This window comes from Micromonospora fluostatini, from assembly GCF_050410825.1.
Classification (GTDB): domain Bacteria; phylum Actinomycetota; class Actinomycetes; order Mycobacteriales; family Micromonosporaceae; genus Micromonospora; species Micromonospora rosaria.
Map to the genome: position 1 here is coordinate 6,806,477 of NZ_CP191251.1, position 114,382 is coordinate 6,920,858.

Annotated in this window: 96 protein-coding genes and 4 pseudogenes (2 of these 100 cut by a window edge); 56 read left to right on the forward strand and 44 right to left on the reverse strand. The window is 73.2% G+C overall.

Annotated elements, in window-relative coordinates:
- Together ACQUFX_RS30480 and ACQUFX_RS30485 are read right to left on the reverse strand one after the other, a co-directional pair.
- Window positions 1–2,615: the 5' portion of a ThuA domain-containing protein gene (locus tag ACQUFX_RS30480; protein WP_428963586.1), read on the reverse strand. 667 nt of this gene lie to the left of the window's left edge; 2,615 of the gene's 3,282 nt are visible here — the first part of the coding sequence; the start codon lies at window positions 2,613–2,615; its stop codon lies off the left edge, out of view.
- 222 nt (window positions 2,616–2,837) lie between these two features.
- Window positions 2,838–3,986: a sugar phosphate isomerase/epimerase family protein gene (locus tag ACQUFX_RS30485; protein ID WP_428963587.1), complete on the reverse strand. Its 1,149-nt coding sequence runs from the start codon at window positions 3,984–3,986 to the stop codon at window positions 2,838–2,840.
- Between the two features lie 591 nt (window positions 3,987–4,577).
- Between ACQUFX_RS30485 and ACQUFX_RS30490 the strand changes: the two genes are divergently transcribed.
- Window positions 4,578–6,032, forward strand: a complete 1,455-nt coding sequence (locus ACQUFX_RS30490; RefSeq protein WP_428963588.1) for a M1 family metallopeptidase — start codon at window positions 4,578–4,580, stop codon at window positions 6,030–6,032.
- Window positions 6,033–6,046: 14 nt separating this feature from the next.
- On the opposite strand, the gene ACQUFX_RS30495 is transcribed toward ACQUFX_RS30490, so the two are convergent.
- Together ACQUFX_RS30495 and ACQUFX_RS30500 are read right to left on the reverse strand one after the other, a co-directional pair.
- Entirely contained in the window at window positions 6,047–6,244 is a 198-nt protein-coding gene (locus ACQUFX_RS30495) for a hypothetical protein (RefSeq protein ID WP_428963589.1), read from the reverse strand.
- A complete protein-coding gene (locus ACQUFX_RS30500; protein ID WP_428963590.1) occupies window positions 6,241–6,630 on the reverse strand; it encodes an LCP family glycopolymer transferase in 390 nt (129 codons plus the stop codon). The genes ACQUFX_RS30495 and ACQUFX_RS30500 overlap by 4 nt, the downstream gene beginning before the upstream one ends.
- A 146-nt stretch (window positions 6,631–6,776) precedes the next feature.
- Here ACQUFX_RS30500 and guaA point away from each other — a divergent pair, with 146 nt between their 5' ends.
- Window positions 6,777–8,330 carry a glutamine-hydrolyzing GMP synthase gene (gene guaA / locus ACQUFX_RS30505; RefSeq protein ID WP_428963591.1) on the forward strand — a complete coding sequence of 518 codons (1,554 nt, stop codon included), beginning with the start codon at window positions 6,777–6,779 and terminating at the stop codon, window positions 8,328–8,330.
- Between the two features lie 15 nt (window positions 8,331–8,345).
- Here the strand turns inward: guaA and ACQUFX_RS30510 are convergent, their stop codons facing one another.
- Window positions 8,346–8,900, reverse strand: coding sequence for a PspC domain-containing protein (locus tag ACQUFX_RS30510; protein ID WP_428963592.1), 555 nt, complete (start codon window positions 8,898–8,900; stop codon window positions 8,346–8,348).
- A 195-nt stretch (window positions 8,901–9,095) separates the two neighbouring features.
- On the opposite strand from ACQUFX_RS30510, the gene ACQUFX_RS30515 reads away from it, so the two are divergent.
- The 3 genes from ACQUFX_RS30515 (at window position 9,096) to ACQUFX_RS30525 (ending at window position 12,396) form a co-directional block, all read left to right on the forward strand.
- Window positions 9,096–10,043, forward strand: a complete 948-nt coding sequence (locus ACQUFX_RS30515) for an NUDIX hydrolase (RefSeq protein ID WP_428963593.1) — start codon at window positions 9,096–9,098, stop codon at window positions 10,041–10,043.
- A gap of 130 nt (window positions 10,044–10,173) precedes the next feature.
- Window positions 10,174–11,070, forward strand: coding sequence for an NUDIX hydrolase (locus tag ACQUFX_RS30520; protein WP_428963594.1), 897 nt, complete (start codon window positions 10,174–10,176; stop codon window positions 11,068–11,070).
- 402 nt (window positions 11,071–11,472) lie between these two features.
- Window positions 11,473–12,396: a CDP-alcohol phosphatidyltransferase family protein gene (locus tag ACQUFX_RS30525; protein WP_428963595.1), complete on the forward strand. Its 924-nt coding sequence runs from the start codon at window positions 11,473–11,475 to the stop codon at window positions 12,394–12,396.
- Window positions 12,397–12,480: 84 nt separating this feature from the next.
- On the opposite strand, the gene ACQUFX_RS30530 is transcribed toward ACQUFX_RS30525, so the two are convergent.
- The 3 genes and pseudogenes from ACQUFX_RS30530 to ACQUFX_RS30540 form a co-directional block, all read right to left on the reverse strand.
- Window positions 12,481–13,734 (reverse strand): phosphatidylserine decarboxylase, encoded by a 1,254-nt coding sequence (locus ACQUFX_RS30530; RefSeq protein ID WP_428963596.1) that lies wholly within the window; start codon window positions 13,732–13,734, stop codon window positions 12,481–12,483.
- 411 nt (window positions 13,735–14,145) lie between these two features.
- Window positions 14,146–14,397 (reverse strand): annotated as a pseudogene (locus ACQUFX_RS30535) (hypothetical protein); the annotation flags it as partial.
- Window positions 14,394–16,391: a PspC domain-containing protein gene (locus tag ACQUFX_RS30540; protein WP_428963597.1), complete on the reverse strand. Its 1,998-nt coding sequence runs from the start codon at window positions 16,389–16,391 to the stop codon at window positions 14,394–14,396. The gene ACQUFX_RS30540 and the pseudogene ACQUFX_RS30535, both read right to left, overlap by 4 nt.
- 189 nt (window positions 16,392–16,580) lie before the next feature.
- On the opposite strand from ACQUFX_RS30540, the gene ACQUFX_RS30545 reads away from it, so the two are divergent.
- From ACQUFX_RS30545 to ACQUFX_RS30580, 8 genes are all read left to right on the forward strand, one after another.
- Entirely contained in the window at window positions 16,581–17,819 is a 1,239-nt protein-coding gene (locus ACQUFX_RS30545) for a PspC domain-containing protein (RefSeq protein ID WP_428963598.1), read from the forward strand.
- A 2-nt stretch (window positions 17,820–17,821) separates the two neighbouring features.
- Window positions 17,822–18,508 (forward strand): response regulator, encoded by a 687-nt coding sequence (locus ACQUFX_RS30550; RefSeq protein ID WP_428967128.1) that lies wholly within the window; start codon window positions 17,822–17,824, stop codon window positions 18,506–18,508.
- Between the two features lie 187 nt (window positions 18,509–18,695).
- Window positions 18,696–19,898, forward strand: coding sequence for a thioester domain-containing protein (locus tag ACQUFX_RS30555; protein WP_428963599.1), 1,203 nt, complete (start codon window positions 18,696–18,698; stop codon window positions 19,896–19,898).
- Between the two features lie 1,016 nt (window positions 19,899–20,914).
- Entirely contained in the window at window positions 20,915–22,552 is a 1,638-nt protein-coding gene (locus tag ACQUFX_RS30560) for a peptide ABC transporter substrate-binding protein (protein WP_428963600.1), read from the forward strand.
- Between the two features lie 143 nt (window positions 22,553–22,695).
- Window positions 22,696–23,622 (forward strand): ABC transporter permease, encoded by a 927-nt coding sequence (locus ACQUFX_RS30565; protein WP_428963601.1) that lies wholly within the window; start codon window positions 22,696–22,698, stop codon window positions 23,620–23,622.
- Complete coding sequence (locus tag ACQUFX_RS30570; protein ID WP_428963602.1) at window positions 23,615–24,598, forward strand: ABC transporter permease; 984 nt, start codon at window positions 23,615–23,617, stop codon at window positions 24,596–24,598. The genes ACQUFX_RS30565 and ACQUFX_RS30570 overlap by 8 nt, the downstream gene beginning before the upstream one ends.
- 26 nt (window positions 24,599–24,624) lie before the next feature.
- Window positions 24,625–25,653, forward strand: coding sequence for an ABC transporter ATP-binding protein (locus ACQUFX_RS30575; RefSeq protein WP_428967129.1), 1,029 nt, complete (start codon window positions 24,625–24,627; stop codon window positions 25,651–25,653).
- Window positions 25,646–26,659, forward strand: coding sequence for an ABC transporter ATP-binding protein (locus tag ACQUFX_RS30580; RefSeq protein ID WP_428963603.1), 1,014 nt, complete (start codon window positions 25,646–25,648; stop codon window positions 26,657–26,659). Before ACQUFX_RS30575 ends, ACQUFX_RS30580 begins: the two co-directional genes overlap by 8 nt.
- A 167-nt stretch (window positions 26,660–26,826) precedes the next feature.
- Here ACQUFX_RS30580 and ACQUFX_RS30585 read toward each other — a convergent pair whose 3' ends face one another.
- Window positions 26,827–27,195 (reverse strand): chorismate mutase, encoded by a 369-nt coding sequence (locus ACQUFX_RS30585; protein WP_428963605.1) that lies wholly within the window; start codon window positions 27,193–27,195, stop codon window positions 26,827–26,829.
- A gap of 346 nt (window positions 27,196–27,541) precedes the next feature.
- Between ACQUFX_RS30585 and pcrA the strand changes: the two genes are divergently transcribed.
- Complete coding sequence (gene pcrA, locus ACQUFX_RS30590; protein WP_428963606.1) at window positions 27,542–29,980, forward strand: DNA helicase PcrA; 2,439 nt, start codon at window positions 27,542–27,544, stop codon at window positions 29,978–29,980.
- A gap of 23 nt (window positions 29,981–30,003) precedes the next feature.
- On the opposite strand, the gene ACQUFX_RS30595 is transcribed toward pcrA, so the two are convergent.
- Both ACQUFX_RS30595 and ACQUFX_RS30600 read right to left on the reverse strand, forming a co-directional pair.
- The gene (locus tag ACQUFX_RS30595) at window positions 30,004–30,822 is read right to left on the reverse strand and encodes a M23 family metallopeptidase (protein ID WP_428963607.1); all 819 of its coding nucleotides are present in this window, start codon (window positions 30,820–30,822) and stop codon (window positions 30,004–30,006) included.
- A gap of 272 nt (window positions 30,823–31,094) precedes the next feature.
- Window positions 31,095–31,811 (reverse strand): M23 family metallopeptidase, encoded by a 717-nt coding sequence (locus tag ACQUFX_RS30600; protein WP_428963608.1) that lies wholly within the window; start codon window positions 31,809–31,811, stop codon window positions 31,095–31,097.
- A gap of 427 nt (window positions 31,812–32,238) precedes the next feature.
- On the opposite strand from ACQUFX_RS30600, the gene ACQUFX_RS30605 reads away from it, so the two are divergent.
- The 3 genes from ACQUFX_RS30605 (at window position 32,239) to sucD (ending at window position 35,143) form a co-directional block, all read left to right on the forward strand.
- Window positions 32,239–32,643: a cobalamin B12-binding domain-containing protein gene (locus tag ACQUFX_RS30605; protein ID WP_428963609.1), complete on the forward strand. Its 405-nt coding sequence runs from the start codon at window positions 32,239–32,241 to the stop codon at window positions 32,641–32,643.
- A gap of 435 nt (window positions 32,644–33,078) precedes the next feature.
- Window positions 33,079–34,257 carry an ADP-forming succinate--CoA ligase subunit beta gene (sucC, locus tag ACQUFX_RS30610; protein WP_067359960.1) on the forward strand — a complete coding sequence of 393 codons (1,179 nt, stop codon included), beginning with the start codon at window positions 33,079–33,081 and terminating at the stop codon, window positions 34,255–34,257.
- A gap of 1 nt (window position 34,258) precedes the next feature.
- A complete protein-coding gene (gene sucD, locus ACQUFX_RS30615; protein ID WP_428963610.1) occupies window positions 34,259–35,143 on the forward strand; it encodes a succinate--CoA ligase subunit alpha in 885 nt (294 codons plus the stop codon).
- A gap of 131 nt (window positions 35,144–35,274) precedes the next feature.
- Here sucD and ACQUFX_RS30620 read toward each other — a convergent pair whose 3' ends face one another.
- Window positions 35,275–35,535, reverse strand: a complete 261-nt coding sequence (locus tag ACQUFX_RS30620; protein WP_428963611.1) for a DUF4190 domain-containing protein — start codon at window positions 35,533–35,535, stop codon at window positions 35,275–35,277.
- Window positions 35,536–35,730: 195 nt separating this feature from the next.
- Between ACQUFX_RS30620 and ACQUFX_RS30625 the strand changes: the two genes are divergently transcribed.
- The gene (locus ACQUFX_RS30625; RefSeq protein ID WP_428963612.1) at window positions 35,731–37,062 is read left to right on the forward strand and encodes a cell division protein PerM; all 1,332 of its coding nucleotides are present in this window, start codon (window positions 35,731–35,733) and stop codon (window positions 37,060–37,062) included.
- A 125-nt stretch (window positions 37,063–37,187) separates the two neighbouring features.
- On the opposite strand, the gene ACQUFX_RS30630 is transcribed toward ACQUFX_RS30625, so the two are convergent.
- Complete coding sequence (locus ACQUFX_RS30630; RefSeq protein ID WP_428963613.1) at window positions 37,188–37,709, reverse strand: DUF4190 domain-containing protein; 522 nt, start codon at window positions 37,707–37,709, stop codon at window positions 37,188–37,190.
- A gap of 258 nt (window positions 37,710–37,967) precedes the next feature.
- Here ACQUFX_RS30630 and purN point away from each other — a divergent pair, with 258 nt between their 5' ends.
- The 5 genes from purN (at window position 37,968) to ACQUFX_RS30655 (ending at window position 43,802) form a co-directional block, all read left to right on the forward strand.
- Window positions 37,968–38,588, forward strand: a complete 621-nt coding sequence (purN, locus tag ACQUFX_RS30635; RefSeq protein ID WP_067359970.1) for a phosphoribosylglycinamide formyltransferase — start codon at window positions 37,968–37,970, stop codon at window positions 38,586–38,588.
- Window positions 38,585–40,156, forward strand: coding sequence for a bifunctional phosphoribosylaminoimidazolecarboxamide formyltransferase/IMP cyclohydrolase (gene purH / locus ACQUFX_RS30640; protein WP_428963614.1), 1,572 nt, complete (start codon window positions 38,585–38,587; stop codon window positions 40,154–40,156). Before purN ends, purH begins: the two co-directional genes overlap by 4 nt.
- Before the next feature lie 192 nt (window positions 40,157–40,348).
- A complete protein-coding gene (locus tag ACQUFX_RS30645) occupies window positions 40,349–41,209 on the forward strand; it encodes a bifunctional methylenetetrahydrofolate dehydrogenase/methenyltetrahydrofolate cyclohydrolase (protein WP_428963615.1) in 861 nt (286 codons plus the stop codon).
- Window positions 41,210–41,365: 156 nt separating this feature from the next.
- On the forward strand, window positions 41,366–42,316 hold the full coding sequence (locus ACQUFX_RS30650; protein WP_428963617.1) for a malate dehydrogenase: 951 nt from the start codon (window positions 41,366–41,368) through the stop codon (window positions 42,314–42,316).
- 268 nt (window positions 42,317–42,584) lie between these two features.
- On the forward strand, window positions 42,585–43,802 hold the full coding sequence (locus ACQUFX_RS30655) for an NADP-dependent isocitrate dehydrogenase (RefSeq protein ID WP_428963618.1): 1,218 nt from the start codon (window positions 42,585–42,587) through the stop codon (window positions 43,800–43,802).
- A 351-nt stretch (window positions 43,803–44,153) separates the two neighbouring features.
- Here ACQUFX_RS30655 and galT read toward each other — a convergent pair whose 3' ends face one another.
- From galT to cysC, 3 genes are all read right to left on the reverse strand, one after another.
- Window positions 44,154–45,236 carry a galactose-1-phosphate uridylyltransferase gene (gene galT / locus ACQUFX_RS30660; RefSeq protein WP_428963619.1) on the reverse strand — a complete coding sequence of 361 codons (1,083 nt, stop codon included), beginning with the start codon at window positions 45,234–45,236 and terminating at the stop codon, window positions 44,154–44,156.
- Window positions 45,233–46,042 carry a DeoR/GlpR family DNA-binding transcription regulator gene (locus ACQUFX_RS30665; RefSeq protein ID WP_428963620.1) on the reverse strand — a complete coding sequence of 270 codons (810 nt, stop codon included), beginning with the start codon at window positions 46,040–46,042 and terminating at the stop codon, window positions 45,233–45,235. Before ACQUFX_RS30665 ends, galT begins: the two co-directional genes overlap by 4 nt.
- A 188-nt stretch (window positions 46,043–46,230) precedes the next feature.
- The gene (cysC, locus tag ACQUFX_RS30670) at window positions 46,231–47,760 is read right to left on the reverse strand and encodes an adenylyl-sulfate kinase (RefSeq protein WP_428963621.1); all 1,530 of its coding nucleotides are present in this window, start codon (window positions 47,758–47,760) and stop codon (window positions 46,231–46,233) included.
- A gap of 270 nt (window positions 47,761–48,030) precedes the next feature.
- Here cysC and ACQUFX_RS30675 point away from each other — a divergent pair, with 270 nt between their 5' ends.
- The 4 genes from ACQUFX_RS30675 to ACQUFX_RS30690 are packed head-to-tail and all read left to right on the forward strand — an operon-like array spanning window position 48,031 to window position 51,496.
- Window positions 48,031–48,945 (forward strand): ABC transporter ATP-binding protein, encoded by a 915-nt coding sequence (locus ACQUFX_RS30675; protein WP_428963622.1) that lies wholly within the window; start codon window positions 48,031–48,033, stop codon window positions 48,943–48,945.
- Window positions 48,938–49,819 carry an ABC transporter permease gene (locus ACQUFX_RS30680; RefSeq protein WP_428963623.1) on the forward strand — a complete coding sequence of 294 codons (882 nt, stop codon included), beginning with the start codon at window positions 48,938–48,940 and terminating at the stop codon, window positions 49,817–49,819. The genes ACQUFX_RS30675 and ACQUFX_RS30680 overlap by 8 nt, the downstream gene beginning before the upstream one ends.
- Window positions 49,816–50,784: an ABC transporter ATP-binding protein gene (locus ACQUFX_RS30685; RefSeq protein WP_428963624.1), complete on the forward strand. Its 969-nt coding sequence runs from the start codon at window positions 49,816–49,818 to the stop codon at window positions 50,782–50,784. Before ACQUFX_RS30680 ends, ACQUFX_RS30685 begins: the two co-directional genes overlap by 4 nt.
- A 1-nt stretch (window position 50,785) precedes the next feature.
- Window positions 50,786–51,496, forward strand: coding sequence for an ABC transporter permease subunit (locus ACQUFX_RS30690; protein ID WP_428963625.1), 711 nt, complete (start codon window positions 50,786–50,788; stop codon window positions 51,494–51,496).
- Between the two features lie 72 nt (window positions 51,497–51,568).
- Here ACQUFX_RS30690 and valS read toward each other — a convergent pair whose 3' ends face one another.
- The 7 genes from valS to ACQUFX_RS30725 all read right to left on the reverse strand — a co-directional run bounded on the left by valS (window position 51,569) and on the right by ACQUFX_RS30725 (window position 62,395).
- On the reverse strand, window positions 51,569–54,133 hold the full coding sequence (valS, locus tag ACQUFX_RS30695; RefSeq protein WP_428963626.1) for a valine--tRNA ligase: 2,565 nt from the start codon (window positions 54,131–54,133) through the stop codon (window positions 51,569–51,571).
- Window positions 54,134–54,212: 79 nt separating this feature from the next.
- Window positions 54,213–55,853 (reverse strand): amidase, encoded by a 1,641-nt coding sequence (locus ACQUFX_RS30700; protein WP_428963627.1) that lies wholly within the window; start codon window positions 55,851–55,853, stop codon window positions 54,213–54,215.
- Window positions 55,850–56,152, reverse strand: coding sequence for a hypothetical protein (locus ACQUFX_RS30705; protein ID WP_428963628.1), 303 nt, complete (start codon window positions 56,150–56,152; stop codon window positions 55,850–55,852). The genes ACQUFX_RS30700 and ACQUFX_RS30705 overlap by 4 nt, the downstream gene beginning before the upstream one ends.
- Window positions 56,153–56,255: 103 nt before the next feature.
- Window positions 56,256–58,184 carry an ABC transporter ATP-binding protein gene (locus ACQUFX_RS30710; protein WP_428963629.1) on the reverse strand — a complete coding sequence of 643 codons (1,929 nt, stop codon included), beginning with the start codon at window positions 58,182–58,184 and terminating at the stop codon, window positions 56,256–56,258.
- Window positions 58,181–60,106, reverse strand: coding sequence for an ABC transporter ATP-binding protein (locus tag ACQUFX_RS30715; protein WP_428963630.1), 1,926 nt, complete (start codon window positions 60,104–60,106; stop codon window positions 58,181–58,183). Before ACQUFX_RS30715 ends, ACQUFX_RS30710 begins: the two co-directional genes overlap by 4 nt.
- Window positions 60,107–60,380: 274 nt before the next feature.
- Window positions 60,381–60,890 carry a methylated-DNA--[protein]-cysteine S-methyltransferase gene (locus ACQUFX_RS30720; protein WP_428963631.1) on the reverse strand — a complete coding sequence of 170 codons (510 nt, stop codon included), beginning with the start codon at window positions 60,888–60,890 and terminating at the stop codon, window positions 60,381–60,383.
- Window positions 60,887–62,395, reverse strand: coding sequence for a DNA-3-methyladenine glycosylase 2 family protein (locus tag ACQUFX_RS30725; protein WP_428963632.1), 1,509 nt, complete (start codon window positions 62,393–62,395; stop codon window positions 60,887–60,889). Before ACQUFX_RS30725 ends, ACQUFX_RS30720 begins: the two co-directional genes overlap by 4 nt.
- 271 nt (window positions 62,396–62,666) lie before the next feature.
- On the opposite strand from ACQUFX_RS30725, the pseudogene ACQUFX_RS30730 reads away from it, so the two are divergent.
- The 3 genes and pseudogenes from ACQUFX_RS30730 to ychF all read left to right on the forward strand — a co-directional run.
- Window positions 62,667–63,065 (forward strand): annotated as a pseudogene (locus ACQUFX_RS30730) (hypothetical protein); the annotation flags it as partial.
- Window positions 63,066–63,587: 522 nt separating this feature from the next.
- On the forward strand, window positions 63,588–64,322 hold the full coding sequence (locus tag ACQUFX_RS30735; RefSeq protein WP_428963633.1) for a Type 1 glutamine amidotransferase-like domain-containing protein: 735 nt from the start codon (window positions 63,588–63,590) through the stop codon (window positions 64,320–64,322).
- Between the two features lie 81 nt (window positions 64,323–64,403).
- Entirely contained in the window at window positions 64,404–65,489 is a 1,086-nt protein-coding gene (gene ychF, locus ACQUFX_RS30740) for a redox-regulated ATPase YchF (RefSeq protein ID WP_067360001.1), read from the forward strand.
- Between the two features lie 251 nt (window positions 65,490–65,740).
- On the opposite strand, the gene ACQUFX_RS30745 is transcribed toward ychF, so the two are convergent.
- Window positions 65,741–66,262 (reverse strand): DinB family protein, encoded by a 522-nt coding sequence (locus ACQUFX_RS30745; RefSeq protein WP_428963634.1) that lies wholly within the window; start codon window positions 66,260–66,262, stop codon window positions 65,741–65,743.
- 238 nt (window positions 66,263–66,500) lie between these two features.
- Between ACQUFX_RS30745 and ACQUFX_RS30750 the strand changes: the two genes are divergently transcribed.
- Window positions 66,501–67,295 carry a DUF4253 domain-containing protein gene (locus tag ACQUFX_RS30750; RefSeq protein ID WP_428963635.1) on the forward strand — a complete coding sequence of 265 codons (795 nt, stop codon included), beginning with the start codon at window positions 66,501–66,503 and terminating at the stop codon, window positions 67,293–67,295.
- Between the two features lie 33 nt (window positions 67,296–67,328).
- On the opposite strand, the gene ACQUFX_RS30755 is transcribed toward ACQUFX_RS30750, so the two are convergent.
- On the reverse strand, window positions 67,329–68,294 hold the full coding sequence (locus tag ACQUFX_RS30755; protein ID WP_428963637.1) for an NAD(P)/FAD-dependent oxidoreductase: 966 nt from the start codon (window positions 68,292–68,294) through the stop codon (window positions 67,329–67,331).
- Window positions 68,295–68,374: 80 nt separating this feature from the next.
- Between ACQUFX_RS30755 and ACQUFX_RS30760 the strand changes: the two genes are divergently transcribed.
- Window positions 68,375–69,001: a helix-turn-helix domain-containing protein gene (locus ACQUFX_RS30760; RefSeq protein WP_428963638.1), complete on the forward strand. Its 627-nt coding sequence runs from the start codon at window positions 68,375–68,377 to the stop codon at window positions 68,999–69,001.
- 80 nt (window positions 69,002–69,081) lie between these two features.
- Here ACQUFX_RS30760 and ACQUFX_RS30765 read toward each other — a convergent pair whose 3' ends face one another.
- From ACQUFX_RS30765 to ACQUFX_RS30780, 4 genes are all read right to left on the reverse strand, one after another.
- The gene (locus ACQUFX_RS30765; protein WP_428963639.1) at window positions 69,082–70,038 is read right to left on the reverse strand and encodes an ImmA/IrrE family metallo-endopeptidase; all 957 of its coding nucleotides are present in this window, start codon (window positions 70,036–70,038) and stop codon (window positions 69,082–69,084) included.
- A gap of 69 nt (window positions 70,039–70,107) precedes the next feature.
- On the reverse strand, window positions 70,108–70,500 hold the full coding sequence (locus tag ACQUFX_RS30770; RefSeq protein ID WP_428963640.1) for a hypothetical protein: 393 nt from the start codon (window positions 70,498–70,500) through the stop codon (window positions 70,108–70,110).
- Window positions 70,493–70,852 carry a colicin E3/pyocin S6 family cytotoxin gene (locus tag ACQUFX_RS30775; protein WP_428963641.1) on the reverse strand — a complete coding sequence of 120 codons (360 nt, stop codon included), beginning with the start codon at window positions 70,850–70,852 and terminating at the stop codon, window positions 70,493–70,495. Before ACQUFX_RS30775 ends, ACQUFX_RS30770 begins: the two co-directional genes overlap by 8 nt.
- 336 nt (window positions 70,853–71,188) lie before the next feature.
- Complete coding sequence (locus tag ACQUFX_RS30780) at window positions 71,189–71,605, reverse strand: GntR family transcriptional regulator (RefSeq protein ID WP_428963642.1); 417 nt, start codon at window positions 71,603–71,605, stop codon at window positions 71,189–71,191.
- 186 nt (window positions 71,606–71,791) lie between these two features.
- Between ACQUFX_RS30780 and ACQUFX_RS30785 the strand changes: the two genes are divergently transcribed.
- From ACQUFX_RS30785 to ACQUFX_RS30805, 5 genes are all read left to right on the forward strand, one after another.
- Window positions 71,792–72,109 (forward strand): DivIVA domain-containing protein, encoded by a 318-nt coding sequence (locus ACQUFX_RS30785; RefSeq protein ID WP_428963643.1) that lies wholly within the window; start codon window positions 71,792–71,794, stop codon window positions 72,107–72,109.
- Window positions 72,109–72,360: a hypothetical protein gene (locus ACQUFX_RS30790; protein ID WP_428963644.1), complete on the forward strand. Its 252-nt coding sequence runs from the start codon at window positions 72,109–72,111 to the stop codon at window positions 72,358–72,360. Before ACQUFX_RS30785 ends, ACQUFX_RS30790 begins: the two co-directional genes overlap by 1 nt.
- 19 nt (window positions 72,361–72,379) lie before the next feature.
- On the forward strand, window positions 72,380–74,434 hold the full coding sequence (locus ACQUFX_RS30795) for a hypothetical protein (RefSeq protein ID WP_428963645.1): 2,055 nt from the start codon (window positions 72,380–72,382) through the stop codon (window positions 74,432–74,434).
- Window positions 74,435–74,668: 234 nt separating this feature from the next.
- Window positions 74,669–75,337, forward strand: coding sequence for a D-Ala-D-Ala carboxypeptidase family metallohydrolase (locus ACQUFX_RS30800; protein ID WP_428963646.1), 669 nt, complete (start codon window positions 74,669–74,671; stop codon window positions 75,335–75,337).
- 207 nt (window positions 75,338–75,544) lie between these two features.
- Window positions 75,545–76,015: a GNAT family N-acetyltransferase gene (locus ACQUFX_RS30805; protein WP_428963647.1), complete on the forward strand. Its 471-nt coding sequence runs from the start codon at window positions 75,545–75,547 to the stop codon at window positions 76,013–76,015.
- 120 nt (window positions 76,016–76,135) lie between these two features.
- Here the strand turns inward: ACQUFX_RS30805 and ACQUFX_RS30810 are convergent, their stop codons facing one another.
- Both ACQUFX_RS30810 and ACQUFX_RS30815 read right to left on the reverse strand, forming a co-directional pair.
- Window positions 76,136–76,855: a SanA/YdcF family protein gene (locus ACQUFX_RS30810; protein ID WP_428963648.1), complete on the reverse strand. Its 720-nt coding sequence runs from the start codon at window positions 76,853–76,855 to the stop codon at window positions 76,136–76,138.
- Between the two features lie 94 nt (window positions 76,856–76,949).
- Window positions 76,950–77,177: a hypothetical protein gene (locus tag ACQUFX_RS30815; protein WP_428963649.1), complete on the reverse strand. Its 228-nt coding sequence runs from the start codon at window positions 77,175–77,177 to the stop codon at window positions 76,950–76,952.
- A gap of 176 nt (window positions 77,178–77,353) precedes the next feature.
- On the opposite strand from ACQUFX_RS30815, the gene ACQUFX_RS30820 reads away from it, so the two are divergent.
- A complete protein-coding gene (locus tag ACQUFX_RS30820; protein ID WP_428963650.1) occupies window positions 77,354–77,713 on the forward strand; it encodes a VOC family protein in 360 nt (119 codons plus the stop codon).
- Between the two features lie 64 nt (window positions 77,714–77,777).
- On the opposite strand, the gene ACQUFX_RS30825 is transcribed toward ACQUFX_RS30820, so the two are convergent.
- Complete coding sequence (locus ACQUFX_RS30825; RefSeq protein WP_428963651.1) at window positions 77,778–78,140, reverse strand: PH domain-containing protein; 363 nt, start codon at window positions 78,138–78,140, stop codon at window positions 77,778–77,780.
- Between the two features lie 108 nt (window positions 78,141–78,248).
- Window positions 78,249–78,557, reverse strand: coding sequence for a 4a-hydroxytetrahydrobiopterin dehydratase (locus ACQUFX_RS30830; protein ID WP_067360025.1), 309 nt, complete (start codon window positions 78,555–78,557; stop codon window positions 78,249–78,251).
- A 184-nt stretch (window positions 78,558–78,741) separates the two neighbouring features.
- Here ACQUFX_RS30830 and ACQUFX_RS30835 point away from each other — a divergent pair, with 184 nt between their 5' ends.
- The gene (locus ACQUFX_RS30835; protein ID WP_428963652.1) at window positions 78,742–79,185 is read left to right on the forward strand and encodes a (deoxy)nucleoside triphosphate pyrophosphohydrolase; all 444 of its coding nucleotides are present in this window, start codon (window positions 78,742–78,744) and stop codon (window positions 79,183–79,185) included.
- Between the two features lie 130 nt (window positions 79,186–79,315).
- Here ACQUFX_RS30835 and ACQUFX_RS30840 read toward each other — a convergent pair whose 3' ends face one another.
- The 5 genes from ACQUFX_RS30840 to ACQUFX_RS30860 form a co-directional block, all read right to left on the reverse strand.
- Window positions 79,316–80,383, reverse strand: a complete 1,068-nt coding sequence (locus ACQUFX_RS30840) for a succinate dehydrogenase/fumarate reductase iron-sulfur subunit (protein WP_428963653.1) — start codon at window positions 80,381–80,383, stop codon at window positions 79,316–79,318.
- Entirely contained in the window at window positions 80,383–82,320 is a 1,938-nt protein-coding gene (locus ACQUFX_RS30845; RefSeq protein WP_428963654.1) for a fumarate reductase/succinate dehydrogenase flavoprotein subunit, read from the reverse strand. Before ACQUFX_RS30845 ends, ACQUFX_RS30840 begins: the two co-directional genes overlap by 1 nt.
- An 8-nt stretch (window positions 82,321–82,328) precedes the next feature.
- Window positions 82,329–83,135 (reverse strand): hypothetical protein, encoded by an 807-nt coding sequence (locus tag ACQUFX_RS30850; protein WP_428963655.1) that lies wholly within the window; start codon window positions 83,133–83,135, stop codon window positions 82,329–82,331.
- Window positions 83,136–83,402: 267 nt separating this feature from the next.
- The gene (locus ACQUFX_RS30855; RefSeq protein WP_428967130.1) at window positions 83,403–83,951 is read right to left on the reverse strand and encodes a Uma2 family endonuclease; all 549 of its coding nucleotides are present in this window, start codon (window positions 83,949–83,951) and stop codon (window positions 83,403–83,405) included.
- A 158-nt stretch (window positions 83,952–84,109) separates the two neighbouring features.
- Entirely contained in the window at window positions 84,110–86,251 is a 2,142-nt protein-coding gene (locus ACQUFX_RS30860; RefSeq protein ID WP_428963656.1) for a S9 family peptidase, read from the reverse strand.
- A gap of 86 nt (window positions 86,252–86,337) precedes the next feature.
- Here ACQUFX_RS30860 and mshB point away from each other — a divergent pair, with 86 nt between their 5' ends.
- The 3 genes from mshB (at window position 86,338) to ACQUFX_RS30875 (ending at window position 88,365) form a co-directional block, all read left to right on the forward strand.
- Window positions 86,338–87,303, forward strand: a complete 966-nt coding sequence (mshB, locus tag ACQUFX_RS30865; protein WP_428963657.1) for an N-acetyl-1-D-myo-inositol-2-amino-2-deoxy-alpha-D-glucopyranoside deacetylase — start codon at window positions 86,338–86,340, stop codon at window positions 87,301–87,303.
- 17 nt (window positions 87,304–87,320) lie between these two features.
- Window positions 87,321–87,752, forward strand: coding sequence for a hypothetical protein (locus ACQUFX_RS30870; RefSeq protein WP_428963658.1), 432 nt, complete (start codon window positions 87,321–87,323; stop codon window positions 87,750–87,752).
- A gap of 145 nt (window positions 87,753–87,897) precedes the next feature.
- Complete coding sequence (locus tag ACQUFX_RS30875) at window positions 87,898–88,365, forward strand: hypothetical protein (RefSeq protein ID WP_428963659.1); 468 nt, start codon at window positions 87,898–87,900, stop codon at window positions 88,363–88,365.
- 407 nt (window positions 88,366–88,772) lie between these two features.
- Here ACQUFX_RS30875 and ACQUFX_RS30880 read toward each other — a convergent pair whose 3' ends face one another.
- Window positions 88,773–89,753 carry a GNAT family N-acetyltransferase gene (locus ACQUFX_RS30880; RefSeq protein ID WP_428963660.1) on the reverse strand — a complete coding sequence of 327 codons (981 nt, stop codon included), beginning with the start codon at window positions 89,751–89,753 and terminating at the stop codon, window positions 88,773–88,775.
- A 79-nt stretch (window positions 89,754–89,832) separates the two neighbouring features.
- On the opposite strand from ACQUFX_RS30880, the gene fdxA reads away from it, so the two are divergent.
- Genes fdxA through ACQUFX_RS30905 form a run of 5 tightly spaced genes read left to right on the forward strand, consistent with a single transcriptional unit; the run spans window position 89,833 to window position 93,630 of the window.
- Window positions 89,833–90,159 carry a ferredoxin gene (fdxA, locus tag ACQUFX_RS30885; protein WP_007464872.1) on the forward strand — a complete coding sequence of 109 codons (327 nt, stop codon included), beginning with the start codon at window positions 89,833–89,835 and terminating at the stop codon, window positions 90,157–90,159.
- Window positions 90,160–90,161: 2 nt separating this feature from the next.
- Complete coding sequence (dapC, locus tag ACQUFX_RS30890) at window positions 90,162–91,271, forward strand: succinyldiaminopimelate transaminase (RefSeq protein WP_428963661.1); 1,110 nt, start codon at window positions 90,162–90,164, stop codon at window positions 91,269–91,271.
- 38 nt (window positions 91,272–91,309) lie between these two features.
- Window positions 91,310–92,329: a prephenate dehydrogenase gene (locus ACQUFX_RS30895; RefSeq protein WP_428963662.1), complete on the forward strand. Its 1,020-nt coding sequence runs from the start codon at window positions 91,310–91,312 to the stop codon at window positions 92,327–92,329.
- Between the two features lie 9 nt (window positions 92,330–92,338).
- On the forward strand, window positions 92,339–92,983 hold the full coding sequence (locus ACQUFX_RS30900) for an SIMPL domain-containing protein (protein ID WP_428963663.1): 645 nt from the start codon (window positions 92,339–92,341) through the stop codon (window positions 92,981–92,983).
- Window positions 92,980–93,630: a nucleoside/nucleotide kinase family protein gene (locus tag ACQUFX_RS30905; RefSeq protein ID WP_428963664.1), complete on the forward strand. Its 651-nt coding sequence runs from the start codon at window positions 92,980–92,982 to the stop codon at window positions 93,628–93,630. The genes ACQUFX_RS30900 and ACQUFX_RS30905 overlap by 4 nt, the downstream gene beginning before the upstream one ends.
- Here the strand turns inward: ACQUFX_RS30905 and ACQUFX_RS30910 are convergent.
- Both ACQUFX_RS30910 and ACQUFX_RS30915 read right to left on the reverse strand, forming a co-directional pair.
- The gene (locus tag ACQUFX_RS30910) at window positions 93,607–96,249 is read right to left on the reverse strand and encodes a hypothetical protein (protein WP_428963666.1); all 2,643 of its coding nucleotides are present in this window, start codon (window positions 96,247–96,249) and stop codon (window positions 93,607–93,609) included. The genes ACQUFX_RS30905 and ACQUFX_RS30910 overlap by 24 nt on opposite strands.
- A gap of 102 nt (window positions 96,250–96,351) precedes the next feature.
- Window positions 96,352–96,909: a sugar O-acetyltransferase gene (locus ACQUFX_RS30915; RefSeq protein ID WP_428963667.1), complete on the reverse strand. Its 558-nt coding sequence runs from the start codon at window positions 96,907–96,909 to the stop codon at window positions 96,352–96,354.
- Between the two features lie 117 nt (window positions 96,910–97,026).
- Here ACQUFX_RS30915 and ACQUFX_RS30920 point away from each other — a divergent pair, with 117 nt between their 5' ends.
- Window positions 97,027–100,407 (forward strand): S8 family serine peptidase, encoded by a 3,381-nt coding sequence (locus ACQUFX_RS30920; protein WP_428963668.1) that lies wholly within the window; start codon window positions 97,027–97,029, stop codon window positions 100,405–100,407.
- Window positions 100,408–100,547: 140 nt separating this feature from the next.
- Here the strand turns inward: ACQUFX_RS30920 and dapD are convergent, their stop codons facing one another.
- Entirely contained in the window at window positions 100,548–101,507 is a 960-nt protein-coding gene (gene dapD, locus ACQUFX_RS30925; protein WP_428963669.1) for a 2,3,4,5-tetrahydropyridine-2,6-dicarboxylate N-succinyltransferase, read from the reverse strand.
- A gap of 106 nt (window positions 101,508–101,613) precedes the next feature.
- Between dapD and dapE the strand changes: the two genes are divergently transcribed.
- On the forward strand, window positions 101,614–102,687 hold the full coding sequence (dapE, locus tag ACQUFX_RS30930; RefSeq protein ID WP_428963670.1) for a succinyl-diaminopimelate desuccinylase: 1,074 nt from the start codon (window positions 101,614–101,616) through the stop codon (window positions 102,685–102,687).
- Window positions 102,688–102,757: 70 nt separating this feature from the next.
- Here the strand turns inward: dapE and ACQUFX_RS30935 are convergent, their stop codons facing one another.
- Window positions 102,758–102,925 (reverse strand): hypothetical protein, encoded by a 168-nt coding sequence (locus ACQUFX_RS30935; RefSeq protein ID WP_428963671.1) that lies wholly within the window; start codon window positions 102,923–102,925, stop codon window positions 102,758–102,760.
- Between the two features lie 154 nt (window positions 102,926–103,079).
- Here ACQUFX_RS30935 and ACQUFX_RS30940 point away from each other — a divergent pair, with 154 nt between their 5' ends.
- From ACQUFX_RS30940 to ACQUFX_RS30970, 7 genes and pseudogenes are all read left to right on the forward strand, one after another.
- Entirely contained in the window at window positions 103,080–103,931 is an 852-nt protein-coding gene (locus ACQUFX_RS30940; protein ID WP_428963672.1) for an LOG family protein, read from the forward strand.
- 2 nt (window positions 103,932–103,933) lie between these two features.
- Window positions 103,934–104,479 carry an LOG family protein gene (locus tag ACQUFX_RS30945; protein WP_428963673.1) on the forward strand — a complete coding sequence of 182 codons (546 nt, stop codon included), beginning with the start codon at window positions 103,934–103,936 and terminating at the stop codon, window positions 104,477–104,479.
- Between the two features lie 129 nt (window positions 104,480–104,608).
- Window positions 104,609–108,349 carry an ATP-dependent helicase gene (locus ACQUFX_RS30950; protein WP_428963674.1) on the forward strand — a complete coding sequence of 1,247 codons (3,741 nt, stop codon included), beginning with the start codon at window positions 104,609–104,611 and terminating at the stop codon, window positions 108,347–108,349.
- A 155-nt stretch (window positions 108,350–108,504) separates the two neighbouring features.
- Window positions 108,505–111,148, forward strand: a pseudogene (locus ACQUFX_RS30955) (ATP-dependent helicase); the annotation flags it as partial.
- A 110-nt stretch (window positions 111,149–111,258) separates the two neighbouring features.
- Window positions 111,259–112,020: pseudogene (locus tag ACQUFX_RS30960) on the forward strand (RecB family exonuclease); the annotation flags it as partial.
- 210 nt (window positions 112,021–112,230) lie between these two features.
- Window positions 112,231–112,434, forward strand: a complete 204-nt coding sequence (locus ACQUFX_RS30965; protein WP_067374184.1) for a cold-shock protein — start codon at window positions 112,231–112,233, stop codon at window positions 112,432–112,434.
- Window positions 112,435–112,675: 241 nt separating this feature from the next.
- Complete coding sequence (locus ACQUFX_RS30970; protein WP_428963675.1) at window positions 112,676–114,025, forward strand: DEAD/DEAH box helicase; 1,350 nt, start codon at window positions 112,676–112,678, stop codon at window positions 114,023–114,025.
- A 78-nt stretch (window positions 114,026–114,103) separates the two neighbouring features.
- On the opposite strand, the gene ACQUFX_RS30975 is transcribed toward ACQUFX_RS30970, so the two are convergent.
- Window positions 114,104–114,382: the 3' portion of an ABC transporter permease gene (locus tag ACQUFX_RS30975; RefSeq protein ID WP_428963676.1), read on the reverse strand. The gene runs 648 nt beyond the window's last position; only the last 279 of its 927 coding nucleotides appear in the window; its start codon lies off the right edge, out of view; its stop codon occupies window positions 114,104–114,106.

The window sequence follows — 114,382 nt, forward strand, 5'->3', positions numbered from 1 at the left end:
ACGTACGGGACCTCGTCACCCCAGTTGAACAGGGTGCCCGGGATCGGCGAGGTGACGGTCACCGTCGGGGCGGTGTTGCCGACCGTGATCTGCCGGGTCAGCACCGCGGTCTTGCCGCTGGAGTCGGTCACCGTCAACCGGGCGGTGTAGGTGCCGTTCTCGGTGTAGGTGAACGAGGTGACCGGGTCGGCCGAGTCGACGGTGCCGTCGCTGGTGAAGTCCCAGGCGAAGGAGATCGACTCACCCGGGTCCGGGTCGTAGCTGGCGGTCGCGTCGAAGTTGACCGTCAGCGGGGCCTGGCCCGAGGTGGGGCTGGCCTGCAGGTCGGCCACCGGGGCCCGGGTGCCCTTGACGTACCGGATCACCGAGAGCTGGGCCTCCGGGTTGGCCCGGAAGAAGCCCTTGCCGTACTCCAGGACGTAGAGGGACCCGTCCGGGCCGAACTCCATGTCCATCGGGCTGCTGAAGGGGGTGTTCGGGACGAAGGACTCGACGTCGAAGAGCCGGTCCCGCCCGTTGGTCCGCATCATGAAGAACTTGTCGCGGGTGAACTCACCGAAGACCACGGCGTTGTCGTAGTACTCGGGGAACTTGACCTCGGACTCCAGGTCCTTGTCGTACTTGTAGATCGGGCCGCCCATCGGGCCGACGCCGCCGGTGCCGATCACCGGCCACTTGAAGTCACAGGCCTGGGCCGGGGTCTGCAGGTACGCCTCGGGGCACGGGGTGGTGCCGTTGAAGGTGTACCAGAACTGCACCGGCTCGACCTTCGGCAGCTCCCGCAGACCCGTGTTGCGCGGCGAGTCGTTGATCGGCGCGGCGCAGTCGAAGGCACCCTTCGGGGTACGGGTGGCGAAGTCGAAGTCGATGTACGGCTGGTCCGGGGTGTTGCAGTACGGCCAGCCGTAGTTGCCGGCCTTGTTGGTGGCGATCCACCGGCCGGTGCCCTCCGGGCCACGGTCCGGGTGGGGGAGCCGGGCGTCCGGCGAGTAGTCACCGATGTAGACGAAGCCCTCGTCGGAGACGTCGAACCGGAAGGGGTTGCGCAGACCCATCAGGAAGATCTCCGGGCGGGTCTTCTCGGTGCCCTCGGGGAAGAGGTTGCCGCGCGGGATGCTGTACGTCCCGTCGTCCTTCATCTTGATCCGCAGGACCTTGCCCCGCAGGTCGTTGGTGTTGCCCGAGGAGCGCTGGGCGTCGTACGCCGGGCCCTGGGTGGGCATCTCCAGGATCGGGGTGTACTGGTCCGACCCGCTGGCGTTGGTGTCGTCACCGGTGACCAGGTAGAGCAGGCCCTTGCCGTCGAACCGGATCTCGCCGGCCACGTGGCAGCAGGCGCCCCGGTCGACGTCCACCCGCAGGATCTGCTGCTCGGTGGTCAGGTCCAGGCGGGGGGTCGGGTCCTCGACGAACTTCACCCGGGAGAGCTGGTTCCAGCCCTTGTAGGCGTCCCAGGTGGTGGGGTCGTTCGAGGTGGCCGGCGCGGTGCCCTCGTTGGTGCCCGGGATCTTCGGGGCGTAGTAGATGTAGACCCACTTGTCCGTGGCGAAGTCCGGGCCGATGGTGACGTACTGGAGGCCGTCCTCGTCGTGGGTGTACACCGGGACGGTGGTGATCACCGGGCTGGCGCCGGTGGCCGGGTCGTAGAGCCGGACCTCACCACCCCGGGTGCTGTGCAGCACCCGGCCGTCCGGGAGCACCGACAGGTTCATCGGCTCGCCGGGCTCGTCGTTGAGGGTGACCTTCTCGTAGTTGGCCCACACGGTGGCGCCGCAGTCGCCCTCGACCACGCCGGCAGCCCAGCGGATACCGCCGAGGATCTGCTTGCGGAAGGGGTTGTACCGGAAGGTGTCGCCGGTGTGGCCCAGGCCGGTGTAGAACGAGCGCCCGCCCTGGTAGTCCTGGCACCAGGTGATCGGGTGGTCGAAGCCCATCGAGCCACCGGTGTAGGTGGACTCGTCCAGGGTGGCCAGCACGTGCGCCTTGCCCCGGACGTTGGTGGAGAAGTTGTACCACTGGTCGGTGTGCTGGAGCTGACGCGGCAGGGTCTCGGTGGCCGGGTGGGCCCGGTCCGCCACGTCGATGATGGCCTGGGTCACCGAGGACTTGCCGGTGGCCTTCGCCCCGATCAGGTCCTGGTAGAACTGCCAGTCCGGCTCGGTCTCGGCGGCGGAGTGGATGCCGACGAAGCCACCACCGGTCTTGATGTACTCCTCGAAGGCGGCCTCCTGGGCCGAGTCGAGGATGTCGCCGCTGGTGTTGAGGAAGACGATCGCCCGGTACTTCACCAGCTCGTCGGCGGTGAAGAGGGTGGCGTCCTCGCTCACGGTCACGTCGAAACCGTTGTTCTTGCCCAGGTTCCGCAGCAGCAGCGAGCCGTCCTTGATGGACTCGCGGCGCTCACCGGCGGTCTTGGTGAAGACCAGGACGTCGAAGCTCTCCGGCTCCCGGACGTCGGAGCGCAGGGCGGCCGGGCCGTTCTCGGCGGCGACCATGTCCTCGGCCGGGGTGTCCAGCTCCGGGTTGGCGGCGGCAGCGGTGGGGGGTACGAGCGAGACGGCGAGTGTGAGGCCAGCGGCGATGGCGAGCCATCGTCGGCCGGTCTTGAGTTTCATGGTTCCTCCGGTGGTCGGCAGGCGCGCGTGAGCACCGGGCGTCATGCCGGTGGCGCGGGTGCGAGGGGGTGAACCTGGAAGGGCGACCCGGGCCGCCGCCGCGCGGAAACGGGTCGGTGCCCGCGCGCGTGCCGCCGATCGGCGCGCGGGTCGTCACCGGCCGGTGGGTGCCGGCCGGGCTACCCGGACGGGGGCCGGCGGGTGCCGGCCCCCGTCGGGAGATCACTTGGGCAGGTAGATGGTGAGGTCCGAGAGGTTCTGGTAGCTCTGCGCCGCGATGGCGAGGGACTGGCCCCGGTTCTCGTTGCCGCCGGGGGCGGTGTCCATCTCCCAGTTGGCGCTGCGGAAGTGCCGCTCGCCGATGGTCTGGAAGAACTGCTGGAAGTTGATGTCACCCTCCCCGAACGGGGTCATCTCGTGCCCGTTGGTCAGGTCGGGGCGGCGGGCACCGTCCTTGGCGTGGAACAGCGGGAACCGGCGGGACCGGTCGGCCACGGTGAGGATCGGGTCGAAGAGGCTGGTCTTCTCGACCCCGTTCGGGTTGATGAACTTCTGGTGCTTGAACCGGGCCACGTAGGCCCAGTAGATGTCCATCTCGAAGAAGACGTACCGGGGGTCGGTCTGCCCGAAGAAGTACTCCAGCCGGCGGATACCGGAGGAGCGGGTCTGCTGGCCGGCCGCGTTGCGGGGGCCCGAGTCGATGAGGAAGTTGTACTCCGCGTCGTGGTTGTGCGTGTACAGCCGCATGCCACGGGTGCGGGCCTGGCGACCCAGCTCGTTCCAGATGTCGGCGGCGGCGTCCCAGTCGGACTTGTAGGCGCTGTTGGTCGGGGCGCTGCCGGTGCCGAGGTTCTTCATGCCCAGCGTCTCGGCGATGTCGAGCTGCTGCTGGAAGGTGCTCGGGTTGATGGTGACGTGGCAGCCGTTGGCGACCAGGCCGTTGTCGTCCAGGATCTTGCGGATCTCGGCCGGGGTGATCTGCCGGCCCAGGATCTCGGTGCTCTGGGTGAAGCCGGCGAACTCGATCTCCTTGTAGCCGATCTCGGCGAGGCGGGCGAGGACCCGCTCGAAGCCGTACGGCACGCCGCTGTCGTCGGGCGCGGCGGAGATCCGGTCCCGGACCGAGTAGAGGATGATGCCCCGGTTCGTCTCGGGGATCAGCGGGGCGACGCGCAGGTTGCTGCTGCCGGCGTCCGGGTCGCTGCCGGCCTTGGCGGCGCCGAGGGCGGGCGCGGCGGTGCCGAGCACCGGCAGGCCGACCGCGCCGATCGCGGCGGCGGCACCGGCCGAGGCCGCGAGCAGCTTGCGCCGGCTGAGCCGCCCGTCGGCGGTCTGGGTGAGGGGGTCGTGGGAGAGCTGGGGCTCCGGCATTGCTGCACCTTCCAGACGGCGTACGCCGTCGAGCGTCCGTGACGGCGGGTGCCGTCGAGGGTGAACACCAGGTGTTGCGACGGACACGGTGGCGCCGCCGAAGCGCCGTCGCGATCCCCCGGAGATCCGGTGAGGACCGGTGGTCCGTGGAACGGGTCAGAGGTGGTGGTCTGGTCCACGCCGCCGCCACGGGTGGACGCGTGCCGCCCCCCTGGGGGGAGGGGCGACCGGGTCGCTGGGCCAAGGTCGTCGTAGCGCGTACGGGAGGACTGTTGCGTCCGCGTTACATCTTGGGGACAGACCTTAACTTCGGGGTGACGCCAAAAGAAAGCATCCGTCGGATCAAACTTTTGTCTTTTTCGACGAAAGCCTGGTGGCGGGAGATGGTGGATGCGGAGGAGTGCCGCGAATCGGCCCGGTGCGTCGACGGCAGGGACGCCAGGTCACCGGCGGGCACGCCGGCACCGGGAGTGTCGTTGTCGGACTCGACCTCGGGATCACCGGCCGCGCGGGCCTGGCGCGGCCCGCCGGTCGCCTAGGCTGACCCGGTACGGGCGCAAGGCGCCGTTGTGTGCTGTCACGGGAGGATCCATGGGTTTTGCGCGGCCCGACGTCCGGCTCGGTGTCACCCTGCTGCTGGCCGGGGCCCTGGTGCTCGGCGGCTGTGACGCGGCACCGGAGCGGGACGCGCAGCGGTCGGCGACGCCGGCCCCGGCGCGTGAGTTCGGGCCCGGTGCCCCCGGCGCCGGCGACGACTACTTCCCCACCTACGGCAACGGGGGCTACGACGTCGGGAAGTACACCGTGAAGGTCCGCTACGACCCGGCGACCGACCAGCTCAGCGGCGTCACCACCGTGCAGGCCACGGCCACCGCCAACCTGTCGTCGTTCAACCTGGACCTGGCCGGCCTGACCGTCCGGACGGTCACCGTGGACGGTGCCGAGGCCCGGCACAGCCACACGGACGGCGAACTGACCGTCACCCCCGCCACCGGGCTGGCCGACGGCAACGGCTTCGTCGCCGAGATCACGTACGCGGGGAAGCCGGAGCCGACCGGCACCGAGATCCTCGGCGAGGGCGGGTGGCTGCACACCGCCGACGGTGCCATCGCGCTCGGCCAGCCGGAGTCGGCCAGCACCTGGTTCCCCGTCAACGACCACCCCTCGGACAAGGCGACGTACGACTTCGAGATCACCGTGCCGGAGGGGCTGACCGCGGTCAGCAACGGCGTGCCGCAGGGCCGCGGCAGCGCCGACGGCTGGACCAGCTGGAAGTGGGCCGAGCGGGTGCCGATGGCCAGCTACCTGAGCACCGTGGTGATCGGCAGGTTCCGGGTGACCACCGGTGAACACAAGGGCCGACCGGTCTACCACGCGGTCAGCACCGACCTGCCGAAGGGACCGGCCGACGAGTCGATCGCCGCCACCGTGCGGGTCGCCGACTACCTGGAGACCGTCTTCGGTCCGTACCCCGTCGGGGCGTACGGCGGGGTGGCCATCGCCGACGACCGGATCCGGTACGCGCTGGAGACGCAGAGCCGCCCGGTGTACGGGGCGAGCTTCTTCAGCGGCGGGGTGAACACCGAGGTCGTCGCGCACGAACTGGCCCACCAGTGGTTCGGCAACAGCGTGGCGCTGACGAAGTGGGAGGACATCTGGCTCAACGAGGGCTTCGCCACGTACGCCGAGTGGCTCTGGAACGAGCACGACGGCGGGCCCAGCGTGCAGCAGGCGTTCGACACCCACTACGCCGGGGTGGCCGCCGAGGTCTGGCAGACGCCGCCGGGGCGGCCGGGCCCGCAGAACCTGTTCAGCACGTCGGTGTACCAGCGGGGCGGGATGACCGTGCACGCGCTGCGGCTGGCCGTCGGCGACGAGGCGTTCTTCCGGATCCTCAAGGCGTGGCCGGCGCAGAAGCGCGACGCCAACGGCACCACCGCGGACTTCGTGGCGCTGGCCGAGAAGACCTCCGGCAAGCAACTCGACGCCCTCTTCGACGCCTGGCTCTACGGCACCGACAAGCCCCCCACCCCCCGCCGCCTGTAAGGAAGGGCCCCCTCTTAACGCATACGGTAGAGAAGGGCTCCCTTCTCACCGGCGACGCGGAGCTCGGGGTGGTCGGCGAGCCACGCCTCGGCCCGGCCGGCGCGCAGCTTTGTGACGAACCGCCGGCCCACGGAGGTGACCTGCTCGCCCCGGTACCCGGTGCCCCGGCCCACCGAGGCGCCGGGCAGGCCGACCAGGGTCAGGTCCGTCACCCGCAGGCCCCCGAGGGCGTACGCGACGTCGACGATGCGGGGGCCGCCCGAGCGGACGAGCATGTCGCCGAGGGCGGCGACGACCTGCTGCACCCGCGCTCCGGCCGGCGGGCCAGGTCCTGGTCGAGGATCCTGCCGACCAGCGCCCGGACGGGTTGCTGCTGGTGGCGCTGCCGGGTGTAGTCGCCACCGCGCAGGTGCCACCGCCGGGCGTAGTCGAGCGCCTGCCAGCCGGTGCAGTGCCGCTGCCCCTTCTCGTACACCATCTGCGGCCCGACGTACCCGCCCGGCCCGGTGAGGGTGGCCACCGGCGGCGGGGTGGGACTGGGCGTGACCACCGGGGCGGCCGGGACACCGGTGGGCTCGCCCCCTTCCCCCGAACGCATCGATGATCCCGCGTACCCCCGTACCCGTGAAAGGAGGGGCCCCTTGTTAACGCCTGGAGTAGAGAGGGGTTCCCCTCTCACCAGGGCACGCCGGGTACGCCACCCGCGCCCGGCCGCCGGCGTGACTGTGGGTAGGCTTTCTGCACATGAGCACGCCTCGTCCCGTCCTCGTGGTGGACTTCGGAGCCCAGTACGCCCAGCTCATCGCGCGCCGGGTACGGGAGGCGAAGGTCTACTCGGAAATCGTCCCGCACACCATGCCGGTCGCCGAGATGCTGGCCAAGGAGCCGGCCGCGATCATCCTCTCCGGTGGCCCGTCCAGCGTCTACGCGCCCGGCGCCCCGCAGGTCGACGCCGGGATGTTCACCGCCGACGTGCCGGTCTTCGGCATCTGCTACGGCTTCCAGGCGATGGCCCTGGCGCTCGGCGGCACGGTCGCCCGCACCGGGAACCGGGAGTACGGCGGCACCCCGCTGCACCCGCGCGCCGAGGCCGGGGTGCTGCTCCGCGACCTCCCGGCCGACCTGCCGGTCTGGATGAGCCACGGCGACTGCGTCACCGAGGCCCCGGCGGGGTTCACGGTGACCGCCGAGTCGGCCGGTGCCCCGGTCGCCGCCTTCGAGGACGTCGTCGGTCGTCGGGCCGGGGTGCAGTTCCACCCCGAGGTCGGGCACACCGCGCACGGCCAGGAGATGCTCACCCGCTTCCTGTACGACATCGCGGGCATCGAGCCGACCTGGACGCCGGAGAACATCATCGACGAGCAGGTCGAGCGGATCCGGGCGCAGGTCGGCGACAAGGAGGTCATCTGCGGCCTCTCCGGCGGGGTGGACTCCGCGGTCGCCGCCGCGCTGGTGCACAAGGCGGTCGGTGACCAGCTCACCTGCGTCTTCGTCGACCACGGCCTGCTGCGCGCCGGCGAGGCCGAGCAGGTGGAGAAGGACTACGTCGCGGCCACCGGGATCAAGCTGAAGGTGGTCGACGCGGCCGACCGGTTCCTCGACGCGTTGGCCGGGGTGACCGACCCGGAGCAGAAGCGGAAGATCATCGGCCGGGAGTTCATCCGGGTCTTCGAGGCCGCCGCCCGGGAGGTCGCCGCGCACGGCGACGTCGAGTTCCTGGTGCAGGGCACCCTCTACCCTGACGTGGTGGAGTCCGGCGGTGGCACCGGCACCGCCAACATCAAGAGTCACCACAACGTCGGCGGGCTCCCGGAGGACCTGAAGTTCGCCCTGGTCGAGCCGCTGCGCACGCTCTTCAAGGACGAGGTCCGCGCGCTCGGCCTCCAGTTGGGCCTGCCCGAGGCGATGGTCTGGCGGCACCCGTTCCCCGGCCCCGGGCTGGCAATCCGGATCATCGGCGCGGTCGACCGGGAGCGGCTCGACCTGCTCCGCAAGGCCGACCTGATCGCCCGCGAGGAGCTGACCGCCGCCGGCCTGGACCGGGGCGTCTGGCAGTTCCCGGTGGTGCTCCTGGCCGACGTGCGCAGCGTCGGGGTGCAGGGTGACGGGCGCAGCTACGGGCATCCCGTGGTGCTGCGCCCGGTCTCCAGCGAGGACGCGATGACCGCCGACTGGTCGCGGCTGCCCTACGAGGTGATCGCCCGGATCTCCACCCGGATCACCAACGAGGTCGCCGAGGTCAACCGGGTCGTCCTGGACGTGACCAGCAAGCCGCCGGGCACCATCGAGTGGGAGTGACGCCGGGCGTCCGGCTCACCCGGCGACCGGCCCCGCCGCCCCCCGCTCCCCGCCGGGCGCACCCGGTCCCGCCGAATCCGGCCCGTCCTGCGCGGCGGGAGCGGTCGGCCCGACCTGCGGAACGGGAGCGGTCGGCTCGGCCTGCGGGCCCGGCCCAGCCGCCCCGGCCTGCCCAGCGGGTGCGGTCGGCTCGGCCTGCGGGACCGGCCCGCCGGGCTGGCTCGGCGTGGTCGGTCCGGCCGGCGGGGTGGGCCCGGTGGACAGGTTCGTCGGCCAGGCCGGGTGGGGCGAGGCCGGGGGGTACCCCGAGGGGTACTGTCCCGGTTGCGGTGGGTGCGGCCAGGCCGGGGCGCCGGCCGGTTCCTCGGGCATGAGGAACCAGAGCACCGGGTACGCGAGGGCCGCGAGACCACCGGTGAGGATCGTCGCCACGGCGAAGACCACCCGGACCAGCGTCGGGTCCACGGCGAAGTAGCGGCCGAGGCCGCTGGCCACCCCGGCGACCATCCGGTCGGTGGTCGGGCGGCGGAGTTGCTTGTACGGGGCCTGGGATGGGTACGGGGACGTCATGTCTCCACGGTGCGCGGAACGGGGCCGGGCCGGCCTCGGTGACCGCCCGGATTCCGACCCTGACCCGACCCGGACACCTCGGCCCCGACCCGGACGTCTCGGCGCTTACCCTGAATGATCTCGCTTGCCGAGCCTTGAGTCAGGAATCCGACTCTTTTCCGCCGCAGTAACGCCATCCGGGGAGAATTTCCCCCCGTGACCACCATGCTGGAGCCGCTACGCAGGATCGCGGCATACGCAGTTTGTGCTGATTCAGTCGGCCGGGTGTTGCTGGTCCGCGCATCGGAGCGCTCCGGCACCCCCGGCACGTGGTCGTTGCCCGGCGGCGCCGTCGACCACGGCGAGGACCCCAACCACACCGTCGTCCGCGAGACGGCGGCGGAGACCGGCCTCTCGGTGGCCGTCTCCGGCCTGGCCGACGTGCTGGCCGACATGCGGGCCCTGGCCGAGCGCGGGATCACCATCCACACCGACCGCCTCATCTACCGGGTCTCGGTACGCGGCGGCACGCTCACCGACCGGGTGGACCGGCCGACCGACCTGGCCCGCTGGTACACCCTCGACGAGGCGCGCGCCCTGCCGCTGCGCTCGTTCACCGCCCGGGCCCTCGGGCTGCCCACCTCCTCGGCCGACGTGGTGCCCGACGAGGCCCCCGAGTTCCCCTCCTTCTACGCCGTGCCCGGCCCGGACGGGCTGCACCGGGCGCAGCGCTTCGCCGCGTACGCGGTGGCCACCGATCCGGAGGGCCGGGTGCTGCTCACCCGGGTCTCCGACGGCTACCCCGGCGCGGGCTGCTGGCACCTGCCCGGCGGCGGTACCGACTACGGCGAGCAGCCGGGCGCCGCCCTGATCCGGGAACTGGTCGAGGAGACCGGACAGACCGGACGCCTGGTCGAACTGCTCGGCGTGGCCAGCCACCGGGACGCCGCCTCGCTCGGCCCGGAGGGGTACCCGATCGACTGGCACGGCGTCCGGGCCTTCTACCGGGTGATGGTCGACCAGCCGGCCCCGCCCACCGTCGCCGACGTCGGCGGCTCCACCTGCGAGGCGCGCTGGTTCGCCCGGGAGGAGTTGGGCGCCCTGCCGACCGACCGGCTCACCGAGGTCACCGCCGAGGCGGTGCAGGCGGCCCAGCTCGCCTGACCCTGGCCTCCCTCCCCGCCCGTCCCCACCCTCCCCGCTCGTCGGGCAGGGGGCCGACCGGCCGGCGTACCAGCCCGACTCTGGTTAGCCTCATGATCGACGAGGCGGGACGGGCGGGGAGGGTCACATCGTGGGTGCGCGGCGGCGGATCGGGGCGTACGGGCTGTGTCGGGACGGCGACCGGGTGCTCCTGGTACGCGGGTCGGCGCGGTCGGCCTTCCCCGGTGCCTGGCAGCTTCCCGGCGGCGGGCTGCGGCACGCCGAGCACCCGGCGCACGCGATGGCGCGCAGGTTCGTCGCCGAGACCGGGCTCGCCGTCGAGCCGACCAATCTGCGGGTCGCCGTCGCGGACGTGCTGCACCTGGCCGGTGACACCCTGCACACCGACCGGCTGGTCTTCGACGTCACGGTGCGCTCCGGTGCGCTCCGGGCCGAGGCGGACGGCGGCACCGACGAGGTGGCCTGGCTGAGCCTGGCCGAGGCGGCCCGACTGCCGCTGACGCCCGTCACCGCCGAGGTGCTCGGGCTGCCGGTCACGCCGCTGTCCGCCACGGTGCCGGCACCCCCGGCGGAGGGCCCGGCGTCGGCCGACCGGGGGCAGCGGTTCGCGGCGTACGGGCTGGTCACCGACCCGGCCGGGCGGCTGCTGCTCACCCTGATCGCCGAGGGGTACCCCGGGGGTGGGCTGTGGCACCTGCCCGGCGGCGGGACCGACCCCGGCGAACAGCCGGTCGCCGGCCTGCTGCGGGAACTGGTCGAGGAGACCGGTCAACTCGGTCGGGTGGTGGACCTGCTGGGCGTGGACAACCTGCACAACCCGGCGGCGATGGGCCCGGAGGGGCGACCGATGGACTGGCACAACGTCCGGGTGGTCTACCGGGTGCTGGTCGACGTGCCGACCGCGGCGGTGGTGACCGAGGCGGCGGGCGGGTCCACCGCCCGGGCCGCCTGGTTCGCCCCCGACCGGGTCGCCGAGCTGCCATTGACCGAGGTCGCGGCCGACGTGACCGGGCGGTACCGGGCATAGCGCGCACCCGACAGGCCGCTCCGGTCCGACTCCGGTAGAGTCGGTAGGTGAGGTTGGTGCGCCAAGTGGGTGTTAGCGCGCCAATGAGCGGTTGATGTGGAAAGAGGCGCAGCCGTCACAGATGACGGCAAGGGCCGTAGTCGGGAATAAGAGGGCGGTTTGCGCGGTTCACGGGAGATATAGGACCGCCGGCAGCTATCGCCAAGCCCCGTTCCCCTGTGCAATTGTGTACTCCGCGAAACGGCTGCCGGGCCAGAAGCGGTCCGGCACGAGAGAGCCGGGCCCCCGCCCCAGGCGGCGGTGAGCTGATCCGGTGATGGAGGAACCGTGCCGAGAGCCCCATGGCGCCGGCGTCGTACGACTGACAGTCCGCGCCCCGCAGGGCGTCGCTGGGCGGGCCGGTTGCGCCGCAGCAGCACGTTCGCCCGCCAGGTGCTGCTGGTCCGGGTGGGTCGCCAGAACGGCACCGACCTGTCGCCCGCCACCGACGTGGCGGTGCCCGAGCCCCGCCACGCCGACCGGCCGCTGCGCCGGTACCGCCTGGGCCGGCCCGGGGCCGCCGAGGTGGCGGCGGTCGCGCCGGTCAGCCCGGCGCTCGCGCCCAGCCTGCCGGCCGAGGAGTCCCCGGTCGGGGCGGTGCCGCTGCTCCCCGGCGAGCGCACGGTCCAGCGGCGGATGAAGTTCGCGCTGGTCAACGCCTGCACCCTGGCCAGCCTGGTGCTCGGCATCAACGCCATCTTCGTCGCCATGCACGGCGAGGTGCGGATCGCCGCGCTGCTGCTGATCGCCTGCGTGGCGTTCGACGGGCTCGACGGGCTGCTCGCCCGCCGGCTCGGCGTGGCCAGCCCGTTCGGCGCGCAGATGGACTCGCTGGCCGACATGTGCTCGTTCGGCCTCGCCGCCCCGGTCGTGGTCTACGCCTCGCTCGCCGGTGAGGCGCCGACGCCGGCCGCGGCGGTGGCCGCCGCGCTCGTCGCCGCCTGCGCGGCGATCCGGCTGGCCCGGTTCAACGTCTCGCCCAAGGACGGCCGTTTCTTCTGCGGCGTGCCCACCACGATGGCCGCCGCGGTGCTCGCGCTCGGGGTCGCCCTCGGCCTGCAACTGCCCGCCACGGTGCAGGTCGCCGGGGTGGCGCTGCTGGCCTTCACGATGGTCTCCAGCTTCCCGTACGCCAAGCTCGCCCGGCTGGTCAAGCTGCCGCCGTGGGTGTGGCTGGTGCCGGTGACCGGCGCGCTGATCGACGTCCGGCTCACCTTCGCGCTGGTCGTGGTGGGGTACCTGGTCAGCGGGCCGCTGCTCTGGCTGCACCAGCGCCGGGCCGCCTGACCCGGCCTCCGGAGCCTGGAAGGGTGCCACCCGTGCGGGTGGCACCCCTTCGTCGTACGGACCCGCTGTTGGCGGGCGTCGCCGCTACCGCCAGCGCGCGATGACGGTGCTGCCGCCGACCACCCGCTCCCCGGGCCCGACCAGCGGGTCGGCCGCCTCCGCCGGCAGGTAGACGTCGGTCCGCGAGCCGAACCGGATCAGGCCGAACCGCTCGCCCCGGGCCAGCAGCGCGCCGATCGGCGCCCGCTGCACGATCCGTCGCGCGATCAGGCCGGTACGCTGCGCCACCACCACCGTGCCGTGGTCGGTGTCCAGCACCGTGTACGCGGCGACGTTGTGCTCGGCCTCCGGCTTCATGGCGTTGGCGAACCCGCCGTCGGCGACGAAGTAGTCGACCACCTTGCCGGCCACCGGCGCGCGGTTGACGTGCACGTCCAGCACCGACAGGAAGACCGCGACGCGCAGCCACTCGCCGTCGCCGAACCGCTCGTCGTGCAGCCGCTGCACGGAGAGGACCTCCCCGTCGGCGGCGGCGACCACGGCGGACGGGTCCTCGGGCACGTCCCGCTCGGGGTCGCGGAAGAACGCGGCCACCGGGGCGGCGGCGAGCGCCGGCAGCAGCCACAGCTTGGACTTCGGCCGGACCACCCGGGCCAGCCCGGCCAGCCCGAGGGCGATCCCGGCGGCGGCCACGCCGTTGGAGTCGATGTGCATCCCCCGGGTCAGCGGCACGCTCGACGGCCGGTACGCCGGGGCGAGCCGGGCGGCCAGGCTCACGGGGGCCGGGGTGAGGCGCAGCCGGTACACCCGTACCGGAGGCTTGTTGCGCAGCACCAGGTCGGTGCCGACGCCGAACAGCGCGCCCTGTCGCTCCAGCTCGGCCGCCGCGCCCTCGGTGCGACCCGGCGTGGCGGGGGTGGCCACGGCGAGCACCGCGCCGTCGGCCAGGTGCTTGGCCAGGCCGTCGATCGTCGTCCGGGCCTCCTCGGCGGTGCCGGTGAACGGCTCCGCCACGACGACCACCTCGGCGGGGTCGGCCGCGGCGAGGGAGTCCACGACGCGTACCCGGTCGGCGATCCACTGGCCCTGGGCGGCGACGTGGTCGCGCAGCTCGGCGGCGGTGCAGCCGGCGGCGGGAACGACGGTGAGCACGTCGCCGGGGAGCAGCGCGTCGAAGGCGGCGGCGAGGACCGCGTCGCCCGGGGCCGTGCCGACCAGCAGCGCGGGCTTCGGGTCGTTGCGGCGGGCCAGCTCGGTGACGAGGGTACGGGCGGCGCGCTCGCCGATGCGGACCGGGCCGGACCGGCCGGGGGTACGCACGGCGGGGGACTGGGTCATCTCGGACGGGCTCCTGACGGGGTGGCGAACGGCGGTCGCGGCGGTCCGGCCCGATGCCGCGGACCGGCGGGCGGAGGTGAGGGCTCCGCCGGCCAGCATATGCGCCGGCCCACGGCGGCACCGCCGTGGTCAGCCACCGGCACGCTCCCGGCCGGGCGGCCCGTCGTCGGGGCGGGTGACGCCGGGCAGCTCGGCGGTACCGTCCTCGACCGCCCGGACCGGCACGTCGGTGACCGCGTCCGGCCACTCGTCGGCCCGCCTCGGCCGGTCGACCTCGGCGGTCGTCCCGGCCGAGGGCTCCCACCAGGCCGGCGGGGTGGGCTCGACCGGCGTACCGGTGCCGGGCTCGCTCGGCACCGCGGTGCCGGGCCCGGCCGGCGTGGTGCTTGGCCCGGTCGGCGCGGTGGGGATCGGGCCGGTGGGGGCCGTGGGGCCGGTCGGGGGAACGGGTTCGGTCGGGTCGGTGCTGGTCGCGCGGGAGTGTCCGGACCGGAACGCCCCGACCAGCCCCAGCAGGCCGACCAGCAGCAGCGCGCCGGCCACGAACCAGCCCGCCGTGGGTGCCACGAACCCGAAGAGCTGGGCGACCAGCCACCAGCCGGCGACGCCGAGGAAGATCAGCCCGAAGGCGAGCGAGAGCAGGTCGGTGCGGTGGGCTCTCACCGGGTCACCTCCAGGTGGCCGGCCTTGACGTGGATCTTGAGGGTCAGGGTGCCACCCCCGGGGCCGTCCGCGCCGAGGTCGGTCTGCCGACGGGCGCCGCCGTCGACCCCGCTGGTGCGGTGCCCGAAGACGTCGGCGTCGCCGGCCTTGATGTCGGACACCACCGTGACGTCGACGTCCGGGGGGAGGTACACGGTCACCTGCCCAAAGTTGATCATGACGCTGACCTGGCTGTTCCGGCCGTCGAAGTCGACGGCGCGCAGGTCCAGCACGGCGTCGCCGAAGAAGTGCTCGTACCGGTCGAGGAGGTCCTCGTGGGCGGTCGGCGCCCAGGTGACGTTGCCCTCGTACGAGCGGACCCGCTCCCAGGACTCGACCACCGTGACCATCCCGAGCGCCGCCGTGGTGACCAGGCCCAGCGCGATCAGCCACCGGGCGCGGCCGAACCAGGCGCCGACCAGCAGCCCGAGGCCGATGGTCGCCAGCGCCGCCGCGAAGTACGCCGACGCGCCGACGGCCACCACACCGAGCAGGTGCAGCACGGCCACCACGCCCAGCGCCACGAAGACCAGGGAGAACGTCACCGCGCCCAGCGCCGAGCGCTCCCGGGGCCGTTTCGGTGGACGGGGTGCCCACTGCGGCGGGCGGGGCGGAACCGGGGGCAGCGGCGGCCCGGCGTACGGCCCGCGCGGCGCGAACGGTGCCCGGTACCCGCCGGGCGGTACCGGCGGTACCGGCGCGGTGACCGGGTGCCCGGGGATCCGCGCGGTGGTGCCGGCAGCAGCGGCGTACGCGAGCCCGGAGGGGGCCGAGGGGGTGCCGGTGGCGAACCCGACGGTCGGTTCCGTGTCGCCCGTGCCGCCCGGTCCGGGCGGCCCCGGTGGGCTGGGGAGGGGTGCCCCGGCGGCTCCGGACGGTGACCCGGGGGCCGGCCCACCCGGCGTGAGGTCACCCGAAGGAGTCCCACCCGGCGCGGCCCCGCCGGCCCCGGCGGGATGCGCCGCCGACACCGGTGCCCCCGACGACGGTCCGGACCCGGTCGACGGCCAGGAGCCGGTCGAGGGCCAGGAGCCGGTCGGCGACCAGGGATCGGCCGGGGGCCAGGGCCGGGGCGCGCCACTCCCGGCAGGCCAGCCCGGCGCGTTGGCCGCCGGTGCGCCACCGAGCGGAGCCGGGCCGGCCGGGCCCGGGTGGTACGCGGCGGCGAGGGTCGTGGCCGCCGACGGCACCGGCGCGTACGGGGCGGCGCTCGACGGACCCGCCGACGGCACCGGACCCGGCGCGGGGACACCGGCCGCCCCCGGGGGCCCACCGCCCGGGGCGGGGGCCCCGCGCCCCGCGCCGCTGCCGTACTCGCGGTTGAGCAGCAACGCCCCGCCGACCAGGATGGCCGCGCCGAGCAGTACGGCACGGAACGCGTCGGTGACGATGTACCCGAAGCTGATCGCGACCAGGATGCTCAGCACGATCACGGTCACCGGGGACATGCTGGAGCGGCCCCGGCCCAGCATCGACTCGACGGGGGAGGCGGTGTCCCCCTCGCCGGGGATGATCAGCCAGGCGCTGACGTAGACCAGGATGCCGATCCCACCGAAGAAGCCGAGGACGGCCAGCAGGACCCGCCAGAGCACCGGGTCGGTGTTGGTGGCCCGGCCGATCGCCGCGCAGACCCCGGCCAGGTACCGCCCGTCGTGCGGCCGGACCAGGCCGTACCGGGAGGTGAACCCGGCCCCGCCGGGGGGCGGCCCGCCGGGGACCGGGCCGGGCTGCCCGACCGGCGGGCCGTCGGTGCCTCCGAACGGTGAGCCGGTGCTGGCGCCGTAGGGCGGGCTGTCGGTGGTGCCGTGAGGCGCGCCGGTGGTGGCGTGGGGCGAGCCGCCGGTGGCGCCCGGCGGCGGGCCGTACCCGGTGGGTCCGGCGGCCCCGGGTGGTGGCGTCGCGGACCCGCCCGGCACCGGACCGGGAGAGGGCGACGTCGCAGAGTGCTCCGTCATACCCCGATCCTGCGTCACCCCGCGCCGGGCGTCCTCCGGACCCGACCCTGACCCCACCCTGAGATCCCGGCCGGCGAATGTCCGGGACGTCCCCGTGGTCACCGCCCGGCCGCCCGTGTGACGATCGGTGCACGAGCCGTCAGCGGCCCGGTGCCGTACCCCGTGAACAGGGAGTTTCCGATCAGTACCGTGACCCAGCCGCCGCGTCTCTACCGGGACCCGGAGAACCGGATGGCCGCCGGGGTGGCCGCCGGGATCGCCGACCACCTGGGCATCTCGGTGGTACGGGTCCGGATCGCCTTCATGGTCCTGCTCGGGCTGAGCGGACTCGGTCTGCTGCTGTACGCCGCGTTCTGGGCGGTGGTGCCGCTGCGGCCGGGGGACACCTCGGTGCCGCCCCGGCGGGACCTGGCCCAGCTCCTGCCGTTCGTCGCGATCGGCCTCGGCGTGCTGCTCGTCCAGATGATGCTCTTCAACTCCGTCGGCGCGGCCGGCACCGCCGGCTGGCTGGTGGCGATCATCGCGGTCGGCGCCGGGGTGATCTGGCACCAGTCGGCTCCGGAGCGGCGCTGGCAGTGGGGCGAGTCGATGCCGGTGCCCTGGCTCGGCGCGGTGGTGGAGGAGAGCGACCGGCGGGCGTTCGTCCTCCGGTTCATCGGCGGCGGGGTCCTGGTCGCGGTCGGCATCATCGGCGTGGCGGCGGTCTACTCGCCCACGCAGAACTTCGACGCGGTGCTCAACGGCGTGATCTTCGCGCTGGTCGGCCTGGCCGGGGTCGGTGTCGTCGCGGCGCCCGTGCTGTGGCGGACGTTCAACCAGCTCCGCTCGGAGCGGGAGGGCCGGATCCGGGAGCAGGAGCGGGCCGAGCTGGCGGCCATGGTGCACGACCAGGTGCTGCACACCCTCGCGCTGATCCAGCGCAACGCGGCCGACACCACGATGGTGCAGCGGCTGGCCCGGGGGCAGGAGCGGTCCCTGCGCAACTGGCTCTACAAGCCCACCGCGTCCCCCAACGAACGGTTCGCCGCCGCGCTGGAGCAGGCCGCCGCCGAGGTCGAGGACACCTTCGCGATCACCGTGGAGACGGTGGTGGTGGGGGACCGGGAGACCGACGAGCGGGTGGCCGCGCTGGTGGCGGCGGCCCGAGAGGCGCTGGTGAACGCCGCCCGCCACTCCGGGGTACGGACCGTCTCGCTCTACGCGGAGGTGGAGCCGGAACAGGTCAGCGCCTTCGTCCGGGACCGGGGAGCGGGCTTCGACCTGGATACGGTGGAGAATCACCGGCACGGCGTCCGGGGGTCGATCCTCGGGCGGATGAAGCGGCACGGCGGCCGGGCGGAGATCCGCACCGCGCCGGGGGAGGGCACGGAGGTCCGGTTGATCATGCCGATCTCGCGGGACTCGGCCACGGCGGAGAGGGAGAGATGAGCATGGGCGACCAGTCGATGGAACCGGCGGAGCAGGCGGGCACCCGGGCCGAGCGGCTGCGGGTCTTCCTGGTCGACGACCACGCGATGTTCCGGGCCGGGGTCCGGGCCGAGCTGGGCGCCCACGTCGAGGTGGTCGGGGAGGCGAGCACGGTGGCCGAGGCGGTCACCCGGATCGCCGGGACGCTCCCGGACGTGGTGCTGCTCGACGTGCACATGCCCGACGGCGGTGGCCGGGCGGTGCTGGAGGCGATGCGGCGTACCCATCCGCAGGTGCGGTTCCTCGCGCTGAGCGTGTCGGACGCGGCGGAGGACGTGATCGGGCTGATCCGCGCCGGTGCCCGGGGCTACGTCACGAAGACCATCTCGCCGGACGAACTGGCCGCGGCGGTCCGCCGGGTGGCCGACGGCGACGCGGTGTTCAGCCCCCGGCTGGCCGGCTTCGTGCTCGACGCGTTCGCCGCGCGGCCGGACGCGCCGGTCGCGGACCCCGAGCTGGACCAGTTGACCAACCGGGAGCGCGAGGTGCTGCGGTTGCTCGCCCGGGGGTACGCGTACAAGGAAATCGCCAAGGAGCTGTTCATCTCGATCAAGACCGTCGAGACGCACGTGTCGAACGTGCTGCGCAAACTCCAGATGTCGAACCGCTACGAACTGTCACGATGGGCCGCCGATCGGCGATTGGTTTGATCAATTTTCTCACCATCAACCGGACAAAGGTGAGTTACCTCCGTTTCCGGGGCTGACAACCATCCACTCCCCGGCTGATAATGCCCCAGCGTTCTCGTGTGCGGGTTGCTGTGCTTCCCCGCGAGAACTGTGGCGTCACGCAGCCCGCTGGAGCGGGTCACCCCTGGGGGAGAGGTACACAAATCTGATGTTCGGACAACGAGGACGGCGCTGGGCCCGGATCGCCGCGGCGACCGTCGTCGGCAGCGCGCTCGCGCTCGGCGTGGCCGGCCCCGCCGCCGCCGAGGAGCCGGTCACCGGGCAGGCCAAGACGGTGAAGGGCACCGAGGTCACCCTTCAGCTCAACAAGAAGCCGCAGACCACCAGTGCCCTGGAACTGACGATCGGCGAGAAGACCGTTCCGGTCTTCTGCATCGACTTCCACACCCCGGTCGCGATCAACAAGGACTACCAGGAGGGCACCTGGGACGAGTCCCAGGTGAAGAACCTGGGCAAGGTGCAGTGGGTGCTGACCCACGGGTACCCGAACGCCGACGCCGACGCGCTGCTCGCGGCGGCCGGCGTCGAGCTGCCCGAGCGCGGCGCGCGCAGGGACACCGTGCTGTACTTCGGCACCCAGACCGCGATCTGGCACTTCAGCGACGGCGTGGAGCTGGCTCCCCGGGCCAACCGGCCGAACCTGACCAAGCCGGTCGAGTACACCGCGATCAAGAAGATCTACGACTACCTGATCGCCAACGCCACCGACGAGCCCGAGCCGAAGGCCGAGCTGAGCATCGACCCGAAGACCGCCGAGGCGGCCGCCGGCGAGAAGGCCGGCCCGTTCACGGTGAAGGGCCCGGCGGGCGACATCGAGCTGACGGTCGAGGGCGGCACCGCCGTCGACGCCGAGGGCAACCCGATCACCAAGACCACCAACGAGGGGCAGTTCTGGCTGACCCGCGACGGTGCCGGTGAGGTCAGCGTCACCGCCACCGCCGACGACTCGGTCTCCTTCGGCCGGGTGTTCCTCTTCGCCGGCAACAAGGACCGGTACCAGAAGCTGATCCTGGGCGGCAGCACCGGCTCGAAGGTCACCACCGAGGCGGGCGCCACCTTCACCCCCGTGACGGTGCCGAGCCCGACCACCCCGGCCCCGACCGAGTCGCCGGAACCGTCGGAGTCCCCCGTCCCGTCGGAGTCGCCGGTCCCGAGCGAGTCCCCGCAGCCGTCCGCCTCCACCCCCGGGGAGAGCCCGGCGCCGTCGACCTCCCCGGTCAGCGGTGGCGGTGACCTGCCGCTGACCGGCTCGCCGATCGCGCTGGCGGCGACCGTCGGCGTGCTGCTGCTCGCCGTGGGCGCGGTCACCATGCTGGTGATCCGCCGCCGGAAGGTCCGTTTCACCGCCTGACGGCAGCCCGGCCGCCGGCCGTCCCCCTCCAGGACGGTCATCGGCTGAGCACCGGAAGATCCGAGGGTCCGGCCCCGGTACCGCAGACCGCGGTACCGGGGCCGGACCGTTTCCGTTCCCGGACGGCCGTGCGCTCCGTTTCCCGCTGCTGGCCCCGGGAACGACGGCTTCGTTTTGTTTTCAGGACTTACGTAGGTGAATGACCCTTCGTGCGTCCGGTGCGCTGGGTGGCGGCCCGGTGTCGGGTCGCCGGGCGGGTCCGGCCCTGCGGGGCGCACCGCGTCCGGGCCGATCGGCCACCGGCCACCGGGAGCCGATCGGCACCCTTGGTGCGGCGCTGACCTGGGGTGATCCGGGACACGGGCGGCCCGGCGGTAGGGTCCGTCGGCGGCCGGGGTCGACCCGGCCGGCGGGCCCGGGATGTCCGGGTGGGTCGGCGCAACCGATCGGCGCGTTCGTCGTCCCCTGCCCGGTAGGGGGATCATGTCCGGTCAGGCCAATCGGCTATCATCCGGACGGTCAGAGTTCGAGTCGTTTCGTGGCTGCCCCGCCGGTTCCCCGTTGGGGGGTCGATCACAGTCCGTGGAGGTTCGCCGACGCCCCCCGGGAGACCGATCTGACCGAGTTTTCCCAGCTCAGAGGGCTGGATCTGGGGTATTTCATGATCTTTTTTCAGGTATCGGCGACGTGGCAGCCAACTAACGTCTTGATAACGGCGCCTTCACGGAACCCGTCGGTAGGTGTCACAGTTGCAGCACCTCGCCCCCCTCGCGTGAGGCGCCCTGCTCGACCCGCCGGCCGCGAGCGCTGCTGATCGAAGCGCTTCGTGGCCGTCTGTCCTGTGCGGCGTCGAGTGTGACCGGGGTCGGTGGCCCGGCGGATCGGTGCATCAGGGGTGTCCCGATTTCCAGCGGTGAAACCGGCGACCGGTGTGGTAAAGGGTCGCCGGACGGTATACCCCCAAGACGTGCGTGAAACCCACGCGGAACCAGGTCAGAAAGAGGAGGCCCCTCGGAATGAGAGTCTCGAAGCGGGCGAGCGGCGCCATCGCGGTGGGCGCGGCGTTCGCGCTCGTCGCGTCCGGCTGCTCGAGCGACAGCGAGAGCAACGAAGGCGGCAACAGCGCCGACGGCGCGATCACCATCCACGGCGTCCAGCCGGAGAACCCGCTGGTTCCGGCGAACACCACCGAGACCGGTGGCGGCAAGGTCGTCGACTGGATGTGGACCGGCCTGGTGGAGTACCCCAACGACGGCAGCGCCCCGCGCAACGCCGTCGCGGAGTCGATCGAGACCAACGACTCCAAGGTCTTCACGATCAAGATCAAGCAGGACACCAAGTTCCACGACGGCACCGTCGTCAAGGCGAAGAACTTCGTCGACGCCTGGAACTGGGCCGCGTACTCGCCGAACGGTGTCCAGGGCGCCAGCTTCTTCGCCGACATCCAGGGCTTCGACGACGTCAACAAGGCGGACCCGGACGGCGAGGGCCCGCAGCAGGCCCCCGAGCCGACCACCGACAAGATGTCCGGCCTGAAGGTCGTCGACGACTGGACCTTCGAGGTCACCCTCGAGGCGCCGACCGCCGTCTGGCCGACCAAGCTCGGCTACAGCGCCTACGTGCCGCTGCCGGACGCGTTCTTCACCCAGAAGCCCGAGGACTTCGGCCGCAAGCCGATCGGTAACGGCCCGGTCAAGTTCGTCTCCTGGGAGGACAACGTCCTCATCAAGCTGACGCGCTTCGACGACTACACGCTGCGCGACAAGATGAAGATCAAGGACGTCGACGTCAAGCTGTACCAGGACGAGTCGGCCGCCTACAGCGACCTGGTCTCGGGCAACCTGGACTGGGTCGAGCAGGTCCCGGTCTCCGCGCTGGCGGGCGACAAGTGGAAGCAGGACCTGGGCGACCGGGCGATCACCACGACCACCCCGATCACCGGCATCATCGCGTTCCCGATCTACGACGAGCGGTACCAGGACGTGCGGCTGCGCAAGGCGGTCTCGCTCTCCATCAACCGCCAGGAGATCGTCGACAAGATCTTCTTCGGCACCCGCCCGCCGGCGACGAGCTGGGCGAACCCGCTGGCCCCGGGTACGGTCGACGGCAACTGCACCGTCTGCACGTACAACCCGGAGGAGGCCAAGAAGCTCTACGCCGAGGCCGGTGGCTTCGAGGGTGAAATGGTCTTCTACTACAACGCCGACTCCAGCCACAAGGAGTGGATGGAGGCCGTCGCCCAGCAGGTCAAGACCACCCTGGGTGTCGAGGCTCGGGCCGAGGGCATGCCGACCTTCGCGGTGTTCCGCCAGGCCGTCAACGCCAAGCAGATGAAGGGCCCGTACCGCGCCGCGTGGCAGCAGGACTACCCGGACGTGGAGAACTGGATCAACCCGCTGTACGTGACCGGTGGTTCCTCCAACGACGGTGGCTACAGCAACCCGCAGGTGGACGCGCTGGCCAAGGACGCGGGCGCCCAGGCTGACCTGGCCGCGTCGCACGCCAAGTTCGCCGAGGCCGTGAAGCTGATCGACGCGGACGTCCCCGCCCTGCCGATCTACTACTACGCCAACCAGGCGGGTCACTCCGAGAAGATCAAGAAGCTCGAGGTGACCGCGGTCGGCGAGCTCGACATCACCTCCGTCGAGCTCTGATCCACAACGGTTAAGCCCCGGGCCGGGCTCACATACCCGTGAGCCCGGCCCGGGGCCGTTCCGCGCGGAGCACCACCCCGCTGCGTGCGTAGCCACCACCCGTGTCGGCCGTCCGACGCGCCCCTTCCTTGGAGGACCACCCCATGGGCCGTTATCTGTTGAGGCGGCTGCTGCAACTCGTCCCGGTCTTCATCGGCACGACGTTCCTGATCTACTGGCTCGTCTGGTCCGTGCCCGGCGACCCCTTCGCCGGCAAGTGCGGCGAACGACGCTGCCCGGAGCAGTACGTCGCCTTCATGACCGAGAAGTACCAGCTCGACCAGCCGGTACTGGTGCAGTACGCCCACTACATGCAGAACCTTTTCCAGGGTGACTTCGGCGAGACGTTCAGTGGCCGGTCGGTCAACGACATCATCGTCGCGGCGTACCCGAACACCCTGAAGCTGGCCCTGGTGGCCCTGGCGATCGAGGCGCTCATCGGCATCACCGCCGGTGTGCTGACCGGCCTGCGGCGCAACGGCTTCCTGGACAACCTGGTCCTGGTCTCCACCCTGTTCCTGATCGCGCTGCCGGTCTTCGTCATCGGTTTCGTGCTCCAGTGGCTGCTCGGGGTGCAGTGGGGCATCGTCCGGCCGACCGTCTCCAGCGAGATGCGGCTGACGGAACTACTCGTGCCAGGGTTCGTGCTGGGCAGCGCCTCGATGGCGTACGTGGCCCGGTTGGCGCGCACCAGCATCGCGGAGAACCGGCGGGCCGACTACGTCCGTACCGCGATCGCCAAGGGCCTGCCGATGCGCCGGGTGGTCGGGGTGCACCTGCTGCGCAACTCGCTCATCCCGGTGGTCACCCTGCTCGGCACCGACCTGGGTGCGCTGATGGGCGGTGCGATCGTCACCGAGGGCATCTTCGCGGTCAACGGGATCGGCCGGGAGGTCTACCGGGCGATCGTCACCAAGGAGAGCGCTACGGTTGTCTCCATCGTGGTGGTCCTGGTGCTGGTCTACCTGATCATGAACCTGCTGGTGGACCTGCTCTACGCCGCCCTCGACCCGAGGATCCGCTATGAGTGACCCGACGTCCGCATCGATCGTCTCCACGCCGCCCTCGCACCAGCCCACCGAGGCCGGTTCCACGGCGCCCGCCGACGCGGGCCTGCCGGAGAACGCCCGTCGGGACAAGCCCCGGGGCCTGCTCGGTGACGCCTGGCGCGACCTGCGGCGCAAGCCGCTCTTCTGGATCTCCGCGACGTTGATCCTGGTCTTCGTGCTGATGGCGGCCTTCCCGTGGCTGTTCACCTCGAAGGACGCGGTCAACGGCGCGCTGGCCAACAGCCGGGTGGAGCCCTCGGGCGACGCCTGGTTCGGCTACGACGTGCAGGGCCGGGACGTGTTCGCCCGGGTGATCTACGGCGCCCGCGCCTCGATCCTGGTCGCGGTGGTCGCCGTGCTCGGCACCCTGATCTTCGGCGGCACGGTCGGCATCATCGCCGGGTACCGTGGTGGTTGGGTGGACGCCCTGCTGTCCCGGATCGCCGACGTCTTCTTCGGCCTGCCGTTCGTCCTCGGTGCGATCGTCATCCTGACCACGTTCAACGGGTCCGGGACGAGCAACAGCGAGTGGGAGATCATGGGGCTGGTGATCATCTCGCTGATGGTGCTGAGCTGGCCGGTCTCCATGCGGCTGATGCGCTCCTCGGTGCTGGCCACCAAGGAGGCCGACTACATCGTCGCGGCCCGCGCCATGGGCGCCAGCACCAGCCGGATCATCATCAAGCACCTGCTGCCGAACTGTCTCGCTCCGCTGCTGGTGTACGGGACGATCATGGTGGGTTCGTTCATCGGCGCCGAGGCCACGCTGTCCTTCCTCGGTGTCGGCCTGAAGAGCCCGGTGGTCTCCTGGGGGATCATGATCAGTGAGGCGCAGAACTACATCCGCGTCTCGCCGTTCCTGCTCTTCTTCCCCGCCGGGTTCCTCGTCACCGCCGTGCTGAGCTTCGTGATGCTCGGTGAGACGGTCCGCGAGGCCCTCGATCCGAAACTCCGCTAGGGGAGATCCAGTTGTCCGACATTCTCGTGTCCGAGCAGTCCACGCCGGGTGCCGATGGATCCGGCCGCCTGTCGGGGCGTCTCCTGGAGGTCGAGGACCTCCGGGTGGAGTTCCGTACCCGGGACGGCGTCGCCAAGGTCATCAACGGGGTGACGTACCACGTCGACGCGGGGGAGACCCTCGCCGTGCTCGGCGAGTCCGGCTCCGGCAAGAGCGTCACCGCGCAGACCGTCATGGGCATCCTGGACACGCCGCCCGGGTTCGTCACCGGCGGCCAGGTCCGCTTCCACGGCAAGGACATGCTCACCATGTCCGACGAGGAGCGCCGGCGGATCCGTGGCGAGGGCATCGCGATGATCTTCCAGGACGCGCTCTCCGCGCTGAACCCGGTCTTCACCGTCGGGTTCCAGATCGCCGAGCAGTTCCGCGTCCGGCGGGGGATGGGCCGCGCCGAGGCCAAGAAGCGCGCGATCGAGATGCTCGACCAGGTCAAGATCCCGAACGCGAAGAGCCGGTTCAGCCAGTACCCCCACCAGTTCTCCGGCGGTATGCGGCAGCGCGCCATGATCGCGATGTCGCTGGCGCTGGACCCGGAGGTGCTGATCGCCGACGAGCCGACCACCGCGCTGGACGTCACCGTGCAGGCCCAGATCATGGACCTGCTCGCCGAACTCCAGCGGGAACGGCAGATGGGGCTGATCCTGATCACCCACGACCTCGGCGTGGTCGCCGACGTCGCGGACCGGATCGCGGTCATGTACGCCGGTCGGATCGTCGAGGAAGCCGACGTGTACGAGCTGTACGCCAAGCCGGCGCACCCGTACACGATCGGTCTGCTCGAATCGATCCCCCGGCTCGACGAGAAGGGGCAGGAACTCCGGACGATCAGGGGCCTGCCGCCGAACCTGATGAACATCCCGCCGGGTTGCCCGTTCAACCCGCGTTGCCCGATGGCGCAACCGGTGTGCCGGGAGAAGATCCCGCCGCTGTTGCAGGTGGCCCCCGGCCGGGCCAGCGCCTGCCACTTCGCCGAGGAGCTGGTGAGCCGTGACTGAGAACATCCTGGAGATCCGGGACCTGGTCAAGCACTACCCGGTCACCCGGGGCGTGGTCTTCAAGAAGACCATCGGCCAGGTCAAGGCCGTCGACGGTGTCTCCTTCGAGCTCAAGGCCGGGGAGACGCTGGGGCTGGTCGGTGAGTCGGGCTGCGGCAAGTCGACGCTGGCCCGGGTCCTGATGAACCTGGAGAAGCCGACCGCCGGCAGTGTCGTCTACAAGGGCCAGGACATCTCCCGGCTCACCGGGACGGCGCTGCGCCGGCTGCGGCGGCAGATCCAGCTCGTCATGCAGGACCCGTACACCTCGCTCAACCCCCGGATGACGGTGGGTGACCTGATCGGTGAGCCGTTCGAGATCCACCCGGACGTGGCGCCGAAGGGCAGCCGGCAGGGCAAGGTCAAGGAACTGCTCGACCTGGTCGGCCTCAACCCGGAGCACATCAACCGGTACCCGCACCAGTTCTCCGGCGGCCAGCGGCAGCGGATCGGCATCGCCCGAGCGCTCGCCCTGCGTCCGGAGATCATCGTCTGCGACGAGCCGGTGTCGGCACTGGACGTGTCGATCCAGGCCCAGGTGATGAACCTGCTGGAGAAGCTCCAGAGCGAGTTCGGGCTCTCGTACGTCTTCATCGCCCACGACCTGTCGGTCGTGCGGCACCTCTCCGACCGGGTCGCCGTGATGTACCTCGGCAAGATCGTGGAAATCGGGACCGAGGACGAGATCTACGAGCGGCCGACCCACCCGTACACCCAGGCGCTGCTGTCGGCGGTGCCGGTGCCGGACCCGACGCTGCGCTCGAGCAAGGCGATCATCCGGCTGACCGGGGACGTGCCGTCACCGATCAGCCCGCCCTCGGGCTGCCGGTTCCGGACCCGCTGCTGGAAGGCGCAGGACATCTGCGCCGAGCAGGCGCCGGCGCTGGAGATCCGGGACGCCTCGGACCACCCGAGCGCCTGCCACTTCGCCGAGAAGCGTGAGATCGTCGCCACCCACGAGGCCTGATCCCGCCCGACCCCCGAGCCGCCGCCCGGCGTCACCCGTGACGCCGGGCGGCGGCTCGTCGGTGTCGGCGGCGGGTGCGGTGGCCGGAGCGCCGGGGCCGGGCCGGGGTGTGAGGAAGGGGCCCTTCCTCTACCGAAAGCGTTAACAGGGGGCCCTTCCTTGCGCTCTCAGAGGGGGCCGCGGCCGGCGCGGAGCAGCAGCAGCGCGAGCTGGGTACCGTCGGCGCCGAGCTCACGGCGGAACCGCTCCAGGATTTCGCGTTCCCGGGAGAGCACCAGCCGGGTGCCGCCGGAGGCCATCCGGGTCGCGCCGACCTGCTGCGACAGGCCGGCCCGCTCCTGCCACAGCTCGATCAGGGTCCGGTCGATCTCGTCGATCCGCTCCCGGATCGCGCTGATCCGCGCCGCCGCCTCGGGTTCGTCGGTGCCGGTGCCCGGCCGGGCCGGGCCGGTCTGCGCCGGTCCCGCGCCCCCGGCGTCGGCCCCGGCGTCGGACCGCGCGACGCCGCCGCTCTGCTCCACCACGTCTGTCATCATCGTCGTACCCCTCGGACGTCGGGCCCGGGTGCCGGATCCCGGAACGGAAAAGCCCCGGGCTCCTGCGAGCCCGGGGCTTTTCGTAGGTCTGGTCGATCAGGCGTGACCCACGGCTGCCGGACTCCCGGTGCCGTAGTAAAAGTAGAGGCGCTGACCGAACACGCCGTCGAGTATGCCGCCGCCGTCTCCGGGGCGCAAGCAGACCGCCGATACCGCCCGCATGCCGGGCAGGTCACCGGGCGGGACGGGAAAAGACCAGGTCGCCGGGGTGATGGTCGGCACGCGCCGGGTCGCCGACCCGCCTTGCCCCGGAACTGTCCGGGGGTCGGCATAGACTCGCCGTGCGATGCATCCTCTCTTCGACATCCCCGCGTCCCCGTCCACGCCCGACCCCGCGCCGGCTCCGCCGCGCCGGCCCGGCCCCGCCGTCCGCCTCGATCCGCAGGACCTGGTCGAGGGCCTCAACGGGCCGCAGCGTGACGCGGTCACGCACGCCGGCTCGCCGCTGCTGATCGTGGCCGGCGCCGGCTCGGGCAAGACCCGGGTGCTCACCCACCGGATCGCGTACCTGCTGGCCGCACGGGACGTGCACCCCGGCGAGATCATCGCGATCACCTTCACCAACAAGGCCGCCGGGGAGATGAAGGAGCGGGTGACCCACCTGGTCGGCCCGCGCGCCCGGCTGATGTGGGTCTCCACCTTCCACTCCGCCTGCGTGCGGATCCTGCGCGCCGAGCACGAGCACGCCGGGTTGAAGTCGACCTTCTCGATCTACGACGCGGACGACTCCCGCCGGCTGATGCAGCTCGTCGCCCGGGAGCTGGACCTGGACCCGAAGCGGTACCCGGCCCGGGGGCTGGCCGCCCAGGTCTCCAACCTCAAGAACGAGCTGGTCGACCCGGAGGCGTTCGCCGGCCGGGCCAGTGGGCCCAACGAGCGGGCCCTGGCCGAGGCGTACACGCTCTACCAGCGGCGGCTGCGCGAGGCGCACGCGCTGGACTTCGACGACCTGATCATGACCACGGTGCACCTGTTCCAGTCGCACCCGCACGTCGCGGAGAGCTACCGCCGCCGGTTCCGGCACGTCCTGGTCGACGAGTACCAGGACACCAACCACGCCCAGTACGTGCTGATCAAGGAGCTGGTCTCCGGCACCGAGGGGGTCGAGCCGGCGGAGCTGTGCGTCGTCGGTGACGCCGACCAGTCGATCTACGCGTTCCGGGGCGCCACGATCCGCAACATCCTGGAGTTCGAGCGGGACTTCACCGACGCCCGCACGATCCTGCTGGAGCAGAACTACCGCTCCACCCAGACCATCCTGAACGCGGCCAACGCGGTGATCGACCGGAACACCTCGCGCAAGCCGAAGCGGCTGTGGAGCGACGCCGGGCCCGGCGAGCAGATCGTCGGGTACGTCGCCGACACCGAGCACGCCGAGGCGGACTGGGTCGGCCGGGAGATCGACCGGCTGGTCGACGAGGGCGCGGCCCGGCCCGGTGACGTGGCGGTCTTCTACCGCACCAACGCCCAGTCCCGGGTCTTCGAGGAGGTGTTCATCCGGGTCGGCCTGCCGTACAAGGTCGTCGGCGGGGTGCGCTTCTACGAGCGCAAGGAGGTCCGCGACGCGCTGGCGTACCTGCGCGCGGTGGTCAACGACGACGACACGGTCAACCTGCGCCGGATCCTGAACACCCCGCGCCGGGGCATCGGCGAGCGGGCCGAGGCCTGCGTGGAGGCGCTGGCCAGCCGGGACCGGATCTCCTTCGGCGCGGCGCTGCGCCGCGCCGCGGACGCTCCCGGCATCTCCACCCGGGCCGCGAACGGCATCGGCGACTTCGTCGCCCTCCTCGACGGCGTGCGGGAGGTGGCCGAGAGCGGCACCCCGGAGGAGGTGCTGGAGGCGGTGCTGACCCGGTCGGGCTACCTCAGCGAGCTGGAGGAGAGCCTGGACCCGCAGGACGCCGGCCGGGTGGACAACCTCCAGGAACTGGTCAGCGTGGCCCGGGAGTACACCGAGCGGATCGAGGCGACCGGCGCCGAGGGGGAGCGGGCCACCCTGGCCGGGTTCCTGGAGCAGGTCGCCCTGGTCGCCGACGCCGACCAGATCCCTGCGCAGCCCGGCTCGGCAGCCGACGGTGCCGAGGCCGACGACCCGGCACCCCACCAGGGCGTGGTCACCCTGATGACCCTGCACACCGCCAAGGGGCTGGAGTTCCCGGTGGTGTTCCTGACCGGCCTGGAGGACGGCGTCTTCCCGCACCTGCGTGCGCTCGGCGACACCCGCGAGCTGGAGGAGGAGCGCCGGCTCGCGTACGTCGGCATCACCCGGGCCCGGCAGCGGCTCTACCTGTCCCGGGCGGTGACCCGCTCGGCCTGGGGGCAGCCCGCCTACAACCCGCCCTCGCGGTTCCTGGAGGAACTGCCCCCGGCGCTGGTCCGGTGGGAGCGCACCGAGGGGACGTACACCTCGTGGGGTGGCGGGGGCGGCGGCGTCGGCGGGCGCGCGGACCGGGTGCCCGGCGGGCGCGGCGCCTTCACCGGGGGGACCCCGAAGGCCGCCCAGCTGGCGAAGCGGCTCGGGGTCGACGGCAGCCGGCTGACCACAGCCAGCGAGCTGCCCCAGGGGCCGAAGGTGTCGGCCGGCGACCGGGTCAACCACCAGCGGTACGGTCTCGGCCGGGTGCTCGCCGTCGAGGGGCACGGCCCCGGCGCCCGCGCCCAGATCGACTTCGGCGACCAGACCATGTGGCTGGTGCTGCGGCACGCGCCGGTCGAAAAGATCTGACCCCGGCCGGCGCGGGCCGGCGGTCAGCAGCCCAGGTCGACGCCGCGTGCGCGCATGAACGGGGCCGGGTCGATCTGGTTCCACATCGCGCCCTGGTGCACCTCGAAGTGCAGGTGCGGGCCGGTGGAGTCGCCGGTGGAGCCCTCGCTGCCGATCCGCTGACCGGCGGTGACCTTCGCGCCGACGGCGACCGCCGCCTGGCTCAGGTGGGCGTAGTGGGTCAGGTACCCGTTGCCGTGGTCGACGACGACGGAGATGCCGTAGCCGTCGCCGACGTCGCCGGCCTTGTCCACGGTGCCGGCGGCGGCGGCGCGGACCGGGGTGCCGGCGGGCAGCGCGAGGTCGATGCCGGCGTGCAGCGTGCCCCAGCGGGGGCCGTAGCAGGAGGTGACCGCCGCGCCGGGCATCGGGTTGACCCAGGCCGGTTTCGGCGCGCTGGTGGTCTTCGCCGGCTTCGGCGCGGCCTTCGTGCTGGCCTTGGCGGTGGCCTTGCGGGCGGGGGCCGCGCTGCTCGGGGCCGCGCTGGTCGGGCTGGCCGACGGGCTCGCCGTCGACGGGGTCGGCGTGGGGGTGGGGCTGGCCGACTCGCGGGTGGCCCGGTCGGCGCGGTCGGCGGCGTCGGCGCGCTCGGCCGCCAGGGCCTCGGCGTCCAGCACGACGGCACCGGGTTCCGGCCCGTCGGGGCCGCCGGCGGTGACGGCGACACCGCCGATGCCGACGCCGACCAGCGCGACCGCCGCGGCGACCAGCCAGGGAGTACGGCCGGCGGCCCGCAGGGGTCGCCGGTGGCGGGCCGGGGTGCTGCCGATCCGCTCGCGGGGGGTGAGGTTCTCGTCCGGCACGGTTGACCTTCCCGGTCGGGGGCACTGACCCGGGAAATACTGGTGTGGGCGGGACCGGGACCGGGTAGGGGTGTGGGAGTCACCGTCGGTGACAGCGGTGACTGCTGTCCGGGTGTATCCCGGATGCGACCGTTCCGTCCCGAAAAGTGATCATGACTCGGCGTGGTGATGGTCACTTTTCCGGATGTGACAAGCGACATATCCGTCCGGGTGCCCGCACGAGAAACCGCCCGGATCGGCTGATCCGGGCGGTCGACGGGCGGTACGGAGCGTCAGGAGGCGGCTACGTCGCTGTAAAATGCCTCGACTTGCAGCTTGATGTCCACTCCGCGCTCCTGGAGCCACGGCACCGGGTCCTGCGGCTTGCCGTTGACATGCACCTCCAGGTGCAGGTGGACGCCGTAGGAGTGGCCGGTGTTGCCGACCAGGCCGAGCTGGTCGCCCGCCTTGACCTGCTGACCCTCCTTGACGCTCACCGCCGCGGAGTGACCGTAGATGGCCTCGCTGCCGTCGGGGTGCTGGACGATCACCGCGTTGCCGTAGCCGCCGAACCAGCCGGCCTTGGTGACCTTCCCGCCGTGGATCGCGACGTACGGGGTGCCCTCCGGGGCGACCAGGTCGACGCCGGTGTGCAGCTTCCCCCAGCGCATGCCGTACGGCGAGTTGAAGTCGTAGCCCTGGAGCGGGAGCAGCCAGATGTCGTCCTCGCTGACCTCGTCCGCGCCGCCGCGACCGCTGTCCCGGGAGGCCCGGTCGGCGGACTCGCCCCGGGCCGCGATGTCCTCGCTGAGGGCCGCGGACTGCCGCAGCTCGTCCAGGACCGAGGGGCTGACGCTCTTGGCGTCCGGCAGGGCGCCGGCGCCGAGGGCCACCACACCGGCGCCGACGAAGGCGGTGGTGACGACGGCTGCGTAGCGGCTACGCGGGGGGGTGGGTACGCGGCGGCGACCGCGATATCGATCCGGCTCAGACGACAGGCGCTGGCGCACGCACACCCTCCGTTGTCGGGGATCCGAAGCGGTCGTCCCGGGTTCGTGGCGCTGGTGAACGTCGGTTCGGCCGCGTCGTCACCCGTCCTAAGACCTGATGACAACCGTGGACACGGTAGCCAACAGCCACCGGAGTCACAAGCGGGAGCGCCGAAGTCGCCCTTTAGTTATGTCCGGATTCGCCCCTAAGTGTGGCATCTCGTCACCTTTGCTGGGAGGCCTCGTTACCGCTCGAATGTCGCACACGGTGACCGCGACCATGTCAATGTCCGAATCGTCGCCGGCCCCGGGTGGGTCGGGCCGGACTGCCCCCGGCGTGGTGGCCCCTTCCCGGATTCCCCGGACCGGGTCCGCCGGGTTACCGTTCGTTCAGGTGAGGGTCGCCCGGCCGGGTGACGGCCGCGGAACCGGGGAAAGGTGTGCGCTGATGAGCTCTCGTATCCGGGTCGTCGTCGCCAAGCCGGGCCTCGACGGGCACGACCGTGGTGCCAAGGTGGTCGCCCGCGCCCTCCGGGACGCCGGCATGGAGGTCATCTACACCGGCCTGCACCAGACCCCGGAGCAGATCGTCGAGACGGCGATCCAGGAGGACGCCGACGCCGTCGGCCTCTCCGTGCTCTCCGGCGCGCACATGACGCTCTTCCGGCGGGTGCTGGAACTCCTCGACGAGCGGGACGCCCGCGACATCGTCGTCTTCGGCGGCGGCATCATCCCCGACGTCGACCTGCCGGAGTTGGCGCGGATCGGCGTCGCCAAGATCTTCACCCCGGGCGCGACCACCACGTCGATCGTCGAGTGGGTACGGCAGAACGTGGCGCAACCGGTCGCCTGACGACCGGGCGGGCCGGGCGCGGGTGAGAGCCGGCGGGCTCCGGGCGGCCGGGTGAAAGCCGGCGGGCCCCGGAAGCCAGCGGGTCTACGGACAGGGGGAGGGGCCGGACGCACCCCTCACACGTCCGGCCCCTCTATGCACGATGCCCCGCCGCCACCCCTCGACCGACAGGGCATCGGCCGCTCCCGTCCTCGCGCTGTGCTCAGCGCTCCGACATCTGACTCAACGACGCCTCCGGCCGGGGGTTACGCACCCGTTCCGAACATTGCCGCTGTGTAGTACGGCACACCGTGTACCCGCTCGGTTGCCGGTGCCGTCCGCCTCGCTAGGCTGCGCCAATGGCCTGCTTCAACTGATGACAGGCGTCAAGATGTTTTCCACAACGCTGGTGGCGGCGCGACGGCGCGCCGCGGAGACGGGACGGGACGCGCAATCGTGGACCTGTACGAGTACCAGGGGCGGGACCTGTTCGAGCGGCACGGTTTGCCCGTGCTCGCCGGCGGCGTCGCCACGACCCCGGAGGAGGCCCGCGCGATCGCCGAACGCCTCGGCGGTCGGGTGGTTGTCAAGGCGCAGGTGAAGGTCGGCGGCCGGGGCAAGGCCGGTGGCGTCAAGCTCGCCGAGGGCGCCGAGGAGACGGTGGCCCGTGCCACCGACATCCTGGGCATGGACATCAAGGGGCACACGGTCCACAAGGTCATGATCACCGTGACCGCGGACGTGGCCGAGGAGTACTACTTCTCGTACCTGCTCGACCGGGCGAACCGCACCTTCCTCTGCATCGCCAGCGTCGCCGGCGGCATGGACATCGAGCAGGTCGCGGCCGAGACCCCGGAGCGGGTCGTCAAGGCCCCGATCGACGCGGTCACCGGCGTGGACGAGGCCAAGGCGCGGGAGATCGTCACCGCCGCCGGCTTCCCCGCCGAGGTCGCCGATCAGGTCGTCGACGTCGCGGTCAAGCTCTGGCAGGCCTTCGTCGCCGAGGACGCCACGCTGGTCGAGGTGAACCCGCTGGCCACGACCAAGGACGGCGGGCTGCTGCTGCTCGACGCCAAGGTCACCCTGGACGAGAACGCCGCGTTCCGGCACCCCGACCACGAGGCGCTGGTCGACCAGGCCGCCGTGGACCCGCTGGAGCAGGCCGCCAAGGAGAAGGACCTCAACTACGTCAAGCTCGACGGCGAGGTCGGCATCATCGGCAACGGCGCGGGCCTGGTCATGTCCACCCTCGACGTGGTCGCGTACGCCGGTGAGCGGCACGGCGACGTCAAGCCGGCGAACTTCCTCGACATCGGCGGCGGCGCGAGCGCCGCGGTGATGGCCAACGGCCTGGAGATCGTGCTCTCCGACCCGGCCGTGCGCAGCGTCTTCGTCAACGTCTTCGGCGGAATCACCGCCTGCGACGAGGTCGCCAACGGTATCGTGCAGGCGCTGGCGCTGCTGGAGCAGCGGGGCGAGAAGGTCACCAAGCCCCTCGTCGTCCGGCTCGACGGCAACAACGCCGAGGCCGGTCGGGCGATCCTCGACGGCGCGAACAACCCGCTGGTGCAGCGGGTCGACACCATGGACGGCGCGGCCGAGCGGGCCGCCGAGCTGGCGGCTGCGGGGAACTGAGATGGCTATCTGGCTGACCAAGGACTCGAAGGTCATCGTGCAGGGGATGACCGGCTCCGAGGGGTCCAAGCACACCCGGCGGATGCTCGCGGCCGGCACCACCGTCGTCGGCGGCGTCAACCCGCGCAAGGCGGGGCAGACCGTCGACTTCGACGGTACCGAGCTGCCGGTCTTCGCCTCGGTGGCGGACGCGATGAAGGAGACCGGGGCCGACGTCACGGTCATCTTCGTGCCGCCGCAGTTCACCAAGGGCGCGGTGGTCGAGGCGATCGACGCCGGCATCCCGCTGGCCGTGGTGATCACCGAGGGCGTGCCGGTGCACGACACCGCCGCCTTCTGGGCGTACAACGTGGCCAAGGGCGAGCAGACCCGGATCATCGGCCCGAACTGCCCCGGCATCGCCTCCCCGGGGGCCTCCAACGCCGGCATCATCCCGGCCGACATCACCGGCGCCGGCCGGATCGGCCTGGTCAGCAAGAGCGGCACGCTGACCTACCAGATGATGTACGAGCTGCGCGACATCGGCTTCTCCACCTGCGTCGGCATCGGCGGTGACCCGATCATCGGCACCACCCACATCGACGCGCTGGCCGCGTTCGAGGCCGACCCGGACACCGACGCCATCGTGATGATCGGTGAGATCGGCGGCGACGCCGAGGAGCGGGCCGCCGACTTCATCAAGGCCAACGTGACCAAGCCGGTGGTCGGCTACATCGCCGGCTTCACCGCGCCCCCCGGCAAGACCATGGGGCACGCCGGCGCGATCATCTCCGGCTCGGCGGGCACCGCCGAGGCGAAGAAGGAGGCGCTGGAGGCGGTCGGCGTGAAGGTCGGCAAGACGCCGACCGAGACCGCCAAGCTGATGCGGGAGATCATGTCCGCCTGAGCGGGTACGACCGCGCCGCGAGGGAGCCGACCGTTGTGGTCGGCTCCCTCGGTCGTCTCCGGCCCACCGTCGTGCCCCGGTCGTCTCCGGCCCCGGCCCCCTGACCCCGGTCCTGCCCGCTCGTCTCCTGCTCAGTCGTTCCCGAACGGGTAGTTGCCGGTGGACCGGAGGATCCAGCTCCCGATAATGTTGATCACGCCGAAGGTGATCGCCAGGTAGCCCAGGACCGGCGACTGCCCGTACCGCTTGGCGTCCCGGATCGACAAGTACCCGAAGAGGATGCCGAGGATCCCGCAGCAGAGCAGGCCGAGGACGATGCCCAGCACACCCCAGAGCGTCGTACGGTCCCGGCCCGCGGCCGGTGGCGGCGACGGTGGATACGGAGCGTTCACGGCTTCCTCCGAGCGGTCGGTGCCGCGACGGTGACGGTCGCGTCCTGGGCCGAGGCTAAACCGGATCCGTACGGCGGGCGGAGGGATCGCGGAACTGCCCGCCGGGTGGTGGACCGCCGCCTTTTCGGGGGCGGAGTTGGCGTCGCGGGAGATACCGGACTGCCGACCGGCGCGCGACATGCCAGAGTAGAGCCGATGTCCTCCGTCCCCCCTGACCAGCCCCGCCGCTCCACCGGCGTGAACGCCGGAGCCCGGCCGGTCGACCCTGCCGGGCGGGACCGGCGGGTGCCCGCGCCCCGGCGCGGCGGGCCCCGACCACCCCGCCGGGCCCCGCTCGCCCTCGCCGCCGGGGTCGCCGCCGGCTGGGCCGCGCTCACCTCGTACCTGCCGGTGGCGCTGGTGCTCGGGCTGGCCCAGCTCAGCGAGGACGCCGCCGCCGTCGCCGGGGCGCTGCTCGCCGGGCTGGCCGGCTGGCTGCTCGGGCACGGCGTGCCGCTGGCCACCCCGGCCGGCCCGCTGCACCTCGCCCCCCTGGTGCTGACCGCGCTGGCGGCCTGGCGGCTGGTCCGGGCCGGGGTGCACGCCAGCCGGGCGATCGGCGCCCGCAACGGCCGTTCGCCCCGACAGACGGTCACCGTGGCCGTCGCGGTCGGCATCGGGTACGGCCTGCTCGGCGCGCTCGCGGCGGCGCTGGCCGGCACCGGCGAGGTACGGGCGTCACCGGTGCGGGCCGGGCTCACCCTCGCCGCCTTCGGCACCCTCGCGGCGCTGGTCGGGGCGGCCCGGACCACGGACGTGACCGGCCTGCTGGCCGACCGCGTGCCGCCGGTGGTGCGGGACGGGATCCGGACCGGCCTGGTCGCCGCGCTGCTGCTGCTGGCGGCGGGGGGCGGCGCGGCCGGACTGGCGGTGGCGACCGGCGGCGGGGACGCCGCCGACATGATCGGGGCCTACCGGACCGGGGTGGCCGGGCAGGCCGGGGTCACCCTGGTCAGCCTCGGCTACGCGCCGAACGCGACCGTCTGGTCCATCAGTTACCTGCTCGGCCCCGGCTTCGCCGTCGGTACCGGCACCGTGGTCCGGACCAGCGAGGTGTCGGTCGGTGGGCTGCCGGCCATCCCGTTGCTGGCCGGGCTGCCCAGCGGCCCGGTGGACGGGTTCGGCGCGGCGCTGCTCGCGGTGCCGGTCCTCGCCGCGATGGCGGCGGGCTGGCTGCTGGCCCGCCGGCTGCTGCGGGCGGCCGGGGAGCGGCCCGGCTCCGGCCGGGCGGGCACCGAGGACCGGCACCGGCTCGGCTGGCCGGCGCTGCTCGGTCCGGCCGCGCTGGCCGGGCCGGTGGCCGGCGTGGTGCTGGCGGCGGCGGCGCTGGTCTCCGGCGGCTCGCTGGGGGCCGGTCGGCTCGCCGAGATCGGCCCGGTGCCCTGGCAGGTGGCCGCCGTGACCACGGCCGTCGTCGCCGTCGGCGCGGTGCTCGGTGCCGCGGCCACCCGAGCCCTCACCCAGAGCCGAGGCCGCGCCCAGCGGTGACCCGCGTCCCGCGTGGTGGCGGGAATGCGCGTCCCGCGCGGTGCGCGTGACCGTGTGCCCAGCGGCGGAGCGCGCAAGGGGCGCCCCGGACGAGCCGGGACGCCCCTTGCGCGGTCGGTGTGGACTCAGACGCCGGTCGGCGCGTTCACGTTCAGCACCACGATCGCGATGATCTGGAGGATGCCGAGCACGATGCCGATCCCGCCGCAGATCAGACCGGCCTTGGCCTGACCGCCGTTGGCGGCCTGCCCCTGGTCGGCCTTCTGCTTGCCGAGGAAGCCGAGCACCAGGCCGGCGATGCCCAGCGGGATGCCCATGTAGCAGCAGGCCAGCGGGATGGACGCGATGCCGAGGATCATCGCCAGCAGACCGAGGGTGTTGTTCTGCCCGGCCGGCTGCGGGTACCCCGCGTTCGGGTAGGTGGGGGCGCCGTACCCGGGCTGCTGCCCGTACGGGTCCGGCTGGCCGTACGGCGCCTGCGGCGGCGGGGCGTACGGGTCGGGCTGGCCGTAGGGCTGCTGGCCGTACGGCTGGCCCGAGGTGGGCTGCTGGCCGTACGGTTGCCCCGAGGTGGGCTGCTGGCCGTAGGGCTGGCCCGACGAGGGCTGCTGGCCGTACGGATCCTGACCGGGGTTGCCGGGCTGCATGTCGGACTGCTCCTTGGCTGGTGACTGTCAGTACGTGGGTTCCACCGGAACCATGACGTGGGCCCCACCGGGACCATCACGTGGGTCCCACCGGAACCATGGTCGCGCCAGGACACCGAGCGCGCAGCACGGGAGCGGGACCGCACCACGTCGGATACCGAGCGACCGGCAGCGTACCTGGTCGCTGCGACATTCGGGGGGTGCCGACGTCGTCCGCCCAGCCGACGGACCTCGCGTCGCGCCCGATATGGTGACCGCGTGACCGACCCCGCGTCCGCCGCCCGTCTCGTCGTCCTCGTCTCCGGCTCCGGCAGCAACCTCCAGGCGCTCCTGGACGCCTGCGCCGACCCGGCGTACGGCGCCCGGGTGGTCGCCGTCGGCGCCGACCGGGACGGCATCGCCGGCCTGGACCGGGCCGCCGCCGTCGGGGTGCCGACCTTCGTCGAGCGGGTGAAGGACCACCCCACCCGTGAGGACTGGGACGCCGCGCTCACCGCGCAGGTCGCCGAGCACAAGCCGGACCTGGTCGTCTCGGCCGGCTTCCTCAAGCTGGTCGGGCCGCGCTTCCTGGCCGCCTTCGGCGACCGGTACCTGAACACGCACAACACGCTGCTGCCGGCGTTCCCCGGCATCCACGGCCCCCGGGACGCGCTCGCCTACGGCGTCAAGGTCACCGGGGCCACCCTCTTCTTCGTCGACGCCGGGATGGACACCGGTCCGATCGTCGCGCAGGTCGCGGTGCCGGTGCTCGACGGCGACGACGAGGAGACGCTCACCGAGCGGATCAAGGAAGCCGAACGCGGTCAGCTCGTCGAGCAGGTCGGTCGGTTGGTCCGCCGTGGTTGGACGATCACCGGAAGAAAGGTCACCGTACCGTGAGTGCCACTGCGGACCAGCGCCGCCCGATCCGGCGGGCGCTGGTCAGCGTCTACGACAAGAGCGGTCTGGTCGAGCTGGCCACGGCCCTGCACGACGCCGGGGTGGAGATCGTCTCGACCGGCAGCACCGCGGCGACGATCGCGGCGGCCGGGGTGCCGGTGACCGCGGTGGAGACGGTGACCGGTTTCCCGGAGATCCTCGACGGCCGGGTGAAGACCCTGCACCCGAAGATCCACGGCGGCCTCCTCGCCGACCTGCGCAAGGAGAGCCACGCCGCCCAGCTCGACGAGCACGGCATCGCCGGCATCGACCTGCTGGTCTCCAACCTCTACCCGTTCCAGGCCACGGTCGCCTCCGGCGCTGGCGTGGAGGAGTGCGTGGAGCAGATCGACATCGGCGGGCCCGCCATGGTCCGGGCCGCCGCGAAGAACCACGCCTCGGTCGCGGTGGTCACCGACCCGGCCGCGTACCCGGCGGTGCTGGCCGCCCTCGGCGACGGTGGGTTCACCCTGACCCAGCGTCGGGCGCTGGCCGCGCGGGCCTTCGCCGACATCGCCGAGTACGACGTCGCGGTGGCGAACTGGTGCGCCGTCCAGCTTGCCCCGGCCGACCTGGAGTGGCCGGCCTTCGCCGGGCTGGCCCTGCGTCCCGACCGCGCCCTGCGGTACGGGGAGAACCCGCACCAGGCGGCGGCGCTCTACACCGACCCGGGCTCCCCGGTGGGGCTGGCCCAGGCGGAGCAGTTGCACGGCAAGGAGATGTCGTACAACAACTACGTCGACGCGGACGCCGCCTGGCGGGCGGCGAACGACTTCGCCGACCAGCCGGCCGTGGCGATCATCAAGCACGCCAACCCGTGCGGCATCGCGGTCGGCGCGGACGTCGCCGAGGCGCACCGCAAGGCGCACGCCTGCGACCCGGTGAGCGCCTACGGCGGGGTGATCGCGGTCAACCGGCCGGTCACCGTCGCGCTGGCCGAGCAGGTCTCGGAGATCTTCACCGAGGTCCTGGTGGCGCCGGAGTTCGAGGCCGGCGCGCTGGACGTGCTGCGCGCCAGGAAGAACCTGCGGCTGCTGCGCGCGCCGGCCTGGAGCCCGGCGTCGGCCGAGTGGCGGCAGGTCAGCGGCGGGGTGCTGGTGCAGATGGCCGACCGGGTGGACGCGGCCGGCGACGACCCGACCACCTGGCGGCTGGCCACCGGGGAGGCGGCCGACGAGGCGCTCCTGCGTGACCTGGTCTTCGCCTGGCGGGCGGTGCGGTCGGTGAAGAGCAACGCGATCCTGCTCGCCACCGACGGGGCGACCGTCGGGGTGGGCATGGGCCAGGTCAACCGGGTCGACTCGGCGAACCTGGCGGTCAGCCGGGCCGGTGCGGACCGGGCCCGGGGCGCGGTGGCCGCCTCGGACGCGTTCTTCCCCTTCGCCGACGGCCTCAAGATCCTCGCTGACGCCGGGGTACGCGCGGTGGTGCAGCCGGGCGGCTCGATCCGTGACGAGGAGGTCGTCGCCGCGGCCAAGGAGGCCGGCCTCACCATGTACCTCACCGGCACCCGGCACTTCTTCCACTGATCCCGGCGCACGAGCACACCGCCCGGCACCCCACGGCGCGCGACCGCGCCCCGGGGTGCCGGGCGGTCGGGCATCTGCCGGGCGGTCCGTCCCTGCCGGCTGCTCCGGTCGGCCCCGGTGGCCCTGGCCGGCGGCGGTCCCGTCTGCCGGGTCGTCGCGGGCGTGCCCGTCGGACGTGAGACGATCGGAGTCGTGACGGCGACGGTTCTGGACGGCAAGGCGACAGCGGCAGAGATCAAGGACGAGCTGCGGACGCGGGTCAAGGCCCTGGCGGAGCGCGGCATCACCCCGGGACTGGGTACGGTCCTGGTGGGCGCCGACCCCGGCTCCCAGGCGTACGTCAACGGCAAGCACCGTGACTGCGCCGAGGTGGGCATCGCCTCGATCCGCCGGGAACTGCCCGCCGACGCCACCCAGGAGCAGGTGGACGCGGTCCTGGCCGAGCTGAACGCCGACCCGGCCTGCCACGGGTACATCGTCCAGTTGCCGCTGCCGGCGCACCTGGACACCCAGCGGGCGCTGGAGCTGATCGACCCGGACAAGGACGCCGACGGGCTGCACCCCATCAACCTGGGCCGGCTGGTGCTCGGGTACGACGCCCCGCTGCCCTGCACCCCGCGCGGCATCGTCGAGCTGCTCCGCCGGTACGACGTGCCGCTGCGCGGCGCGAAGGTGGCGCTGGTCGGCCGGGGCAACACGGTGGGCCGGCCGCTCGGTCTGCTGCTCACCCGGCGCAGCGAGAACGCCACGGTGACCCTCTGCCACACCGGCACCCTGGACCTGGCCGCGCACACCCGGGCGGCGGACATCGTGATCGTCGCGGCCGGGGTGCCCGGCCTGCTCACCGCCGACATGATCCGGCCCGGCGCGGTCGTGGTCGACGTCGGCATCACCCGGGTCATCGGCCCGGACGGCAAGGGCCGGTACACCGGTGACGTGGATCCGGAGGTCGCCGAGGTCGCCGGGGCGCTCGCCCCGATGCCCGGCGGGGTCGGCCCGATGACCCGGGCCATGCTTCTCACCAACGTCGTCGAGCGCGCCGAACAGCGGTAAGGAAGGGCCCCCTGTCAACGCATTCCGCAGAGCAGGGGCCCCTTCTTGACCGAGAGTGGTGCCGGCCACGTCATATGCGTCCGCCCCTGGCCTGCTCGGTGCCAGGATGACTGATACGGTCCGGAAAACCGACTGGTATCAGGGAGTGGGACGACCATGGGTAAGAAGGTCACTGTCGTCGGGGCCGGCTTCTACGGCTCCACCACCGCGCAGCGCCTGGCCGAGTACGACGTCTTCGACACCGTCGTCATCACCGACATCGTGGAGGGCAAGCCCGCAGGTCTCGCACTGGACCTCAACCAGTCGCGGGCGATCGAGGGCTTCGAGACCAAGATCGTCGGTGCCACCACCGGCCCGAACGGCGAGGGCTACGAGGCCATCGAGGGCTCGGACGTCGTGGTGATCACCGCTGGTCTGCCCCGTAAGCCGGGCATGAGCCGGATGGACCTGCTGGAGACCAACGCCAAGATCGTCCGCCAGGTCTCCGAGAACGTCGCCAAGTACGCCCCGAACGCGGTCGTCATCGTGGTCTCCAACCCGCTCGACGAGATGACCGCGCTGGCCCAGATCGCCACCCAGTTCCCGCGCAACCGGGTGCTCGGCCAGGCCGGCATGCTGGACACCGCCCGGTTCACCAACTTCGTCGCCGAGGCGCTGAGCGTGCCGGTGAAGTCGGTGAAGACGCTCACCCTCGGGTCGCACGGCGACACCATGGTCCCGGTGCCGTCGCAGAGCACGGTGAACGGTGCCCCGCTGCGTGACGCCATGCCGGCCGAGCAGATCGAGGAGCTGGTGGTCAAGACCCGCAACGGCGGCGCCGAGGTGGTCGCGCTGCTCAAGACCGGCTCGGCGTACTACGCCCCGTCGGCCGCCGCGGCCCGGATGGCGAAGGCCGTCGCGGAGGACTCCGGCGAGGTCATGCCGGTCTGCGCCTGGGTCGACGGCGAGTACGGCATCTCCGGCGTCTACCTGGGCGTCGAGGCGGCGATCGGGGCCGAGGGCGTCAAGCGGGTCGTCGAGACCGACCTGGACGCCGACGAGCTGGCCAGCCTCAAGGAGGCCGCCGAGGCGGTCCGCGCCAAGCAGGCGGACGTCGCCACCATGTGATCCACCGACACCGCCGAGGGGCGGGCCGGCTCCGCGCCGGCCCGCCCCTCGGCGATTTCCCGGGCTGCCTCGGCGGTCAAGGGGGCTGCGTCACGCGGCGCGGTTTTCCGGACGCGAATCCCCTGCTCGACGAGACGGGGCCGGGGGGTGGAGGGCAGGGTGGTGGTGGGCGGCGTCTCCCGGTGGTGAGGGTGGGTGGGGGGTGCCGGCCCGTTTCCAGTACGCTCGTACTGCTTGAGCACGTGTCCCCCGAGAGGAGCGCCGGCCGATGGCGAAGATCAAGGTAAACAACCCGGTCGTGGAGCTCGACGGCGACGAGATGACCCGGATCATCTGGAAGCAGATCCGGGAGCAGCTGATCCTGCCCTACCTCGACGTCGACCTGCACTACTACGACCTCTCGATCCAGCACCGTGACGCCACCGACGACCAGGTGACCATCGACGCCGCCAACGCGATCAAGGAGCACGGCGTCGGCGTCAAGTGCGCCACCATCACTCCGGACGAGGCCCGGGTGGAGGAGTTCGGCCTGAAGAAGATGTGGCGGTCGCCGAACGGCACCATCCGCAACATCCTCGGCGGCGTCGTCTTCCGTGAGCCGATCATCATGTCGAACGTGCCCCGCCTGGTGCCGGGCTGGACCAAGCCGATCATCATCGGCCGGCACGCCCACGGCGACCAGTACAAGGCCAGCGACTTCGTGGTCCCCGGCCCGGGTACGGTGACCATCACCTACACCCCGGCCGACGGCTCGCAGCCGGTCGAGATGGAGGTCGCCAACTTCCCCGGCGGCGGCATCGCGATGGGCATGTACAACTACGACGAGTCGATCCGGGACTTCGCCCGCGCCTCGTTCCGGTACGGCCTGGACCGGGGCTACCCGGTCTACCTGTCGACCAAGAACACCATCCTCAAGGCGTACGACGGCCGGTTCAAGGACATCTTCGCCGAGGTCTTCGAGAGCGAGTTCAAGACCGAGTTCGACGCCGCCGGCATCACCTACGAGCACCGGCTGATCGACGACATGGTCGCCGCCGCCCTGAAGTGGGAGGGCGGCTACGTCTGGGCCTGCAAGAACTACGACGGTGACGTGCAGTCCGACACCGTCGCGCAGGGTTTCGGCTCGCTCGGCCTGATGACCTCCGTCCTGCTCTCCCCGGACGGCCGGACCGTCGAGGCCGAGGCCGCCCACGGCACGGTCACCCGGCACTACCGGCAGTACCAGAAGGGCGAGAAGACCTCGACCAACCCGATCGCCTCCATCTACGCCTGGACCCGGGGCCTGGCCCACCGGGGCAAGCTGGACGGGACCCCGGCGGTCACCGAGTTCGCCACCACCCTGGAGCAGGTCATCGTCGACACCGTCGAGGCCGGCCAGATGACCAAGGACCTCGCGCTGCTCATCTCGCGCGACGCCCCGTGGCAGACCACCGACGAGTTCATGAACACCCTGGACGAGAACCTGGCGCGCAAGCTCGCCGCCTGATCTCCGTACCGCGTACCGACGGGTCCACCGGCCGCACCGCGCCGGTGGGCCCGTCGGCGTCACCGGTCCGGTGATGGATCGTTGAGCTGGATGGACGTGATGCCAGTCGCGTCCAGGAAGGTTGACCGCGGTCGCCTCGCGGCACGAGTGCCGATCAGCCAGCCTTCCCGGCTGTCGAGCACAGCCAGCCGTCCCTTCCCTGCGGGGGGCCCTGTCCCGGGCCCCCCGCGCCCTGTCTGCCCCTTCGCCCTGTCTGCCCCGCGCCAGCGCATGCCACTCGCCCTCGCGCCCGGCCCCGGGTGTTAAGAAGGGGCCCCTGCTCTACCCCAGGCGTTAACAGGGGGCCCTTCCTTACCGGCCGGCGGCGCGGAGCAGGTCGGCGGCGCGTTCCGGGGCGACGTCGTTGATGAAGACACCCATCGCCGACTCCGAGCCGGCCAGGTACTTCAGCTTGTCCGCCGCCCGCCGGATGCTGAACAGTTGCAGGTGCAGGTACGCCAGCTCGCGTTCCAGCCGGACCGGGGCCTGGTACCAGGCCGAGATGTACGGCATGGGCACCTCGAAGAGCCGGTCGAAGCGGCCCAGCAGGTCCAGGTAGAGCGGCCCGAAGGCGTCCCGTTCGGCGTCGGTGAGCGCCGGCAGGTCGGGTACCACCCGGTGCGGCGCGAGGTGCACCTCGAAGGGCCAGCGGGCCGCCGCCGGGACGTACGCCGTCCAGTGCTCGTTGGCGGCGACCACCCGGTCCCCGGCGGCGCGTTCGGCGGCGAGCACGTCGGCGTGGAGGTTCCGCCCGCCGGTGGCCTCGGCGTGCCGGCGGGCGGCGGCCAGCATGCTCCGGGTCCGGGGGGTCAGGAACGGGTACCCGTAGACCTGCCCGTGCGGGTGGTGCAGCGTCACGCCGATCTCCACGCCCCGGTTCTCGAAGCAGAACACCTGCTCCACGCCGGGCAGCTCACCCAGGGCGGCGGTCCGGTCGGCGAGGGCGTCCAGCACGGTACGGACCCGCCGTGGCGGCAGCTGGGCGAAGGAGGTGTGGTGGTCGTCGGTGAAGCACACCACCTCGCACCGCCCCTGGCCGGGCCGGACCGGCGTGTACGGGGTGATCTCGGTGGGCTCGTCGGCGATCCGTTGACCGAACGCGGGGAACCGGTTCTCGAAGACCGCCACGTCGTACGCCGGTGCGGGGATCTCGCCGGCCCAGGACGGGGTGGCGGGACAGAGCGGGCACTGGTCGGCCGGCGGCAGGAAGGTGCGGGTCTGCCGGTGCACCGCCAGCGCCACCCACTCGTCGGTCAGCGGGTCGTACCGCAGTTGCGAGGCGGGGGACGGGGGCGGCAGGTCCCGTCGGTCCGGCTGGTCCCGGACCGCGTCGTCCCGCTCGTCGAAGTAGATCAGCTCGCGGCCGTCGGCCAGCTCGATGCTCGTCCGCTTCACCCGGTCGTCCCTCCGTCCGTCGCCCGGCCCGGTCCGGCCGGCACGATCATCAGCTCACCCACCTCGTCGCTGAGCAGCCGGCGGGCCTCCGGCGTCAGCCGGTCGTCGCTGACCAGCACGTGCGCCGAGGAGAGCGGGACGATGGAGGAGATGCCCACCGTCCCCCACTTGGTGTGGTCGGCGAGCACCACCAGGCGGTCGGCCGCCGCGACCAGGGCGCGGTCGGTCTCCGCCTCCATCAGGTTGGGGGTGGTGAACCCGGCCCGCTCGCTGATCCCGTGCACGCCGAGGAAGAGCAGGTCGAGGTGGAGCGAGCGGATCGCCGTCACGGCCAGCGGCCCGACCAGGGCGTCGGACGGGGTCCGCACCCCGCCGGTGAGGATCACGGTCTGGTCCGACCGGCCCCCGGCGTGCAGGATCTCCACCGCCGGTAGCGAGTTGGTCACCACCGTCAACCCGGGTACGTCGACCAGCCGGCGGGCCAGCGCCGCGGTGGTCGTACCGGCGGAGAGCGCGACCGCCGCGCCCGGCCGGACCAGCCCGGCCGCCCGCGCCGCGATGGCTTCCTTCTCCGGGAGCTGGCGTACCGACTTGGCGCGGAAACCGGGCTCGTCGGTCGAGCCGGCCCCGGTCACCGTGGCGCCGCCGTGCACCTTGGCCAGCAGCCCCCGGTCGTGCAGGGTCTCCAGGTCCCGTCTGATGGTCATGTCGGAGACGCCGAACGCGGCGGCCAACTCGCCGACCCGGACCCCGCCCGCCGTGCGGACCCGGTCCAGGATCGCGCTCTGCCGCTGCCGTGCCAGCATCCACACCCCCACGAATGTCACGCGTACGGACGCGTTTCAACAGGTGCGAACAGTAGCGCGCAGGAGGTGGGGGTGGTAGTGGGCTGAACGACCGGTCCGCGCCCCCGAGTGGTCGGCCGGTGGTGCGTGTTCCGCTGTCCACATCGGACCGCCGGACGATCCGTGGCCGGTCGCCGGGGCGCGGGCCGTCAGGCCGGTTGCAGGCGCGGCTCCACCCAGCCGGTCTCGGTCAGCAGGTGCATGACCGCCTCCACCGCCTCGTCCACCGTCCCGGTGGAGGTGTCGAGGACCAGCTCCGCGTCGGTCGGCACCTCGTACGGGTCGTCGACGCCGGTCATCCCGGTGAGCAGACCGGCCCGCGCCCGCGCGTACAGACCCTTGCGGTCGCGCTGCTCGCACACCTCGATCGGGGTGGCCACGTGGACCAGCAGGAAACCGGCGCCGGCCGCCAGCGCCATCTCCCGGGCGGTCGCGCGGGCCTGCGCGTACGGCGCGATCGGGCAGCAGACGGCGACGCCCCGGTGCCGGGCGATCTCGGCGGCCACCCAGCCGATCCGGCGGACGTTGAGGTCCCGGTCGGCCTTGCTGAAGGTCAGCCCGGCGGAGAGCTCCCGGCGCACCACGTCCCCGTCGAGCAGGGTGATGGTCCGGTCGCCCTGCTCGCGCAGCACGTCGGCCAGGCCCCGGGCGACGGTCGACTTCCCGGAGCCGGAGAACCCGGTGAAGAAGACCACCAGACCCCGGTACCGCCGGGGCGGACGGGCCCGGGTCAGCTCCTTCGCCACCGCCGGTGGGGTGTGCCACTCGGGCAGCGGGAAGCCCCGGTCCAGGTGGTCGTCGATCTCCTGCTGGGTGAAGGCCAGCCGCCGGTTGCGCGGCGGGATGTCGTCGCGCCAGCGCCACTGCCCGTCCCGGTTGTCGTACGCCAGCTCCCGGGGGACCAGCACCCGCAGCCCGGCACCGGAGAGCGACTCGCCGGTGGAGAGCAGGTGGGTGACCCCGTACGCGGCGGCGACCCGGGCGCGCAGCAGGGCGTCGCTGATCTCGTCCCGCCGCCGGGCCAGCGGCACCGTGACGATGGTGGCCGGCGGCATCCGGTCCCGGGCGGCGAAGACGCTGCGCACCAGCGCCTCGGACGGCAGCCCGCCGGTGGGCTGCTCGCTGACCGGGATCAGCACCAGCAGGTGCGCGCCGAGGGTCCGTACCGCGTGCGCGATCTGGGCGAGCTGGGGGCGGTGCAGCGGCCGGTCGGCGACGACGCCGAGCACCCGGCCCGGGGGCAGCAGCGCGCGTACCTCCTCGGGGTCGCGGCGCAGCCGCTGGAACGGGCCGTGCCCGCCGTCGCCGAGCCGGCGCACCGTCCCGCCGGCACCGGCGATCCCGTCGCGGACCGTCCAGACGTCGGTGACGTCCAGCGTCGCCACCGGGGCGCCCTCCGCGTCGGCGAGCACCAGCAGCCGCCGCGCGGGGTCGGTCACGTCCAGCCCCTGGGCGAGCGCCGTCGGGATCTGCAACGCCACCGGCACCGGCCACGGCGTACCGTCGGCCAGCCGGCCCCGGCGGCTGATCGAGACCAGGTCGGCGCGGGTCATGAAGCCGGTCAGCGGTGCGTACGCCCCGGTCAGCAGCAGCTCCAGGTCGGCCAGCTCACCCGGGCGCGGCGTGTACGCCGGCGCGTCCCGGAGCACCTCGTCGGGCAGCACCCACCCGTTGCTCATCCGCCACCCTCCCAGATCGCCGGCCGGCGCACAGGCTCATCGCCGCCGGGCACACAGTTTCTCAGCCGACCGCCGATCGGTCGAGAGCGCCACTCCCCACCCCGGGCCGCACCCCCACCGCCGCCGGCCACCGTCCGTCGCGGTCGCCGCCGCCCGGCCCCGTACGCCGGGTGGTGGGTGGCGACCCCGAGCTGCCGGAGCGCGGAATCAGGGGGTTCCCCCGGGTGTTTCCCGATGCCCCGATGGCCCCGGGTCCCTACGCTGAGCGACGTGACACTGATCGCGACCGAGTCGCTGACGAAGACGTACGGGGGTGGGGTCACCGCCCTGGCCGACCTGACCGTCGCGGTCGAGCCGGGGATCATCGGCCTGGTCGGCGCCAACGGCGCCGGGAAGTCGACACTGATCAAGATCCTGCTCGGCCTGCTCGAACCCTCCAGTGGGCAGGTCCGGGTGCTCGGCCTCGACCCGACCACCGACCCCGCCGCCGTGCGGGCCCGGGTGGGGTACATGCCCGAGCACGACGCCCTGCCGCCGGACCTCTCCGCCGCCGAGCTGGTCACCCACCTGGGCCGGATCAGCGGCCTGCCGCCCACCGTCGCCCGGGAACGCGCCTCCGAGGCGCTGCGGCACGTGGGCCTGCACGAGGAACGGCACCGGGCCGTCGGCGGCTACTCCACCGGCATGAAACAGCGGGTGAAACTGGCCCAGGCCCTGGTGCACGACCCGGACCTGCTGCTGCTCGACGAGCCGACCAACGGGCTGGACCCGGCGGGCCGGGACGCGATGCTCGCGCTGATCCACCGGATCGGCACCGAGTTCGGCATCTCCGTGCTGGTCTGCTCGCACCTGCTCGGCGAGGTGGAACGGATCTGCGACACGCTGGTCGCGATCGACGGCGGCCGGCTGCTGCGCGCCGACCACATCGCCGCCATGACCTCCGCCACCGACGTGCTCGCGGTCGAGGTCAGCGAGGGTACGGACCTGCTGGCCGCCCGGCTCGCCGCGCTGGAGCTGCCGGTGAGCCGGGACGGGCGGATGCTGCTCGTCCCGCTCGCCGACGACGACACCTACGACCTGATCCTCGGCGCCGTCGCCGAGCTGGACCTGCCGCTGCACCGGCTGGACCAGCGCCGGCACCGGGTGGCCGAGCTGTTCGCCCCGAGGGAGCCCAGCCATGTCTGAGCCGACCGGCGTCATCCACGACATCGGCTACCAGCGGTACACCGGGCCCCGGCTGGGGCGTCGGCACGTCTTCGGCGCGCTCTACCTGCACGGGCTGCGTACCGCGTTCGGCCTGGGCCGCAGCGCCAAGGCCAAGATCTTCCCCTGGCTGGTGGTGGGCGTGGTGGCCATCGCCGCGGCCGGGATCACCGCCGTGCGTACCCAGATCGGCGAGGTCGTGATGACCTACGCCCAGTTCGCCGACCGGATGAGCTGGATGGTCATCTTCTTCGTCGCGGTGGTCGCCCCCGAGCTGGTCTCCCGGGACCTGCTCAGCGGGGTGCTGCCGCTGTACTTCTCCCGCCCGCTGCCCCGCGAGGACTACGCGCTGGCCAAGCTGCTGGCCCTGGTCACCGCGCTCTGGCTGCTGCTCGGCGGCCCGCAACTGGTGATGTTCCTCGGCGCGGCGTTCACCACCGACGACGGGATACGCGGGGTCTGGAACGAGCTGCTGGACCTGCTGCCGGGGCTGCTCTACGCCGGGCTCTGGGCGGTGGTCTTCGCCTCGATCGGGCTGCTGATCTCCTCGCTCACCGGCAAGCGGGCCTTCGCCGCCGGCGGCATCGTGGCGGTCTTCCTGATGACCACCCCGATCGTCGGCATCCTGTCGATCATGCCGTCCCAGACGGTCAACGAGCTGGCCTTCCTCGCCTCCCCGTCGACGCTGGTGGGCGCCACCGGGGCGTGGGCGCTGGGCGACCTGCTGGTCTTCGAGGGATCCAGCGGCCCGCCGATCGGCGGCTTCGGCCCGCTCTACGCGGTCGCCACGGTCGCCCTGGTGGCCGTCGCCGTCCTGTTGCTGCTGCTGCGATACCGGAAGGTGGCCACCCGATGAGCGTGACCGACCAGGTGGACACGACCGGGGCCGGCGCCCCGACGGCCCGCGCGACCAGCGCGCTGAGCCTCGCCGGGGTCTCCAAGTGGTACGGCAACGTGGTCGCGGTCAACGACGTCACGATGAACCTCGGTGCCGGGGTGACCGGGCTGCTCGGCCCGAACGGCGCCGGCAAGACCACCCTGCTGCACATGATGGCCGGGTTCCTCGCCCCGTCCCGGGGCACGGTCACCCTGGACGGGACGCGGATCTGGCGCAACCCGCAGGTGTACCGGCGGCTCGGGCTGGTCACCGAACGGGAGGCCGTGCACAGTTTCCTCAGCGCGTACGAGTTCGTGCTGGCCAGCGCGAAGCTGCACGGGCTGCCCGACCCGGCCGCCGCGGCCCGCCGGGCGATCGGCCTGGTCGAGCTGGAGGGCGCGCAGGACCGGCGGATCGGCACGTACTCGAAGGGGATGCGGCAGCGGACCCGGGTCGCCGCGGCGCTGGTGCACGACCCGCAGGTGCTCCTGCTCGACGAGCCGTTCAACGGGATGGACCCGCGGCAGCGGCTGCACATGATGGAGCTGCTGCACCGGCTCGGTGACGCCGGCCGGACGATCCTGTTCAGTTCGCACATCCTGGAGGAGGTCGAGCAGGTCTCCGGGACGGTCCAGGTGATGGTCGCCGGCCGGCTGGCCGCCTCCGGTGACTTCCGGACCATCCGGCGGCTGATGACCAACCGGCCGCACGTCTTCGCGATCCGGTCCACCGACGACCGGGCGCTGGCCGTCGCGCTGATGGCCGAGCCCTCGGTCACCGGCGTGGAACTGGACCGCACCGGCCTGACCGTGCGGGCCGGCGACTACGGCGCGTTCACCCGGGTGCTGCCGAAGATCGCCCTGGCCCGGGGTGTCCGGGTCCGGGCGCTGCTGCCCGAGGACGAGTCCCTGGAGAGCGTCTTCTCGTACCTGGTGGAGGCCTGAGGTGTCGACCGTTTCCTCAATCACCGCGCGCGGGCTGTTCGGCCGGCGGCGGTTCCTGCTGCTGATTCCGCTGCCGCTGCTGGTGGTGGTGCTCGCGGTGGTCTCCCGCGTGCTGAAGGTGGACCCGGGCCAGTGGGGGCCGCCGATCCTGGTCGGCCTCGGCCTGGCGGTGGTGCTGCCGGTGGTCGCGCTGATCGTGGGCACCGGCGTGCTGGGCGCCGAGATCGACGACGGCACGGTGGTGCACATCCTGACCAAGCCGCTGCCGCGCTGGCAGATCGTGCTGCCGAAGCTGGCGGTGGCGACCGGGGTCACCGCGGTCACCGTCGCCGTCCCGCTCTACGTCGCGGCCGTGCTCGCCCACTCGGTACGCCTCGGGCTGGGGCTGGTCGTGGCGGCGGCGCTGGGGGCGCTGGCGTACTCGGCGCTGTTCCTGGCGTTGAGCCTGGTCACCCGCCGGCCGGTCCTGCTCGGCCTGGTCTACGTGCTGATCTGGGAGGGGCTGCTCGGCAACCTGGTCACCGGCACCCGGGTGCTCTCCATCCAGCAGTGGGTGATCGCGCTGGCCGACCGGCTGGCCCCCACCGACCTGCTCGCCACCACGGTCTCGGTGCCGGTGGCGGCGGTGATGACGGCGCTGGTCAGCGTCGGCTTCACGGTACTCGCCGTGGACCGGCTCCGCTCGTTCAGCGTGGCCGGCGAGACGAGCTGACCCGTTGAGTGAGGTGTGTGGAAGGGGCCCCTGCTCTGCGGAATGCGTTAACAGGGGGCCCCTCCTTGCACCTCAGAAGGCGCAGGCGACGACGAGTTCGGGGGTGCGGTCGGGGAGCAGGTCGAGCCGGCCGATCCGACCGGCCGCCCGCAGGTCGTCGACGACCAGGGTGAGCTGGTCGAGCAGGGCGGCCGGGCCGAGCGCCTCGGCCAGCGGGACCTCGGCCCTCATGGACAGCTTCCGCTCGGACTTGGCCCGGCGGACCTGGGTGAGCGCGTCGGCGGCGAGCCGGAACAGGGCCGGGTCACCGGTGCCCCGGATCGCCCGGTCCACCTCGTACGTGGTGGGCCACGGGGCGCGGTGCACCGAGCCGTACCGCCACCAGGACCACACCTCCTCGGTCACGTACGGCAGGGTCGGGGCGAAGAGTCGCACCTGCACCGACAGCGCGGTGGCCAGCGCGGCGCGGGCCGAGTCGGCGCCCGGCCCGGTGCCGTACGCGCGGTCCTTCACCAGCTCGATGTAGTCGTCGCAGAACCGCCAGAAGAAGCTCTCCACCGCCTGCACCGCGGCGGTGTGGTCGTAGCCGTCCAGAGCGGCGGTGGCCGCCGCGACCACGGTGGAGAGTTCGGCGAGCAGCGCGGTGTCCAGCGGCTCGGTGACCGGGGCCCGCAGCGCGTCGGCCGCGCCCAGCCCGAGCGCGAACGTCGAGGCGTTGAGCAGCTTGGTGGCCAGCCGCCGACCCACCTTGATCTGCGCCGGGTCGAAGGCCAGGTCCATCCCGGGCCGCCCGTTGGCCGCCCAGTACCGGACCGCGTCGGAGCCGTACTGCTCCAGCAGGGCCAGCGGGGTGACCACGTTCCCCTTGGACTTGGCCATCTTCTTCCGGTCCGGGTCGAGGATCCAGCCGGAGAGCACCGCGTCCCGCCACGGCAGCACCCCGTGCTCCAGGTGCGCCCGGACCACGGTGGCGAAGAGCCAGGTCCGGATGATCTCCTGCCCCTGCGGGCGCAGGTCCATCGGGAAGACCCGGGCGAACAGGTCCGGGTCGGTCTCCCAGCCGCCGACGATCTGCGGGGTCAGCGACGAGGTGGCCCAGGTGTCCAGCACGTCCGGATCGCCCATGAAACCGCCCGGCCGGCCCCGCTGTCCCTCGTCGTACCCGGGCGGGGGCTCGCTGGACGGGTCGACCGGCAGCATCACCTCCGGCGGTGTGAGAGGCTGGGAGTGGTCCGGCTCGCCAGCGTCGTCGAGCCGGTACCAGACCGGCACCGGCACGCCGAAGAAGCGCTGCCGACTGACCAGCCAGTCACCGGTCAGCCCGCCGACCCAGTGCTCGTACCGGTGCCGCATGTGCGCCGGCACCCAGGTCAGCTCCGCGCCCCGGGCCAGCAGCGCCGCCCGCAGTCCCGCGTCCCGGCTGCCGTTGCGCAGGTACCACTGCCGGGTCGAGACGATCTCCAACGGCCGGTCGCCGCGCTCGTAGAACTTCACCGGATGGGTGATCGGGCGGGGCTCGCCGACCAGGTCGCCCGCGTCGGCCAGCAACCCGACCACGGCCCGCCGGGCCCCGTTCACGCTCTGCCCGGCCAGCGCCGCGTAGGGCCCGGCCGGCACCCCGGCGGGCGGCTCGGGCAGCAGCCGCCCGTCCCGGCCGACCACCACCCGGGTGGCCAGGTCCAGCTCCCGCCACCAGGTCACGTCGGTCAGGTCACCGAAGGTGCAGACCATCGCGATGCCGGTGCCCTTGGCCGGGTCCGCCAGCGGGTGCGCGCGCACCGGCACCTCGACCCCGAACACGGGGGTACGCACGAGCGCGCCCACCAGGTCGGCGTACCGCTCGTCGTCGGGGTGGCAGACCAGCGCGACGCAGGCCGGCAGCAGCTCCGGTCGGGTGGTGTCGACCGGCACCGACCGACCGTCGGGCCCGGTGAACCGCAGCCGGTGGTACGCGCCCGGCCGCTCCCGGTCCTCCAGTTCGGCCTGGGCGACGGCGGTGGCGAAGCCGACGTCCCACAGGGTCGGCGCCTCCGCCTGGTACGCCTCGCCCCGGGCCAGGTTGCGCAGGAACGCCCGCTGCGACGTGGCACGGGCGGTCGCCCCGATGGTGGCGTACGTCAGCGACCAGTCCACCGACAGCCCCAGCCGCCGCCAGAGCGCCTCGAAGACCTGCTCGTCGGCGGCGGTCAGGGTCTCGCAGAGCGCGACGAAGTTGCGCCGGGAGATCGGGGTGGGGTTCCTGCGGGCCGCCTCGTCGACCGGGGTGGCCGGTGGCGTCCACGCCGGGTCGTACGGCAGCGACGGGTCGCAGCGCACGCCGTACACGTTCTGCACCCGGCGTTCGGTGGGCAGCCCGTTGTCGTCCCAGCCCATCGGGTAGAACACCGTCCTGCCGCGCATCCGCTGGAACCGGGCCACGATGTCGGTGTGGGTGTACGAGAAGACGTGTCCCATGTGCAGTTCGCCGGAGACCGTCGGCGGCGGGGTGTCGATCGCGTACACGTCGGACCGGTCCCGGGTCCGGTCGAACGCGTACGTGCCGTCGGACTGCCAGCGCCGTGACCAGGTCTCCTCGATGCCGTCCAGGGTGGGACGCTCGGGCCGGCCGGTGCGCTGCGCCGTGGTCGGGTCGGTCATCGGTCGATGGTAGAGCCGCCTGCGGGCCCCGCGCGTGGGGAATACGCGGGGCCCGCGGGCGGGTGCGGAGCCGGGTGGCTCACTGGCTCAGCTCGGCGACCTCCTCGGCGGTCAGCCGCAGCGCGCCGCCGGGCGCGGCGCTGCGGGCCGCCGCCGCCGGGGCCGGGTCCGCCGGCCGGCGCCAGTGCCAGTCGGTGAGCGCCTGGTACGCGGCGGCGACCGAGAGCAGCCGGTCCTCGCCGTACGGCAGGCCGCCGAGGATGGTGCCGATCGGCACCCCGTTGCCGTCGAAGCCGATCGGGAAGGCGATCTCCGGCAGGCCGAGGATGTCGAACGGCACCGGTCCGGTCTGCACCACCACGTCGCAGGAGTCGAACAACTGGTCCAGCACCCGCTCCATGAGCAGCAGCTTGATCCGCTGGCCGGTGACGAACTCGTTCGCACCGAGCAGCGCGCCCTGCAACCAGCCGGTCACCGACACCCCGAAGCCGCGCAGGTCCTGCCGCAGGTACGGCATGAACGGCTCGCTGCGCTCGGGCAGCCGGACGTTGTTGAGCATGGTCCCGTTGAGCTGGTCCCAGCCCTCGGGCAGCGGCACCTCGACCAGCGTGGCGCCCTCGATGCCGGCCAGGGTGTCCAGGTACGCCCGGCGGGCCTGGGCGGTGGCCGAGGTGCCGGAGGTGAACCCGGGCAGCACGCCGATGCGGGTCTTCCACCGCATGACGACCCGGTCCCCGGTGCGCTTCGGGGTGGCCGCGTTGATCAGGTTCGGCAGCGCCGGCAGCCCCTGGGTACGCGGGTCGGCGGCGTCCTCGCCGGCCATCGCGGTCAGCATGATCGCCGCGTCCTTGGCGTCGCGGGCCAGCGGGCCGGGGTGGTCCCGGGTGTAGCTGAGCGGGATGATCCCGGCCAGCGACACCCGGCCCATGGTCGGCTTGAGCCCGGTCAGGTTCTGCGCGTTGGCCGGGGCGGTGATCGAGCCGCCGGTCTGGGTGCCGGTGCCGCCGGTGGCGAGCCGGCCGGCCACGGCGGTGGCGCTGCCGGTGGAGGAGCCGCCCGGGTTGGTCGCCGGGTTGCCCGGGGTCCACGCGTTGACCGTGGTGACCACGCCGTCCGGGGTGGTGGCCCGGGTGGTGGCCAGCGGGCCCATCTGGGTCTTGCCCAGCACGATCGCCCCGCTGACGGTCAGCTTCGCCACCGAGGTGGCGTCGTACGGCGGCACGAAGTCGGCGAACAGGTACGAGTTGGCCGTGGTGCGGACCCCCTCGGTCCAGTAGTTGTCCTTGACGGCCAGCGGGATGCCGTGCAGCGCGCCCCGGTTGGGCCGGTTGGCGGCCTGCCGGGCGGCCTTCACGGCGGCCTCGGCGAGCACCAGGTTGAACGCCTTGTACGTGCCCTCGTACGCGTCGATCCGGGCCAGGTACGCCTCGACCAGCTTCTGCGGGGTGAGCTTGCCGTTGCGGATCAGCCAGGCGGCCTCGGCGATGGTCAGCTCGGTCGGGTCGGCCACCGCCTCGGGGCGGGGCTTGACGAAGGCGTTCGGCACGTCCAGCGCCGGGTTCCAGGTGACCTTGGTGCCGGGCCCGGTCACCGGCGGGGCGGCCTGGGCGATCCCGGGCAGGGTCACCGAGGCGCCGACCGCCGAGACGGCGGCGAGGGCGGCGGTCCGGGCCAGGAAGGCCCGTCGGTCGATGCTGCGGTCGAGGGGTTCGGCGCTCATCGGTCCCGCCATTCTGTGCTGATCGAGGGGTAGAGCATCGGCGCGGGCTGCTGGGACAGGGCCATCGCGGTCGCCGGGTCGGTGCCGGCCGGGGCCGGCATCTGGTAGGCGGCCAGGGGGGTGACCGTCGAGCGGACGAACGAGCGCAGGGAGGCCAGCACCGAGTCACGGCCGGGGGAGCCGGTGACCGGGTCGGCGGTCGTGCCGGGGGGAAGTTGGTCAAGATCGATGCCGAGGGAGGCGAGCCGGACGCGGATGAACGTGTCGAGTTCGGCGTCGGTCGGTGGAACAGGTGTCATCGTTCTCCTCTGAGCTGCGAAAACGTGGCCTTACTGTCGGATCGGGCGGTGTCGCGCCCATCACGGAATGATCACCAAGTGGTGAACCGGCGGGTGGCGAAGGTCAGACCAGCGAGTTCCGCCACTGTCGGTGCAGGCCCGCGTACCGGCCGCCGGTGGTGACCAGCCGTTCGGGTGGGCCGTCCTCGACGATCCGGCCACCGTCGAGGACCAGGACCCGGTCGGCGGTCTCCACCGTGGAGAGCCGGTGCGCGATGACCAGGGCGGTCCGGTCCCGCAGGACGGTGCCGAGGGCGTGCTGCACCAGCCGCTCGGTGGGCACGTCCAGCGAGGAGGTCGCCTCGTCCAGGATCAGCACCGCAGGGTCGGCCAGGAAGGCACGGGCGAACGCGACGAGTTGCCGCTGCCCGGCGGAGAGCCGACCGCCGCGCCGGTGCACCTGCGTGTCGTACCCGTCGGGAAGGGCGGCGATGAAGTCGTGCGCGCCGATCGCGCGGGCGGCGGCCCGCACCGCCGCGTCGTCGGCGTCCGGCCGGCCGAACCGGATGTTCTCCGCCACCGTGCCGGTGAACAGGTGGTTCTCCTGGGTCACCAGCACCACCGTGGCGCGCAGGTCGGCGTCGGCGACGTCGCGCAGGTCGACCCCGTCGAGGGTGACCGTGCCGGTGACCGGGTCGTGGAACCGGGCGAGCAGCTTCGCCAGCGTCGACTTGCCCGCCCCGGTCGGGCCGACCAGGGCGACGGTCTGCCCGGCCGGCACCGCCAGGTCCAGCCCGGCCAGGATCGGCGCGTCCGCGCGGTACCCGAAGGTGACCGACCGGAATTCCACCGCGCCCCGGGGGCCCTCGTCGGGCAGCGGCACCGGGCGGGCCGGCTCGGGCACCGACGGGCGTTCGTCCAGCACCCCGGTGAGCTTCTCCAGCGCCGCCGTGGCCGACTGCAACGAGTTGTAGAACTGGCTCAGCTCCTGCATCGGCTCGAAGAACCGGCGCAGGTAGAGCAGGAACGCGGCGAGCACCCCCACGCCGGTGTCCCCGTCGAGCACCCGCAGGCCGCCGTAGCAGAGCACCACCGCCACGGTGACGTTGCCGATCACCTTGATCCCCGGCGAGTACGTGGCGATCAGCCGGAAGGCGTGCCGGCTGGCCACCCGGTAGTCGTCGTTGACGACGCCGAAGATGGCCTCGTCGCGCCGCTCCCGCCGGTACGCCTGCACCGCGCGGATGCCCCGCAGCGACTCCACGAAGTGGACGATGACCAGCGCCACCGCCTCCCGGGTGCGCCGGTACGCGTCGGCCGAGGCGCGGGCGAACCACCGGGACAGCCAGAGCAGCGGCGGGAAGGCGAGCAGCGTCACGGCGGCCAGCGGCAGGTCCAGCCAGAGCAGGACACCGGCGATCGACACGATCGACAGCCCGGCGAGGACGAGGCTGTCGATCCCGCCGTCGACCAGCTCGCCGATCGAGTCGAGGTCGCTGGTGAGCCGGGAGACCATCCGGCCGGAGGTGTACCGCTCGTGGAACGTCACCGACAGCCGCAGGAAGTGCCCGTACACCCGCTGCCGGAGGTCGAGCAGGACGGCCTGGCCGATCCGGGCGGACAGGACGAGGAAGCCGCGCCGGGACGCGTACTCGATCCCGGCGGCCACCACGAACGCGGCGGCCACCGCCACCAGCGGCACCGGGTCGCCGGCCCGCAGCGGCCCGGCGGCCCGGTCGATGCCGAGCATTACCAGGTACGGCCCGGCCATCCCGGCCGCGTTCTGCGCCAGCAGCAGCGCCACCGCCAGCCCGAGCCGGCGACGGTGCGGGCGCAGCAGGTCCCGCAGCAGGGCCCGGCTGCGCACCCGGAGCCGGGCCACCGCCGCCGGGGAGGTGTCCTCGGCGAGGCTGCCGTCGGCGTCCGGATCGGCGGAGATCCCCCGCCACCGCTGCGGCTGCGTCCCGTCGCCCCGGTCGGTGGTGGTGCCCTGCCCCCGCCGGGACCGGGTCCCGTCGCCCCGGTCGGTGTCCCGGTCCCCGGCGGCGGTCACGACGACACCAGGCCCCGGCCGGCGGGACGGCCGCCGCCGGACCGGGGGGCCGGGGCGGCGGGGCGCGGGTCGGTGGTGATCCCGCCGCCGTCGGCGGGGCGCGGGTCGGCGGAGAGCACCGCCCGGTACGCGGGCACGGTGGCGAGCAGGTCGGAGTGGGTGCCGACGGCGGTGATCCGCCCCTGCTCCAGCAACGCCACCCGGTCGGCCAGCGCGATCGTCGAGGGGCGGTGCACCACCAGCAGCGCCGTGGTGTCGCGGAGCACCCGTTTCAACGCCACCTCCACCAGCGACTCGGTGTGCACGTCGAGGGCGGAGAGCGGGTCGTCCAGCACGAGCAGCGCCGGCCGGCCGAGGACCGCCCGCGCCAGGGCCAGCCGCTGCCGCTGACCGCCGGAGAGGGAGAGCCCCTGCTCGCCCACCCGGGTCGCGAGCCCCCACGGCAGGTCGTACGCGAACTCCGCCTGGGCCAGGGCGAGGGCGGCGTGGATCTCGTCCTCGCCCGCGTCCGGCCGGCCGAGGGTGAGGTTCTCCCGGACCGACATGGAGAACAGCGTCGGCTCCTCGAAGGCCACCCCGACCAGCCGGCGCAACGAGGACAGCCGCAGGTCACGCAGGTCGTGGCCGTCCAGGGTGATCCGCCCGCCGGTCACCTCCTGCAACCGGGGGACCAGCGACAGCAGCGTGCTCTTGCCGCAGCCGGTGGCCCCGACCAGGGCGAGGGTCTCGCCCGGCGCCACGGTCAGGTCCACCCCGCGCAGCACCGGGGCGCCGCTGTCCGGGTACCGGAAGGTGACCTGCTCGAAGGTGAGCCGGCCGCGTACCCCGGCCCGGGACGGCGCCAGCGCGCCCGGCGCGTCCACGATCGCCGGCCGGGTGTCCAGCACCTCCTGGATCCGGTCGGCGGCGGTGGCGGCCTCCTGGCCGTTGGCGATGATCCAGCCCAGCGACTGCACCGGCCATACCAGCATCAACTGGAGGCTGACGAAGGCGACCAGGGCCCCGACGGTGAGCCCGCCCCGGCTCACCAGGACCACCCCGGTGACCAGCACCACCGCCAGCGTGCCGTTCGGGACCAGGTCGAACAGGGCCGAGGTACGGGCCAGCAGCCGGGCCTTGCCCACGCCGATGTCGTGCAGCGCGCGGGCGTTGCCGGCGAACCGGGCGGCCAGTTCCGGCCCCCGCCCGTACGCCTTGGTGGTGCGCAGCCCCAGCGCGGTCTCCTCGACCAGGGTCGCCACCTCGCCCTGCTGGTCCTGCATCCGGCGGGACGCGGCGTGGTAGTGCCGGGCGAACCGGCGGCTGATCAGGAACAGCGGCACCGCGCTCGCCGCCACCAGCAGGCCCAACGGCGGGTGCAGCCGGATCAGCAGCACCACCACGGCGACGTAGGTGACCAAATTGAGGATCAGGAAGAACAGGCCGAAGGAGAGGAACCGGCGCAGCACCGACAGGTCGCTGGTGGCGCGGGAGAGGAGCTGACCGGAGTGCCACCGGTCGTGGAAACTGGTCGGCAGGCGCAGCAGGTGCGCGTAGAGGTCGGCCCGGAGGGCGGCCTCCATGCCGACCGACGAGGCGGACTGCATCCACCGCCGCACGAAGATCAGCAGCGCCTCGACCAGGCCCAGCACCAGCACCAGGGCGCCGAGGCCGAGCAGCCCGCCGGGCTCGCGCCGGGCCACCGGGCCGTCCACCACCCGCTGCACCACCAGGGGTACGGCCAGACTCGCCCCGGTGCCCGCGAGCGCCGCCACCAGCAGCCAACCGAACTCGGCCGCGTACGGTCGCAGGTAGCCGCGCAGCCGCCACAGGTTGGCCAACCGGCCGCGTCCCGCCGACCGGTCCCCGCCCGCCGACGCGGCCGGGGGATGTCGGCCGGCTTTCGTCTTCGGGGCCGGCTCGCGGTCGCGCTCCGCAGGCACGATCTGACCGTATCGGTAAATGTCACTGTTCCGGCTGTCAGCTTGTTGTCATCGACCGCTCGTGCCCACCGCCCGCGTCGCGGCGGGCCCGTTTCTCCCAGCGCTCGTCCCCGGCGACGCCGGCGTCCGGCGATGCTGGTGTCCAGCGGCGCTGCTGCCGGCGGCGCTGGTTCCCGGCGGCGCTGCTGCCCGGCGGCGCTGGTGTCCGGCGGCGCTGCTGCCCGGCGGCGCTGGTGTCCGGCGGCGCGCGTGGGCGGGGCGCGCGTGGGCGGGGTCAGCGGCGCTCGTGGGCGAGCAGCCAGGTCTTCACCGGCAGGCCCCAGCGGTACCCGCCGAGCGTCCCGTCGGTGCGCAGCACCCGGTGACAGGGCACGAAGAGCGCCGCCGCGTTGTGCGCGCAGGCCGCCGCCGCGGCCCGGACCGCGAGCGGCCGGCCGGCCAGCCCGGCGAACGCGGTGTACGTCACCGGCTCGCCCGGCTTCACCTCCCGCAGCACCTGCCAGGCATGGCTCATGAACTCCCCGCCGGTGTGCTGCTCGACCGGTACCTGGTCGATCGCGGTCAGGTCACCGGCGAAGTAGGCGTCGACCGCGGCGCTGACCGGGCCGAGGTCGGCCCGGTGCCGCAGCGGTCCCCGCAGGCTCGGGTGCACCAGGGGCACCAGGTCCTGCGGGTCGCCGGTGAACCCGGCCGCCCGGACCGCGCCGGTCGGCCCGACGAGGAGGGCCAGTGGGCCGGCGGGGGTGTCCTGCACGGTGCTGTCGATCGGGTCTGCCGTGGTCATGCCGCTCTCCAGAGTCTGATCACCGCGTACGACCGCCAGGGGCGCCAGCGGTCGGCGTACGCGTCGAGGGTCTTCGGGTCGTCGGGAAGGCCGAGCGCGGCGGCGCCCCGCCGTACCGCCAGGTCGGTGGGGAGCAGGACGTCCGGATCGCCGAGGGCCCGCATCGCCACGTACCCGACCGTCCAGGGACCGATCCCGGGCAGCTCGGCGAGCCGGCGTACCGTCTCCTCCCGGTCGCCGCCCGGGTCGAGGTCGAGCCGCCCGTCGGCGACCGCCCGGGCCGCCGCCCGGATGGTCTCCCGCCGCCGCGCCGGCATCCCGAACACCCCGTCCGGCAACCCCAACACCTCCTCCGCCGTCGGGAACGCCCGCAGGGGTTGATCATGGAGTTCGCGGCGCTCACCGAGCCCCGGCCCGCCGTCAACCCCATGATCGTCGGTGGGGGTGGGGGCGTCGGCGTCGGTGGGGGTGGGGGTGGGGGTGGTTGCGGTGCGGAGGCGGGTGAGGGTGGTTGTGGCGGCGGTCACCGAGACCTGTTGGCCGATGATGGCGCGGAGGAGGATCTCGAAGCCGTCCACGGCGCGGGGGAGGCGTACCCCGGGCTCGGTCGCCACCGCCGCGGCGAGCGCCGGATCGGCGGCGAGCGTGCCGTCCACGGCGGCCGGTTCGGCGTCGAGGTCGAGCAGCCGGCGGCAGCGGGCCACCGCCGGCGCGAGGTCGCGCAGGTCGGCCAGGCGCAGCGTCGCCGAGACGTGCCCGGCCGCCGGGGTCAGCGCGACCTCCGCCGGCCCGTGCGGCAGGGTCAACCCCCGGTGGTACGTCCCGTCGTGCACCCGCTCCACCCCGGGCACCGCCCGTCGGGCCAGGAAGTCCAGCAGCGCCGGGGCGTGCAGCGGCGGTCGGTACGCGAGCCGCAGCGTGATCGTCCCGGCGCCCGCGACGGCCGCCCGGCCGGCGCGCAACCGCGACGGCGGCACCCCGTAGGTGATCCGGATCGTGTCGTTGAACTGCCGGACGCTGCCGAACCCGGCCGCGAACGCCACCTCGGCCAGGCCCAGCCCGGTCGTCTCGATCAGGATCCGGGCGGTCTGCGCCCGCTGGGCCCGGGCCAGCGCGACCGGTCCGGCCCCCATCTCCGCGCGCAGCATCCGGTGCAGGTGCCGTTCGGTGTACCCGAGCCGGGCCGCCAACCCCGGCACGCCGTCCCGGTCCACCACCCCGTCGGCGATGAGTCGCATCGCCCGCCCCACCACGTCGGCCCGGACGTCCCAGTCCGGGGAGCCGGGGGCGGCGTCCGGGCGGCACCGCCGGCAGGCCCGCAGGCCGGCCCGCTGCGCGGCGGCGGCCGACGGGAAGAACCGGACGTTACGCCGTTTCGGGGTGACCGCCGGGCAGGACGGCCGGCAGTAGATGCCGGTCGAGGTGACCCCGGTGTAGAACCGCCCGTCGAACCGCTGGTCACGGCTGTCCACGGCCCGGTAGCACCGTTCGAAGTCCAACTCCACACCCCCGATCCTGCCCCCTGCCCACCCCACCGGCTCGCGGTATTCGGACCTGAAGGAAGGGCCCCCTGTTAACGCTTCCGGTAGAGGAAGGGCCCCTTGTTAACACCTCGCCCCGCCTCGGCCCCGACCCGGCCGGGTCACCCCCGCAGTCGGCTCGCGGGGTGGAAACGGGGCACCGGGGCCGAAAGTGTCGGTCGGGGCCGGTACCGTCCCGCCACCAACTCAAGAAGGGGGCGGCGATGGCGAGCGTGGCCGGACGGGAGGTCCGCTGATGCGATCGGGGCAGACGCAACTCGACCGTACGGTGGTCCAGGGCTTCTACGACCGGATGCGGACGGTCGCCCCGGCGGCGTACGGGGCGATCGAGCGGGACCGGGCGGCCGACGACGAGCCCGGCCGGCCGTTCCCGGAGACCGCCTGTGGCCGGCTCGCCGGGTCGCTCGACGCCGCCGGCCTGCGCGCCCTCGGCATGTGGGCGCACCACTGGTGCATGCGGTTCTACGACGACGACACCCGGGTGGGGCTGCGCCTGGTACGGGAGATCGCCACCCGCCCCGGGCTCGGCTGGACGGTCGACGAGGTGCGGTGGATGCTCGGCGAGTCCGAGGCCACAGGGGCGTCCGCCGCGCACCGGTACACCCTGCCGGCCGCAGCGGCCCGCGAGTTGCCCGCCGCCGTCCGGGCGACCCTGCCGGCCCACGAGCCGACAGCGGACCCGGCCCAGCGGAGGGCTGTGGCCCCGCCCTCCGCGCCGCCGGTGCTTCCGCCTTCCGTGCCGGCGGTGCTCCCGCCTTCCGTGCCGCCGGTCGTCCCGCCCTCCGTGCCGGCGGTGGATCCGGCCTCGCGTCGGCCGGTGGTCCCGGTGCCCAGGTGCCCCGCCCACGACCTGCCGCCCGCGCCCCACCTGCCGTCCGCCCCCGACCTGCCGCCCCCACGCGACCTGCCGCCCCCACGCGACCTGCCAACCCCCGCTGATCCTCCGACCGCAGGTGACCCTCCGACCCCCGGAGATCCTCCGCTCGCCGCTGATGTTCCGTTCGTCGCTGACCCTCCGGCCGTCGGAGCTGGCCGGGCTGGGTGCCGGGCACGGTGAGCGCGGGAGGTGGGGCGCGGGTGGTTCCCTCTGGGGCAGGATGGGCGGCACCGGTCATCGATCGACGGGGGCCGGTCACCGACCGAGGAGAGGACGGACGTGCCTGCCAGCGCACCGACCATCATCGCCACCAGCATGAGCTTGTTCAGCCGGGGTCAGGGGCCGTACGACCTGCGCCCCGGGCCGGTCTTCGACCTGGCCGCCGAGCTGGCGCAGGCCGGCCCGGAACCCCGGCTGTGCTACCTCGGCCAGGCCGCCGGTGACCAGCCCACCGCGTTCACCGCCCTGTACGGGGCGTTCGCCGGTACCCGGTTCCGGATGTCCCACCTGGCACTGTTCCCGATGCCCAACGTTGACGACCTGCGTGCCCACCTGCTCGCCCAGGACGTCGTCTGGGTCGGCGGCGGCAGCGTGGCGAACCTCTGCGCGGTGTGGCGGGTGCACGGGCTGGAGGAGATCCTGCACGAGTGCTGGCAGGCCGGGGTGGTGCTGGCCGGGGTCTCGGCCGGCTCGATCTGCTGGCACGTCGGCGGCAGCACCGACAGCTTCGGGCGGGAGTTGCGGGCCTTCACCGACGGGCTGGGCTGGCTGCCGTACGGCAACGGGGTGCACTACGACAGCGAGGAACGGCGGCGGCCGATGATGCACCGCCTGGTCGCCGACGGGACGCTGCCCACCAGCCACTGCACCGACGACGGGGTGGGGCTGGTCTACCGGGGGACCCGCCTGGTCGAGGCGGTCGCCGACCGCGAGGGCGTCGGCGCGTACGAACTCACCCGCGCCCCCGACGGCACCGTCCAGGAAACCCCCCTCACCCCCCGCCTCCTTACCTGACCTCCCGCCCGGCACGCCCTTCGCCGAAGTCTCGGACGGTGGGGCGGGGGAGGGTGGGGATGGGGCGTAAACTGGCCCGTCGTGAGTCTCACCATCGGCATCGTCGGCCTGCCCAACGTCGGCAAGAGCACCCTGTTCAACGCGCTGACCAAGAACGACGTGCTCGCGGCGAACTACCCGTTCGCCACCATCGAGCCCAACGTCGGCGTGGTCGGGTTGCCCGACGAGCGGCTGGGCAAGCTGGCCGAGATCTTCTCCTCGCAGAAGGTACTCCCGGCGCCGGTGTCGTTCGTCGACATCGCCGGGCTGGTCCGGGGCGCCTCGAAGGGGCAGGGCCGGGGTAACGCCTTCCTGGCGAACATCCGCGACGCGTCGGCGATCTGCCAGGTCGTCCGGGCCTTCTCCGACCCGAACGTGGTGCACGTCGACGGCAAGGTCTCGCCGTCCGACGACATCGAGACGATCAACACCGAGCTGATCCTGGCCGACCTCCAGACCCTGGAGAAGGCGCTGCCCCGGCTGGAGAAGGAGGCCAAGCTCCGCAAGGACCGGGCCGCCGCCGTGGCCGCGGCGAAGCAGGCGGTCGAGGTCCTCGACGGCGGCACCACCCTGTACGCCGGGGCCGCCGCCGCGAAGATCGAGCTGGAGCACCTGCGGGAGCTGCACCTGCTCACCACCAAGCCGTTCCTCTACGTCTTCAACGTCGACGAGGAGGAGCTGGGCAACGCCGAGTTCCTCGACGAGCTGCGGGCGCTGGTCGCCCCGGCCGAGGCGGTCTTCATGGACGCCAAAATCGAGTCCGAGCTGGTGGACCTGCCCGAGGAGGAGGCCCGCGAGCTGCTGGAGTCGATCGGCCAGTCCGAGCCGGGGCTGGACCAGCTCGTCCGGGTCGGCTTCCGGACGCTCGGCCTCCAGACGTACCTGACCGCCGGGCCGAAGGAGGCACGCGCCTGGACCGTCCCGGTCGGCGCGACCGCCCCGGAAGCCGCCGGGGTGATCCACTCCGACTTCCAGCGCGGCTTCATCAAGGCCGAGGTGGTCTCCTACGACGACCTGGTCGCGGCCGGTTCGATGGCGGCGGCCAAGGCGGCCGGCAAGGTCCGCATCGAGGGCAAGGAGTACGTGATGCAGGACGGCGACGTCGTCGAGTTCCGCTTCAACGTCTGAGCGCAGCCGGAGCCGGGTTGTGGCGGAGGTGAGCACAGATTCCTTGCTCGGCGTCTGAGCGCAGCCGGAGCCGGGTTATGGCGGAGGTGAGCACAGACTCCTTGCCCGACGTCTGAGTCCTGGCTGTCCCCGTAGGCGTACGCCGTCACGGTCCGCCGTGACGTGGCGGGCCGGGCGGAGGCTCGCTTCACCTGGCAGGAGCGGGGTCGACGGCAGACAGTGCGGATGACGGGGTGGGTCGCCGGGGTTGGTCAGAGAGCGCCGGTCGACCCGTCGGTCAGTTCTCGGAGGATGTCGGCGTGGCCGGCGTGTCGGGCCGTTTCCTCGATCATGTGCACCAGGACCCAGCGGAGCGACACCTCGCCGAGTTGCGGGTGCGGCACGACGTGCCCGAGGTCGAACCGCGCGGCCACCTCCCGGGACCGGGCGCACTGTGCCTCGTAGGCCGCCGCAAGCCGCTCCACGGTGTCCCCGTCGGCCAGGGCGAAGCTGGCCGCCGCGTCCTCCTCGGAGGTGAGGTAGACGTCACCGGGCCCGGGGGCGAGCAGAGCCGAGAACCAGTTCCGCTCCACGAGGGTGAGGTGCTTGACCAGGCCGGCGAGCGTGGTCGCGGACGGAAGCAGACGGTGGGTGGCATCGGTCTCGGAGACCCCACGCAGCTTGCGCAGCACCACGGCGCGATGGAAGTCGAGGAAGGATTCGAGCACCGAACGCTCGTCGCCCGTGCGCGCCAGCACTGGAGCGATTGTGGGATCGAGACGTGTCTCCACCATTCCCGGACCCTAGCGGCGGCCTGGGCCACCCGCTGCCCAGGTTGCGACACGAGCGAGGCGTACCGGCCTGTGGCTGATGCAGGGTCACCATCGATCTCCGAGCTGAGGACTGTCCCCCTCCTGTCGTAGGAGGAGGCCGGGGCAGGGAGCCACGGCAGCGAGCGCGTGGAGACCGGGACGGGTCGAGTCCTGACTGGTGGGTGCGGTTTCCGTCGTACCGGTCGCCTAGTCTGCCGCCATGACCGCCGACCTGTCCCGTCTGCTCGCAGCCCTGCCGCCGGACATGCTCCCGCCGGGGCGGCCGGTGTCGCCGGAGGGCGGTGGCCCGCCGGTGTACTGGTTGAGCGACGAGCCGGTGACCGATTTCGGGCTCTGGGCGCGGCTGCGGGCCCGGCACCGGGAGTCCGGGCTGTGGCCGTTGCTGTTGACCGGGCTGGCCAGCGACGAGACCCGGCCGTGGGTGGCCGGCGAGGTATGGCCGGCCGGCATGTCGGCGCCGGACCGGCACGACCCGGTGGAGGTGCTGGCCGCCTGGTGGCGGGACAGCACGACGACCGGCGAGGACGACGACCCCGAAGCCCCGGGCGAGGCGACCGCTCCGTTCGGCCGGACCTGGCCGGGCCTGGCCGCTCCCGGTGAGCCCGACGAGCCGGCCGACGACTGCGCCGACGGGTACGCGGAGTTCCTGGTGGCCGGCTCGACCCGGCTGGGTCTGGTGCCGGCCGCCCGCAGCGCGGACACGCTGGCCGTGACCGGCTGGTCCGGCCCGGCGAACCACGTCGGGGACGCCGGCCAGCTCTCGGCGGTGCTGCGGAGCTGGGAGAAACGGTTCGGGGTGCGGGTGGTCGGGGTCGGCTTCGACACCCTGCACCTCAGTGTCGCCGCGCCACCCACCTCGATCGAGCATGCCCGCCGGGTCGCCGCCGAGCACTTCGCCTTCTGCCCGGACAACGTCTGGCAGGGCGCCGGCACCCTCCAGAAGTACGCCGAGCAGGTGGTGGGGGTGCCGTCCTGGTGGTTCTGGTGGGACTGACCCACCCCGTGCCGCCTGACGACTACCGTCCGGTCACCAGGGCGACCCCGTCCGGTACGCCTCGACGGCCTGCCGGGTCTCCTCGGTGATCAGGTCGGCGTTGATGTGCGCGCCGGCCAGGGCCCCCGCCGAGGCGGCGGCACCGACCTGGGCGGCGAGGTCGGTGACGTTGCCGGCGACCCACACGCCGGGTACGTCGGTGCGGCCGGTCGGGTCGGCGGGGACGTGCTCGCCCATGCCCGACGGGTGCGGCACCGCGGTGAGCCCGAGGGTCGCCAGGAACCCGGCCCGCGCCACCATCCGGGCCGCGACCGTCACCGCCTGCCGGCGGACCAGCGTGCCGTCGGCCAGCCGGACCCCGACGAGCCGGTCGTCGGCGACATCCAGGGCGACGACCTCGCCGGTCACCACGGGGATGCCCCGGGCGGCGAGCTGCTCGGCCTGCTCCTCGGTCGGGGGCGCCCCGGTGTGGGTGAAGTACGTGACGTCGGCGCTCCACTGGCGGAACAGCAGCGCCTGGTGCACCGACATCGGCCCGGTGGCGAGCACCCCGATGGCCTGGTCCCGCACCTCCCAGCCGTGGCAGTACGGGCAGTGGATCACGTCCCGCCCCCACCGGGCGCGCAACTCAGGCAGGTCGGGCAGGTCGTCGACCAGCCCGGTGGTGACCAGCAGCCGGCGCGCCCGGACGTCCCGGCCGTCGGCCAGGGTCACCCGGAAACCACCGTCCTCGCGGACGACGGCGTCGACCTCGCCGACGGTCACCTCGCCGTCGTAGCCCCGGACCTCCGCCCGGCCGCGCTCCAGCAGCTCCGCCGGCGGCATCCCGTCCCGGGCCAGCAGCCCGTGCACCCCGTCGGCGGGGGCGTTGCGCGGGGTGCCCGCGTCCACCACCAGCACCGATCGCCGGGCCCGAGCCAGCATCAGCGCCCCGCTCAGCCCGGCCGCGCCACCGCCGACGACCACCACGTCGTACCTGCTCCTGAGTTGTTCGGTCACCGTGACCACCTCCCGCGACAACCGTGCGGAGGATCAGCAGGTGTGGCAAATCCTGTTGCTGTTCTGGCAAGCTCGTACCCATGGACGACGACCTGGACCGGGCCCTCGACGCGGTCGGACCCCGGCTGCGCACGCTGCGCCGGCAGCGGGAGACCACCCTGGCCGACCTGTCGGCGGCGACCGGCATCTCGGTCAGCACGCTGTCCCGGCTGGAGTCGGGCACCCGCCGTCCCACCCTGGAGTTGCTGCTCCCGCTGGCCAAGGCGCACGGCGTGACCCTCGACGAACTCGTGGACGCCCCGCCGACCGGCGACCCCCGCGTGCACCTGCGCCCGGTCACCCGGCACGGGATGACGATGTTGCCGCTGACCCGTCGAGCCGGCGGCATCCAGGCGTACAAGATCGTCATGCCTGGCGGCGGCCGCCGGCGGGAACCGGACCTGAAGACCCACGAGGGGTACGAGTGGGTGTACGTGCTCAACGGGCGGCTGCGCGTCGTCCTCGGCGAGCACGACCTGGTGCTGTCACCCGGCGAGGCGGCCGAGTTCGACACCCGGGTACCGCACTGGTTCGGCGCGGCCGACGTCGAGCCGGTCGAGTTCCTCAGCCTCTTCGGCCGGCAGGGTGAACGCGCCCACCTGCGCGCCCGCCCCCGGACGGAGGCTTCACCCGACCGGGAGCCGCCGGACAGTGGTGCGGGACGCTGACGTTCAGCCGGTCGCTTCGAGGGCCGACTCGCCCTGGTCGAGATAGTCGAACCACCACTGGCCCTCCTGCTGATGCGCTGCTACAAACCGCGTTTCTGTCCCCACTCTTCAGCCTTGCGGCGTAGGTAGAGATCGAGATCTGGGTGAGTGGCGATGCGGCCGAACCTCGGATGACCGCTGAACTTATGCCGGAGGAGCGCCAGCGCCTGAGCAACGGTCTCGGCGCGCTCTTTGGAGAGGCTTCCCCCAACCACGCCATTGATGCTTCGGTACAGCGAGTCCTGCTCCATTGGATCCGACTCGAATGCGGCGATAGCTGACCGGGCTAGAGCGGTGGTGCTCCTGGGGTCCACCACAACACCACTGGAGGTGAAGTCAGTGAGGCGATACCAGTTCACCTGCCTTCCCCCGACGGTTTCTCCGCCATGCTCATAGGCTTTCGCTTCAAGTCCGCGAAACTCGGAACCCGCTTCAACTTCCCCAAGTGACGTGCCGGGAGAGGTGAATAGCCGGACGTTGCCATACTCCTCAATCGCGAAGCAGAATCCGGGTTGAAGCATCCGACGAAGCCTCATCAAGGCGGCTGAGGCAGACACATCGGCGATGTTGAGCCCGTGTAGGACCTGCGCCATGTCCATGCTCTTGATCAGCGGACGGAGAAAGCTGTCCGGCATGAGAAGGTGAGAAGCGAATCGAGTGGCTTCAGCTTCCTGTTCCTCACGTCGCCACCAAGAGGTGATCTGCTCTGGCTCAGATGCCGGCTCCAGTGGCTGTTCGCTGTATTGCGACTGCTCTGGTCGGCAGCCGAAGACCCCAATATGCCAGGCCATGCAGAGGTGCCCGAACTCGTGGGCAAGCGTGAACCTACGCCGCCGACGAGGTAGTGATCGTCGCAGGAAAATTTTTGGATTATCCTCCAACAGGCCTACGATGACCGCATCGCACTCTTCGAATGGCCACGGCTCCTCAGAGATCTCGGCCAGTTCTCCCGCGATATCCTCGATTTGTACCGGAGGTGCGAGGTTGAGGCGTCGCACGAGCGTTGCCGCGAGTTGCGCCGGCGGCTCAAGACTGGGTTTGGTTAGCCACAAATCCGCCACGATGCCTTACATATTCTTGTTGTCTGCACTGATTCGGCCCCGTTCGACCAGCCAATCCAGGACGCGCTCAGCAACTGACGAATCGTTTGACCTGGCCGCCACTCCCAGGGTCCTTGTCTGGGCCAGAACTTGATCAACCGTCACTCCGGCTCGTCGTGCAGCAAGCACAAAACGGATCGATTCGGGATGTGATCCCCAGTTCCGATACTCGTCCCACGACAAGCCAAGATATTCGTGAAGGTCAAGGTCGCTGCCCGGGGATCCTTCCGGAGCGTCATGCCATTCTTGGATGTAATCGTCCATGTCCTCGACTTGGGCAAGCCCTGCGAGGACATCCTCGATGAAGGTTTTGCGGCTTTCGGCGGGAGACGCGACCGCGTCTTGTCGCTGGTCAGACATCGATCCTCCTCCCCTTGCGGGCCGGCTTGATGAACTCCCCAGTATGCACGTCTGCTACGCCCAAGTGTAATCCCTGTTTGTTGTACACCTCCAGCTCGCCGCCGTGCTCCGGGTCGTACTCGTAGATGTGCCCGCGCTTGTTGCGCCAACGTGGCTTGCCCGTGTGATGCATGCGTTCGAGCGTGTCCAGAAAGCTTGAGCGCGGGCGAGGAGTGTAGGACAAGGTCAGTATGTCTCCGCCGAGGCCCTCCGGCACGACGACGTACCGGTGAGGCCAGATTTCATGGTGTAGCAGTCCGGCAGCGCAGTGTAGCGACCGTTTCATGTCCTTGTCGATCCAAGGCGTGCTCAATCGGCCTACTCCAGAGGGGCTGCCCTGGCGTTGGCGGTTTTCCGAACGCGACGCGCCGAGGAAGGTGTCGGTAAAACGCCACCGCTTTGCCCAGTGGTCAGACCGCCGACCGGCCGCAGGTAGATTCGCACCTTATGCCCCAAAAGGCTGCCACTTCGTGGGGCCTGCCCTGGGAGATCTTGGAGCCGGATGGCCCCCAGAGAAGAGGGGCCGACATCTTCCAAGGTCCGTTTCTCAAGAGGCTTGGGCAGGTGGGGCGAGGGTAAATTGTTTCGGTATGACCGTATCTCCCCTGTGCGGTGTCGCAGCAGAGTGGGTGCGGTTGGTGAGGTGGCGTCAGGCTGACTGGGGGCGGGTGATCCGGGTCTGGTCGGCGGGGACGATCTGGACTTCGCCGTCCGGGCTGTGGATTTCCAGCACGGGTACGCCCTCGTCGAGATCCATCTCGCGTCGTTCCCGGCTCGACGGCATCCGGGCGATGGCGGACCCGCCCGGCGCGAGTTCGGCGTCGCTGCGTCGAGGCGTCTCGCGCACCCAGGTGCCTCGGCCTTTGGTGGTGGTCATGACGCCTTCGGCGCGGAGTAGTGCGATGGCTGCGCGGACGGCGTCCCGCCCGATCCCGTACTCCTGGCTGAGGTGCGACTCGCTCGGGAGCGAGGCGCCCGGTGGCAGGTCCCCTGACTCGACTCGGCTGCGGAGCAGCTCAGCAAGCTGCACGTAGACCGGTGTGTGTGAGCGGGGATTGATGGTCACGGTACAAGCCTCATGCCCCCATGTCCATCGAGGAGTCGGGCCATATGGCCATATGGCACTTGCTGCCCTGTGGCTCTAACACTAGAGTGAGTTCACGCGGTGGCGGGATGAACGCGAAAAGTCATTGCTCTGCGGGCTGTCGGGCGGTCTGACCGGTGCGGACCTGTGGCGAAGAGGTGGAACGGGATGCGAAGCAGGCTCAAGGGGCGGCGGGCGGCTCCCTCAGGCGAGCGGGGCAAGCCGGACGATCAGGGCGTGTACCGGTCGGCGTACGTGCCGGTGCGGCCGTGGCAGGTGCGGTGGCGGCGGTTCCGGACGGTGGGGCTGTTCCGGCGCGGGCTCGACCCGGTCGACGTGCACGAGTTCCTTCGGCAGGTCGCCGACGACCTGACGGTGCTCTATGACCGGCTGGAGCAGGGCCGGGAGGAGACCGGGCGGTTCCGGGAGGCGCTGCGGGCCTGGCAGTCCGAGCATGCCCGTGAGATCAACCAGCGGACGTACTGATGTCCGACCGGTTCGTGATCCATCTGCCGCTGGTCGCCGAGGACCTGACCGGGGCGGTGCGGCTGGCCCGGGTGGTGGCCCGCTGGGCAGCCGTACTCGCGCAGACCGACCCCGGCGAGATCACCGTGTCGTACGAGGACGGGCAGGGCGTACGGCATCGGGTTTTCTGTGACGCCCGGCTGGCCGGGGGCCGGCGCTGTGTGCTGCGGGCCGACCACGACGGAGCCTGCACCCGGAGGGTGCCCGGATGACCAGCCGGAGGGTACCCGGATGAGCGTGGTGGAGTGCCCCGGGTGCAGCGGGTTGACGTTCACGGTGCTGCCCTGCGTGTGCCGGATCGGTGGCGATCGGCTGCTCTACGAGGCGGGAACCTACGCCGACGAACCCTACCGGGACTGTGCGCGCTGTGCCGGGGTCGGCACCCGGGCCGTGGCCTGCGTCGACTGTGGGGGAGTCGGGCGGCGGCGGGCGCAGCTCGTGCTGACCGTGGCGAATCTCGACACCGGCGCGGTCGCCTCGGCCAGTGTCGTGCCGGGGAGCGTGCCGCCGACGCCGGACGGTACGGGTGGCTGGGAGTTGGCGCTGCGACCGCTGGTCGACGAGCTGGCCACGGCGGTCGGGGTGCCGCCGCCCACGGTGGAGCCGGTCTGGCTGACCCTGCCGCTGAGCCACCGGTATCGGCCGGACACGCCCGCCGACCAGCGGGAGGCGCTGGTGGCGGCGGCGATCGCCGGGCGGTCGTACCGGCCGTGGCGGGTCTTCGTGGGGCGGAGCGTGGGGCGGCCCGCGCCACCGGATCCGGCGCGGGCGTTGGCCCGGCTGCGCGGCCTCGCCGACCTGCTGCGGCTGGACCTGGTGGTCGAGGCCCGCCGAGGGCCGGGGGCGACGCGCTGGTACGTCCGGTACGAGGTGCCCGGCGGCCGGGTGCCCGACGAAATCGGGGCGGGCTTTCCCGACCTGCCCGCCGCGCTCGCCGCCACCTCGCCGGCCGACGCGCTGGCCGGGCTGCGCGAACGGGGCCGACACGCCCCGGGACACGCGATCGGGTCGCGGCGGTCCACCCCCGTCGGGTGGCGGTCGGTGCTGGCCGGGGCGGCCGGGCCGGCCCGGGTGGCGCGGCGGCTCGGCCGGCTGCTGCGTCGGGTCGGCGGGGCGCAGGCGGTGTGGCGCGACGGCCGCTGGTGGTACGTCCCGCTGCCCGACGGCCCGCCGGTCGACGAGATCCGCGCCACCGACACCGGCCAGGTGAGCTGGTGGCGGCGCGGCACCCTGGTGCGGGCGACCGAACCACCGGCCCCGTCGTGGCAGGGCCAACCGATCGGGTACGCGACCTGTCCCGACTGCGTACCGGGCACCCGGCTGCGCCGCTGCCGCTGCCTTCTCGACGGCGACCAGGACTGCCGGCACTGCTCCGGCGCCGCCCTGGAGCCGTCGGAGTTCGTCTGCACGAGCTGCGGCGACAGCGGGCGGGTACCCGAGGCGGTGACGGTCACCCTGACCGATCTGGACGGTTTCGCCATTCACGAACTGTGGCGGGCGGACCACGACGATCCGGGCGTACCCGTCGCTGGGTGGCCGGGCGGCGCACCGGTGCTGCGCCTCGACCGGCGGTACCGGCTGGCGGAGCGCGCGGCCACCCTCGGGGTACGGCCGGCGGACCTCGTCGACGCGGACGGTGGCCTGCCGCTGCACCGTGACCTGCGCGAGGGCCTGGTCTTCCCGGACGGGACGACCGTACCCGCGCTCGTCCGGTTCGTGCGGAAGGCGGCGGCCGGTCGGCCCGGGGCGCGGCTGATCGTCGCGGCAGTCCGGCCGGTGACGCCGCCGCTGGCCGCGGTGCTCCGGCTCGGGGCCGGGCTCGGCCTCGACGTGGCGGTCACCGTCACCGACCAGCGTCCCGACCCGGACCAGCCGTTACGGGAGGCCGGCCGCTGGTGGTCGGTGGAGCTGGTGGCCCCTGGTACGCCGGACGAGCGGATCAGCCCGCCGGGCCTGCCCTCGGTCGAGGCGGCCGTCGGCTTCTGCCTGCGCATGCTGGACGGCGCGGTGCACGCCGCCGTCCCGGCCGACGTGCAGGTGCCGCTCGTCGTGCCCCAGATGCCCCGGCCCGACGCGGACCCCTGGATCGGCGTCCCGTCCCGGGGCGTCGTCGACCCGACGGTGGCGTTGCTGCGACTGGCCCGGCACTACCCGGACCGGTTCGTGCGGGTCCGGTTCCAGGCCGACGGGTGCGTCGTCGGGCTCTTCGAGCGCGCCGGATGGGTCCCGGTAGTCCGGGCGGCCGGCCTCGCCGCCGCCCTCGGCGCGCTCGGCCTACGGCCGTGATCGCTGTGGAAGCGTGACCGCGAAGGATTTGTAGCGCGTTCTGGCAGCGCGCATGATGACCGAAAGGGCGTCACCGTGGCGTCACGGAGACGGCTTGTATCCGGATTCCGATCCTGACTGGGTGGGCCGGCGCGACTGCGGCAAGCTGGAATGACGGCGGATACGGAGAGCCTCGCCAAGCAGTTTGCTCGTCCGGTCCGACGGCTGTCACCTCTCGTCATTCCGGGGGCCGCCATGTTAGACATCAGCGGTTCAAAGAACTGTTTCACCTGGACCCGGGTGCTGTCGCAGGGGGCGGTCGGCAACGACGTGACCCAGTTGCAGATCCGCGTCGCGGGCTGGGTCGGCGTCGGGGAGACCCTCGCCGTAGACGGCTTCTTCGGCCCGGCGACCGGTGCGGCGGTACGCCGGTTCAAGGCGGGCTACGGGCTCCAGAGCACCACGGAGACCGCCGGGCCGGAAACGTACGCGGTCATCTACTCCATCCAGGATGCCGACTGTACGCCCCGACATTTCTCGTACGCCGAGTTCACCGGTGGATGTGGGGAGACCGGATTCTTCGGCGGTGCCGTCCCCGGTGCCACCGTGCAGGCGAACCTGCTGCGCGTCATGTGGCAGTTGGAGGCGCTCCGCCACAAACTCGGCGACCGGCCCATCGTGATCACCTCCGGCTTCCGCAGCATCGGCTGCAACAGCCGGGTCGGCGGCGCCCCGAACAGCCTCCACACGTACGGTAAGGCCGCCGACCTGGGCACGGCGAGCGCCCCGACCCAGTGCCAGTTGTGGCGGACCGCGCAGTCCTGCGGCTTCCGTGAGATCCTCGGCCCCGGGTACCCCGGCCACGACGACCACGTCCACGTGGCCAACCGGGACACCCGCTTCTGGCAGGCCCCGGACTGCTGACCGAGGCGCCCTCGCGGTGGGTGCGCCCTTGCGCGTTGGCGGATCACCGACGCGACATGCCCAGGAAGACGTCGGAAAGCGCCAACGTTCAGGGAGCCCTGGCGTCGGCCGGCACGGTCGTCGTGGACCGGCGGGTGTGGATGCGGATCGATGCCCATGCCCGTGGAGCCTGTGGCCCGATGGGCACGCATCGCCTACCGTCTCGGCATGGTGACGTTGCGGCTCGAACCGATGACCGAGGAACAGTTTCGCGGGTACCGGCAGGGCGCGGAGGTCGACTACGCGGAGAACATCGCGGCCTCCGGCGCGATGGCGTTACCGGAGGCACGGGAGAAGGCCCGCGCGGACTACGAACGGCTCCTGCCCGACGGCCTGGGCACAGCGGGGCACCATGTCTGGGCCGCGTACGACGGTGCCGTCGAGGTCGGGATGTTGTGGCTGCACGTGGAGGAGAAGTCGGACGGCCGGCACGCCTTCATATACGACTTCGAGGTGCGTCCGGAACTGCGGCGTCAGGGGTACGGGCGGGCGGTCATCCAGGTCGCCGAAGAACTGTGCCGCGAGTGGGGTGTGGTCTCCATCGGGCTGAACGTCTTCGGCTTCAACCAGGCTGCCCGCGCGTTGTACGAGCAGATGGGCTTCGAGGTCACCTCGATCCGGATGCGCAGGCGGCTGTAGCGGCGGTGTGCCGTCGCGGCCAGGCGGGACGGCACGGTTGCCCCGTCCGTGCGGGCAGGTCGACAGCAAGTGATCCGGCCGTGCTCCGAGCCGAGTGGCCCCGGTGGACCCGACGCGTGGCTACGCGTCGCGGAGTGCGTCGTCGACGCCGGTCTCGCGGCGGCCCAGGTGGACCGGGTCCCGGCCGGAGAGGAGGTCCAGCGCTGCCTTGACGCTGGCCCCGTACTCGCGGGTGGAGCTGATCCGCCAGGTCCGCTCGTACTCCCGGGCGGTCTCGTCGCCGACGCCGCTGGCGTCGACGCCCAGTTGCCGGCACACGGTCACCGCGCGGGGCAGGTGGAACGACTGGGTGACCACGGTCGCCTTCTCCACCCCGAAGATCCGCTTCGCGCGGGCACACGAGTCGTACGTGTCGAAGCCGGCGTGGTCCAGCACGATCCGGTCGGCCGGTACGCCCTGCGCCACCAGCCAGCGGCTCATCGCGCCCGGCTCGTCGTAGTCGGCGTTCATGTTGTCGCCGGAGACCAGGATGGCGCGGACCTTGCCGGCGGCGAACAGCCGGTGCGCGATCGCCAGCCGCGCGCTGAGGAACGGCGACGGGGTGCCGTCCGGCAGGACCCGGGTGCCGAGCACCAGGGCGACCGGGGCCTCGGGGACGTCCGTCTCGGTGAAGATGTGCCCCTGGGCGGTGTTCCGGATCCAGGCGACGCTGGACACCGCGCCGGTGGTGACGAGTGTGGCACCGACGACGAGCGCGGCGCCGACCCGGAGCAGTCGGCGTCGGACCGGGTCGTCGGGCGAACGCCAGAATCTGATCACCGTGGTGAGTCGCCCCCGCATGGGGACGAGTATCCCAGGTTTCCGCCAAAACTGGATCTTGCGCGCCGGGTGGCGGGGTGCGGTCGGCCGGGGCACCCCGCCACCCGACGGGGGATCAGCCCTTGAGGACGGTGGCGACGGCGTCGGCGAGGGAGGTGGCCGGGCGGCCGAGGAGGCGGGGCAGGTCGTCGCTGTCGGTGTCCAGCGCGCCGCCGGCCGCGGCGGCGAAGTCGGCGCGGATCAGCTCCTCGGTCGCCCTGTGGTCGGGCGCGACGGGCAGCGTGGAGGTGTCGGCGCGCAGGACGCTGGTGTACGCGAGCAGGGACACGCCGGCCCGGGACACGGCCTCGACGACGCCTGCGGTGCTGCTCCAGCCGCCGCCCGGGCCGCGTACGACGAGCGGGCGGCCGCCGGGGACGACCTGCGAACGGGACGCCGCTGACCGATGATTGTCGGGGCGGGGGATCGTCTCCTCCTGTGCCCGGGTCGACCGGACCCGCGTCGCCGAGGGAGGACCCCATGCCCACCATCCAGCCGACGATCGTCACGCCCGACGTGGCGCGCCTGCACCGGTTCTACGAGTCGGTGCTCGGCGCCGTCGAGGTCAGCCGGGTGCCCCAGGAGGGGCCGGTCTTCTACCTCGGGCTGGCGGTGGGCGACACCGAGCTCGGCCTGGTCGCCGCCGAGGGGCTGGAACTCACCGCCCCGCAGCGGATCCTGCTCACCGTCGGAGTGGCCGACGTCGACGAACTGCTCGACCGGGTGACCACCGCCGGCGGGCGGGTGCTCGGTCCGCCGAACGACATGCCGTGGGGCCAGCGGGTGGCGCACGTCGAGGACCCGGACGGCAACAAGGTCAACCTGACCCACCCGCTCTGAGCGCCCCCGGCCGCCGGCCCGGTCGCCAAGGGCGTGACTCCGGGCGCGGCCGGGGCGGGGCCGGTCAGGAGATGTAGTGCAGGATCACGTTGTGCACGTGGTGGCTCTTGCGGTCACCCCGGAACTCGACCTCGTAGGTGTGGGTGCCGACGTGGATGGCGATGGCGCCGCTGGAGAAGAACGAGCCACCCCACGACTTGTTGCTCACCACGCTCACGCTGGTGATCTTCGAGTACGGGATGCTGGTGATCGCGTACCGCTTGCCGACGAAGGAGCGGTCCTGGATGATCACCCGGCGGTCGGTGAGCCCGATGAACCCGGTGCCGGTGCCGATGGCGTCGTAGACGGCGATGATCTGTTCCCCGTCGAGCAGGCCGCTCTGGATCTGCTCGAACTGCTCCTTGCGGTCGTACGTCGCGTGTGCCATGGGTCCGACGGTACGAGGGGTGCGCCAGTGCCGGGGCAGCGCGCAGGGGCCGGAGGGCCTAGCGTGTTCCCCAGTCGACCGATCGAGGGGCACCGGCGGTGGCGTGGATCAGGAACTGGTGACGGCGCGGTACGCGTCCTCGATCCGCGCGGCCAGCAGGACCTCACCCTCGGTCAACGGCTCGTCGTCGCGGTGCCCGAGGCGGATCTGGGTCTCGTCGGCGCTGCGGCTGATCTCCGGCCGCAGGTGCAGCGCGTCGGAGACGACCTTGACCCGTTCGGTCAGGGCCGCGTGCTGGGCGTCGTCGATCACGAGGATGCGTCTGATCTGCTCGCCCTCACGGGTCCAGCCGGACAGCAGGGTGAGCGCGTCACTGAGGTAGTCGCGCTTCGCCCGGCCGCTGAACAGCACGCGCATCACCGCACCTCCCAGGCGTCGTTGCCGGCTTGTGGCCAAATCGTCGCCGTCCCGTGTCTTGTCGGTGGTCCCTAGTCTGTCGTCGCATGGGCGGTGTGTCCACGCCCACACTTCTCTCATCTCCTGACCTAGCGGACCCGCTACGGTACCCAAACCGCCGATTGATCTGGCACGCTGGACGCCCGTGCGAACCGAACGGACCAGTGCCAGCGGCCAGCCCGAGCGGCGGGCCCTGAAGGTCGTCGTGGGCGCGGCGATCATTTCCGGTGGGCGGGTGCTCGCCTGTGCCCGTACCGCCCCGCCAGAGGTGGCGGGCATGTGGGAGTTTCCCGGCGGCAAGGTCGAGCCGGGGGAGAGCGAGACCGCGGCGCTCGTCCGCGAGTGCGCCGAGGAACTCGCCGTGCGGGTCGAGATCGGTGCGAGGGTCGGTGGCGACGTCCGGATGGCCCATGGCCGTTCCGTCCTGAAAGTGTACGCCGCGCGGCTGCTCCACGACGACGAACCGAAACCGCTGGAGCACGCCGCCCTGCGCTGGCTCACCGCCGACGAACTGGACACGGTCACCTGGCTCCCGGCCGACGCGCCCATCGTCGAGGCCCTCCGCCCGCTCCTGCTGACCGCCGCCTGACCAGCCGCCGCCTGGGCGGGCGACCCGATCGGGCCGCCGGGCGTCGAGCGGTCACCCGCGGCGGGAGGCGGCGGGTGAAAAGGGGCCGGGGGCCGGCGGCGGTGCCGCGGCCCCCGGTCTCGCATCCGGATCAGTACTGTTCGTCCTGGTTCGGGTGGACGAAGTTGAGGTGCTCCGGCGGGAGCGGGAACGTCACGTCGTCACCGAACGGCGACGGGGCCGCCGGCCGGTCGAAGGTCAGCTCGGTCAGCGGGAGCTTGCCGTTGTCGTCGACCGGCGGCATGGTCGGCCGGGGCACCTCGCGGTGCCAGTTCAGGCCCTGCTGCGCCTGCACCTCGGCGTTTACGTCGTGTGAGCCGCCCGCGTGCGAGTGGACCCCGCCGGGTGCGGTGCTGGAGTGGACGGCGTCCTCGTGCTGGCCGCTGCTCATGCTGGTCTGAGGCACCTGACCCCTCCGGAAGATCTTGTTACCGAGCCATACGAGGGGATCGTACCTGCGGTCGACGACCCGCTCCTTCATGGGGATGATCCCATTGTCGGTGATCTTGATGTGCTCCGGACAGACCTCGGTGCAGCACTTGGTGATGTTGCAGAAGCCGAGCCCCTGCTCGGCCTGGGCGTACTCCTTGCGGTCGGTGCGGGTGTCGAGGGGGTGCATGTCCAGCTCGGCGGCGCGGATGAAGTACCGGGGGCCGGCGAAGGCGTGCTTGTTCTCCTCGTGGTCGCGGACCACGTGGCAGACGGTCTGACACAGGAAACACTCGATGCACTTGCGGAACTCCTGCGAGCGTTCCACGTCGACCTGCTGCATCCGGTAGTCGCCGGGGGCGACGTCGGCGGGCGGCGCGAAGGCCGGCGTCTCCCGGGCCTTCTCGTAGTTGTACGACACGTCGGTGACCAGGTCCCGGATCACCGGGAAGGTCCGCAGCGGGGTGACCGTGACCGTCTCGGTCTCCTCGAACGTCGACATCCGGGTCATGCAGCTCAACCGGGGCTTGCCGTTGATCTCCATCGAGCAGGAGCCGCACTTGCCCGCCTTGCAGTTCCACCGGCAGGCCAGGTCCGGCGCGTCGGTGGCCTGCAACCGGTGGAGCACGTCGAGGACGACCTCGCCCTCGTTCACCTCCACCTGGTAGTCGGTCAGGTCGCCGCCGCTCGCGTCGCCCCGCCAGATCCGGAACTGTCTCCTGCTGCCCATCAGCTACCGGCCTCCTCGGTGCGGGCGTCGAACTCGGCGAGTTCCTCGTCGGTCAGGTACTTGGCCAGCTCGGCCCGGTCGAAGAGGCCGATCAGCTCGGGGCGCATCGTCGGCAGCGGCTTGCGGGCCAGGCTCACCGTCTCGCCGTCGAGCGCGCAGACCAGGTTCACCCGGCGCCACCCCGGGTCCATGGTCGGGAAGTCCTCCCGGGTGTGGCCGCCGCGCGACTCCCGCCGCTCCAGCGCGGCCAGCGCGGTGCACTCCGAGACCACCAGCATGTTGCGCAGGTCCAGCGCCAGGTGCCAGCCCGGGTTGTAGCGCCGCCCGCCGGCCGCGCTGACCGTGGCGACCCGGGCGCGCAGCTCGGCCAGCCTGCTCAGGGCGTCCTCAAGCTCGTGTTGCCGGCGGATGATCCCGACCAGGTCCCCCATCACCGCCTGGAGGTCCTGCTGGAGGGTGTACGGGCTCTCCCCGGTCTCCCGCTGCAGGGGCGCCAGGGCCGTCTCCACGGCGGCCTCCACCGCCGCCACGGCCACCTTCGGCCGGGCGGCCAGCCCGTCCGCGTACGAGGCCGCGTGCCCGCCCGCCCGTTTGCCGAAGACCAGCAGGTCGGAGAGGGAGTTGCCGCCGAGCCGGTTCGAACCGTGCATCCCGCCGGAGACCTCACCGGCGGCGAAGAGCCCCCGGACGTGCCCCTGCGCCGCACCGGAGTCCGGGTCCACCTCGACGCCGCCCATCACGTAGTGGCAGGTCGGCCCGACCTCCATCGGCTCCTTCGTGATGTCGACGTCGGCCAGCTCCTTGAACTGGTGGTACATCGAGGGCAGCCGGCGGCGGATCTCCTCGGCCGAACGCCGGGAGGCGATGTCCAGGAAGACGCCGCCGGCGGGCGTACCCCGACCGGCCTTGACCTCGCTGTTGATCGCGCGGGCGACCTCGTCGCGGGGGAGCAGCTCGGGCGGACGCCGGTTGTTGTCCGGGTCGGTGTACCAGCGGTCGGCCTCCGCCTCGGTCTCCGCGTACTGCTTGCGGAAGACGTCCGGGACGTAGTCGAACATGAACCGGCGTCCCTCGGAGTTCTTCAGCACCCCGCCGTCGCCGCGCACGCTCTCGGTGACCAGGATGCCCTTCACCGACGGCGGCCAGACCATGCCGGTCGGGTGGAACTGGAGGAACTCCATGTTGATCAGCGTCGCCCCGGCGCGCAGCGCGAGGGCGTGCCCGTCCCCGGTGTACTCCCAGGAGTTCGAGGTGACCTTGTAGGACCGGCCCACCCCGCCGGTGGCCAGCACCACCGCCGGGGCCTCGAAGAGGATGAACTCCCCGGACTCCCGGTAGTAGCCGAACGCCCCGGCGATCCGGTCGCCGTCGAGGATCAGCTCGGTGATCGTGGTCTCGGCGAAGACCTTGATCCGGGCGTCGTAGCTGCCGAACTGCCGCCGGTCCTCCTGCTGGAGGGAGACGATCTTCTGCTGGAGGGTCCGGATCAGCTCCAGGCCGGTCCGGTCGCCGACGTGCGCCAGCCGGGGGTACTCGTGCCCGCCGAAGTTGCGCTGCGAGATCTTCCCGTCCTTGGTCCGGTCGAAGAGCGCGCCGTACGTCTCCAGCTCCCAGATCCGCTGCGGGGACTCCTTGGCGTGCAGTTCGGCCATCCGGACGTTGTTCAGGAACTTGCCGCCGCGCATGGTGTCCCGGAAGTGCACCTGCCAACTGTCCCGGCTGTTCACGTTCCCCAGCGCGGCGGCGGCGCCGCCCTCGGCCATCACCGTGTGCGCCTTGCCGAACAGCGACTTCGAGATGATCGCCGTCTTCTTCCCGGCCAGCCGCGCCTCGATCGCCGCGCGCAGCCCGGCCCCGCCGGCCCCGACGACCACGACGTCGTAGTGGTGCCGTTCGATCCGCGTGGTTGCTTCTTCGCTGCCTCTGGTGGTGGTCATCTCGCCCTCTAGTTGATGAACCGCAGGTCGGGGAACCAGCCGGCGGCCAGCGCCATGATGTAGAAGTCGGTCAGCGCCAGCGTGCCGAGCGTGATCCAGGCGAGCTGCATGTGCCGGACGTTGAGCCAGGACACCCAGGTCCACGCCCGGTACCGGACCGGGTTCTTCGAGAAGTGCTTCAACCGGCCGCCGACGATGTGCCGGCAGGAGTGGCAGGAGATCGTGTACGCCCAGAGCATGGTCACGTTGCCGACCAGGATGAGGTTGCCCAGCCCGAACCCGAAGCCGTCGGGGGAGCGGAAGGCCAGGATCGCGTCCCAACTGTTGATCAGCGAGATGACCACCGCGATGTAGAAGAAGTACCGGTGCGAGTTCTGCCCGAGCAGCGGGAACCGGGTCTCCCCGGAGTACGCCTGGTGCCGGTCCGGCACCGCGCAGGCCGGCGGGGAGAGCCAGAACGACCGGTAGTACGCCTTGCGGTAGTAGTAGCAGGTCAACCGGAACAGCAGCAGCAGCGGCAGGGTCAGCGCGGCCTCGGGGATGATCCACCAGCCCGGCAGGAACCGCCCGAAGTGCGACGCCTCCGGGATGCACCGTTCGGTGATACAGGGGGAGTAGAACGGGGTCAGGTAGTGGTAGTCCGCCACCCAGTACCAGTCGTGCATGAAGACCCGGACCGTCGCGTACGCCAACCAGGCGCTGAGCCCGACCACCGTGACCAGTGGGGGGATCCACCAGCGGTCGGTACGCAACGTCTTCGCCGCGATAGCGGCGCGTGATCGCGCTCCGCGCGGTCTCGTTGCCGTTGAAGTCATTGCAGTTGTCTCCCTGACGGGGCCCTCGCGGGCGGCGGACGGAACTCCTGCCGGACAGGCGGGCCCGGGGATCCGCACCCGCTGTCGCTTACCTGCGCACACCACGACCGCGCCGGGGCGTGCACCGGCGCCGCCAAGTAGTGACCTACGTTACGCCGATCAGTGCCGCTCGCACGTGCAGACGCGGCGTCGAGATCGTCCGTCCGACCAGGAGAGATCAACTAGCCCGGTCGGTGCGGCGGTCCTCGCCGGCCGGCTGCGGACCGGCTAGGGGAGCAGGTCGGCCGGGTCGACGGTGACGGCGACCGGCCCGTCGAGGGTCAGCGGCTCACCGGGCTTCGCCGTCGCGTGTTCCACGAAGTGCGCGCCCTGCCGTCGGTACAGCCGCAACACCCCGGTCGCCTGGTCGACCAGCAGGTACCAGTCGATGCCGGCGGCGGCGTAGTAGTGCATCTTGAGCACCCGGTCGGTGGTCGCGTTGCTCGGCGAGACGATCTCGCAGACCAGCCGCACGTCGATCGCCTCGACGTACAGCGCGTCGAAGTCGACGATGTCGGCGACCACCAGGTCGGGGACGACGACCCGGCCGGGTCTGAGCCGGACGTTCACCGCTTCCAGCAACTCCAGGCCGGCAGACTCGGCTGCGGCTTCCAGCAGGTTCCCGAGTCTCCGGGAGATTCGCTGGTGGCGCGGGGTCGGGGCGGGGGCCACGTGGAGGCTCCCGTCGAAGAGTTCGACGCGTTGCGACGTCTCGCCGAGGGCGAGGTACTCCTCGTCGGTCCATGGCCCGTCGTGCTCGAACACCGCCACGGTCACGGTCACCCCCACCTCGGCTCCCGCGTGATCCTGTACCGCCCGCCGCCGCCATGGTCGCACCCCACGTGCGACCCGCCCCTGCCCCGAGTTACCGCCCCCGGCACCCCTGGTAAGAAGGGGACCCTTCTCTACCGTATGCGTTAAGAGGGGGCCCTTCCTTACACCCAGGCGCGGAGGAAGGCCAGCTCCTGGGTGAGCAGGTGCTCGGCGATCCCGCCGGCGGCCAGGTGGGTGGCGCCGGTCAACGGCAGCACCGCGTGCGGGCGGCCGGTGGCCAGCAGCGCCGCGGAGAGCCGCAGGGTGTGCGCGGCCACCACGTTGTCGTCGACCAGCCCGTGCACCAGCAGCAGCGGCCGGGCCTGGCTCCGCGCCGTGACCGGCTCGGCGGCCAACTCCACCAGCGAGTGGTGGGCGTAGACCTCCGGGCCGTCGTCCGGCAGGCCCAGGTACCGCTCGGTGTACGCGGTGTCGTACAGCGCCCAGTCGGTGACCGGGGCGCCGACGACGCCGCACCGGAACAGCTCGGGGTGGCGCAGCACCGCCAGCCCGGCCAGCCAGCCGCCGAACGACCAGCCGCGTACCGCCACCCGGTCGAGGTCCAGGTCTGGGTGCTTCTCGGCGAGCGCGCCCAGCGCGTCGACCTGGTCGGCGAGGACCACGTCGGCGACCCGCCGGTGGACCGCCTTCTCGAACGACGGGGCCACCCCCGGGGTGCCCCGGTTGTCCACGGTGACCACCGCGAAGCCGGCGTCGGCCCACCACTGCCGCTCCAGCCAGGCCGCCCGCGCGGCCACCACCTCCTGGTGCCCCGGGCCGCCGTACACGTCGAGCAGCACCGGCAGCCGCCGACCGGCCACGTGGGAGCCCGGGTAGAGCACCGCCGTGGGCAGCCGCCGGTCGGTGACCCGCTCCAGCACCGGGCGCGGGGCGTACGGCGGGGTGGCGGCCAGCGACCGGAGCACCGCCACCTCCCGGTCGCCCTGCCGGACCGTCCACCGGGTGCCCGGTTGGTCCAGCGAGGCGGTGCCGACGGCCAGCACGGTCCCGCCCACGGCGGCGGTGTGCCAGCCCGGGTCGGTGGTGATCCGGCGGGCGTCCACCCCGCCGCCGATCACGGTGCGGACCCGGAACAGGTGCCGCTGGCTCGGCTCCCCGTCGCTCGCCTCGACCAGCAGGTCGACCGGGCCGTCGTCGCCGGGCAGCCGCCCGACCACCCGGCGCACGTACAGCGAGGGCGGGGTGAGCAGGGTGCCGTCGGCGAAGAGGCAGCGGGCGTCGTACCCGTCGTGGGCCAGTTCGCCGCCGACCAGCACCCGCCCGTCGGGCAGGTGCGCCGGGGTGCCCGGGATCGGCTCCACCCAGCGCGGGTCGGCCAGCTCCGCGTGCACCTGGGTCTCCCCGGTGCGCGGGTCCACGGCGAGGACCAGGCCGTGCTGCTGGGCCCGGCGCAGCACGGTGATCAGCGGGCCGCCGTCGGCCCAGTTCACCGAGGCCAGATACGGGTACGTCTCGCGGTCCCAGTGCACGTCCACCCAGCCGCCGTCGAGGTCGAGCAGGTGCAGGCTCACCTCGGCGTTCGGCCCACCCGACACCGGGTAGGCGACGGTGGTCGGCGGGGTGGCCGGGTCGCTCGGGTCGTGCAGGTGCCACCGGGGCAGCCGGGAGTCGTCCACCCGGGCGGCGAGCACGGACCGCCCGTCCGGCGCCCACCAGTACCCCCGGTACCGGCGGAACTCCTCGGCCGCGATGTGTTCGGCCAGCCCCCAGGTCACCCCGGCGTCCTCGCCGGCCAGCATGGTGTCGGTGCCGTCGTTGTCGACCACCCGCAGCTCGCCCCGGCGCACCCCGTCGGCGGCGTCGGTGACGTACGCCAGCCGCTGCCCGGTCGGGTCGGGCCGGGGGTCGAGCACCGGGCCGGCGGCGGCCACCTCGACCACGTCCCCGTGCACCAGGTCGGCCCGGAAGAGCCGGCCGGCGAGCGCGAAGGCGGCCACCCGGCCGGCGGCGTCCAGCGCGTACGAGCCGATCCCGGCGGCGCTGAGCCGCAGCCGTTCCCGCAGCGCCCGCTCGCCGGGCGACAGCGCGGCCGGGTCGGCGTCGTCGCCGAGCAGCGCCGCCGGTTCGGCGACCAGGCGTTCCTCGCCGGAGACGACGTCGAGCAGCCAGAGGGCGTCGGCGGCGTCCTCCGGCCCGGCCGAGCGCAGGAAGACCACCCGGGAGCCGTCGCCGGCCACGGTGACGGCTCGCGGCGCCCCGTGGCTGAACCTGCGGGTGCGGGCGGCCAGCTCGGGATAGTCCACACGGCAGATCGTAGAGCGGTGCCGGGGCCGATGTGGCGGACCTGGACCAGACGCGTCCCGCTCGGGGCGGACCACCGCCGGTTAGAGTGACCGTCGTGACGACGCTGCCCGACCGCCGGCTCCTGCTGGTCCACGCGCACCCCGACGACGAGTCCATCGGCACCGGTTCGACGATGGCCCACTACGCCGCGAGCGGCGCCCACGTCACCCTCGTGACCTGCACCCTCGGTGAGGAGGGGGAGATCCACGTACCGGCCCTGGCGCAGCTCGCCGCCGACCAGGCCGACCAGCTCGGCGGGTACCGGATCGCCGAGCTGGAGGCGGCGTGCGCGGCGCTCGGCGTCACCGACCACCGGTTCCTCGGCGGCGCGGGCCGGTACCGCGACTCCGGGATGATGGGGCTGCCGACCAACCAGCACCCCCGCGCGTTCTGGCAGGCCGACCTCGACGAGGCCGCCGGGCACCTGGTGGAGGTCATCCGGGAGGTACGCCCGCAGGTCATGATCACGTACGACGAGAACGGCTTCTACGGGCACCCGGACCACATCCAGGCGCACCGGGTCGCCATGCGGGCCCACGAGCTGGCCGCCGCCGAGGGGATCGCCCCGGCGAAGGTCTACTGGACGGCGATGCCGCTCAGCGTGCTGGAGGCCGGGCTGAACCACTTCGCCGAGTCGTCGGACAACCCCTTCGCCGGCATCACCGACCTCACCGAACTGCCCTTCGGCACCCCGGACCCGGAGATCGCGGCCTGCCTCGACGCCACCGAGCAGCACGCCGCGAAGGAGACGGCGATGCGGGCGCACGCCACCCAGATCCCGGCCACCTCCTGGCTCTACTCGATCGCGGGGAACTTCGGCGCCGAGTTCATGGGCGTGGAGTACTTCACCCTGGCGGTCGGGGCGAAGGGCCCCGGCAGCGGCCCGTACGGCTGGGAGAGCGACCTCTTCGCCGGGCTGCCGGTGGGCGCCCCGGCCGGGGAGTCGACCGACCCGGGTCCGGCCCCGGACGGCCCCGACCGGGCCCCGGTCGCGGCGGCCGGCCAGCGGTGACCCTGCCCGCCGCACCGATGCCGATCGTCGACGAGGAACCCGTTCCGACGCCGCCCGGCCGGGCGGCGCGCGTCGCCGACCTCGCGCTGCGGGTGGCCGGCGGCGTGGTGGTGGTCGTCGCCGCGGTACTGACCGTCGTCCTGGAACTGCTGCTCTCGGCGGTCCGGGTGGGCGGGTACCTGATCGGGGTGTCGGCGCTGATCGCGATCGGCGCGAACATCGCGCTGAGCTGGTTCGCCCACGAGACGGTCGGCACCCGCTGGGCGGTGGTGCTGCCCGCGCTCCCCTGGTTCGCGATCATGTCGGTCGCGGCCGTCCGGACCGACGAGGGCGACCTGCTGCTCGCCGGGGACAACTGGGTCGGCCTCGCGATGATCGTGACGGGCGCGATGACGTTCGCGGTGATGGGCTTCCGGCAGATCCTCGTCCCACCGGCACCCCCGCGCTGAGGGGCCGGCCGGGCCGGCGGCCGGAAAATCGACCGAAGTTCCGGTCTTCGGTCCGTCGAGGTGCTGACTTCTCCCAGGCGGATTTGGTAGACATTCCTGCCAGGAGCCTGCCGCCGGGGCGGGCGGGTACGGCGGGAGACGTGCAATGAACGAGCGGTGGCGCGCTGTCGGTGCGCTCGCGGGAGCCCTGTTCGCGGTCAACGTGGTCGCCCGACTGGTGATCGAGTTCGGCTTCGACGGTGACGACAGCACCGCCGCGGACCGGGTGTCACTCGGCATGTTCGTGGTGATCGGCGCGATCCTCGCCACGCTCGGCTTCCGCTGGGGGAGCGACCGGCCGGCGGGCCGGTGGACCGCGGACATCGGCGCGGCGGTGCTGGCGGCCCTGCTGCTGACCATCTTCGTCGGGCCGCTGCTGGTCGGCAACAGCCCCTTCGCCGGTGGCGCCGGCACCTTCTTCGCCCAGATCTGGCTCTACCTGGCCGCCGCCGGAGCCGGGGTGCTCGTCGGCTACCTGGTGGTCACCGCCCTCGGCCGCGACTACCGCTCACGGCAACTCGCCCGGTACGCCGAGGAGCGCACCACCCGGCCCCGCCGCGTCGTCGGCCGCTGAGCCCGGCCACCACCAGCGCGCCCGGTCCGCGTCCGCGCGCCCGGGTCCGCGTCTGCCGTCAGCGCCGCTGGCCCTGAGAGAGCCTGACGACCGGATGCCTGTCGAGCTGATGTCGGGAACGACTCACGGCGCTGCCGAACGGCAGGGCCGGCGGCGGCCGGGACCGTCGTCCACGGGCCTTTCGAACTGCCCCACCCGTGAGATCACGGGCACCCCCGGGCAGCACACCGCCTGCCGTCCCGGTCGGGGCTGCCGGCGCCCGAGCCGGCACGGTCCGCCTCGCGCCCGCCGACGCCGCACGGTCTCCGCTGTCACCGGCGTACCGGGCACTGCCCCGTCTGTGCGGGCAGCTCCAAAGGAGGCCGGGCACGACACCGAGCAGCCCGAGGCGAGGCACCCCCCAGCGGTCAGGGGGTGGGGGCCGTCCGGGTCAGGTAGGTGTGGTGGGTGGTGAAGCCCAGCTTCCGGTACAGGGCGACGGCGGCCACGTTGCGCTGCTCCACCTGGAGGAAGGCGTGCGTGGCGCCTCCGCTGCGGGCCCAGTCGGCGAGGCTCCGGACCACCTGGCCGGCGAGTCCCTGCCGGCGGGCCGCCGGGACCACCTCGATCAGGCCGAGCCCGAGCCAGCGTCCGCCGCCGGTGACGGTGCCCCGGCCGATCGCGGCGAGGGTGCCGCCGGCGTACACCTGGGCGAAGCGGACCTGGTCCACGGCGGTGAGGACGTGGTGGGCGGAGTCGGGCAGCCCGCCCTTGCGCGCGGTGGCGACCGCCAGCCAGTCGTCGGACGGTGCCTCGACCAGGTCGACCCGTGCCCCGACCGGGTCGGCCGGTGCCCCGGGCACCGTCACCGTCGGTGCCGACAGCGCGGCCAGGTCCACCGTCTGCACCAGGACCGGGGGACCGGCGGTCCAGCCGCGGGCGTCCAGTTCGGCGCCGACCGGCGCGGCGAGCGGGAGCGGGGTGTTGACCAGCGCGGGGCGGCCCCGGTCGGCGTACCAGCGCTCGACGGCGTCCACGGCCGCCGGCAGTGGCCGGTCCGGATCGCCGACCGGCAGCGCGGAGTTGGCCCGCCCGGTCCAGCCCTCGGCGCTGCGCAGCAGCCAGTCGCCGAGCCGGTCCCGGACCGGTGCCGGCCAGGCCTCGTCGGCGGCCAGCTCCAGGTCGACCACGGCGGCGGCGGTGGGGCGACGGGCCGGGGGTACCCGTTTGGCCCGGTGCACCTCGTCGCGCGGGACCCGCATCCGCCCCTGTGCGGTGGCCAGCGTGAGATGGGTCTCGCTCAGCTCGACCAGTTCGCCGAGAGCGTCGGAGAACAGGGGCCGGCCCTCCCGAATCCCCACAATCCGGCGGACCACGATCCGGTGTCCCACATCCTGCTGTCGGAGCACGATCGACCCCCTCCCCGGCGAGATACTAGGCTCTTACCGTCGCGGGTGATCGCGGCGTGTCTTGCGGAGGAGAAGACCGGTGACCTACATCATCGCCGAGCCCTGCGTGGATGTGCTCGACAAGGCATGCATCGAGGAGTGCCCGGTCGACTGCATCTACGAGGGAAATCGGATGCTCTACATCCACCCTGACGAGTGCGTCGACTGCGGTGCCTGTGAGCCGGTCTGCCCGGTCGAGGCGATCTTCTACGAGGACGACGTCCCGGAGCAGTGGAAGGACTACACCGGGGCGAACTACGAGTTCTTCGAGGACCTGGGCTCGCCCGGTGGGGCCTCGAAGATCGGCAAGGTGGAGAAGGACGCGACCTTCGTCGCCGCCCAGCCGCCGCGCGGAGAGGGCCACTGAGCGTGTCCGCGCCGCTGTCCTCGCGGCTGCCGGACTTCACCTGGGACAGCCTGGACGCCGCGGCCACCCTGGCCGCGGCGCATCCGGGTGGTCTGATCAACCTCTCCATGGGGACGCCGGTCGACCCGGTGCCCCCGGTGATCCGGCAGGCGCTGGCGGACGCCTCCGACGCCCCCGGCTACCCGCTGACCGCCGGTACGGTCGAGCTGCGGCGGGCCATGCTGGCCTGGGTCTCACGGGCCTGCGGCGCGGGGGTGGACGGGCTCGGGGTGCTGCCCACCATCGGCTCGAAGGAGCTGGTGGCCTGGCTGCCGACCCTGCTCGGGATCGGCCCCGGTGACGTCGTGGTGATCCCGTCGATCTGCTACCCGACGTACGACGACGGGGTCCGGCTGGCCGGGGCCACGACGGTACGCGCCGACTCGCTGACCGCGGTCGGCCCCACGTCCCGGGTACGCCTGGTCTGGCTGAACTCGCCCGGCAACCCGACCGGCCGGGTGCTCCCGGCGGCCCACCTGCGCAAGGTGGTCGACTGGGCCCGGGAGCGCGGTGCCGTGGTCGCCAGCGACGAGTGTTACCTGCCGCTGGGCTGGACCCCGGGTGCGGACCCGGTCTCGGTCCTCTCCCCGGAGGTCTGCGGCGGCTCGTACGACGGCGTCCTCGCGGTGCACTCGCTCTCCAAGCGCTCCAACCTGGCCGGGTACCGTGCCGGGCTGGTCGCGGGCGACCCGACGCTGGTCGCCGAGCTGCTCAAGGTCCGCAAGCACGCGGGCATGATCGTGCCCGCCCCGGTGCAGGCCGCGATGGTCGCCGCCCTCGGTGACCAGGCGCACGCCGACGAGCAGCGGGAGCGGTACCGGGCCCGCCGCAAGGTCCTCGCCGCCGCGTTCACCGACGCCGGGTTCACCATCGACGACTCCGAGGCCGGGCTCTACCTCTGGCTGACCCGGGGCGAGGACTGCTGGCAGACGGTCGACTGGCTGGCCCGCCGGGGCATCCTGGCCGCCGCCGGGGTGTTCTACGGCCCGGCCGGCAGCCAGCACGTCCGGGTGGCGCTGACCGAGTCCGACGAGCGCGTGGCGCAGGTCGCCGACCGGCTCGCCGAGCGCTGACCGCCGCCGCGCGCCGAGCGGAAACCGAGGTACGCGTGATGGTGGACAGGCCCGTCGGCCGGACCCGTGCCGCGGTGGTCGGTACCGGCCTGATCGGTGGTTCCCTCCTGCTCGGGCTGCGCGCCGCCGGCCTCGACGTGGCCGGCTGGGATCCGGACCCGGTGACCCGGGCGCAGGCCCGGGAACAGGGCGCGACCAGCCCGGACCGGCTCGACGACGCGGTCGCCGACCGGGACGTGGTCTTCCTCTGCGGGCCGCTGCCCACCCTCCCGGAGACCCTGCTGCGGGTCGCCGCCCTGACCGGGGACGGCTGCGTGCTCACCGACGTGGGCAGCACCAAGGCGGAGCTGGCCGGGTTCGCCGACGGGCACGGGCTGGCCCACCGGTTCGTCCCCGGCCACCCGATGGCCGGCACCGACCGGGCCGGGCTGGCCTCGGCCGTACCGGGGCTCTTCGAGACCGCCGCCTGGGTGCTCTGCCCGACCGGGCCGGGGCTGCCGGCGTTCCGCTGGCTCGCCGGGCTGCTGCTGGCGGCGTTCCGGTCCCGGGTGGTGCCGATGAGCGCGACCGGGCACGACGCGGTGGTCGCGCTCTCCTCGCACGTGCCGCACCTGCTGGCCGGGGCGCTCGCCGGGGCGGCGCACCGCGCCGAGCTGGGTGACGCGGTGCTCGCGCTGGCCGCCGGCAGCTTCCGCGACGGTACCCGGGTCGCCGGCAGCCCGCCGCAGCGGACGGCGAACATGCTGCTGGGCAACCGGGAGCAGGTGCTCCGGCAGCTCGACGCAGTGCGGGCGTACCTGGACGAGCTGGCCGGGGCGGTCCGCGCCGACGACCCGGCCGGGCTGGTCGGGCTGTACCGGGGGGCCGCGACGGCCCGTACCGGACTGGACGGCCGGACGCTGCGGGCCGCCGCGCGCGACTTCCCGCTGCGGGGCACCGGCGACGCGGAGCTGGCGTACCTGCTGGCGCTCGGCGCCGACGGCGGCCACCTGAGCGGCTGCCGGGTGGCGGACGGGCGGGTCACCTACACCGCCCACCTCCCGACCGCCGTCCTCTAACCTGAGGACATGGTGGATGGACCGGTGGTGGCGGTACGTGGCGAGGCGTACCGCGAAGTCGCTCCCGAGGTCGCCCGGTTCCGGGTGACCGCACTGGCCCGCGACCGGGAGCGGGAGGCCACCCTGACCCGGCTCGCCGAGCGGGCCGCCGCCGTCCGGGTGCTGCTCGACTCGTACGGGCCGGTGGTGGAGCGCCGCGAGACCGGCGAGTTGCAGGTCCGCCCGGAGCTGAAGCGCTCCGGTGAGCGGGTGGTGGCGTACCACGGCAGCGTGACCACGACGGTGACGGTCACCGACTTCACCGCCCTCGGCGAGCTGATGCTGCGCCTGGCCGACCAGGACCAGGTGGAGGTCTCCGGTCCGTGGTGGTCGCTGCGGCCGGACAGCCCCGCGCACCGCCAGGCGCGGCAGGCCGCCATCGCCGACGCGCTGGTCCGGGCCCGGGAGTACGCGGAGGCGCTCGGCGCCCGGGTGACCGCCCTGATCGAGCTGGCCGACAACGGCCTGGGCGCGCAGCCGTTGACGAGGATGGCGTTCGCCGGGGTGGCGATGGACGAGGGCGGCACCCCCGAGCTGGACCTCGACCCGCAGCCGCAGGCCGTGCAGGCCAGCGTGGAGGCGCGGTTCACGATCAGCGAGCCGGTCCTGGAGTGACCCCGCCCGCGCGGCCGTGCACCGTCGACGAGCTGGTGGCCCGCGCCCGGGCGCTCGCCGGGGCCGGGCCGCGCCAACTGCTCGGCGTCGCCGGTGCCCCCGGTGCGGGCAAGTCCACCCTGGCGGAGCGGATCGTGGCCGAGGTCGGCCCGACGGCCCGGCTGGTGCCGATGGACGGGTTCCACCTGGCCCAGTCCGAGCTGGTCCGGCTCGGCCGGGCCGACCGCAAGGGCGCGGCGGACACCTTCGACGCCAACGGGTACGTCTCCCTGCTGCGCCGGTTGCGCCGGCTGGAGCCGACGACGGTGTACGCGCCGGAGTTCCGCCGCGAGTTGGAGGAGCCGGTCGCCGGGGCGATCGGGGTGCCGCCCTCGGTCCGGCTGGTGGTGACCGAGGGGAACTACCTGCTCCTGGCCGACCCGCCCTGGGACGAGATCCGGTCCCTGCTGCACGAGGCGTGGTTCCTGGACCTGGACGCGGAGCTGCGGTTGCGCCGGCTCACCGCCCGGCACGAGGCGTACGGGCGGTCGGCGGAGCAGGCACGGGCCTGGGCGCGGGGCAGCGACGAGGCGAACGCGCGCCGCGTCGTCGGCACCGCGGACCGCGCCGACCTGGTGGTGCGGCTAGCCGACGCCCTGCCGCTGTGACGGGACCGCCCGGCGCAGCAGCCGGGCCACCCGGGCCCGTTCCCGGCCGAACTCCGGCGACGCCGGGTACCCGCTGTGGTTGCGGATCGGCGGGTCGCAGACCTCCCCGTCGCTGGGGTGCAGCGCCTCCGGGTCGCGGACCGGCACGTCCCGTTCGCCCGCGTCGACGGGCCAGCCCAGCGGGTCGGTGGCCCGCCAGAAGTTGGTCCAGCCGGCCGGTGCGGTGCGCCGCCCGGTCAGCACCGGCAACCGGTCCGGCCCGAAGTACGCGGGGAAGACCCGCCCGTACAGCCGGGTGAGCTGGCAGCCGTAGGAGAAGAACCAGATCCGCCGTCGCCAGCGCACCGGGAGTTGGAGCAGGACCGCCGTGCAGATGACGGCGCCCTGGCTGTGCCCGGAGAGGATGAGGCCGTCCACCCGGCGCGGGTCGTGGTCGTCGAGCGCCAGCAGCCCGGCCGCCCGGGTCTGGAGTTCCGGTACCGCCCGTTCGGCGTAGCAGGGCGGGGCGAGCGGGTGCGCGGCCCGGGGCCAGAAGGTGGCGATGTCCCAGATCACCCCGACGCTGCGGCGGGCCGTCTCGTTGCGGTAGACCAGCAGGCCGAGGGCGGCGGCGGCCACCGGCAGCCAGCCGAGCAGGGAGTCGCCGACGTCGGCGACGGCTTTGACCGCGACGTGCCAGCCGCTCACCGTGATGGGGTGGGGGCGGGTGTGTGACAGGGCGGCGGCGCAGCCGACCACGGCGAGCGCGGCACCGAAGACGGAGTACCGGCCGACGAGGCTGATGGCGTGCTCGCCGACGAGCCGGTGCAGCGCCCGGTACGTGCTGACGTCCCGGCTGCGGCGGATCTCGTGGGCGGAGAGGGTGTTGCCCGCCGGGACCAGTTTGGCGTACTCCCGGCGGCGGAGCCGGGTGAAGATCACGACGGCGTGCCCGGTGACGGCCAGCAGCGCCAGCAGCGCCCCGATGAACACCAACCCCGCCCACATCACCGGGATCGGCGGGATCACCGCGGACCGCCCGCTCGGGGTGGCGCCGTTGTTGAGCCGGTCGGTCGCCCAGTAGAGGGCCCCGGCGCAGTAGGCGACGGTGAGCAGCCAGCCGAAACCGGCGATGACCGCCGGCGCCCGGCCGCCCCAGGCCACGTCGGTGTGCGGTACCCGGGGTGCCGCCGAGGCGGCCGGCCGGGTCCGGGGCAGCAGCAGGCCGAGCATGGCCAGGGCGCAGGTCGGGACGGCGAGCAGCCAGATGTCCAGCTCCGGTGGGGCGGGCGGGGTCCCGGGCAGCCAGCCGGAGATCCAGGCGGCCCCGGTGGCGAGCAGCAGCCCCGCCACCACCGGCAGGGCCAGGGCGCGCCGGCCGGAGCGGGCCACCGCCCCGATCGCGATCAGCAGCAGCAACTGGGCGTTGCTGAACCAGGCGATGTACCAGTCGTACCCGGCCAGCGAGCAGTCCGCGTCGCAGCCCGGCAGGTCGGGGTTGTCGGCGCAGCCGGCGGGCGGGCGCAACGCGGCCAGCGGGGTGCCGGCGGGCCCGTCCGGCAGCAGCAGGACGACGAAGGTGCCGGCCAGGCCGGCGCAGGTGAGCACGATGACCGCCAGGCTCCAACGGCCGAGCGGGGTGGCGCCGGCCCGGCGGCTCAGCCACGGCCGGCCCAGCGCCACCACGGCGATGACCAGAACGGCGACGAAGAGGGCCACGGTGGGCCAGACCACGGCGGCCTTCGCCCCCCGGGGCGGGTCCAGCACGATCACCGAGCCGAGCGGTACCGCCGCGGCGATCACCGTACCGACGCAGAGGTGCAGGACGGCGGACCGGCGCAACTGGCCCTCGCCGCCCCAGAAGGTGGGGTCCTGCAACGGGTTCTCCAGCGGGGGGCGGCGCGGGGCGGCCGGGTCGGCGTCGGGGGCCGGGCCGGCGTCGGTCGGGCCGGCGGTGTCCGGGGTGGTGGCGGGGGTGGTGTCGCCGGCCGGTTCGCCGGTGGGTGGGCCGGCCGGCCGGGCGGGCATCTGCGCCTCGTACTGGTAGGTGCGCCAGCCGAGCAGGCCGAGGAAGGCCAGCAGGCCCAGCGGCACCAGCAGGCCGACGGCGAGGGAACGGGTGTCCCGGCTCCACCAGCCCTGGCCGAGGAACTCCCACGGGCCGGGTATCCGGCTCAGGCAGCTCTGGTCGACGCACTGCCAGCCGATCAGGTCGACGCCGACGCCGGTGGCGGTGAGCGCCAGCGTGCCGGTCAGGCTCAGGCAGAACAGCCGGATCAGCCAGGCGGTGATGCCGGAGCGGCTGCTCCACCGTTCCCGGTCCGGATCCGGTGGGATGCCCGGCCGGGCGTGCAGCGCGACGTTGGCCAGGGCGAAGGGGAGCAGCAGCGTCCACAGGGCCCGGTAGACGTCGTGCGCGGTGCGCGCGCCGGAGGTGAGCTGCCCCCAGCTGTAGGCCTCCACGGCGAGCGGGTCGCCGGAGCGGGCGGTGCTGGACCGGTAGAAGCCGGTCACCTCGTCGCCGGCGACGAGCCACGGTCGGGGCCCGTCGCCGCCGGGCTCGGATCGCAGGCCGAGGATCTGGTCCGGGGGCGTGTTGGACACCCCGTGTACGCGTAGTTCGAGCACCCGCCCGGCCATGACTGCCCTCCCGGTGACGGCGTCATTACCAACAGTGCTCTCGTTCGGGGGGGCCGGACACCCCCGATCGGGTGGTTGTCGCAGGTCAGGGGCTTGATCGGGTCATTCGAGGGTGCGTACCACCCGGGCGGGGTTGCCGACGGCGACCACGTTCGGCGGGAGGTCGCGGGTCACCACCGCCCCGGCGCCGACCACGGTGTTCTCGCCGATGGTCACCCCGGCGAGGACGATCGCCCCGCCGCCGAGCCACACGTTGTCGCCGATGGTGATCGGGGCCGACCCCTCCCACTTGGCGCGGCGCGGCTCGGGCTCCACCGGGTGGGTGGGGGTGAGCAGTTGGACGTTCGGTCCGATCTGGACGTCGGCGCCGATGGTGATCGGGGCGACGTCGAGCAGGACCGCGTTGAAGTTGACGAAGGAGCGCGGGCCGAGGTGGATCCGGTAGCCGTAGTCGCAGTAGAGGGGCGGGCGGACCCAGCAGTCCTCGCCGACGGAGCCGAGCAGGTCGCGCAGCGCGGCGAGCCGGGCCGCCGGGTCGTCGGCCGGGCTGGTGTTGAAGCGTTCCATCAGGCGGGCGGCGCGGTCCAGGTCGACGGCGATCTCGGGGTCGTCGGCCTGGTACGCCTCACCGGCGAGCATGCGTTCCTTCATGGAGGTCACCGGCCGATCATCCCCCATCCGGGTCTCCACTTTGTGCTAACTTGGTCACTTTTCTGACTTCCTTCATGCCTACTCGGTATGCAATCCTGGCCGGTGTCGATGCGACTCCTGTCAGTGATGACGCTCCACGAGGAGGATCCGTTGCACCGAAAGAGAAGATCGATCGCAGCCGCTCTCGTGCTCGGGCTGGCGCTCGGCGTCCCGGCGGCGGCCTCGGCCGCGCCCGCCGCGTCGCCGGGACAGCCGGGCGCCGCACCGCCGGCCGGCACCGCCCCCGCGACGCCGGCCCGGCCGGCGACGGTCACCCTGATCACCGGGGACCGGGTCACCCTGCATCCCACCGGCGCCCTCGCCGTCCGTCCCGCCGACGGTCGGGACAAGCTCCGGTTCCTGATCCAACGGGAGGCCGGCCGGGTCTCCGTGCTGCCCCAGGACGCGCTGCCGCTGATCCGCACCGGCAAGGTCGACCGGCGGCTGTTCGACATCACCACGCTTGTCGACGCCGGGTACGACGACGCCCGCCGCGACGACCTTCCCCTACTGCTCGAGTACCGGTCGGACAAGGCCGCCCGGCGCTCGGTGGCCGCGCTCGGCGGGGTCCGGGTCACCCGCGACCTGCCGGTGATCGGCGGCGCGGCGGTCCGGGCCGCCAAGGACGAGGCCGGCGCGGTCTGGGCCACCGTCACGGCCGGCCCGGTCGGAGCCCGTAGCGACACGGCGGAGGGTGTCGACCGGATCTGGCTGGACGGCAGGCGACGACTCACCCTCGACCACAGCGTGGCGCAGATCGGCGCGCCCGCCGCCCACCAGGCCGGCTGGACCGGCCGGGGGGTCAGCGTCGCGGTGCTGGACACCGGCGTCGACGCCACCCACCCGGACCTCGTCGGCCGGGTCGCCGAGAGCCGGAACTTCAGCGAGGTGCCCGAGCCGGGCGACACGATCGGCCACGGCACCCACGTCGCTTCGACCATCGCCGGCACCGGCGCGGCCTCCGGCGGAAAGTACCGGGGCGTCGCGCCGGAGGCCACCCTGCTCTCCGGCAAGGTGTGCGAGAGCAACGGGTGCAGCGAGTCGGCGATCCTGGCCGGCATGCAGTGGGCCGCCGAGGAGAAGCGGGCCACCGTGGTCAACGTGAGCCTCGGCGGCTGGGACACCCCGGAGGTCGACCCGCTGGAGGAGGCGGTCGAGACGCTGACCGCCAGCACGGGCACGCTCTTCGTGATCTCCGCCGGCAACGACGGCAGCGACGGCTCGGTCGGTTCGCCCGGCTCCGCCGACGCGGCGCTCACCGTCGGCGCGGTGGACCGCGACGACGAGCTGGCCGACTTCTCCAGCCGGGGCCCGCGCGTCGGGGACGACGCGCTCAAGCCGGACATCACCGCGCCGGGCGTGGAGATCGTCGCCGCCCGGGGGGCGGGCACCACGCTCGGCACCCCGGTCGGGGACGGCTACGTGACCGCCTCCGGCACCTCGATGTCCGCGCCGCACGTCGCCGGTGCGGTGGCGCTGCTGGCCCAGCAGCACCCCGACTGGCGGGCCGCCCAGCTCAAGGCCACCCTGACCGCCAGCGCGCGACCGCACCCGGAGCTGACCGCGTACCAGCAGGGTGCCGGCCGGGTCGACGTGGCGCGGGCGATCGGCCAGTCGGTCACCAGCGACCCGGCCAGCGTCTCGTTCGGCCGCACCGAGTGGCCGCACGGCGACGACGAGCCGATCACCCGGACCGTGACCTGGCGCAACGCCGGCACCACCCCGCTCACCCTCGACCTCGCCACCGAGATCACCGGCCCGGACGGGGCCGCTCCGCCGGCCGGCATGTTCACCCTCAGCGCGTCGCGGGTCACCGTGCCCGCCGGGGGCAGCGCCGAGGTGACGGTGACGGCGGACACCAGCGTCCCGGTCGCCGACGGCCACTGGACCGGTCGGATCGTCGCCAGCTCCGGCGACGTCCGGGCGGTGACCCCGCTGGCCGTGCACCGGGAGGTGGAGAGCTACCCGGTGACCGTCCGGCACCTCGACACCACCGGCGCGCCCGCCACCGAAGCCTGGACGACGCTGGTCGGGCTGGACACCTTCGTGATCCGGGACCTCGTCGCCCCGGACGGTACCGCCTCGCTCCGGCTGCCGAAGGGCCGGTACGGCCTGGTCAGCTACGTCTTCGAGTACAGCGACGAGGTGCCGGGGGCCGTGTCGGCCCTGGCCCAGCCGGAGCTGGTCGTCGACGGGCCGACCGAGCTGACGGTCGACGCCCGCGTGGCCCGGCCGGTACGCCTGTCGGTGCCGGAACCCTCCGCCGAACCGGGCATGGTCGACCTCGGCGCGAACTTCCTCAGCGAGGACGTCGGCTACGGCTTCAGCCTGGGCAGTTCCGACTTCACCGGGCTGCGCAGCGGCCACCTCGGTCGCCGGGTTCCCGCCGAGCAGTTCGTCGGTACCGTCGGCGCCCAGTGGCTCAAGCCCGACGTGCCCGTCAGCCCGTACCTGTACGCGGTCAGCGAGGCCGTGCCCGGCCGGTACCCGACCGGGTTCGTCAAGGACTACCGCCAGCGGGACCTGGCGAAGGTGGTGCACACCTTCCGGGGCGGTGATCCAGCACTGGAGACGGAACGGGTGGTCTTCGGCGAGTCGACGAAGTACCCGACCGGGGCCTCGGGGCTCGGGGTGCCGGTGACCGTACCGGGGCAGCGGGTCGAGTACCACAACACCAACGGGCAGCAGTGGTTCTCCCTGCTCCTGGCCGGCCGGACGGACGACGACGGGAGGTTCGACTACCTGTCGATACAGGAGTCGACGCCGACCGTCTACCGCCCCGCCCGGACCTACCGGGACACCTGGAACGCGGCGCCGTACGGCCCGTCCCTGCCGGCGCCGCGCTGGCCGGGGCAGGGCGTCACCCGTACCGGCGACGAGCTCACCGTCGACCTGCCGGTGCACAGCGACCAGGCCGGACACGCCGGCTACTCGCTGGTCGACACCGCCCGGACCGCGCTGTACCGGGACGGCACGCTGGTCGCCGAGTACCCCGATGCGGGGTACGGGCAGTTCACCGTGCCGGCCGGCGCGGCGGCGTACCGGCTGGAGGTGTCGGCGGAACGGTCCTTCACCGACCTGAGCACCCGGGTCGACAGCACCTGGACGTTTCGGTCCGGGCACGTACCGGGCACGGAGCCGGCCGCGCTGCCCGTCTCGGCGGTGCGGTTCCGGCCGCCGCTGCGGGTGGACAACAGCGCCCCGGCGGGCCTGCCGTTCGCCATCCCGGTCGAGGTCCAGCGGCAGCCCGGCGCCCCGGCGGCGACGGTCACCGCGCTGACCGTCCAACTGTCGTACGACGGTGGGAAGACGTGGCGTACGACGCCGGTGCAGCGGGTCGGCACGCGGTGGGTGGCCGCCGCGTGGCACCCGGCCGGCCCGGGGCACGTCTCGCTGCGGGCCACCGCCCGGGACAGCGCCGGCAACACGGTGACCCAGCAGATCATCCAGGCGTACCGCCTGCGGTGAGCTGACCGGTGACGGCGTTCCGGGCCCGGCGGGCACCCGCCGGGCCCGGAACCACGGCCGGCCGCCGCCACCGGGCGGGTGGCGGCGGCCGGTCCGGCCGTCAGTGCGCGGGTGGCGGCCGGTGCGGCCGTCGAGACGGGTCAGTCGTTGGCGTGCAGGGCGGCGTTCAGCTCGATGCCCCGGCCGGTGCGCGGCTTCGCCTCCAGCGCGCCGGTCACCGAGTTGCGCCAGAACAGCAGCCCGTCGACCCCGGAGAGGTCCTTGGCCTTGACCACCTGACCGTCCGGGAGGGTGATCTTGGAGGGGGCGGTGACGTAGCAGCCGGCCTCGACCACGCAGTCGTCGCCGAGGGAGATGCCCACCCCGGCGTTCGCCCCGATCAGGCTCCGCTCGCCGATCCGGACCCGGTCGGTGCCGCCGCCGGAGAGGGTGCCCATGATCGAGGCCCCGCCCCCGATGTCGGAGCCGTCCCCGACCACCACGCCCTGCGCGATCCGGCCCTCGACCATCGAGTTGCCCAGGGTGCCGCCGTTGAAGTTGACGAAGCCCTCGTGCATCACGGTGGTGCCGGCGGCGAGGTGGGCGCCGAGCCGGACCCGGTCCGCGTCGGCGATCCGCACCCCGGCGGGGACCACGTAGTCGGTCATCCGGGGGAACTTGTCGACCCCGTACACGGCCAGGTGGCGGCCGGCGGCCCGCTCGATCACCCGCAGCTCGTCCACCCGCTCCGGCGGGCACGGCCCGGCCGAGGTCCAGGCCACGTTCGCCAGCTTGCCGAAGATGCCGTCGAGGTTCAGCTCGTTGGGGCGCACCAGGCGGTGGGAGAGCAGGTGCAACCGGAGGTACGCGTCGGAGGCGTCCTTGATCGGGTCGTCCAGCGAGCCGATCACGGTCACCACCTCGACGGTACGCAGGCCGGGCAGGGCCCGGTCGCCGATCGCACCCGGCGGCAGGTCGAGCACGTCGGCCTGCTCCTCGCCGGGGACCAGGGGCAGCTCGCCGAGTCCCAGCTTGCCCGTGGGGTACCAGGTGTCGAGCACCTGACCCTGCGCGGTGATGGTGGCCAGGCCGATGCCCCAGGCGGGTTCTGCGGACGTCACTGCTTCACCTTTCTCGTCGCGGTGGCGCGGGGTCTCCTCGCGGCCGGCACCGGGCTCGGCCCGCTGGCTCCTCACCCGCACCGGCCTTGAAGGTACCGTGCGAACCATGGAGAACCCGCTTACCCCCGAGGTCCTCGCCGATCCGGTGGCGCTGACCCGTGCTCTGGTGGACATCGAGTCCGTTTCCCGCAACGAGAAGGCGATCGCCGACTGCGTGGAGGAGGTCCTGCGGAAGGTGCCGCACCTGAGCACCCACCGGCACGGCAACACGGTGATGGCCCGTACGGAGCTGGGTCGGGGCCAGCGGGTCGTGCTCGCCGGGCACCTGGACACGGTGCCGTTGAACAACAACTTCCCGTCCACCATGCGCGGCGACCTGATGTACGGCTGCGGCACCTCCGACATGAAGTCCGGCGTGGCGTACGCGCTGCACCTGGCGGTCACCCTGCCCGACCCCCGGTACGACGTGACGTACTTCTTCTACGAGGCGGAGGAGATCGAGTCGAAGTACAACGGGCTGTTCCTGGTCGCCGAGGCGTACCCGCAGTGGCTGACGGCCGACTTCGCGTTGCTGCTGGAGCCGACGTACGGGATCGTGGAGGCCGGCTGCCAGGGGACCATGCGGGCGGTGGTCGCCACCACCGGCGTACGGGCCCACTCGGCGCGTTCCTGGCACGGGGTGAACGCCATCCACGGCGCCGGTGAGCTGCTCCGCCGGCTGGAGACGTACCAGGCCCGGCGGGTCGTCATCGACGGCTGCGAGTACCGCGAGGGGATGAACGCGGTGCGGATCGCCGGTGGGGTGGCCGGCAACGTCGTCCCGGACCTCTGCGAGATCGAGGTGAACTACCGGTTCGCGCCGGACCGTACCCCGGCCGACGCCGAGGCGCACCTGCGTGAGGTCTTCGCCGGGTACGAGCTGCGGGTGACCGACTCGGCGGCCGGTGCCGCGCCGGGACTGGACGCCGCCCCGGCCAAGGAGTTCCTGGCCGCCGTCGGTGCGGCGCCGATCGGCAAGCTGGGCTGGACGGACGTGGCCCGCTTCGCGGCGATGGGCGTACCGGCGCTGAACTTCGGCCCCGGCGACCCGAACCTGGCCCACCACCCGGACGAGCACGTCGAGATCAGCAAGATCCGGGACGGGGCCGCCACCCTGCACCGCTGGCTGGCCCCCGCCTGACCGGCCGACCGGCCGCCCGCTGCTGGCGGGCGGCCGGTCGCGGGGCGCGGGCGGGCGCCGCCGTCGTCGGTCAGGGCGTGCGGGCCAGGGTGGCCGGCCCGGTGGGGCTGTCGGTCGGGTCGCCGGTGTGGTCGGTGCTGGCCTCCACGAGGCGGGTGCGGCGGCGCTCGGCCACCACGTCCCGGATCCGTCGCTGCATCTGCCGCCTGATCCGGATCATCTCGCTGTTGCTGATCACGCTCTGCTCCTCCCCCGAAGCGTGCGCCGGGGCATACCCGGTATGTGAATAGTAAGACGTACGGGCGACCGAATTAGTTGCCCAAGATCACGATTTCTTTGCTGGTCGGCCGGGCGACACACCCGAAAGGTGCTGCTCCATTACGGTTGCTCCCATGAGTCACGACGACGGGCGCGCCACCGGCCGGGCTCCGGGGCGGGAACGGCACCGGGGAGCCGTCACCCTGCGGCGCGGCGCCATTCCGAACAGCACCGCCGACCAGCGACTGCTGGACTCGCGCGGGCGCGGCGACTGGAAGACCCGGGACGCCTGGCGGGCGCTGCGCATCCTCTCCGAGTTCGTCGAGGGCTTCGACACCCTCGCCGACCTGCCGCCCGCGGTCAGCGTCTTCGGCTCCGCCCGCAGCAAACCGGACAGCCCCGAGTGCCAACTCGCCGAGTCGGTCGGCGCCGCCCTGGCCCGCGCCGGGTACGCGGTCATCACCGGGGGCGGGCCGGGCGTGATGGAGGCGGCCAACCGGGGGGCCAGCGAGGCGGGCGGGCTCTCCGTCGGCCTCGGCATCGAACTCCCCTTCGAGCAGGGCATCAACGACTGGGTCGACCTGGCCATCGACTTCCGCTACTTCTTCGCCCGCAAGACCATGTTCGTCAAGTACGCCCAGGCGTTCGTGGTGCTGCCCGGCGGCTTCGGCACCATGGACGAGCTGTTCGAGGCGCTCACCCTGGTGCAGACCGGGAAGGTCACCCGCTTCCCGGTGGTCCTGATGGGCACCGGGTACTGGCGTGGGCTGCTCGACTGGCTGCGCGACACCATGGCGGCCGACGGCAAGATCGGGCCGGTGGACCTGGAGCTGATCTGCCTCACCGACGACGTCGACGCCGCGGTACGGCACATCGTGGCCGCCGAGGCCGCCCTCTCCGCCGAGCAGGAGGCCGTCCGCGGGGAGAGCGTCGCCCGTACCGCCGCGGACCAGCGGGCCGCCGCCGACGAGTCGCGGGAGGGGTGAGGGTGGCGGCGATCTGCGTCTTCTGCGCCTCCTCCCGTACCCTCGACCAACGCTGGCTGGACCTCGCGGCCGAGACCGGCGCGGAGCTCGCCCGCCGGGGACACACCCTGGTCAGCGGCGGTGGCTGCGTCGGGATGATGGGGGCCCTCGTCGACGGCGCCCGCGCGGCCGGCGGCACCACGGTCGGGGTGATCCCGCAGTCCCTGGTCGACCTGGAGGTCGCCGACCTGGCCTCGGACGAGCTGCTGGTCACCGACTCGATGGCGAGCCGCAAGACCCTCATGATCGAGCGGTCGGACGCCTTCCTGACCCTGCCCGGCGGGCTCGGCACCCTGGACGAGCTGTTCGAGGTCTGGACCACCGCCACGCTGGCCATGCACACCAAGCCGATGGTGCTGGTGGACACCGACGGCTTCTACCGTCCGCTGTTGGACTGGCTGGCCGCCTGCACCGACCAGAACTTTCTCAAACCGGCCGGCCTGGACCTCCTCACCGTCGCCCCCACCCCCGCCGCCGCCCTCGACCTCCTGACCCCCCACCTGGTGTAAGGAAGGGCCCCTTGTTAACGCTTCCGGTAGAGGAAGGGCCCCTTCCTAACACCCCCTGACCGAGGACGGGGCGAGGGGAAGTGGGCGGGCGTGGGGCGGGGTGTCGGTGGGGGATGGTGGGATGGCGGGATGCAGGCGTATCGGCTGGTGCGGCGGGGGCGGGCGGTGGCCGCCGGGCCGGGGGCTGCGGTGGCCGGGCCGGGGACTGCGGTGGCCGGCTCCGACGGCTCCGCCGGTGGCCGGGGGGTTTCCGCCGGGACGGCGGTCGAGGCCGTCGGGGAGCCGGTGCGGCGGGACGATCCGGTCCAGGCGGAGGTGGTCGGGCACACCGACGGGCCGATGCTGGTGCTCGGCGGGCCGGGCACGGGCAAGACCAGCACCCTGATCGAGGCGGTCGCCGCCCGGGTCGCCGAGGGGGTGGACCCGGAACGGATCCTGGTGCTCACCTTCAGCCGGCGGGGCGCCACCGACCTGCGTCGGCGGATCGAGGCGCGGGTGGCCCGCGACGGGCACCGGGTGCTCCGGGAGCCGCTGGTGCGGACCTTCCCCGCGTACGCGTTCGGGCTGTTGCGGCGGGCCGCGGCCGAACGGGGTGAGCCGTCGCCCCGGCTGCTCACCGGGCCCGAACAGGATCTGATCATCCGGGAACTGCTGGACGTGGTGGGCGTGGAGTCGGGCCCGGTCGGGAGCGGCCCGGTCGGGAGCGGCCCGGCCGGCGGGCCGGTCGCCGCTGCCCGAACGGGCACACCGGGCGGGGCGGGCACACCGGGCGGAGTCAACGGAGCGGGCGGGGGCGACGGAGCGGGCGGGTCGGGTCACGTCGACGGCGGGGTGCCCGACGAGGACCCGGTCGGGTGGCCGGAGGACCTGCGGCCGGCGCTGCGGACCCGGGCCTTCGCGGCCCAGTTGCGTGACCTGCTGATGCGGGCGGCGGAGCGGGGGGTCGGCCCCGCCGAACTGGCCCGGCTCGGCGACCGGCTGGGCCGTGCCGACTGGCCGGCCGCCGCGCGCTTCCTGCGCGAGTACGTCTCGGTGCTCGCCCTGCGCGACGTCAGCAACCGGGGCTCGGTCGCGTACGACCCGGCCGAGCTGGTGCGGGCCGCCCGGGGGCTGCTGCTCGACGACCCCGAGGTGCTGGCCGCCGAGCGTCGCCGCCTGGCGTACGTGTACGTCGACGAGCTGGCCGACACCGACCCGGCCCAGGTGGACCTGCTGGAGGTGATCGCCGGGGGCGGCAAGCCGCTGGTCGTGTTCGGTGACCCGGACTCGTCCACGTACGCCTTCCGGGGGGCGGACCCGCAGGTGGTGACGGCCTTTCCGCACCGGTTCCGGACCGCCTCCGGAGCACCGGCGGCCCGGGTCCTGCTCACCACCTCGTACCGGTCGGGGGCCCGGGTGCTGGCCGCCGCCGCCCGGCTGGCCCGGCGGTTGCGCGGCCCGGCGGCGCACCGGCGGCTGACCCCGGTACCGGATGCCGCACCCGGCACCGTGGCGGTGCACACCTTCCGCTCCGCGACCAGCGAGGCCGCCTGGCTGGCCCACGCCCTGCGCACGGCGCACCTGCTCGACGGGGTGCCCTGGTCGGAGATGGCGGTGCTGGTGCGCTCCACCGCGCGGCAGTTGCCGTCGCTGCAACGGGCGCTGCACGCGGCCGGGGTGCCGGCGGTGGTGCACGGCGAGGATCTGCCCCTGCACCTGCAACCGGCCGTCGCGCCGCTGCTGCTCCTGCTGCGCTGCGCGTTGGAGCCGGCGCGGCTGGACGAGGAGGCGGCGGTGGCGCTGCTGCACTCACCCCTCGGTGGCGCGGACCCGCTGGCGGAACGGCGGCTGCGGCAGGGGTTGCGGGCCCTCGCGCTGGCCCGGGGCGACCGCCGGCCCTCCGGGGAGCTGATCGTCGACGTGCTGCGCGACCCGGAGGAACTGGTCGAGATCGACCGGCGCTGGGCCGAGCCCGCGCAGGCGGTGGCCGGCCTGTTGGCCGTCGCCCGGGAGGCCGCCGAGCGGCCCGGCGCCACCGCCGAGGACGTGCTCTGGGCCGTCTGGGACGCCAGTGGCCTGGCCGACCGGTGGGCCGGCGCGATCGTGCGCGGCTGGGCGGCGACCGGTGAGCACGAGACCGCGCAGCGCTGGCGGGCCGAGGCGGCCGACCGGGACCTGGACGCCGTCCTGGTCCTCTTCGACGCGGCGGCCCGGTTCGTCGACCGGCTGCCCGGCGCGCGGGCCGAGGTCTTCCTCGACCACGTCCTGAATCAGGACCTGCCGGCGGACACCCTGGCCGCCAGCGCCGACCGGGGCGACGCGGTCCGGCTGCTCACCGCGCACGCCGCGAAGGGCCTGGAGTGGGACCTGGTCGCCGTCGCCGGGGTGCAGGAGGGGGTCTGGCCCGACCTGCGCCTGCGGGGCAGCCTGCTCGGCTCGGAACGCCTGGTCGACGTGCTCGCCGGCCGGGCCGACGGCGCCGGCCGGCTGGCCGGCCTGGTCGGCCTGGTCGGCCAGACCTCGGCCCTGTTGGACGAGGAGCGCCGGCTCTTCCACGTCGCGGTCACCCGGGCCCGCCGCCGGTTGCTGGTCAGCGCGGTCGCCTCCGCGTCGGTCGGCGGCGACGACCACGAGGAGCAGCCCAGCCGCTTCCTCTACGAACTCGGCCCCACCGAGCCACCGGACGGCATCACGGAACCGCCCACCGGCCGCACCGGTCCGCCCGAGCCGCCCCCCGGTCCGCCTGGCGGCTCCAGGGAGGGGGCTGGCCAGCAGACGGAGCCCGTCGGCTCCACCGAGGGGACTGGCCGGCGGACCGGGCCGGTCGACGAGTCAGCCGGGGCGGCGGGCGGTGCGGAGCGGGCGCAGGCGTTGCCGGTGGGTCGGCCGCCCCGGGCGCTGACCCTCTCCGCGCTGGTCGCCGAGCTGCGTACCGCGGTCACCGGGGTGGACGTCCCGCCGGCCCGGCGGCGCGCGGCGGCGGCCGAACTGGCCCGGCTCGCCGCCGCCGGGGTGCCCGGCGCACACCCGGACGACTGGTGGGGGCTGCGCGGGCTCTCCGACGACCGGCCGCTGGTCGACGACGGCGATCCGGTCCGGGTGACCCCGTCGGGGATGGAGAGCGCCCTGCGGTGCAGCCTGCGCTGGCTGCTGGAACGGCACGGCGGCAGCGCTTCGGCCAGCGCCGCCCAGGGGGTGGGCAACCTGGTGCACGCCGCCGCGATGCTCGCCGAGAACGCCAGCGTCGACCGGTCGGCCCTGCTGGAGTACGTCACCGCCCGGTTCGACGCGATCGAGCTGGCCGCCCGGTGGATGGCCGGGCCGGAGCAGGCCCGGGCCGAGGCCATGGTGGACAAGCTGCTGCGCTGGCTGGCCGGGAACCCGCGCCGGCTGCTCGCCATCGAGCACGAGTTCGCGGTCCGTCTGGACGACCCGCACCGGCCGGTGGAGCTGACCGGCCGGGTGGACCGGCTGGAGGTCGACGCCGACGGGCGGCTGGTCGTGGTCGACCTGAAGACCGGCCGTACCACCACCGTGTCGGCCAGCGACGTCGCCGGGCACCCGCAGCTCGGGGCGTACCAGGCGGCGGTTGAGGCGGGGGCGTTCGCCGAGTTCGGCGAGACCTCCGGTGGGGCGGCGCTGGTGCAGCTCGGCACCGGCGGCAAGGACGCCCGGGAGCAGAGCCAGCCGCCGGCCGGGGACGGCCCGGCGGCCGGTTGGGCGACCGCGCTGGTCCGGCGTACCGCCGATACGATGGCCGCGGCGACCTTCGCCGCGGTCGCCAACTCGAAGTGCCGGGTCTGCCCGGTGCGGACCAGTTGCCCGGTGTCGGGCCAGGGTCGCCAGGTGGTCGAGCCGCCGGCCCCGCGCCGCCCGGACGGGGCGCCATGACCACCGGGGGCCAGCCGTGACCACCGGGGACACCGTGACGACCAGCGGGGCCGTACCGCTCCGTGGGTGGTCGCCGGCCGGCCCGGCGCCGACCCACCGGGCCCGACCTGAGGAGTGAGCGTGCCAGCCGCGCAGCCGCGACCGGAGCGAGCGTCGTGACGCAGCCCGCCCTGTTCCGCGCCGCGCCCCCGGTGCCCCGGGCGGCCGACGCCGGGCCCCGGTACACCCCGGTCGAGCTGGCGAAGCTGCTCCGGCTGCCCGCCCCGACCCGGGAACAGGCGGCGATCATCGCCGCGCCGGTGGAGCCGCTGCTGGTGGTGGCGGGCGCCGGGTCGGGCAAGACCGAGACGATGGCCGCCCGGGTGGTCTGGCTGGTGGCGAACTCGTACGTCCGGCCGGAGCACGTCCTCGGGCTCACCTTCACCCGCAAGGCCGCCGGTGAGCTGGCGCACCGGGTGCGTACCCGGCTGGACCAGTTGGTCCGCCGGTTGGGCCGGCAGGCGCGCGACCCGGTGGACGACCCGCTGGCCGGTGAGCCGACGGTCGCCACGTACCACTCGTACGCGGCACGGATCGTCACCGAGCACGGGCTGCGCGCCGGGTACGAGCCGGCGACCCGGCTGCTCACCGAGGCGTCCCGCTGGCAGTTGGTGGACCTGCTGGTGCGCAACTACGACGGGGACATGTCCGGGGTGGACCGGATGCCGAGCACCATCACCGACGCGGTGCTGGCGCTCGCCGGGGAGCTGGACGAGCACCTGGTCGACCCGGACACTCTGGCCGCCTGGACCGGCCGGTTCTTCGCCGAGGTGCAGTCCCGTCCGGGACGGATCTACGCGGACGTGCGCAAAGCCCTCGCGCTCCAGCAGACCCGGCTGAAGCTGCTCCCGCTGGTGCGCGCGTACGCCCGGCGCAAGGAGGACTTCGAGGCGATGGACTTCGCCGACCAGTTGGCCCGCGCGGCGCGGGTCGCCCGGGACCACCCGGGGGTCGGCGAGATCGAGCGGGACCGGTTCCGGGTGGTGCTGCTCGACGAGTACCAGGACACCAGCCACGCGCAGGTGGTGCTGCTCAACGCCCTCTTCGGCGGCGGGCACCCGGTCACCGCCGTCGGGGACCCGTGCCAGTCGATCTACGGCTGGCGCGGGGCGAGCGCCGGCACGCTGGACCGCTTCCCCGCCGCCTTCGCCCGCGTCGACGGGGCTCCGGCCCGGGTGCTCGGCCTCACCACCAGTTGGCGTAACCGGCCGGAGATCCTGGCGGTGGCGAACGCCCTGGCCACGCCGCTGCGGGCGGCCGGTGCCCGGGTGCCGGAGCTGCGGGCCGCGCTGAGCGTCGCCGAGCCGATCCCGCACCGTACCCCGGGCGGGGCGGCCGGCGGGACGCTGCACTGCGCGCTGCTCGGCACGTACGCCGAGGAGGCCGACTGGATCGCCGACAGCGTGCTGGCCGCCTGGCAGGGGGCCGCCCGGATGCCCGGAGCGCTGCCCGAGCAGATCCCGGTGACCCGACGCCCGACCACCGCCGTGCTGGTCCGGGTCCGCAGCCAGATCCCGGCCGTCGAGTCGGCGCTGCGGGCGCGGGGGCTGCCGGTCGAGGTGGTCGGGCTGGGTGGGCTGCTGGACACGCCCGAGGTCCGGGACGTGGTGTGCACGCTGCGGGTCCTGGCCGACCCGACCGACGGGGCGGCCCTGCTGCGGCTGCTCACCGGCGCCCGCTGGCGGATCGGGCCCCGGGACCTGGTGGCCCTGCACCGGCGGGCCCGGTCGCTCGCCAACGCCCGCCGGGAGCTGTCCGGCCCGACCGACGTGGCCGGGCGGCCGGAGCCGGAGGTCACCGTCGACGTCCTCGACGAGGCGACGCTGGTGGAGGCGCTGGCCGACCTCGGGCCGGCGCAGGCGTACTCGGCGGAGGGGTACGCCCGGCTGCGCGCGTACGCCCAGGAGTTGGCGCTGCTGCGGTACCGGCTGGACCAGACCCTGCCGGAGCTGATCGCGGACATCGAGCGGACCACCGGCCTGGACGTCGAGGTGGCGGTGCGGGCCGGCCGGGACGGCGCGGGCGACGCCGGGCTGGCCCGGGGGCACCTGGACGCGCTCGCCGACGTGGCGGCCCGGTTCAGCGGCGAGACGCCGGGCGCCACCCTCGCCGGGTTCCTGGCCTTCCTCGCCGCCGCCGAGGACTCCGAGCGCGGGCTCACCCCCGGCGAGGTCGAGGTGGTGGAGGGGGCGGTGCAGATCCTCACCGCGCACGCCGCCAAGGGCCTGGAGTGGGACGTGGTGGCGGTGGCCGGGCTGACCCGGGGCGCCTGGCCGGGGTCGGCCCGCAACTCCGACCACTGGCTGGGCGGTCTCGGGGTGCTGCCCTTCCCGCTGCGCGGGGACGCCGACGGGCTCCCGGAGCTGGACCTGACCGAGGTCGCGGACCAGCGTGGGGTGGCCCGTGCCGTGGCGGACTTCACCGATGCCTGGCGGGCGCACGACGAGCGGGAGGAACGCCGGCTGGCGTACGTGGCGGTGACCCGGCCCCGGCGGCTGCTGCTCTGCTCCGGGTACTGGTGGGGGGAGGGGACGAAGCGCCCCCGGGGCGCGTCGGTCTTCCTCCGCGAGGTGCACGACGCCTGCCTGGACGGCGGCCCCGGGTACGTGGTCGACGAGTGGGCGCCGGAACCGGCCGGTGACGCGGTGAACCCGACCACCGAGGTGGTGCTCCGCGCCGAGTGGCCGGCCGACCCGCTCGGTGCCCGTCGCCCCGCGCTCGCCGAGGCCGCCGCCCTGGTCCGCCGCTTCCTCGCCGCCGACGCCCCCCGCCAGGACGCCCCGCCGGAGCAGACTTCGCCTGGGCGCGCCCCGCGTGAGCACGCTTCGCCGGAGCACGTTCCGTCTGCGGGCGGGCCGGTCGGGGGCGGGGACCCGGAGGTGGCGCGGTGGCGGCGGGAGGCGGACCTCCTGCTGGCCGAGCGGGCCGAGTTGCTGCGCCGGGCGGACGCGGTGGAGGTGCTGCTGCCCGCGCAGCTCTCGGTGACGCAGCTCGTCGCCCTGCGCCGGGACCCGGCGGAGCTGGCCCGTACGCTGCGCCGGCCGATGCCCTCCCCGCCCAGCCCGTACGCCCGGCGGGGGACGGCCTTCCACACCTGGCTGGAGCAGCGGTTCGGGGCGGACCGGCTGCTCGACCTGGACGAGCTGCCCGGTGCCGCCGACGCCGACGCCGCGCCCGACGAGGCCCTGGTCGAGTTGCAGGAGCGCTTCCTGGCCAGCGAGTGGGCCGACCGGGTACCGGTGGAGGTGGAGGTGCCGTTCGCCACGGTGATCGCGCAGGTGGTGGTCCGGGGGCGGATGGACGCGGTCTTCGCCCGCCCCGGCGGGCGGTACGACGTGGTCGACTGGAAGACCGGGCGGCAGCCGGCCGGCGAGGAGGCACGGGCCGCCGCCGTCCAGCTCGCGGTCTACCGGTTGGCCTGGGCGGAGCTGGCCGGGGTGCCGGTGGACCGGGTGGGCGCCGCCTTCCACTACGTCCGGGAGGGGGTGACCGTCCGCCCGGCGGACCTGCTCGACACCGACGGGCTGACCGAGCTGATCACCGGCCTGCCGGAGGCGCCGGGCACCGGCCCGCCGGCAGCGCCGGGCACTGGTCGGGCGGAAACATCGGCGAACGGGCGCGCCGCCGGCTGATGTCGTGGTATCTTGGCTGCGTTGCAGTTTTGGTTTCCAGAGACTCTGTGTGCGCCTGGCGGATTGTGGCCCCAGGCGCACTTTGTTGTGTCCGGAGTTCTCCGGGCGGGGCGACCAGCAGCGACATCGCGACCCGTGCGACCGTGCGCGGGCGCTCCCCTCGACCCGCAACAGGTGCGGGCGAGACGTTCCGTCAAGGAGACGAAACAGATGGCAATTGGCACCGTCAAGTGGTTCAACGCTGACAAGGGCTTCGGCTTCATCACCCCGGACGGCGGCGGCGCCGACGTCTTCGCCCACTTCTCGGCGATCCAGACCTCCGGCTACCGGTCGCTGGACGAGAACCAGCGGGTCGAGTTCGAGGTGACCCAGGGCCAGAAGGGCCCGCAGGCGGAGAACATCCGCCCGCTCTGAGCCGCGGCGACCACCGCGACTTCCACCGCGTCCACCCGGACGCGGTGCTGCGGCCGCCCCGTCCCGTACCGCTCCCGGCGGGCGGGACGGGGCTGGCCGCCCCACCCCGGTTCGTGCTTGTGACCACCGGCGGCCCCGCCGCCGGTGACCGCGCCGTCCAGCGCGCCTCCTCGACACGTGCCGCGTCGAGGAAGGCTTCACCATGATTGTTTCCGCCCCGTCGACGAGACCGTCGGCGAAGATGTCGCCGGCATCCCGGTCGACGATCCCGTCGGCCGTCCCGCCCGCGCCCACCGCGTCGACCCCGGACGGGCCGACGTTCGCCGCGACCGGGCTCGCCCCGGCGCTGCTGGCCGCCCTGACGGCGCAGGGCATCGACCGGCCGTTCCCGATCCAGACGGCCACCCTCCCGGACGCGCTCGCCGGCCGGGACGTGCTCGGCCGGGGCCGGACCGGCTCCGGCAAGACCCTCGCCTTCGGGCTGGCGCTGCTGCACCGGACGGCGGGCCGGCGGGCCCGCGCCGGCCGGCCGCTCGCCCTCGTGCTGGTACCGACCCGGGAACTGGCCCAGCAGGTGACCGCCGCCCTGCACCCGTACGCCCGCGCGGTCGGCCTGCGGACCGCCACGGTCGTCGGCGGGCTCTCCCTGAACCGGCAGGCGGAGACCCTGCGGGCCGGGGCCGAGGTGCTGGTGGCGACCCCGGGCCGGCTGCACGACCTGATCGACCGGGGTGACGCCCGGCTCGACCAGGTCGAGGTGACCGTGCTCGACGAGGCCGACCAGATGGCCGATATGGGCTTCCTGCCCCAGGTGACGAAGCTGCTGGAGCAGGTCGCCCCGGACGGGCAGCGGCTGCTCTTCTCCGCCACCCTCGACGGTGGCGTGGACCGACTGGTCCGCCGGTTCCTCACCGACCCGGTGGCGCACTCGGTGGACCCGGGCACCGCGACGGTGACCGCGATGGCCCACCACGTGCTGCACGTGGAGGCCGCCGACAAGCCGGCCACGCTGGCCCGGATCGCCGCCCGCGACGGGCGCACCATCCTGTTCATCGGGACCAAGCACCGCGCCGACCGGGTGGCCCGGCAGTTGCTCACCAAGGGGGTACGCGCCGCCGCGCTGCACGGTGGGAAGTCGCAGCCGCAGCGGACCCGGATCCTGGAGCAGTTCCGCAACGGTCAGGTGACCGCCCTGGTGGCGACCGACGTGGCGGCCCGGGGCATCCACGTGGACGGGCTGGACCTGGTGGTCAACGTCGACCCGCCGACCGAGGCGAAGGACTACCTGCACCGGGGCGGCCGGACCGCCCGCGCGGGGGAGTCCGGCACCGTGGTCACCCTGGTCCTGCCCGAGCAGCGGCGGGACGTGTCCCGGCTGATGACCGCCGCCGGCATCCGGCCGCACCCGGTCCGGGACGAGACCGGGCTGGCCCGGGTCACCGGCGCCCGGGAGCCCTCCGGCGTACCGGTGACCATCGCCGCCCCGCCGGCTCCGGCGTCGACCGCGTCGGCGGCGGCACCGGGTGACGGGGGTGGCCGGCGGCGGGCCCCGGGCCGGTCCCGCCGTCCGCGCCGTCCACGCGCCTCCTGACCACGCCGTCCGCCGACGGCCAACCGGCCGCGTACCCGCCCACTGGGGCGGGTACGCGGCCGGTGCCGTACCCGACGGTCAGCTCTGCTGGAGGCCCCACCGTCGGCGCAGCGCGTTGTCGGCGGCGTTGAACAGGATGTCCACCAGGATGCCGAGCACCAGCACGATGATGATCCAGGAGAGCAGCCGGGGCGCGTTGTTGAACTCCCGGGCCCCCTGCATCAGCGAACCGATGGAGCCCTGCCCGGCCACGATCACCAGCAGCTCACCGGCCATCAGGCTGCGCCAGGCGAACGCCCAGCCCTGCTTGAGCCCGGAGATGAATGACGGCAGCGACGCCGGCAGGATCAGGAACCG

Excerpts from the sequence above, each read along its gene's own strand:
- ACQUFX_RS30485 (WP_428963587.1), bottom strand. The coding sequence starts at position 3,986 with ATGCCGGAGCCCCAGCTCTCCCACGACCCCCTCACCCAGACCGCCGAC.
- ACQUFX_RS30490 (WP_428963588.1), top strand. The coding sequence starts at position 4,578 with ATGGGTTTTGCGCGGCCCGACGTCCGGCTCGGTGTCACCCTGCTGCTG.
- ACQUFX_RS30500 (WP_428963590.1), bottom strand. The coding sequence starts at position 6,630 with ATGCGTTCGGGGGAAGGGGGCGAGCCCACCGGTGTCCCGGCCGCCCCG.
- guaA (WP_428963591.1), top strand. The coding sequence starts at position 6,777 with ATGAGCACGCCTCGTCCCGTCCTCGTGGTGGACTTCGGAGCCCAGTAC.
- ACQUFX_RS30510 (WP_428963592.1), bottom strand. The coding sequence starts at position 8,900 with ATGACGTCCCCGTACCCATCCCAGGCCCCGTACAAGCAACTCCGCCGC.
- ACQUFX_RS30530 (WP_428963596.1), bottom strand. The coding sequence starts at position 13,734 with ATGACCCAGTCCCCCGCCGTGCGTACCCCCGGCCGGTCCGGCCCGGTC.
- ACQUFX_RS30540 (WP_428963597.1), bottom strand. The coding sequence starts at position 16,391 with ATGACGGAGCACTCTGCGACGTCGCCCTCTCCCGGTCCGGTGCCGGGC.
- ACQUFX_RS30550 (WP_428967128.1), top strand. The coding sequence starts at position 17,822 with ATGGGCGACCAGTCGATGGAACCGGCGGAGCAGGCGGGCACCCGGGCC.
- ACQUFX_RS30555 (WP_428963599.1), top strand. The coding sequence starts at position 18,696 with ATGTTCGGACAACGAGGACGGCGCTGGGCCCGGATCGCCGCGGCGACC.
- ACQUFX_RS30560 (WP_428963600.1), top strand. The coding sequence starts at position 20,915 with ATGAGAGTCTCGAAGCGGGCGAGCGGCGCCATCGCGGTGGGCGCGGCG.
- ACQUFX_RS30565 (WP_428963601.1), top strand. The coding sequence starts at position 22,696 with ATGGGCCGTTATCTGTTGAGGCGGCTGCTGCAACTCGTCCCGGTCTTC.
- ACQUFX_RS30570 (WP_428963602.1), top strand. The coding sequence starts at position 23,615 with ATGAGTGACCCGACGTCCGCATCGATCGTCTCCACGCCGCCCTCGCAC.
- ACQUFX_RS30585 (WP_428963605.1), bottom strand. The coding sequence starts at position 27,195 with ATGATGACAGACGTGGTGGAGCAGAGCGGCGGCGTCGCGCGGTCCGAC.
- pcrA (WP_428963606.1), top strand. The coding sequence starts at position 27,542 with ATGCATCCTCTCTTCGACATCCCCGCGTCCCCGTCCACGCCCGACCCC.
- ACQUFX_RS30605 (WP_428963609.1), top strand. The coding sequence starts at position 32,239 with ATGAGCTCTCGTATCCGGGTCGTCGTCGCCAAGCCGGGCCTCGACGGG.
- sucD (WP_428963610.1), top strand. The coding sequence starts at position 34,259 with ATGGCTATCTGGCTGACCAAGGACTCGAAGGTCATCGTGCAGGGGATG.
- ACQUFX_RS30625 (WP_428963612.1), top strand. The coding sequence starts at position 35,731 with ATGTCCTCCGTCCCCCCTGACCAGCCCCGCCGCTCCACCGGCGTGAAC.
- ACQUFX_RS30630 (WP_428963613.1), bottom strand. The coding sequence starts at position 37,709 with ATGCAGCCCGGCAACCCCGGTCAGGATCCGTACGGCCAGCAGCCCTCG.
- ACQUFX_RS30650 (WP_428963617.1), top strand. The coding sequence starts at position 41,366 with ATGGGTAAGAAGGTCACTGTCGTCGGGGCCGGCTTCTACGGCTCCACC.
- ACQUFX_RS30655 (WP_428963618.1), top strand. The coding sequence starts at position 42,585 with ATGGCGAAGATCAAGGTAAACAACCCGGTCGTGGAGCTCGACGGCGAC.
- ACQUFX_RS30665 (WP_428963620.1), bottom strand. The coding sequence starts at position 46,042 with ATGCTGGCACGGCAGCGGCAGAGCGCGATCCTGGACCGGGTCCGCACG.
- cysC (WP_428963621.1), bottom strand. The coding sequence starts at position 47,760 with ATGAGCAACGGGTGGGTGCTGCCCGACGAGGTGCTCCGGGACGCGCCG.
- ACQUFX_RS30680 (WP_428963623.1), top strand. The coding sequence starts at position 48,938 with ATGTCTGAGCCGACCGGCGTCATCCACGACATCGGCTACCAGCGGTAC.
- ACQUFX_RS30685 (WP_428963624.1), top strand. The coding sequence starts at position 49,816 with ATGAGCGTGACCGACCAGGTGGACACGACCGGGGCCGGCGCCCCGACG.
- valS (WP_428963626.1), bottom strand. The coding sequence starts at position 54,133 with ATGACCGACCCGACCACGGCGCAGCGCACCGGCCGGCCCGAGCGTCCC.
- ACQUFX_RS30700 (WP_428963627.1), bottom strand. The coding sequence starts at position 55,853 with ATGAGCGCCGAACCCCTCGACCGCAGCATCGACCGACGGGCCTTCCTG.
- ACQUFX_RS30705 (WP_428963628.1), bottom strand. The coding sequence starts at position 56,152 with ATGACACCTGTTCCACCGACCGACGCCGAACTCGACACGTTCATCCGC.
- ACQUFX_RS30720 (WP_428963631.1), bottom strand. The coding sequence starts at position 60,890 with ATGACCACGGCAGACCCGATCGACAGCACCGTGCAGGACACCCCCGCC.
- ACQUFX_RS30745 (WP_428963634.1), bottom strand. The coding sequence starts at position 66,262 with ATGGTGGAGACACGTCTCGATCCCACAATCGCTCCAGTGCTGGCGCGC.
- ACQUFX_RS30750 (WP_428963635.1), top strand. The coding sequence starts at position 66,501 with ATGACCGCCGACCTGTCCCGTCTGCTCGCAGCCCTGCCGCCGGACATG.
- ACQUFX_RS30760 (WP_428963638.1), top strand. The coding sequence starts at position 68,375 with ATGGACGACGACCTGGACCGGGCCCTCGACGCGGTCGGACCCCGGCTG.
- ACQUFX_RS30770 (WP_428963640.1), bottom strand. The coding sequence starts at position 70,500 with ATGTCTGACCAGCGACAAGACGCGGTCGCGTCTCCCGCCGAAAGCCGC.
- ACQUFX_RS30785 (WP_428963643.1), top strand. The coding sequence starts at position 71,792 with ATGCGAAGCAGGCTCAAGGGGCGGCGGGCGGCTCCCTCAGGCGAGCGG.
- ACQUFX_RS30790 (WP_428963644.1), top strand. The coding sequence starts at position 72,109 with ATGTCCGACCGGTTCGTGATCCATCTGCCGCTGGTCGCCGAGGACCTG.
- ACQUFX_RS30795 (WP_428963645.1), top strand. The coding sequence starts at position 72,380 with ATGAGCGTGGTGGAGTGCCCCGGGTGCAGCGGGTTGACGTTCACGGTG.
- ACQUFX_RS30800 (WP_428963646.1), top strand. The coding sequence starts at position 74,669 with ATGTTAGACATCAGCGGTTCAAAGAACTGTTTCACCTGGACCCGGGTG.
- ACQUFX_RS30805 (WP_428963647.1), top strand. The coding sequence starts at position 75,545 with ATGGTGACGTTGCGGCTCGAACCGATGACCGAGGAACAGTTTCGCGGG.
- ACQUFX_RS30810 (WP_428963648.1), bottom strand. The coding sequence starts at position 76,855 with ATGCGGGGGCGACTCACCACGGTGATCAGATTCTGGCGTTCGCCCGAC.
- ACQUFX_RS30820 (WP_428963650.1), top strand. The coding sequence starts at position 77,354 with ATGCCCACCATCCAGCCGACGATCGTCACGCCCGACGTGGCGCGCCTG.
- ACQUFX_RS30825 (WP_428963651.1), bottom strand. The coding sequence starts at position 78,140 with ATGGCACACGCGACGTACGACCGCAAGGAGCAGTTCGAGCAGATCCAG.
- ACQUFX_RS30830 (WP_067360025.1), bottom strand. The coding sequence starts at position 78,557 with ATGCGCGTGCTGTTCAGCGGCCGGGCGAAGCGCGACTACCTCAGTGAC.
- ACQUFX_RS30840 (WP_428963653.1), bottom strand. The coding sequence starts at position 80,383 with ATGGGCAGCAGGAGACAGTTCCGGATCTGGCGGGGCGACGCGAGCGGC.
- ACQUFX_RS30845 (WP_428963654.1), bottom strand. The coding sequence starts at position 82,320 with ATGACCACCACCAGAGGCAGCGAAGAAGCAACCACGCGGATCGAACGG.
- ACQUFX_RS30850 (WP_428963655.1), bottom strand. The coding sequence starts at position 83,135 with ATGACTTCAACGGCAACGAGACCGCGCGGAGCGCGATCACGCGCCGCT.
- ACQUFX_RS30870 (WP_428963658.1), top strand. The coding sequence starts at position 87,321 with ATGCCGATCGTCGACGAGGAACCCGTTCCGACGCCGCCCGGCCGGGCG.
- ACQUFX_RS30875 (WP_428963659.1), top strand. The coding sequence starts at position 87,898 with ATGAACGAGCGGTGGCGCGCTGTCGGTGCGCTCGCGGGAGCCCTGTTC.
- ACQUFX_RS30895 (WP_428963662.1), top strand. The coding sequence starts at position 91,310 with ATGGTGGACAGGCCCGTCGGCCGGACCCGTGCCGCGGTGGTCGGTACC.
- ACQUFX_RS30900 (WP_428963663.1), top strand. The coding sequence starts at position 92,339 with ATGGTGGATGGACCGGTGGTGGCGGTACGTGGCGAGGCGTACCGCGAA.
- ACQUFX_RS30910 (WP_428963666.1), bottom strand. The coding sequence starts at position 96,249 with ATGGCCGGGCGGGTGCTCGAACTACGCGTACACGGGGTGTCCAACACG.
- ACQUFX_RS30920 (WP_428963668.1), top strand. The coding sequence starts at position 97,027 with ATGACGCTCCACGAGGAGGATCCGTTGCACCGAAAGAGAAGATCGATC.
- dapE (WP_428963670.1), top strand. The coding sequence starts at position 101,614 with ATGGAGAACCCGCTTACCCCCGAGGTCCTCGCCGATCCGGTGGCGCTG.
- ACQUFX_RS30940 (WP_428963672.1), top strand. The coding sequence starts at position 103,080 with ATGAGTCACGACGACGGGCGCGCCACCGGCCGGGCTCCGGGGCGGGAA.
- ACQUFX_RS30950 (WP_428963674.1), top strand. The coding sequence starts at position 104,609 with ATGCAGGCGTATCGGCTGGTGCGGCGGGGGCGGGCGGTGGCCGCCGGG.
- ACQUFX_RS30965 (WP_067374184.1), top strand. The coding sequence starts at position 112,231 with ATGGCAATTGGCACCGTCAAGTGGTTCAACGCTGACAAGGGCTTCGGC.
- ACQUFX_RS30970 (WP_428963675.1), top strand. The coding sequence starts at position 112,676 with ATGTCGCCGGCATCCCGGTCGACGATCCCGTCGGCCGTCCCGCCCGCG.